A 111810-nucleotide genomic window follows, 5' to 3' on the forward strand; every position below is an offset into this window, starting at 1 on the left:
GGCGTGCAGCCGGGTCGCCGCGGCGAGGTTCTGCGCCAGCGTCACCGACCGGGCCACCTCGCTGAGCGCTGACGCGTCCAACGACTCCAACGGCTCATCCACCGCGCGCAGCGCCCAGAAGTCGGAAAGGCTCATCGTCGTCGTGTTCATGACCCCGTCCTTCCTGCGCCTCACGCGTGCTGGGCTCCCACTCGAATATAAGTTCGACTATACCGGCTATGAGAAACTAGCGCAAGTGTTCGATTGGGAGGACTGTCGCCGCGCGGGCGGAGGTGGAGAACGTCCGGTCCCACACATAGCGAGAGGTGGTGGCGACGAACCCCGTGGCCGCCCCTCGGCGGGGAGGTGGGTGACCCGAGACGATCCGATTCTGTTATCGTGGCCGGCATGTCGAACGCTCGCGCTTATTGGCGCTTTATGTGGGCTCCGGGTGGAGCCCGCGCCGCGAGCGCACGCGTCCGCTAGACGGACGTCTCGACACCCGGAGCCCAGAGGCGGTGACCACCATGGTCGCCGCCTTCCGCCTTTCCAGACGGCGGATCCGGGTGCGCGACACAGGGCACCGAAGAGATCACGGCACCCGGCCCGCCACGACCACATCGCCAGGAGTGCACAGCCGTGACCGTCACCGCCGAGAACCCCACCCAGACCGCCGACAGGCGGGTCCTGTCCTACTCCCCGTTGCCGACGCCGACCGAGATCCTCGGCGAACTCCCGCTGGGCGAGGCCCGCGAGGCGCTGGTCGAGCGCAGCCGCGCCGAGGTCGCCGACGTGCTCGCCGGGCGCGACGACCGCCTGCTCGTGGTCGTCGGCCCGTGTTCGGTCCACGACACCGAGGCGGCCCTCGACTACGCGGCGCGACTCGCCGCGCTCGCGGAGGAGACGGCTGAGGACCTGCTGATCGTGATGCGCGTGTACTTCGAGAAGCCGCGCACCACCGTCGGGTGGAAAGGCCTCATCAACGACCCCGCGCTCGACGGGAGCTACGACATCCCGCGCGGCCTGCGCACCGCCCGCACCCTGCTGCTCGACGTGCTCGACCTGGGGCTGCCCGTGGGGACCGAGTTCCTCGAGCCGACCAGCCCGCAGTACATCGCCGACGCCGTATCCTGGGGCGCGATCGGCGCCCGCACCACGGAGAGTCAGGTGCACCGTCAGCTGGTGTCGGGACTGTCGATGCCGGTGGGCTTCAAGAACGGGACCGACGGCGAGGTCCAGGTCGCGGTCGACGGCTGCCGGTCGTCGGCGGCGCGGCACGTGTTCTTCGGCACCGACGCCGACGGCCGGGCCTCCGTCGTGGAGACCGCCGGCAACACCGACTGCCACGTCATCCTCCGCGGCGGGACCGGTGGACCCAACCACGACGCCGAGTCCGTCGCGTCGGCCGTCGCGGCGGTCGGCAAGGTTGGCCTGCCCGGTCTGGTGATGGTGGACGCGAGCCACGCCAACTCGGGCAAGTCACACGAGCGTCAGGCCGAGGTCGTGGCCGAGCTGGCCGAGCGGATCGGCGCGGGGGAGCAGGGCATCTCCGGACTGATGATCGAGAGCTTCCTCGAGCCCGGCGCCCAGTCCGTCGAGGCCGACGAGCTGGTGTACGGCCGGTCCGTGACGGACGCGTGCATCGGCTGGGACACCACCGCCGACAGCCTGCGCGCGCTCGCCGCGGCCGTCCGCCGGGGCCGACGAGGCTGACCGCCGCCACCCTCGCCGCCGGCCCCGCCGCGGCCCTCGCTGTTGGCCCCGCGCCCCTGTCGGCCCGGGGTCGGCGGCCCGAGGGGCACCACTGGGCGGGCGACGGCGCGCGGTACCCTTTCCGCGTGGCCGTCTCCTTCCCCCTGTACTCGCTGTACGAAGCGCGCCTTCGCGCCTCGTTGGACGAGTCGAGGCTGCCGAGGCACATCGCCGTGATGGCGGACGGGAACCGCCGGTGGGCACGTGAGGCGGGGTTCACTGACGTCGCGCACGGTCACCGGGCGGGCGCGGTCAAGATCGCCGAGATGCTGGGGTGGTGTGACGACCTCGGTGTAGACGTTGCCACCATTTACCTGCTCAGCACGGAGAACCTCGGCCGCGATGCCGAGGAACTCGATGAACTGCTGCAGATCATCGCGGACGTGGTGGACGAGATCACCGGCCCGGGGAAGAACTGGGAGGTCCGGATCGTCGGGCGTCTCGAGGTGCTGCCGGACTGGCTCGCCGAGCGACTGCGCCACGCCGAGCAGGTGAGCAGGGGCCGGCCGGGCGTCAAGGTCAACGTCGCGGTCGGCTACGGCGGGCGGCAGGAGATCGCCGACGCCGCCCGCGAGCTGGTCCAGGAGCTGATCGACAAGGGCTGCAGCGGACAGGAGCTGGTCGACGCGATCACCGTCGACGGCATCGGCGAGCACCTCTACACCTCGGGCCAGCCCGACCCGGACCTCGTGATCCGCACCTCCGGCGAGCAGCGGCTCTCGGGCTTCCTGCTGTGGCAGAGCGCGTATTCGGAGATCTGGTTCACCGAGGCGTACTGGCCGGCGTTCCGGCGGGTCGACTTCCTCCGGGCGATGCGCGAGTACGGAGCCCGCAACCGTCGGTTCGGTCAGTGATGGTCGGCGCGGAGGCGGAGCGCGCGCCGATCACCGTGGGCGAGGTGTTCACCGTCCGCGCCGTGTGCGTGGTGGACCAACTGCTCGAGGTGCCCGGCCGGGTCGGCGTCACCGCGATCGACAAGCGGCCCGTCGACGGGCCCGTCCAGGTGCGCGAGTACGGCCTCCACGGCGACGTCCAGGCAGATCGCCAGCACCACGGCGGGGTGTGGAAGGCCGTCTACCTGCTCTCGGACTCCGACGTCGAGCAGTGGGAGCCCGAGTTCGGCGGCCCGATCCCGCCCGGGTACTTCGGCGAGAACCTGCGCGTGGCGGGGGTCGACACCTCGCAGTTGCAGATCGGCACCGTGCTGGAGGTGGGCCGCCTGCGCATGGAGGTCACGACGCCGCGGATCCCGTGTCAGACCTTCGGCCACCACGTGGGCAAGCCGCGCTGGGTGCGGCGCTTCACCGAGGGCGGGCGCCCGGGCGCGTACGCGCGGGTCCTCGCCGCGGGCCCCGTCGAGGCCGGGGACGAGATCCGGGTGGTCGCCGTGCCCACGCACGGGGTCACGATCGGGCGGGTCTTCGCCGGGGTCGACGACGACGAGGCCCGGCGGCTCCTCGACGAGTACGCGCTGTCCGACCTGGCGCCCAGTCTGGTCCGGAAGCTGGATCCGGCGACCGACGACAGGCCCGTGGACGCCGACTGACCGGGCTCGCGCCCGCGCGGGGTGGCTCGGCCGCGGAGTCGCTCAGCTGCGGAGTCGCTCAGTCGCGTGGCTCGGCCAGGTGGTCCCACACGTCGCCGGCGGTCGACCACACCTCGTGCGCCTCGGCCTCGGCGACGTCCGGCAGTCGGAACGCACCGCCGCCGCCCGCCGAGGTCGCCACTAGCGTCACCAGCCCTGCCCGGCGCTGGAACGGGGTGCGCCGCACGTTCCAGCCGAGGATCCCGTCGCGGTACAGGGCATCGGTTCGTCGCAGGAGCGACCCCTTACGGACCGTGACCACGGTGCCGCCCACCGCGTGGCCGAGTCCGCGGTAGTTGTCGACCGCGGCCCACGCGGCGACCGTCCCACCGACCGCGGCCACGGTGACGGGAACCCACCACAGCCACGGCCACACGAGCGCGGGTACGAGGGCGATCCCGGTGAGGGCGAGGGTGGCGGCCACCGCGCGGACGGCTCGTCGTCGTCGTGCCACAGGCGGATGGGAGCGCAGCGCGTCCGGCCCCGGTGTGCCCGCCGCCGCATCCGGCGTGCCCGCCGCCGTACCCGGCACCGGTGTCCCGAGCATCTCCGCCGCCACGCCAGCCGCCACGTCGCGCGGCGAGGCCGGGACCAGCGCAGGGCTCTGCTTGGGCTTGCCGTTCTCGTCGTTGCCGATACCCACGCCGGTGGCGATCACGTCCAGCCGGGCGGCCCCGACCGCGCGGAACCCCGGCGGCTCGTGCAGCGTGATGCCACGGACGCGTCGGCCGTCGAACGTCGCGTGCCGGCCCACGACCAGGCCTCGGCGAAGTTCGAGCGACCCGTCGCGGTGACGCTCGAGGCGCATGCCCCACCAGTTCTCCACGAACAGCACTGTGGCGGCGACGGTGCCGATGGCCAGGGTCAGAGCCACCACGCCGATGGCGAGGACCGGCAGCGGTAGCCCGCCGACGCGGTCCCAGACCCACTCCAGCACCGCCGGCACCGCGTTGAACCAGTCGGCCACCTGGAGCACGATGCCGAAGCCCACCAGGCCGAACACCGGCGTCATGAGGCTGGCCGGGGCGTAGCGGACCCACCGGGGATCGAGGCGGGCGAGTTCGTGGGTGTCCGCGCCGGCACGGTCGGCGAGCAGTCGGCGGCGCAGGTCTTCGGCCTCGGAGCGGTCGAGGGCGGCCAGCGTCATCCTCGAACCGTCGGTCTCACCGCTGGCCAGTTTGAGGGTGGCGATACCGAGGCGACGCTGGACGACGTCGGCGGTGATCTCCACGTTGCGGACCCGGTGCGTCGAGAGCGTCGAGGTGGTGCTCGACAGGAAGCGGACCCGGCGCTCGATCCGGTGGGCGTCGACGCGGTAGCGGGTCACCGTCAGGCGGGCGGACTCGGCGATCGCGGTGGCGACGGTCCCGACGACCACCCCGCCCACCGTCCAGAGGAGGACCCAGCCGATGGCCAGGCCGCCCACCAGCATGCCGATCGCCGTCGGCACCGCCGCGGCGACGAGTGCCGCGGCGACCACCACGGTCGTGGAGGTGATCGTCCGACGGTCCAGCGGCAGCCAGTCTTCATGGTCCGCGCCGGCGGGGCGGTCCGCGCCCGCGGGACCGCCCGGACCGGCGAGGTCGGAGGGGCGGTGCGGGCCGACCGGATCGGTCGGGCCGGTCATGTGGCGTCTCGCTGATCGTCCTCGGCGAGGAGGGTGAGGCGGTCGGCCATCTCCTCGGCCTGCGTGGCGTCGAGGGCGCTGATGCGCACCGCACCCTTGGACGAGGCGGTGGTGACCACGACGGTGGCGAGGCCGAACTGTCGCTGGAGCGGGCCGCGGGTCTTGTCGACGGTCTGGACGCGCGACAGGGGAGCCGCCCGCCACTCCTCCCAGAACAGTCCACTACGGCTGTAGACGGCGGTGTCGGTGGCCTCCCAGCGGTGGATCGCCCACCGCACCCGGGGCACCACTACCAGCGCCGCTGCTGTCAGCAACGCCCACCCGGCGGTGGCGAGGAGCATCCACGGGCCCACGATCAGCGTCGATGCCGCCAGCACGAGCAGTGGCCCGACCATCCACAGGGCGACCTGCGCCGTCCACCATCGTCGGCACCGGGGATCGACCCGTTCCCTGGGCGGACGGAGGCCGAGTTGAGTCGCATTCACGGCTTCACCCTAAGCCGATTATGGGACGCTGAACCCCATGGGACTCCTCCGGCGATACCGGGCGACCGGCGCAGACCTGCCCTTCGGCGATCCGCTCCGCGCACACGACGTGGCCATGGAGGGGTACTTCCTCCGCGTCACCGATCGCGAGCGCGGGCGCGTGGTGATCGCCCTCATCGGGGTCAACCGGGGACCCGACGGGCACTGGGCGACGCTCGGGCTCGCCTCCGACGAGGCGCCCATCCCGATCGAGGCCGGTGGATCGCGCCGGGACGGAGACGGGAACTCCTCCTCGTCGTCGTCATCGTCGTCGTCCACCCTCCGCCTCATGGCCGCGCCCGACGGCTGGGCGGATCCGGACCGGATCGGCGCCCGCTCCGGCGAGCTGTTCGAGTACCGATCCGACGCGGTCCGCGTGGACATGGGAGAGGGCGCCCGGCTGCACGTGACCATCACCGAGCCGGTGCAGTGGCCGCACCCCGCCGTCGGCGGCTCGAGCATCTTCCAGTCAGTGCCCGCCCTCAATCAGTACTGGCACCCCTGGCTGCTCGGCGGTCGCGCCAGCGGATGGGCCGAACTCGACGGCGAGCACTGGGAGTTCGACGGTGCCGAGGTGTACGGCGAGAAGAACTGGGGCGCCGAGGGCTTCCCCGACTCGTGGTGGTGGGGGCAGGCGCAGGCGTTCTCCGAGCCGAACACGTGCGTGGCGTTCGCCGGCGGGCAGATCCACTCCGGGCCGCTGCGCACCGAGGTGACTGCGGTTGTCGTGCGACTGCCCGGCGGGAAGGTCATCCGGCTGGGCAACCCGGTCGTCTCGCCGGTCCGCGCCGAGGTGACCGACGAGCGGTGGGAGTTCGAGGGTCGCGGCTATGGCTGGCAGGTGCGCATCAGCGGGCGTTCGCCCCTGGACCGCGCGCACGTGCTGCCGGTCCCGCTGCCATCGGAGAAGCGCAACTCCGCCGGGTCGATCGAGCACCTGGCCGGTGAGCTCGAGGTGGAGGTGCGCCGGCACGGTCGGCTGGTGTGGTCGGACCGCAGTGCCCTGGCCGCGCTCGAACACGGCGGGCTCGACCGCGCCGAGGCCGAGTTGCGGCGGCGCGGTGTTCCGGAGGGGGAGACGGGCGCGCCGCCGCTCTAGATCTTGCGCAGGCGCAGCCGCTGGATGGAGTGGTCCGAGTTCTTGCGGAGCACCAGCGTCGCGCGCGGCCGGGTCGGCAGGATGTTCTCCACCAGGTTCGGCCGGTTGATCGACGTCCAGATCTCGCGGGCGGCGAGCCGGGCCGCCTTGTCGGACAGGTCGGCGTAGTGCGCGAAGTGCGAGTTGGGGTTGGAGAACGACGTGCTCCGCAGTTCGAGGAAGCGCTCGACGTACCACTGTTCGATGTCCTCGATCCGCGCGTCGACGTAGAGCGAGAAGTCGAACAGGTCCGAGACCATGAGGCGCGGACCCGTCTGCAGGACGTTGAGGCCCTCCACGATGAGGATGTCGGGTCGGCGGACCTCGATGAACTCGCCGGGCACGATGTCGTACTTGGTGTGTGAGTACACCGGCGCGCGCACGACCGGGGCTCCGGATTTGACCTCGGTGACGAACCGCAGCAGCGCGCGCCGGTCGTACGACTCGGGGTAGCCCTTGCGGTGCATCAGTCCGCGCCGCTGGAGTTCGCGGTTGGGGTGAAGGAAGCCGTCGGTGGTGATGAGGTCCACCCGGGGGTGGGAGTCCCAGCGGGTGAGCAGCGCGCGCAGCACACGGGCGGAGGTGGACTTGCCGACCGCCACCGATCCGGCCACGCCGATCACGAACGGCATGGGGGCGTCCACGGTCTCGCCGAGGAACAGATTGGTCGACTGGAACAACCGCTGTCTGGCGGATACCTGCAGGTGGATGAGCCGGCTCAGCGGCAGGTAGATCTCCGCGATCTCGTCGAGGTCGAGGTGTTCGCCCAGGCCCCGGAGGCCCTCGAGGTCCTGTTCGGTGAGCACCATGGGCATCGCACGCCGCAGGCGCCGCCAGCTCCGACGGTCGAACTCGACGTACGGCGTGTAGTCGCCGGCTTGTCTGCTCACGGTTCCCGATTGTGGCAGGTGGCCACGGGGGAGGGGGTGTCAGGGTGGCGTGGCACTAGACTGACGACGACGAGACGAGCCGTGGCCCCACACGATTCGTACGAAGTGCAAAGCCCACGTGCGAGGAGCAACGATGACCGACCCGAACACCGACGTGTTCACCGCCTCCCTGACCGAGCTCGATCCGGAGGTCGCCGAGGCGATGGCCGGCGAGCTCGCCCGACAGCGAGACACGCTCGAGATGATCGCGTCGGAGAACTTCGTGCCGCGCTCGGTCCTGCAGGCGCAGGGCTCCGTGCTCACCAACAAGTACGCCGAGGGGTACCCGGGTCGCCGTTACTACGGCGGCTGCGAGCACGTGGACGTGGTGGAGAACCTGGCTCGTGACCGTGCCAAGGAGGTCTTCGGCGCCAAGTACGCGAACGTCCAGCCGCACGCCGGCGCCCAGGCCAATGCCGCGGTGCTCATGGCGCTCGCGAAGCCGGGGTCCAAGATCATGGGCCTGTCGCTCGCCCACGGCGGGCACCTCACGCACGGCATGAAGCTCAACTTCTCCGGCCAGCTCTACGAGGTCGCCGCCTACGAGGTGGATCCGGAGACCATGCAGGTCAACATGGACACCGTCCGGGCGATGGCGCTGGCGGAGAAGCCGGATGTCATCATCGCCGGCTGGTCGGCCTACCCGCGGACCCTGGATTTCGCGAAGTTCCGCGAGATCGCCGACGAGGTCGGCGCCAAGCTGTGGGTGGACATGGCTCACTTCGCCGGCCTCGTGGCCGCCGGCCTGCACCCGAGCCCCGTCCCGCACGCCGACGTCGCCTCCACGACCGTCCACAAGACGCTCGGCGGGCCGCGCTCCGGCATGATCCTCACCAACGACCTCGAGCTGTTCAAGAAGCTCAACTCGTCGGTGTTCCCGGGCCAGCAGGGCGGACCGCTCATGCACGCGATCGCCGCCAAGGCCACCGCGATGAAGATCGCCGGCACGGAGCAGTTCCGCGAGCGTCAGCAGCGCACGATCGAGGGTGCCCAGATCCTCGCCGAGCGGCTCACCGCCCAGGATTGCCGGGACGCCGGCGTCTCCGTCCTCACCGGCGGCACGGACGTGCACCTCGTCCTGGTGGACCTGCGTGACTCCGAGCTCGACGGCCAGCAGGCGGAGGACCTCCTCCACGAGGTCGGGATCACGGTGAACCGCAACGCGGTGCCGTTCGACCCGCGTCCGCCGATGGTGACCTCCGGCCTGCGCATCGGCACGCCCGCCCTGGCCACCCGCGGGTTCGAAGCCGAGGACTTCCGTGAGGTCGCGGACATCATCGGCACCGCGTTGGCCGCGGGCACGGGCGCCGACGTCACCGCCCTGCGTGAGCGCGTGTCCGCGCTGGCCGCGTCGAAGCCGCTGTACGAGGGGCTCGAGGACTGGAAGATCCTGGGCTGAGACCGGACCGAGACGACGACAGGCGGGGGTCGATGACCGACGAGAATGCGGGCACCGACGCCTGTCTTCGTGTCGGCTACGTCCCCGGTGTACAGCCGGACAAGTGGCTCGCGCGGTGGCGCGAGCGCAATCCGCGCGTGCCGATCTCGGCCCGGCGCGCCGGTGACCCGCGCGCGCAGCTCGCGGACTCCTCCGGCGACGACGGCTTCGACGTGATCTTCCTCCGCGAGCCCGACGATGCACCGCGCTCGGCGCCGGCCGGCCTGCTCCGGGTCCCGCTGTACACCGAGACGATGGCCGTTCTCGCCGAGAAGGACCACGAACTCGCCGCCTTCGACTCGCTGGGGATCGCCGACCTCGAGGGGGAGCGGTGGCTCGAGCCGGTGGACCCCATCACGGCGACGCCCGAGGAGGTGTCCGCCGCGGTGGACCTCGTCGCCGCCGGCGTGGGGTTGCTCGTCCTGCCGGCGCCGTACGCGAGAGCGCTGAGTCGGCGCGACGTGGTCGCGCGGCCCGTCGACGGGGTCCCCGCGACCCGGATGGGCATCGCCTGGTCGCCCGCGAGGGAGACCGATGAGTTGATCGACGAGTTCGTGGGGATCGTGCGGGGTCGCAGGGCGGGCACCTCGCGCGGAGCGGGCGAGCCCCCGCGCGAGAAGCGGACCGCGAAGGAGAAGGCCGCCGCCAAGGCGAAGGCCCGCGCCGAACGTGCGCCGAAGCCGGTGGGTCGGGGGCAGCGCAGACGCTGACCGGGTGGGTCTCAGCCGCGTGCGGCGCGGTCGACCTCAGCCGCGTGCGGCGCGGTCGATCTCAGCCGCGTGCCGCGCCGACCATCCCGCGGGCGAACTCGAGGTGGCGGGCGACGACGTCGTCGGCCGACAGCGGCCCGTCGGGCCGGTACCAGGACGCGATCGACACACACAGTGAGGCGATGGCGCGGGCCGCGTCCTCGGGGTGGGCGCAGGAGAACTCCCCGGAGTCGACACCGGCGCGGATGGCGTCCTCGAGCATCTTCTGCTGCGCATCGCGCTGCGCGATGTGGCGTGCGCGCACGTCCGGGTCCATGCTGCGCATCTCGGTGGACGCCACGAACGCGTGGTCGCGCCGTGCCATGTGGAAGCGGGCGAGGCACTCCACGATGTTCTCGAACCTGGTGACGGTGCGGTCGCCGGCGTCGTCGGCCGCGGCCTGAGTGTGCGTGAGCATCTCCGCCATGGCCTGGTCGACGACCGCTGCGAGGATGGCCTGCTTCGATCGGTAGTGATGGTAGAGGCCCGGCACGGACAGTCCGGCGGCCTCGGCGATCGACCGGATCGAGGCACCGTGATAACCGTGCCGGGCGAAGACTTGCAGGGCCGCGCGGAGCGGAGGGGAGAGTTCGTCGGTGCCGAACTCGCGCCACTGCGCCAACGTCGCGGCCTCCAACGACGCGGCCTCCAACGTCGCGGTCTCCTCACTCATCGTCACAACACTAGCCACCCTTCGCTTGACACCGGTTGTGGTGTGGGTAACACTATGGCACACCGAGCGATCGATCGGTCGGTGGATCGCACAAGGATCGTGAACGAGAGGAGCGAGGATGAGCCAGGAAGCCCCGCGGCCGTGGCGGACGCTGTACCCACCGGGTCTCGACGAGAGCCTCGTGACGCGGCGGTCGACGCTCGTGGACGCCTGGCGTGAGCGTGTCGACTCCTCGCCGGACAGGGCGGCCGTCGCCTACTTCGACACCACGCTGTCGGCCCGCGAGGTCGACGCGATGGCGGATGCGCTCGCCACCGCACTGCAGGTCCGCGGGGTGGCGCCCGGTGACCGCGTCGGCATCCACCTGCAGAACATCCCGCAGTACGCGCTGGCGATGCTGGCGCTGTGGAAGATCGGCGCCGCCGCCGTGGTGCTCAACCCGATGTACTTCGGCCGGGAACTCCGGTTGCCCGTGGAGGACTCCGGTGCCGTGGGGATCATCGCCACCGACCGGGACGCCACGGCGATCCGCGACGCCGTGAGCGGTACGAACGTCGCATGGGTCGTCAGTACGAGCGAGCGGGACCTGCAGACCCGGAACGACCCCCGCGCGTTCGGCGACGACCAGCAGGTCGAGCCTTCGCCGGACGGCGACCTGGTCTCCCTGATCCGCGAGTTCGAGGGCCGCACGCCGGAGCCGGCGGAGGTCACCCCCGACGACCTCGCGCTTCTCACCTACACCTCGGGAACCACCGGGCCGCCCAAGGGGGCGATGAACTCGCATGGCAACGTCATCGCGGTCGCGCGGAGCTTCGCCGACTTCGTCGGTCTGGTGCCGGGCGACGTGGTGCTGGCGATCGCCCCGCTGTTCCACATCACCGGCGCGGTCATCAACGCCACCGTCGCGCTGGTCACCGACTCCACCCTCGTCTTCGCCGGGCGTTTCCGGCCCGGTGTCATGCTGGACGCGTTCCGCGAACACGGGGTCACCTTCACCATCGGCTCCATCACCGCCTACAACGCGCTCATGCGCCTCGACGAGGCGGGACCGGAGCACTTCGCGTCGGTCAAGACCCTGTACAGCGGGGGCGCACCCATCCCGCCCTCGACGGTCGAGCGCTTCGCGGAGCGGTTCGGCCACTACATCCACAACGGATACGGCATGACCGAGACGACCTCCGGGGTCATCGCGGTGCCGCCCGGGCTGCGGGCGCCGGTCGACGAGACCAGCGGCACCCTGTCCATCGGAGTGCCGCTGCCGGGGATCGGCGCGGAGGTCGTCGGCGTCGACGACCAGCCGGTCGCCCCGGGCGAACAGGGCGAGCTCGTCCTGTCGGGACCGCAGATCGTGTCCGGCTACTGGCGCAACGAGGCCGCCACGGCCTCGACCATGCCCGGCGGCCGGCTGCACACCGGCGATGTCGCCGTCATGGACGGCGACGGCTGGGTGTACCTCGTGGACCGCCTCAAGGATCAGATCAACGCCTCCGGTTACAAGGTCTGGCCGCGGGAGGTCGAGGACGCCCTGTACGAGCACGACGCGGTGTTCGAGGCCGCCGTCGTGGGACTGCCGGACGAGTACCGCGGCGAGAAGGTCGTCGCGTTCGTCTCGCTCAGGGCCGGGCGGACGGCGACCGAGGACGAGCTGATCGCGTTCGCCTCGGAGCGGCTCGCCGCCTACAAGCGGCCGGGCGAGGTCCACGTCGTCGGCGAGCTCCCCAAGACCCAGACCGGAAAGATCCGCCGTCGCGAACTCCGCGACGAACACACCCCCTCCCACTCCTCCACTCCCACCGAAGGGAACTGACATGGCCGAGGCCACCATCGACCCCGACGACCGCGGGCGGGCCGGCGCCACCGCCGCCACCGCCGCCACTGCCGACACCGCAGCCCCACACCAGTCCGACAAGGCGAACCGCGGCAGCGTCCGCTCGTTGGCCGCCAGTACCACCGGGCAGCTGTTCGAGTGGTACGAGTGGACGGCCTATGCGGTCTTCGCCCCGTACATCGCCGCGGTGATGTTCAACAACGAGAACCCGGTCTCGGCGCTGCTGGCCACGTTCGCCGTCTTCGCGGTCGGGTTCCTCATGCGCCCGCTGGGCGGGATCGTCTTCGGCCGGATCGCGGACGTGCGCGGACGCAAGTTCGTCCTCATCACCACCATGCTCATGATGGCCGGCGCCAGCCTGCTCATCGGCCTGCTCCCGAGCTACGAGACGCTCGGGATCTTCGCCTCGGCGCTGCTGCTCCTGTGCCGCATGATCCAGGGCTTCGCCCACGGTGGCGAGTCGGCCACCGCCTACAGCTACGTCGCCGAGATCGCGCCGCCGCACCGTCGCGGTATGTGGGGCAGCCTCGTGTTCGTCGCCATCATGGGCGGCACCGTGATCGCCTACGGCATCGGCGGCGGCATCACCGCCGTGCTCTCCGAGTCCGCCGTCGGCGAGTGGGGCTGGCGCGTGCCGTTCCTGCTCGGCGCCGTGTTCGCCCTGTTCGTGCTGCACCTGCGGTCCGGCATGGAGGAGTCCGACGTCTTCGACAAGGCCGCCGCGGCCGCCGCCGCCGACCCGACCTCGCCGGTCGCCGCGTTCTCGCGACGCAAGCTCGCCGGCGCCATCGCGCTGGTCGTGGCCATGGTCTCCGGCATCACCGTCGCGCACTACACCTGGAGCTCGTACGCCTCGACGTTCGCCATCACGCAGCGTGACATGGACTCGGAGGCCGCGTTCTGGGCGATCTTCGGCAGCCAGCTCATCGCCCTGTGCACCCTCCCGCTGTGGGGTCTGCTCTCGGACCACATCGGCCGTCGCCCGGTCATCTTCATCTTCGCCATCGGCACGATCATCACCACGCCGATGCTCATGGGGATGATCGACGACCGCCCGTGGACGCTGTTCCTCGCCTCGCTCGTCGCCATGACCCTGGTCGCGGCCGCCGGCTCGATCCTGTCCTCCTTCATGTCGGAGGCGTTCCCCACCAAGATGCGCACGGCGGGCATCGGGTTCGCGTACTCCCTGTCCGTCGCGGTGTTCGGCGGCAGTGCGCCGTACCTCAACGCCCAGTTCATCGAGTGGGATCTGTACTGGATGATCAGCGCCTACATCATCGCCCTCTGCGTGGCGACGATGGTCGCGACCGCCTTCATGAAGGAGACCCGGGGTCACGACCTGCACCGTGTCGGCCACAACTGAGCGTCGGCCACAACTGATCCACCCGAACCGCCCGCCCGGTCGCCCATCAACCGCGAGGATCCACGCCATGACCACTTCATCGTCCGAGTCCACGGGACTGTCCGTCGACCTGTTGCTCCGCCCCGACGTCGTGGGGCCGAAGATCGCCGAGGCCACCGGTGACCAGGCCTGGGCGGACTTCGACGCCGACCTCATCGCCGGTGGCAAGTCCAACCTCACGTTCACGCTCCGCTCCGACGCGGGGGAGCTGATCCTGCGGCGACCGCCGACGGGCGAGCTGCTGCCCAGCGCGCACGACATGGGCCGCGAGGCGCGGATCCAGCTCGGGTTGGCGGACACGGACGTGCCGGTCGCGAAGGTGGTGCTCAACGAGACCACCGGTGAGGACCTGGGCGTGCCGTACTACGTGATGGAGAAGGTGGTCGGCCACGTCATCCGTGACGCGTTGCCGGCGGGCTTCGCCGAGTCCGACGACGACAAGGCGGCCATGGCGGACGCCCAGATCGACGCGCTGGTCGCGCTTCACGCCGTGGACCAGAACGCGGTCGGCCTGGGGGATCTCGGCCGCCCGGACGGCTATCTGGAGCGGCAGTTGCGGCGCTGGCTCGGGCAATCCGAGAAGGCGTCCGACTCCGTTCGAGCCGACCGGTTGCCCGACCTGGCCGCCCGTCTCGGTCAGAGCATGCCCACCTCGCCGTCGTCGCGGATCATCCACGGTGACTACCGGCTCGACAACTACGTCGTCGACCCCGACGACCCGGGCCGCATCAAGGCGATCCTCGACTGGGAGCTGTCCACCCTCGGCGATCCGGTCGCCGACCTCGCGCAGACGGTTCTGTACTGGGGTGACCCGGATGGGCCGACGGTGCCGCTCATCCCCAGCATCACCACCGAACCGGGCTGGCCCGGCCCGCAGCGGCTGCTCGACCGGTACTGCGCGGCCACCGGCACCGATCCGTCCCACATGCCGTGGTACCTGGCGTTCGCGACGTTCAAGTTCGCGGCGATCGCCCAGGGCGTGGCGACGCGCTCCGAGGCCGGTGACATGGCGGGTCAGGACTTCGGTGACATCGGCCCGCAGATCCGTGAGCTGGTCGACCACGGCCACTCGATCCTCGACTCCAGGAAGGTGACCAACTGATGGCTGAGTCCTCGTCCGCAGCGCCCACCCCGGTCGATCCAAGGACGGGTCCGCAGGCGGCGGTGCCCGTGCTCGACCGCTTCCGGCTGGATGGCCGCGTCGTGGTGATCACGGGTTCGTCGTCCGGGCTCGGGGCCGGCTTCGCGCGGGCCCTGTCCTCGGCCGGTGCCACGGTCGTCCTGGCGGCCCGGCGCCGCGAGCGGCTCGACGCCCTCGCCGAGGAACTGCGTGCCGCCGGCGGCACCGCCTCGACCGTGGCGTGCGACGTCGCCGACCCCGAGGCGTGCGCGGCGATGGTCCGCGACACGATGGAGGCCCACGGGCGCATCGACGTGCTGGTCAACAACGCCGGCATCGGGACCGCCGTGCCCGCGCTCAAGGAGACCCCCGAGCAGTTCCGCGGGGTGGTGGACGTCAACCTGAACGGCGCCTACTGGGCGGCCAAGGAGTGCGCGGCCGTCATGGAGCCGGGCGCGAGCATCGTCAACGTCGCGAGCGTCCTGGGCCTGACCGCCGGCTTCGCACCGCAGGCCGCCTACTCGGCGACCAAGGCGGCCGTGCTCGGGCTGACCCGCGACCTCGCCGCGCAGTGGGGCAGCCGCCGCGGTATCCGCGTCAACGCGCTGGCCCCCGGCTACTTCGCCTCCGAGATGACCGACGAGATCCCGGAGAAGATGCTCGCGGACATCACCGGCAGTACCATCTTCGGCCGACTGGGGCTCCAGCCCGAGCTCGACTCCGCGCTGCTCTTCCTCGCCTCCGACGCATCGTCGTTCATCACCGGGACCACGCTCGTGGTCGACGGTGGAATGACTCTGCACTGAACCAACTCTGCACTGAACCAACTCAGCACGGACGCAGGCACCACTTCACTCATCCCGCCCGCGGCGGGCCGCCGCGGCACGCTTCTACAGGAGTAAAGACATGGAATTCGCTCACAGTCAGCGCAGCATCGAGCTGCAGGAGAACATGTGGGAGTTCATGCGGGAGCACGTCTTCCCCGCCGAGCCCGTCTGGGCCGAGTACCTGCGTGAGCACGGGGACAACGCCTACCCGCCGGTCATGGAGGACCTCAAGGCCGAGGCCCGGCGCCGTGGGCTGTGGAACCTCTTCCTGCCCGAGTGGTCCGGGATCTCCAACCTCGAGTTCGCCGCCGTCTCGGAGATCACGGGCTGGTCGCCCGTCATCGCCCCGGAGGCGATCAACTCGCAGGCGCCCGATACCGGGAACATGGAGACCTTCCATCTGTTCGGCACCGACGATCAGAAGGCCAAGTATCTCGAGCCGCTCAAGGAGGGCAGGATCCGCTCGGCGTACGCCATGACCGAGCCCGACGTCGCTTCCTCGGATGCCACCAACATCCAGACCGTGATCCGTCGCGAGGGCGACGAGTACGTGATCAACGGCCGGAAGTGGTGGATCACCGGGATCGCCGACACCCGCTGCGAGATCCTCATCGTCATGGGCAAGACCGACGAGTCCGCCGAGACCCACCGCCAGCAGTCGATGGTCCTCGTGCCCCGCGACACCCCGGGCCTGACCATCGAGCGCAACCTGCCGCTGTTCGGGTACCAGGACCAGCACGGGCACTGCGAGATCGTCTTCGACAACGTCCGCGTGCCCGTGTCGAACCTCCTCGGCGAGGAGGGCGCCGGGTTCGCGATCGCCCAGGCCCGTCTTGGGCCGGGCCGCATCCACCACGCGATGCGCGCCATCGGCATGGCCGAGCGGGCGCTGGCCCTGATGGTCGACCGCGCCAAGTCCCGGAACGCGTTCGGTGGGTCGCTGGCGAGCCAGGGCGTGGTGCAGGAGCACATCGCCAATTCGCGCATCGAGATCGACCAGGCGCGGCTGCAGGTGCAGCACTGCGCGTGGATGATCGACACCGTCGGCGCCAAGGAGGCGCGGTTCGAGATCTCCGCCATCAAGGTGATCGCCCCGCAGGTCGCCTGTGCCGTGATCGACCGGGCCATCGAGATCTTCGGCGGCGCCGGCGTGTCCGGCGACACCCCGCTCGCGTACTTCTACGCCTGGGCGCGCGCGCTGCGGATCGTCGACGGACCGGACGCCGTCCACCGTCGCACCATCGCGCGGGGAGAGCTCAAGCGCACTCCGCCGTACGTCGGCTGAGCGTGATGCGCAACACTGACAACACCCGGTCTTCCCGGACCGGATTCTCACCGTTCAAGAGAGGAACACGCACATGGGTGCAGTGATCGTGGAGGCCGTGCGCAGCGCGGTGGGCAAGCGCAAGGGTGGACTGGCCGGGGTGCATCCCGCCGATCTGTCGGGGACCGTTCTCAAGGCGCTGGCCGAGCGCGCCGGGATCGACGGATCGATCGTCGAGGACGTCATCTGGGGTTGCGTCACCCAGGCCGGCGAGCAGGCCGGGGACATCGCCCGGACCGCCGCCCTGTCCGCGGGATGGCCGGAGACGGTCAACGGCGTGACGATCGACCGGCAGTGTGGCTCGTCGCAGCAGGCGCTGAGTTTCGCGGTGGCCGTGGTGGAGGCAGGCTTCCACGACGTGGTGGTGGCCGGCGGCGTCGAGTCGATGACGCGGGTACCGATGGGCTCGCACGTCTCCTCCGAGTCGTTCCCCTACGGTCAGGCGTTCCTCGACCGCTACGACGGCACGGCCCCCAACCAGGGCGTCGGTGCCGAGATGATCGCCGAGCGGTGGGGTTTTGACCGCACGCAGCTCGACGAGTTCGCCGTGGCGTCCCACGAGAAGGCCGCCGCCGCGCAGGACGCCGGGTTCTTCGCCGGGCACATCGTGCCGGTGACCACCCCGGACGGTGTCTTCGACACCGACCAGGGCATCCGCCGCGGCAGCACCGTCGAGGGGCTGGCCGGGCTGAAGACGCCTTTCAAGGAAGACGGCGTCATCCACGCCGGCAACGCCTCGCAGATCTCGGACGGCGCCGCGGCGATCCTCGTGATGAGCGAGGAGGCGGCCGCCAAGTACGGGTGCACCCCGATCGCGCGGGTGCACACCGCCACGCTCGCCGGTGACGATCCGGTCATCATGCTCACCGCGCCGATCCCCGCCACCGCCAAGGCGCTGGCCAAGTCCGGACTGTCCATCGACGACATCGGTGTGTACGAGGTCAACGAGGCGTTCGCGTCCGTGCCGATGGCGTGGCTGGCCGAGACCGGGGCGGACCCGGCGAAGCTCAACCCGAACGGCGGCGCCATCGCCCTCGGGCACCCGCTCGGTGGCTCCGGCGCCCGGATCTTCGCCGACCTCGTCCATCACATGAAGAACGAGGGCATCAAGTACGGCCTGCAGACGATGTGTGAGGGCGGCGGCCAGGCCAACGCCACCATCATCGAACTGCTCTGATCCGAGCCGGATCACCTGCCGCGACCCCCGACCTCCCTCACGGAGGCCGGGGGTCGCGGTGTTCGGTGGCTATTGCCCGGTGAGGACGACCGCTCGGCCGAGCACCTCGCCACGGTCGAGGGCCTCGTAGGTCTCCGGTGCCTCGGTCAGCGGCACCCGGCGGGAGATCATGCCGCCCAGGTCGAGCTTCCCGGCGGCCAGCAGTCGGATGAGCGCCGGCACGTCCTGCCGGGCGCGCGCGCCGTAGGAGCCCTTGATCTGGATCTTGCGACGCACGATGCGGGCGAGGTCCACGTCGAGCGCGGTGCCCGCGGGAGGGATGCCCACGACCACGACCCGTCCGCCCTCGCGGGCGATGTCGGTCGCCTGCCGGGTGGTGGCCGCCGACCCCAGCGCCTCGAAGGCGACGTCCACCCCGCGTCCGCCGGTGATCTCCATGACCGCTTCGGTCGCGTCGACCTCTCGCGAATTGACGGTGTGGGTGGCACCCATGCGGCGGGCGAGGGCGAGCTTGTCGTCGTCCACGTCGATCGCGATGACCGACTCCGCGCCGCTGACCGCCGACAACTGGACGATGTTCTGGCCGACCCCACCGACCGCCACCACCGCGACGGATTCCCCGGTCCGGACGTCGCCCACGTTGCGGACCGCGCCGTAGGCGGTGAACATCGAGCAGCCGAGGATGGCGGAATCGGTGAGGTCGAGCTGCTCGGGGAGGGCGAACACCGCGGTGGCGGGCGTGACGCTGTACTCGGCCAGCCCGCCCATCGAGTACATGGACAACGGTTCGCCGGAGGCCCGGTGCAGGCGCGTCTCGCCGTCGTACAGGGTGCCGCGCAGGCGGTTGTACTCGAAGAACGTGGAGCAGATGTCCTCCATGCCACGGGCGCAGTTCTCGCACGACCCGCACGGCATGATGAAGGAGCCGACCACCCGGTCGCCGGGCCGGACGTGGGTGACCCCGGCGCCGACCTCGGCGACGACACCGGAGATCTCGTGGCCCAGGACTCCCGGCAGCGGGAACCCGACCTCGCCCTTCATCACGTGCAGGTCCGTGTGGCAGACCCCGCAGGCGTGGTTGTGGACCAGGACCTCGCCGGCGCGCGGTTCCGGGATCGGGATGTCCTCGATCACCAACGGGGACCCGGTCTCGACGCACACCGCAGCTCTCATGGGGCCGACTGTACGCAGCGTTCAGCGGCCGAGGAGCTCGTCCGAGATGATCCGCATCTGGATCTCGCTGGTGCCCTCGAAGATCCTGGTGAGGCGGGCGTCGCGCCAGTGCCGTTCCACCTGGAAGTCGGTGGTGTAACCGGCACCCCCGTGGATCTGGACGCCCTGCGACGTGACCCGCTCGGCCATCTCGGTCGCCACGAGCTTGCACATGGCGGCCTCGAGCGAACACCGCCGTCCCGAGTCGATCGCGGTGGCCACCGAGTACATGAGCTGACGCGCGGCCTCGATGTCCGCGGCCATCTTGGCGATCTCGAAGCGCAGGTACTGGAACTGGCCGATCGGCTGACCGAACTGCTCCCGGGTGGCGACGTACGCGATCGAGTCCTCCAGTGCGGCGCGGGCGAGTCCGATCGCGCGGGCCGCGGTGTGCGCTCGGCCCACCTCGAGACCGGAGACGGCCATGTAGAAGCCCCTGCCCTCCTCGCCGAGCAGCGACGACGCGGGGATCCGGACGTCGTCGAAGGACAACTCCCAGGTCTGCCAGCCGAAGTAACCGATCTTGCGGACCGGGTTGCCGCTGATGCCGGAGGGGAAGGAGCCGCGCTCCTTCTCCACCAGGAAGGTCGAGATGCCCCGGTGCGGCTTGTCCGGGTCGCGGTCCGGATCGGTGCGGGCGAACAGGACGAGGTAGTCGGCCTGGTCTGCGTAGGTGCACCACATCTTGGTCCCGTTGATCACCCAGGCGTCGCCGTCGCGGACGGCGCGGCACGAGATGTTGGCGACGTCGGACCCCGCCTCGGCCTCCGAGAGCGCGTACGCGCCCAGCCATTCGCCGCGGGCGACGCGGGGGAGCAGGCGGGCCTGCTGCTCGGCGGTGAAGCCGCCGCCCATGCCGTTTCCCCGCGCGAGCAGACCGGACACCGACAGCCACCCGCGGGCCAGCTCTTCGGCGACCAGGCAGTACTCGAAGACGCCCAGTCCCAGGCCGCCGTGCTCCTCGTCGATCATGATCCCGAAGAATCCCATGTCGGCCATCTTCTGCCGTAGCTCGTCCGGGATGTCGCCTTTCTCCGGGTCCAGGCGGTTCGCGACCGGGAGGACCTCTCTGGCGGTGAAGTCGCGTGCGAGGTCCCGGATCGCGAGGCGCTCCTCCGTGAGGTAGACGGGAACGTCCTCGCGGGCGGTGGGTTTGTGGGTCATCCGGATCGTCCTCCCGGTGTGAGTCGGTCGTTGTCCGCGCCGAGGGAGGGCGCCGGGCCCGTGGCGAGGTGGTCCCCGTCGAACGTCGCGGGGTGCGCGGCGGCCAGATAGGGGCCGATGCCGGGTTGGTCGAGGCGGGAGAAGAGGGGGTTGGCCTCGAGTTCGCCCTCTGAGACGACCTCGGCGAACGTGCGGTAGCGCTCGTGCAGAACCACCGAGTCGTCCAGGGCCCGCGCGACCTCGTCGGTGGTGTGGGCGGAGAACCAGCGGGCGAACAGCGCGGCGAGGACCTCGCGATAGGAGTAGCGGTCGGCCTCTTCGGTGAAGTCGGCGCCGGCCGCGGTCTCGAGCGCGTCGACGGCCTCCCGGGTGCCCGTGAGGCGGGCCAGGTCGTGGAAGTGCCGGGTGGTCAGGGCGACGATCATGAACCGACCTCCGTCGCAGGTGGTGAAGTCCGTGCCGAAGGTCCCGTAGACGTGATTGCCCACGGCAGGCCGCGACGACCCGTCGAGCTGTGGTTCGGTGAGGTATCCGAGCGTCCCGGCGGTGGCCAGGGCGACGTCGTCGAGGGGCAGGACGATCCGCCGCCCGCGGCCGGTCCGCTCACGTTCGCGGACGGCGGCCACCACGGCCAGCGCCGCGTGCAGTCCGGCGGCCACGTCCCAGGCCGGCAGGGCGTGGTTGACGACGCGGCCCGAGCCGGGGCCGGTGATGGCGGGGAAACCGAGGGCGGCGTTGACCGTGTAGTCCACCCCGGGCCGGCCGTCGCGGCGGCCGAGCAGTTCGAGGGTGATGACGTCCTCGCGGTCGGCGGCCAGGACGTCGTGACTCATCCACGACCGCCCGCCCGAGTTCGTCACGAGGATCCCCCCACCCTCGCCGGGCGCGGTGACGAGCTCGCGGAACGCTCGCCGGCCGTCGTCGGAGCGCAGATCGAGAGTGACCGAGGCCTTGCCCCGGTTGAGCCCGGTCCAGTAGATCGACGTCCCGTCGGGCGCCAGGGGCCACCGGTTCACGTCCGCCGCGCCACCCACCGGATCGACCCGGATGACCTCGGCGCCGAGCTGCGCCAACGTGAGTCCGCACAAGGGTGAGGCGACGAAGCTCGAGAGTTCGACGACGCGGATCCCGTCCAGCGGTCGGGACGCGGAGGGCTCTGTCATCAACGGCTCCCGGTGGTGCGGCGGGCCGGTTGCCCCGCAGTGCAAATCCTGATAATAGTTTGAAGCATACAGCGTGGATTGTGTTCCGCGACACCCATCGCCGGCGGACAGGGGCGAGACCATGAGCGAGCAGCCGAGCAGCGCGACCCCCGTGGTCGACACAGACACGGAGAGCGACACGGAAGTCGACGCGGAGGACTTCGCGGACATCCTCGCGACCACGCGTGAGTACATCCGTTCGGTGGTCGTTCCCCGCGAGCGGGAGATCGCCGACACCGACGCGGTCCCGGACGACATCCGTGCAGACCTGGCTGACATGGGCCTGTTCGGCTACGCGATCCCGCAACGGTGGGGTGGGTTGGGCCTCGACCTGACCCAGGATGTCGAACTGGCGATGGAGTTCGGCTACACGACACTGGCCATGAGGTCGCTGTTCGGGACCAACAACGGGATCGCCGGGCAGGTCCTCGTGAACTTCGGCACCGATGCCCAGAAGGCCGAATGGCTCGAGCGGATCGCCTCCGGCGACGTCATCGCCTCCTTCGCCCTGACCGAGGACGGCGCCGGCTCGAACCCCGCCGGACTGGCCACGAAGGCCGTGCGGGACGGCGGTGCGGGCAGTGAGGGCGGTGAGGGCGGTGACTGGATCATCGACGGCACCAAGCGCTTCATCACCAACGCCCCGCTGGCGGATCTGTTCATCGTGTTCGCACGTACCCGTCCCGCCGACCACAGCGGGACGGGGATCGCCGTGTTCCTCGTCCCTGCGGACGCCCCGGGCGTGAGTGTCGGCCCCAGGGACAAGAAGATGGGGCAGGAGGGCGCGTGGACCGCCGAGGTGGGCTTCCGCGGCGTGCGCGTGCCCGCCACCGCCCTGGTGGGTGGCGACGAGGAGGCCGGATACCGCGCGGCGATGACCTCCTTGGCCCGCGGCCGCATCCATATCGCCGCCGTCGCCGTGGGATCGGCGCAGCGGGCGCTCGACGAGTCGCTCGCCTTCGCGGCGACCACCACCCAGGGTGGCGAGGCCATCGGCGGATTCCAGTTGGTCCAGGGGATGCTCGCCGACCAGCAGACCGGCGTCATGGCGGGCCGTGCCCTCGTCCGCGAGGCCGCCGCCAAGTACGTCTCCGGCGAGGACCGACGGATCGCCCCCTCGGTGGCCAAGCTGTACTGCACCGAGATGGTCGCCGATGTCGCGGACAAGGCGGTCCAGATCCACGGCGGCACGGGCTACATGCGGGGCGTGGCGGTGGAGCGGATCTACCGTGACGTCCGCCTGCTCCGCCTGTACGAGGGCACGAGTGAGATCCAGCGCCTCATCATCGGCGGTGGCCTCGTGAAGGGTGCGCAGCGGGACGCGGGTGCCCGATGACGACCCGACGCGCGGAACGCCCACCGGCGAGCCGCTCCCGCTCGAGGGCATCACGGTGATCGCCGTGGAGCAGGCCGTGGCCGCCCCGCTGGCGACCCGGCACCTGGCCGACCTCGGCGCGCGCGTCATCAAGATCGAGCGCCCGGGGGAGGGTGACTTCGCCAGGGCCTACGACGCCACCGTCCACGGGCAGGCCTCCCACTTCGTCTGGCTCAACCGGGGGAAGGAGTCGATCGAACTCGACCTCGCCTCGCCGGGCGGCAGGCAGACCGCGTTGGCCCTGGCCGACCGGGCGGATGTGGTGATCAGCAATCTGGCCCCCGGGGCGATGGACCGATTGGGACTCGGGGCGACCGCACTGCGCGAGCGGCGGGACGACCTCGTCGTCGTCACCATCTCCGGCTACGGCGACACCGGCCCGTACACCGGTCGCAAGGCCTACGACATGCTCGTGCAGGCCGAGTCCGGGCTGTGCTCGATCACCGGCACCCCCGAGGCCGCCACCAAGACCGGGGTCCCGGTGTCCGACATCGCGACCGGGATGTACGCCCTGTCGGCGATCCAGTCGGCGCTCTTCCGGCGGGAACGGACCGGGCGCGGGGCCACCGTCGAGGTGTCCATGTTCGAGGCCACCGCCGAGTGGATGGGCCACCCCATGTACACCCGGATGTATGCGGGGAGACAGGTCGAGCGGATGGGACTGTCCCACGCGTCGATCTGCCCGTACGACGCGTTCCCGACCCGCGACGGGCAGGTGTTGATCGGCGTCCAGAACGACCGGGGGTGGGCCGCGCTGGTGCGCGATGTGTTGGGGCGGCCGGAGTTGGTCGACGACGAGAGGTACGCCACCAACATCGCCCGCGTCGCCCGGAGGGCCGAGGTGGACGCGCTGATCGGCTCCCTGACCATGGGGTACGGCTCGGTGCAGCTGGCCGACCGGCTCGACGAGTTCGGCGTCCCGGCGGGGCGGCTCAATGACGTCGCCGGGCTGGTCGACCACCCGCAACTCGCGGCGCGGGATCGGTGGCGGGACGTCGAGACGCCCGCGGGCCCGGTCCGCGGCCTGCTCCCGCCGATGACCTTCACCGATGTAGAGCTGCCCATGGGGCCCGTTCCCGCACTGGGGCAGCACACCGACGCGATCCTGGCGGAGTTCCGGGGTGACGGAGCGCTCGGGAACACCACTGACCACGACACACGACACGAGGACACACACCATGGGCCTGCTCGAGGGTAAGACCGCAGTCGTCACCGGGGCCGCGCGCGGCATCGGGTTGGAGATCGCCCGGACGTTCATCGACCAGGGCGCGCGGGTGGTGATCGGTGACATAGACGACGAGGCGGGCGCCGCGGCCGTCGCCGACCTGGGCGGGCAGGACACCGCGCGCTACGTCCACTGCGACGTCCGGGACGGGGCGGCGGTCGAGGCGATGATCGACGTCGCCGAGGAGGCGTTCGGGCCGCTCGGGGTGTTCGTCAACAACGCCGGCGTCACCCGTGACGCGACCATGCGCAAGATGACCGAGCAGCAGTTCGACGACATCATCGCCATCCACCTCAAGGGCACGTGGAACGGCACCCGCGCCGCCGCCGGCCGGATGCGCGCGCGCGGGGGAGGGGCGATCGTCAACATCTCGTCGATCTCCGGCAAGGTCGGTCTCGTCGGCCAGACCAACTACTCCGCAGCCAAGGCCGGGATCGTGGGGCTCACCAAGGCGGCGGCCAAGGAGGTGGCGTTCGCGGGGGTGCGCGTCAACGCGGTCCAGCCGGGGCTCATCCGCACAGCCATGACGCTGGCCATGCCCGAGCACGTCTGGGAGGAGAAGTTGGCCGAGATCCCCATGGGGCGCGCGGCCGAGCCGAGCGAGGTCGCGCAGGTGGTGCTGTTCCTCGCCAGCGACATGTCGAGTTACATGACCGGCACCGTCCTGGAGATCACGGGCGGGCGGCACATCTGAGCACGCGGCCAGCGGGCCGCAGGCCACGCAGAGCCACGGAGGGCCGCAGCGCCACGGAGGGCCGCAGCGCCACGCAGGGCCGCGCGGTGCCGGTCGCTCAGCCGAGGTCCCAGCGGATCGGCTGGGCGAGCTCGGAGTGGAACCGCTTCTCGAGGTACGTGGTGTGCTCGTCGATGTGCACGGACATGAGCCGGGAGGCGGTGTCCGCGTCGCGATCGGCGATCGCGGCGTAGATGTCCCCGTGGATGTCGCAGGTCAGCTCGCGCTGGCGCTTCGGGTAGCTGATCCCCATCGAGGCGCCGGCGATGAGGCCCGTCAGCGCGTCGAAGAGATACCCGAAAAGGGCGTTGCCGGAGCTCCAGGCGATGAGTTCGTGGAACCGCTCGGAGTGCGCCGAGAAGACCGCCGGGTCGCCCAGTCGGTCCCGGGTCTGACGCAGGTTCTCCGCGAGTCGTTCCAGACCGGCGTCGTCGATCCGCGTGGTGGCCAGCCGCGCGATGCCCGGCTCGAGGGCGGCGCGGGCCTCCATGATCGTCGAGAACGGGGCGTTCTCGAACTGCAGGAGCAGGCTCAGGGTGGCGGCGAGGGTGCCACCGTCGGGCTGCTGCACGACGGGGCCGCCGCCCGGGCCGGGCTTGAGCATGATGACGCCCTGGAGCTCCAGGTAGCGCAAGGATTCCCGGAGGGTGCCGCGGCCGACCCCGTACTCCTCCAACATGAGGTGCTCGGGGGGCAGCCGGTCGCCGACGGTGTTCCCTCGGCGGGAGATGTCCTCGACGATCTGCTGGGCGACGAGCAGGGCCGTCTTCTTGGGCCTGCCGACCCCCGGGCGACCGCCGCCGCTGCCTGAACTCATGACAACCATTATCCCCGTCTCCCGGCTCAGGGCATGAGCACGGTGTAGGTCCAGTCCAGGACGGGTGCGTCGCCGTCCTGCCGGTGCGCGGTGACGAGCGACCGGAGGTCGAGCGCCGTGCCACCGCCTACCGCCTCCACCGCCGCGCCCACCACGATGTCGCTGCTCAGGGTGTCGCCCTCGCGGACCGGGCCCACGTGGTCGCACGAGTGCCACCCGAGCATCGTGAGCATGGACGGCAGGGCGCGCGTGGCCTGCGAGAGCGCGAGCCCGATGGTGTGGCCGCCGTAGACCAACCGACCGGAGCCCGAGGCGCGGCCGTCGTGATGCGTCTGCGCGATGTTCATCGTCAGTCGCGCCAGCGCCGGCGCGTCGGACACCACGTCGGCGCCGGCGCGCAGGACGGTGCCGGCCGCGGGGATCGGCGTGAGTCCGCGCGGGAGCGCGGCTCGGTAGGCGTCGAGGTCCCAGCCCTGCGGCGTCGCCCACGGCTGCCGGTGTTCGCCGCCGATGGCCGACAGGTCGTCGTCGTGGACGCAGGACCCGGGATCGACACCCGGCGACAGCGGCAGCATCGCGCAGCGGTGGAAGTCCAGGACGGTCCGGCGGTCCTGGTCGGTGGTGGTGATCCGGAGGGCTGCCAGCCCCGTGGCCGCGCGACCGGGTCTGGGGGAGTTGGTCCTGAGACCGACCACCTCGGTCCGCGTCGAGAGGGTGTCACCGATCCGGGGAGTGGCGAGTAGGCGCAGGCCCCGATAGAACAGGTTGGCCTTGACCCGGTGGGTCACCACGGTGGACTGGCCGATCGCGATGTCGGTCACCAACCCGGGGTGCGCCACCGCGGCGCCGGTGACCGCGTGGGCCAGGTGGCGGTCCAGGGGCAGGCGCAGGCGGTCACCGAGGACGGCCTGATGCGCGGCCGCCAGCCCGTCGGTCAGGGTGACCGCCGGGGCCGTGTCGACGACCTGTCCCACCTCGAGCTCGTCGAAGTAGGGGCCGCCGATCTCCACGACGGGTCCCTGCGGGGTGGGGTTCTCGGTCATCGCGGCCTCCTTCCGGCGCGGGTGGCGTGCGTCGCGCGGCCGCGCGCCGACGGCTGACCGATCACACTCTACACAAAACCATGCGCATCATTATTGACTATTGGGCGGTCCGTTGCGACGATGAGGTCCGGAGCCCGCCTGACCGGCGGATCGAGACGACGACGACGAGGTGTTCTGCGGTGCCGGACCTGAACGATGACGAGGCCTACCTCGTCGCGACCGTGCGTCGGTTCATCGATCGCGAGGTCAAACCGTCCGTGCGCGAGATGGAACACGCGAACGAGTACCCCGAACGCTGGATCGAGCAGATGAAGGCGATCGGCATCTACGGCCTGGCGGTCCCCGAGGAATTCGGGGGAACGCCGGTCTCGATGCCGTGCTACGTGCGGGTCACCGAGGAACTCGCCCGCGGGTGGATGTCGCTCGCCGGCGCCATGGGCGGGCACACCGTGGTCGCCACACTGCTCTCCGAGTTCGGCACCGAGGAGCAGAAGGCCACCTACCTTCCCCGGTTGGCGACCGGTGAGATCCGGGCCACCATGGCGCTGACGGAGCCCGGCGGGGGATCCGATCTCCAGGCGATGACCACCACCGCCACGACGCAGGGCGAGGAGCTCGTGATCACGGGCACCAAGACGTGGATCTCCAACGCGCGACGCTCCGGCCTCATCGCGCTGCTGTGCAAGACCGATCCGTCCGCGACGCCCAGACACCAGGGCATCTCGATCGTCCTGGTCGAGCACGGTCCCGGACTGACGGTCTCCAAGGATCTGTCCAAACTCGGATACAAGGGAGTCGAAACGTGCGAACTCGCTTTCGACGGGTACCGCACCCCGGCGACCCGGATCCTCGGCGGCGAACCGGGAAGGGGCTTCGCGCAGATGATGAAGGGCCTGGAGACCGGCCGGATCCAGGTGGCCAGCCGCGCCCTCGGGGTGGCGGCCGCGGCGCTCGAGGACTCCCTCGCGTACGCGCAGCAACGCGAATCCTTCGGACAGCCCATCTGGAAGCACCAGGCCGTCGGGCATCACCTGGCCGACATGGCCACCAAGCTCACCGCCGCCCGCCAGCTCACCCTGTTCGCCGCCGAGAAGGCCGACGCCGGCGAGCGCTGCGACATGGAGGCGGGGATGGCCAAGCTCTTCGCCTCCGAGGTGGGGATGGAGATCGCGCTCGACGCCGTCCGGATCCACGGCGGCTACGGGTACTCCACGGAGTACGACATCGAGCGGTACTTCCGCGACGCCCCGCTCATGATCGTGGGCGAGGGGACCAACGAGATCCAGCGCAACGTCATCGCATCGCAACTGGTGGCACGTGGCGGGTTGGAATGAGGAGAGGACTGTCATGAAGGTGTTCGAGGGGCTGGAGCAGCTCGAGGCCGAGCTCGGCCGGCATGTCGGGTACAGCGACTGGATGGAGATCACCCAGGAGCGCATCGACGCGTTCGCGGAGGCCACCGGGGACCACCAGTGGATCCACGTCGACCCGGCGCGGGCGGCCGAGGGACCGTACGGCCGCACCATCGCGCACGGGTACCTCACCCTGTCGCTGTTGCCGGTGCTCGGCGCCGAGGTCATGGAGATCCGGGGCTTCGCCATGATGATCAACTACGGGGTGGACAAGGTGCGGTTCCCCGCCCCGGTACCGGTCGGGTCACGGATCCGTGCGGGGATCGAGTTGACGTCGCTCCAGCGGAAGTCGTCGGGGGTGCAACTCAACAGTCTGGTGACCGTCGAGGTCGAGGGCTCCGACCGGCCGGCGGTCGTGGCCGAGACCGTGCGGATGATGGTCGAGTGAGGCGACAGGCGCCGGGGCCCGGATCCAGGATGGCCGAGGCGCTGGCCGACGTGGTGATCTGTGAACCCGTGCGGACCGCGGTGGGCCGCCGGGGCGGTGTCCTGGCGCCACTGCAGGCCGCCGACCTCGCCGCGGTCGCGATAGCCGGACTCGTCGACCGCACCGGCCTCGGAACGACGGACATCGACGACGTGATCCTGGGCCAGTGCTACCCCAACGGTGAGGCGCCCGCGATCGGGCGGGTGGCGGCACTCGATGCCGGGCTCGACATCAGCACGCCGGGGATCCAGATCGACCGCCGCTGCGGATCGGGTCTGCAGGCCGTGCTCAACGCGGCGATGCAGGTCGCCGTCGGCGTGAGCGAGGTGGTGATCGCCGGTGGCGCGGAGTCGATGTCGAACAGTGAGTTCTACTCCCTGGGTCTGCGCGGCGGGGTCCGCAGCGACCGGGTCGAGTTCATCGACCGCATCGCTCGTGGCCGGGTGACCTCCGGCGGCCGCGACCACCCGGTGGCGGGCGGCATGCTCGAGACCGCCGAGAACCTCCGCGCGGAGTACTCCATCTCCCGGACGGAGCAGGACGAACTGGCGGCCGAGAGCCAGCGGCGCGCGATCGCCGCCCAGGACTCGGGGGTGTTCGACGAGGAGATCGTGCCGGTGCAGGTCCCTCAGCGGAAGGGAGAGCTCGTCGTCGTCGACACCGACGAACACCCCCGGCGAGGCGTCACGGCCGAGTCCCTCGCCGCACTGCGCCCCGTCCGCCTCCGCGTCGACCCCGGCGCGACGGTGACGGCCGGCAACGCGTCGGGGGAGAACGACGGCGCGGCTGTGTGCGTGGTGACCACCCGCGGTCGCGCCGAGGAGCTGGGGCTGCGCGCCTACGTCCGACCGCTCGGTTGGGCGGTGGCCGGCGTCCACCCCGCGCGGATGGGCATCGGCCCCGTTCCCGCGACGGCCCGGTTACTCCGGCAATTCGACCTGCGGCTGGCGGACTTCGACCTCATCGAACTCAACGAGGCGTTCGCCGCGCAGGTGCTCGCGTGCCTGCGGGAATGGGAGTCGGACCACGGGTTCACCGCCGCCGATCGCGAGCGGCTCAACGTCCACGGTTCCGGGATCTCGCTCGGGCATCCCGTCGGGGCCACCGGTACGCGCATCCTCACCACCATGGCGCGCGAACTGGCGCGCCGGGAGGGCCGGCTCGCCCTGGAGACGATGTGCCTCGGCGGTGGGCAGGGGCTGGCGGCGGCCTTCGAGCGGGTGGCGTGACGGGTCACCTGATATTTCACCCAGACTTAACTACAGGGATGTGATTCGGGCGTAGCGTCATCGGCAACGGTCGGTGGGGAAGCCGACCGTCGGGAGGTCCCAGCCGATGATCGTCTGTCTCGATCGGGAGGGGGCCGGCACCCGGCCCCGTCACCACCAGGTGACCTGGGCCGGCCGGTCCAACCCAACACGCTCGCGGGTGCCGCGGGCGAGGAGCGCGCCGTGACCGACACCGTACGTACCTACGTCCTCGACACCTCGGTTCTGCTGTCCGACCCGTGGGCCGTCACCCGTTTCGCCGAGCACCGCGTTGTGCTCCCCATCGCGGTCATCAGCGAGCTGGAGGGCAAACGCAATCATCCCGAGCTGGGCTACTTCGCGCGGGAGGCCCTCCGGTTGCTCGAGGACCTGCGGCTGCGGCACGGGCGCCTCGACGGCGACATCACCGTCACCGACGTCGGCGGCACCCTGCGGGTCGAGCTCAACCACACCGACCAGGCGGTGCTGCCGTCCGGATTCCGTGACACCGGCAACGATTCCCGGATCCTGGCGTGTGCGCTCAATCTGCGGGCCGAGGGCGCCGACACCGTGCTCGTGTCCAAGGACGTCCCCCTGCGGGTCAAGGCGGGTTCGGTGGGCCTGCCGGCCGACGAGTACCACGCCCAGGACGTCGTGCTGACCGGGTACAGCGGGGTCGCCGACCTGCCGGCCACCCAGGACCTCGTCGACACCCTGTTCTCAGAGGGCCGTGCCTCGGGCCTCGCAGCCCGGGCCGCGGGACTGGAGAGCGGGACCCCGGTGCACTGCGGCGTCCGCGTCCAGACCGAGTCGTCGTCGGCACTGGCGCGCGTCGCCGACGACGGCGGGCTCCGGCTGGTCCGCGGCGACGTCGAGGTCTTCGGCCTGCGCGGCCGCTCGGCCGAGCAGCGCATCGCGATCGACTGCCTGCTGGACGAGTCGATCGGGATCGTCTCCCTCGGCGGCCGGGCGGGCACCGGCAAATCGGCGCTGGCGCTGTGCGCGGGCCTCGAGTCGGTCCTGGAGCGGCGTCGTCACCGCAAGATCGTCGTGTTCCGCCCGCTGTACGCCGTGGGCGGGCAGGAACTGGGGTACCTGCCCGGCAGCGAGTCGGAGAAGATGTCGCCGTGGTCCCAGGCCGTGTTCGACACCCTCGAGGGACTGGTCAGCGAGAACGTCATCGACGAGGTCATGGACCGGGACATCCTCGAGGTGCTGCCGCTGACCCACATCCGCGGCAGGAGCCTGCACGACTCGTTCGTGATCGTCGACGAGGCGCAGTCGCTCGAGCGGAACGTGCTGCTCACCGTGCTCTCGCGGCTGGGGACCGGGTCGCGGGTCGTCCTCACCCACGACGTGGCCCAGCGGGACAACCTCCGTGTCGGTCGGCACGACGGCATCCAGGCGGTCGTGGAGAAGCTCAAGGGGCACCCACTGTTCGCCCACGTCACCCTCAACCGCTCGGAGCGTTCCGCCATCGCCGAACTCGTCACCACGATGCTGGAGGAATTCCACCCCGAGGGAGCTTCCGGGGAGCTGCGACGCATCCACGCCGCCTGACTGCAGGCTCCGGCGACCGTGGGATGATGCGGGTCCGGGCGAGCGAGCCCGGGCCCGCATCGTGCATGCCGTATCGGAGGTCTCCCATGTCCCGACGCTCGTCGCCGGCGCCCGCGCTCTGGCTGCTCACCGCCTGCATCCTGGGGTTGGCCGCGTGTGGCGAGCAGATCCCGGGTGGCATGCCGGCCGAGGCGCAGTCCCAGACCGCTACGGACCAGGGCGCTCCGGGCGAGGTCGGTGCGGGCCAGGCCGGTGCGGGCCAGACCGGTGCGGAGCCGGGCGCGTCCGGCCCCGCCGCCGGGTCCGACGCGGACGACCCGATCGTGGTGAAGATCGGCGAGGACGAGTTCCTCACGAACATGGCCATCTATCGCCGGTACGACGACGCGAAGGAGACCGCGCTCGCGCTCGGGGCGCCGGTGGCCCCGGCAGAGGCGCTCGAGGGTGGCAAGAAGCAGGACTTCGCCGACGGGGCCATCTTCTGGTCACCGCAGACCGGTGCGCAGATCGTCCGCGGGCAGATCCTCGCCACCTATCGCGACAACGGCGGACCCGCCGGTCGGTTGGGGTGGCCGGTGAGCGACGAGATCGCCGAGGGCGAGGTCATCTACTCGGACTTCCAACGCGGACAGATCCGACTCGAGGGCCAGGCCATCCGGGTGGTCGAGCACTCCGGCTGACCCCCGAACACGACGCGCCGCGGGCCGGGCGCGCCGAGCCCGGGCCGCGGCGCACATCGCGGTGCGCACTCATGGCGAGGCGGCGTCAGCGCTCGCGGTCGAGGCCCGTCATCCCCAGGACGTCGAGGCGCCGGTCGAGCTCGGACTCGGACAGCGGATCCGGGACGAAGCCGAGCGCGATGACGGCCTCGCGGATGGTGATCCCCTCGGCGAGGGCGTGCTTGGCGACCCGTGCGGCCTCCTCGTAGCCGATCGCCGAGTTCAGCGGCGTGACGATCGAGGGGGAGGACTCGGCGAGCCGGCGCATGCGATCGGTGTCCGGCTCGATCCCGTCGATGCAACGCTCGGCGAACAGCGTGGACGAGTTCGCGAGGATCCGGACCGACTCGAGCACGTTGCGCGCCATCACCGGGATCGCGGTGTTGAGCTCGAAGGCGCCGCTGGCCCCGGCCCACGCCACGGCCGCGTCGTTCCCCACGACCTGGGCGGCGACTTGCGCGACCGTCTCACACAGCACCGGGTTGACCTTGCCGGGCATGATCGACGACCCCGGCTGCAGGTCCGGAAGGTGGATCTCCGACAGCCCGGTCATGGGTCCCGACCCCATCCACCGGATGTCGTTCGCGATCTTGGTGAGCGAGACGGCGACGGAACGCAGGGCCCCGGACAGCTCGACAAGGCCGTCGCGGGCGGCCTGGGCCTCGAACGGATCCGCCGCCAGACGGAGCTCCTCCAGGCCGGTGAGGGAGCGCAGCTCCTCGACCACAGCGGAGCCGAAGCCGTCGGGGGCGTTGAGGCCCGTGCCGGCGGCGGTTCCACCGATCGGCAACTCGCCGACACGGGGCAGCGTCCCGCAGACGCGCTCGACCCCGGCGCGGATCTGCCGGGCGTAGCCGGCGAACTCCTGTCCGAGCGTCACCGGCACGGCGTCCATCAGGTGGGTGCGCCCGGGCTTGACCACCTCGCGCCACTGACCGGCCTTGGTCTCGAAGGACTCGGCGAGGGTGTTCAGTGCGGGGACGAGATCGGCGATCACGACCTCCGTGGCCGCGACGTGGGTCGCCGTCGGGAAGGTGTCGTTGGACGACTGCGACATGTTCACGTCGTCGTTGGGGTGCACGGTGACGCCCTCGGCCGCGCAGAGCGAGGCGATGACCTCGTTGGTGTTCATGTTGGAACTCGTGCCCGAGCCGGTCTGGAACACGTCGACGGGGAAGTGCTCGTCCAGTTCCCCCTCGGCGATGCGGCCGGCTGCGGCGACGATCGCGTCGACCTTGTCCCGGTCGAGCAGTCCCAGCCGACCGTTGACGGTCGCACACGCGGACTTGAGCAGGCCGAGCGCGCGGATCTGCGCTCGTTCGAGCCCGCTGCCCGAGACGGGGAAGTTCTCGACGGCACGCTGGGTCTGTGCCCGCCAGAGAGCGTCGACGGGGACCCGGACCTCGCCCATCGTGTCGTGTTCGATACGGAATTCAGTCTGATCGGCCATACCGGCCAGACTAGGCGCGCCCGCCGCACCGTGCAGGAGGACGGAAGCGGCGGGCGCGGGGTGCCGGGGAGGGATCAGTTGCCGCCGGCGGCCTGGCCGTAGTCGACGGCGGAGAACTCGCGGAGCTTCTCCATCTTGTGGCGCCCCTCGACATGGCGGACGGTGCCCGACTTGGACCGCATCACCAGCGAGCGGGTGACGGCGCCGTTGGCGCGGTAGCTCACACCGCGGACCATGTCGCCGTTGGTGATGCCGGTGGCGGCGAAGAAGCAGTTGTCGCCCTTGACCAGGTCGTCCGTGCCGAGGATCGCGTCGACGTCGAGCCCGGCGTCGACCGCCTTCTGGCGCTCCGCCTCGTCCTGCGGCCACAGCTGGCCCTGGATCTCGCCGCCCATGCACTTCAGCGCACACGCGGTGATGATCCCCTCCGGCGTCCCGCCGATGCCCATGAGCATGTCCACCGAACTGTCGTCGGAGGCCGCGGCCACACCGCCGGCGACGTCGCCGTCCATGATGAGCCGGACCTTGGCGCCCGCGGCACGGATCTCGGCGATGAGCTCGGCGTGGCGCGGCCGGTCGAGCACGCACACCGTCATGTCCCCGACGTCGATGTTCTTGGCCTCCGCGACCGAGCGGATGTTCCACTCAGTGGACTTGGCGAGGTCGATCCTGCCCACGGCGTCCGGGCCCACGGCGATCTTGCGCATGTAGAACACGGCCGACGGATCGAACATCGAACCGCGCTCGGCGACGGCGATCACCGCGATCGAATTGGGCCGACCCTCCGCCATGAGGCGGGTGCCGTCGATCGGGTCCACGGCCACGTCGACGGCCGGCCCCTCGCCGGTGCCGACCTTCTCACCGTTGTAGAGCATGGGCGCCTCGTCCTTCTCGCCCTCGCCGATCACCACGACGCCGTCCATGTCGACGGTCGAGATGAGCTCGCGCATCGCGTCCACCGCGGCACCGTCGCCACCGTTCTTGTCGCCACGACCGACCCACCGCCCGGCGGCCAGGGCGGCGGCCTCGGTCACACGGACCAGCTCCATTGCGAGGTTTCGATCGGGACGCTTGGTGGGTGACATAGGTGGTCTGGCTCCTCGTGAACGCTGGCTGGGGTTGAAGGTGGCACGGGCGCGACGGTGGCGCGCACGGCCGCGGTGGCGTGTCGGCGCCCATTGTTCCACCTCGGCCACCCCGCCGGGGGCCACGCGCCGGACTCGCCCCGGGTGGGTGGGATACTCGCAGGCGTGGCCGAGGCGAAACCGAGAATCCTGCAGGGCAACCGCGACATGTTCTGGTCGGTGGTGGTGCTCATGGCGATCTGCGGCGTCTTCGCCGGAGTGGCCGGACTGTGCACCTTCAGCCCGTCCGGCCCGCAGCAGGGACAGATCCCCGACTTCGACGCGCGGGCCTCGCTGGAGCAGGACGCCCGGAGCCTGGACTTCCCGATCCGCTCGCCCGAGGTCCCGGAGGGTTGGACCGCCAACTCGGGCCGTGTCCAGGGCTTCGCCGGGACCACCTCCAGCCACGTCGGCTGGGTGACGGGCGAGCGCAGCTACATCGAGCTCGTCCAGTCCGACGCCCCCGAGGACGCGTTCCGGTCGCTGGGTGGCGGGCCGAGGCCCAGCCGGACGATGGTGCCCGTCTCCGGGCGCGAGTGGGCCGTCCTCACCGGGGACGACGTCCGGCCGGTGTGGGTGCTCGACCTCGACGACGTCCGCGTGGCCGTCACCGGCTCCGCGCCGACGTCCGACTTCGAGTCCCTCGCCGCCGCCGTACAGGACGTCGAGCCGCTGCCCGCGCCGTAGACGCCCGGCGTGCCGTGCCCGCGGTGATCGCACCGGGGCGGCGGTAGGCGTTCGCGCCCGGCCGGGCGACGGGATCACCCCCGGCCGGAGTCGCCCTCGTCGTCGTCACCCAGGACGGCGTCGATGCGCGCACGCGCGCCGTCGAGGTGTTCGGTGCACCGCTCGGCGAGTTCCTCGCCCCGCTCCCACAACGCCAGTGAGGCGTCCAGATCCTGACCGCCGGCCTCGAGGATGCGGACCACCTCGATCAACTCGTCGCGGGCCTGCTCGTATCCCAGCTCGGAGACGGGGGTCTGCTCGTCGGACATCAGGACTGCTCCTCGGTCGGTTCGGTGGAAGGGGTGGGGCGGCCGGCGGCGGGTGTCGACCCGAGTGCCGCCGCGGAGATGGAGCCGTCGGAGACGCGGATCCGCAGCTGCGATCCGGGTGGGGCGTCGGCGATCGACGAGACCACCCGGCCGTCGTGACTCCCGGCGACGGACTGCACCACGGCATAGCCACGGGCCAGGGTGGCGGCGGGCCCGAGCGTGGTGAGACGCGCCGACAGGTGGCCCAGCGACGTGGACTCCGAGTCGATGATCCGGGTGATGTCGCGTCGGGCCGCGCGCAGTGCCTCGGCGACGATCTCCGCCCGCGACTCGACGATCCCGTACGGGTTCGCCATGCACGGCCGCGACCGCACGGCCGCCAGCTGGTTGCGCTCCCGGTCCACCCAACCGCGCAGCGCCCGGGCGGTACGGGACCGGGCCTCGGCGATACGACGACGCTCCTCGATCACGTCGGGCACGACCCGCTTGGCCGCATCGGTCGGGGTGGCCGCCCGCAGGTCGGCGACGAGATCCGACAACGGCGAATCGGGCTCGTGGCCGATCGCGGAGACCACCGGGGTGCGGCACCGCGAGATCGCGCGGATGAGGGCCTCGTCGGAGAAGGGGAGCAGGTCCTCGACCGACCCGCCGCCGCGGGCGAGGATGATGACGTCGACGACGGGGTCGGCGTCGAGCTCGGCCAGCGCGTCCAGGATCTGGGGCACAGCCGACACCCCCTGCACCGGGGTGTTGCGCACGGCGAAACGTACATCCGGCCAGCGGCCGCGGGCCACCTCGACGACGTCGCGTTCGGCGGCGCTCGCCCGACCGGTGATCAGGCCGACGCACGTGGGTAGGAACGGCAGGGGCCGCTTGAGTCGGGGATCGAACAGCCCCTCCGCCGACAGCGCCTGCTTGAGCCGCTCGATGCGGGCGAGGAGCTCGCCCACGCCCACCGGGCGGATCTCCGAAACCTGGAGGGAGAACGAGCCGCGGCCCGTGTAGAAGCGCGGGGTACCCCGCACGACCACCCGGCTGCCCTCGGTGACCGGCACCGGCGACTCCGAGATGAGCCTGGGCGGACACGTGAGCGTCAGCGAGTTGTCGACGGAGGGGTCACGCAGGGTGAGGAACGCGGTGCGGGTGCCGGGGCGCAGGCTCAGCTGGGTGATCTGACCCTCGACCCACACCGCCCCGAGCCGGTGGATCCACGCCGCTATCTGGTCCGAGACCACCCGGACCGGCCACGGCTGCTCGGCGCTGCTCGGCGTGCGCGGGGACGAGGCCGTCACGCGTCGCGGGGGGCGACGCGGCCGGTCGGCACGTCGGGGTCGTCGTCCCGGTCGCGGGCGGCTCTCGAGGACGACCCGTAGACCCGGTAGGACACGTCCAAGACCTCGTCGGGGTCGGCCTCGTCCTCGTCGAACGTCGCCCACTCCGGCTGGTCGGACCGTGCCGGGAACACCGAGGCGAGCACCTTGTCGCCCTTGACGGCCAGGTCCGTGAGGGTCTGACCGGCGTGGAGATAGGACTGGACCAGGCCGCCGGCGACCCGCACGGGGATCGCGGGCAGCGTGGTGACCGCCTCGACCGCACGGCCGGGCAGGGCCACGACACGCTCCGCCGCGGTGGCAGCGAGACCGATCGAGGCACGGGTCAGGAACAGGGGTCGGAGCATGCGGACCTCTCTGCCGGGGGGCGTGAAGGGAGGCGTAATGGTCGAAATCCAGTATGAACCGTACCCTGGGGACATGACCGAGCAGACCGACATGATCGCCGAACCGGCAACCAAGCGGGTACTTCTCGCGGAACCGCGCGGCTACTGTGCCGGCGTCGACCGAGCCGTCGAAACGGTCGAGAAAGCCCTGGCCAAGCACGGAGCGCCGCTGTACGTCCGTAAGGAGATCGTCCACAACAAGCACGTGGTCGAGTCGTTCACCGACCAGGGCGTGGTCTTCGTCGACGAGACCGACGAGGTCCCGCACGGGGCGAACCTGGTGTTCTCCGCGCACGGCGTCTCGCCCGCGGTCCGGGAGAGCGCTCTCCAGCTCGAACTCAAGACGTTCGACGCCACCTGCCCCCTGGTGACCAAGGTCCACACCGAGGTCAAGCGCTTCGCGCGCGAGGGTTACCTCATCCTGCTGGTGGGCCACGAGGGCCACGAGGAGGTCGAGGGGACCGCCGGTGAGGCGCCCGACGTGGTGACGCTGGTCGACGGCCCCGAGTCCGTGGACGCGCTGGACATCCCCGTGGACACCGAGAAGCTGATCTGGCTCTCACAGACCACGCTCAGCGTGGACGAGACCATGGAGACGGTGCGCCGCCTCAAGCAGAAGTACCCCACGCTCATCGACCCGCCGTCCGACGACATCTGCTATGCCACGCAGAACCGTCAGGTCGCGGTCAAGACCATGGCCCCGCAGTGCGACCTGGTGATCGTGGTGGGGTCACAGAACTCGTCCAACTCCGTGCGACTGGTGGAGGTCGCGCTGCAGGCGGGAGCCCGCGACGCGCACCTGGTGGACTACGCCAAGGAGATCGACACGTCCTGGTTCGAGGGCGTCACCACCGTCGGCGTGACCTCGGGCGCGTCCGTGCCGGAGATCCTCGTCCGCGGAGTGGTGGACCTGCTCGCCGACCACGGCTTCGGTGACGTCTCCACCGTCCGGACGGCGCAGGAGACCATCACGTTCTCGCTGCCCCGCGAACTGCGGGTCCCCAAGAAGGTCTGATACGCGCCCCCGCCCGCCGGTAGGTGGCGGGGGAGGACGCGGTAGCCGTCAGCGCCCCGGCGCACCCCGCCTCAACGGCGGGCGTGTGCCGGGGCGCTGCGCTGGATGGGCGGCGCCGCGGGGCGGGCGACCCGCGGCCGCGGCTCCAGCACCAGAGCACGGATCAGGGCGATCGCCACCACCACGACGGTCGTGGTGATCATCAGCGGGAAGCGGGTCGCCAGCGGCAGGATGATCGCCACGAGCTGGGACCGCGAGAAGACGTCCGCGCCCGAACCGACCCCAGAGACGACGTAGACCAGTGGGACCAGCAGGGCCATGATGATCGGTGGCTGCACCCCCGCGACGAACACCGAGCGCCGCGCGACCGCGAGCACGGACACCACGCAGCCGAGGAAGAACGCCACGGTGAAGCCCGCGCCGAGGTCCCCGGAGACCGAGTCGATGGCCACGCCGGTCAGCGAGATCGCCACCGCCAGGAGGACCGCGGTCCAGGCCGGCAGCCCCCGCGTCGAGGACAGCACGGACCGCTCGTCCGCGGGTACCCGTCCACTCCTGCGTCTAGTCACGGGAGAAGACTCTAACCTCCCAGTCGGCGGGCGAGGAAACGGCCGAACCGCCGTAGCGGGTTGGGCTTCTCCGCCTCCTGCTCCTGCGGGGACGGGCGGTAGCCGTCGACCGCCTTCGGATCGACGGGGCCCGCCGCCGGCGGGGGTTCATCCGACAACCCCGGTGCGGCGGTGGTGGAGCCGCCGCCCACCTCGTCGTCGTCGGCCTCCACGGTGACCCCTGCGCCCGCACGGGTGGGGACCGGGCGCCGGGGCCCGGCGATGTCGGGGCGCTCGTCGATCATCCCGGCCATGATCGCGGTGCTGCTCTTGCGCAGAGGTGCGAAGCGCGAGCTCGACAGCTCGGCGAGCCACGCGGTCAGACGTCCCTCGTCTGTCGCCGACGCCAGATCCGACGCGGTCACATCACCGGTACGCAGATCGATCTGCTCGTTGATGTAGCGCAGCGCGACCGCCAGTACCGCGAGGAGCGGGACGGCCAGGAACGCGCCGATGATGCCGAACAGCGTGCTACCCGCGGCCACGCCGAGCAGGATGACCCCCGGGTGCAGGTTCATCGCGCGCGACTGGACGATCGGCTGGAGAACGTTGCCCTCGAGCTGCTGCACGAGAATGATCACGACCAGGACGATGATCGCGGTCGTGAAGCCGTTGGCGACCAGGGCGATGAGGACTGCGAGCGCACCCGCGGTGAAGGCGCCGACGATGGGGATGAACCCGGCGATGAACGTGATGACGGCCAACGCCCACGCCAGCGGTACGCCCAGGATCACCAGAGCCAGACCGATGAGCACCGCGTCGACGAACGACACGATCGCCTGGGCGCGGATGTAGCCGCCGAGGGTGTTCCAGGCGCGGGTCAGGACCTCGGTCAGGTGACGGCCGGCGGTGCGCCCGGAGATGCGGCGGACGAACGGGAGGAACCTCGGCCCGTCCTTGATGAAGAAGAACGTCAGGACCAGAACCAGCACGAGGGTGATCACGAAGGACCCCACCGCGCTGACACCGCTGAACACACCCGAGGCGATCTGGTCACCGCGGTCCTGCAGGGTGGAGCTGAGCTGCTCGAGGACCCCGTCGAGCTGCTCGTCCCGGATGTTCAGCGGCGGGCCGCGCAACCAGTCCTGGACCTGGGTGATCGCCTCCGAGGTCTGGTCGGCGAGCTGCACGCTCTGCTCGACGATCGACGGGGCGATGAGGGCGACCACGCCCGAGACGAGGCCGAGTGACGCGATGATGGACAACAGCGAGGCCAGCGTCTTGGGGACCCTGTGCCGCACCATCCACCCCGTCGGCGGCCACAGCACCGTGGAGACGATGAGCGCCAACAGGATCGGGAGGATGCCGACCCACAGGGCGCCACCGATCCTCGATACCAACCAGCCCGCGACGAGAAGGATGGCCAGTCGCAGGGCCCAGTCGGTGACCCAGCGCCCGCCCAGTCCGATGAGGACGGAACGGTCGACGTGCTGCTCCTGGTCCTCGACGGGGGGACGCGGTTTCGGCTCGTCGGTCATGGGTCACATGATGTCAGAGGTCACGGTGGTGTGCTCCCTGACGAGGCGCCCGACGGCCGCGGGGGAGGAGCCGGGGTGCTGTCCGTAGACTGTGCCCTCGTGAGCCTCACCCTCGGAATCGTCGGACTGCCCAACGTCGGTAAGTCGACCCTGTTCAACGCCCTGACGAACAACGACGTCCTCGCGGCGAACTACCCGTTCGCCACCATCGAGCCCAACGTCGGCGTGGTCGATCTGCCGGACCCACGCCTGAACCGACTCGCGGAGATCTTCGGCTCCGAGCGGATCCTGCCCGCCGTCGTGTCGTTCGTCGACATCGCGGGCATCGTCAAGGGCGCCAGCACCGGTGAGGGGATGGGCAACAAGTTCCTCGCCAACATCCGTGAGGCCGACGCGATCTGCCAGGTCGTGCGCGTCTTCGACGACCCGGACGTCATCCACGTCGACGGCAAGGTCGACCCGATGGCCGACATCGAGGTGATCGCCACCGAGCTGATCCTGGCCGACCTGGAGACCATCGAGAAGGCGATCCCGCGGCTCGAGAAGGAATCGCGCAAGGACAAGTCCCTCGTTGCGTTGCTGGACGAGGTCCGCAAGGCGCAGGCCGTGCTCGAGGACGGTCGGACCCTGTTCAAGGCGCAGGACGAGGTCGACCGCGGGCTGCTGCGTGACCTGCACCTGATGACCGCCAAGCCGTTCCTCTACGTGTTCAACGCCGACGAGTCAGTGCTGACCAGCGAGGAGCGTCAGGCCGAACTCCGCGCCGCGGTCGCCCCCGCCGACGCGGTCTTCCTCGATGCGAAGGTCGAGGCCGAGCTGCTCGAACTGGACGAGGACGACGCCATGGAGCTGCTGGAGTCGATCGGCCAGCACGAGCCGGGCCTGAACTCGCTCGCCCGCGCCGGGTTCCACACCCTGGGCCTGCAGACCTACCTCACCGCCGGCCCCAAGGAGTCGCGCGCCTGGACAATCCGCAAGGGCGACACCGCCCCCAAGGCCGCCGGCGTGATCCACACGGACTTCGAGAAGGGCTTCATCAAGGCCGAGATCGTCTCCTTTGCCGACCTCGACGCCGCCGGGTCGATGGCCGCAGCCAAGGCCGCCGGCAAGGTGCGCATGGAGGGCAAGGACTACGTGATGGCCGACGGCGACGTGGTGGAGTTCCGCTTCAACGTCTAACAACTGCCTGCTAGGCGGGGCTTGTCGGCTCTACTGACAAATCGCAGAGAGCGGCTGGCGCGTTCAGCTCGTGCATCCGGACGGCGTGAACCGATCTCCGCTAGGGCTTTCTGGACTCGTTCGTGCTGGCGGGGCTGTCCGTGGGCGCTAGGAGTTTCTCCACAGGCGAGTGCGATCGGCACTTCCTATCCACAGATCGGTCGTGGGGGGTTATCGGATCCCGCGTGGAGGTCGATGCTGGGTGCATGGGAATCAGGTACTACGCATACGCATTCGACAGCGAGATCACACAGGAGGTGCTCGCCGATCCACGCGCCTACATCAGCGCGGACCCGCTCGCGGACGCATTCGGACTGCCGCACGGCTTCGCGGTGGGGACGACCGACTTCCAACAGGGGCCACCCGTGGAGGACATGCTCTACCTCGACAAGTCGTGGAGAAACCTGCAGATGATGACGCAGCCATCCGATCCGGATGAGCGAGCGCGCCCCGCCTACCGGATGTTCGAAGGCGCCGTGACGCCGCTCGAGAACTGGGAGGGCTGGTTGCCGTGGGTACGGGCGATACCGCCCGAAGACGTCGCTTGGATCGCGGACGATCTGGACGCGATCACCCGCGCGGACTTCGTTCCCTGGTTCAGTCGGCACAGCGGACCGTTCGGGGAAGACCACGAAGCGGAAGCAGACTACGTCGATCACTTCTTAGGCCGGGCGAGACGTTTTCTCCGCGGGCTCGATACATCCGGTCGAGGATTCGCGTACTTGATCGGGTGACGGCACGGCTGGCCCCTCGTCGTCGAATCTGGTCGCGCGGGGGACCGATGGAGATGGGGTGGATTACGACGGCGTGAGCCGCGATATCAGCTGCGCGACGCGTCGCTCGAGGGCATCCTCGTTCGTAGCCGTGAGGAGCGGGAGAAGCGCGCTGAAGCGCTCGGTCCAGGTGAGCCGGGAGAAGGCCGCCTTCGCGGTTGGTGCCGCCTCGAGGGCCGTGCGGAGAGCATCCGGAGGCTGGGCGGTCGCTTGCCCGGGGTAGGCGCGGTCCCAGCGTCCGTCGGATCTCGCCCTCTCGATCTCGGCGATGCCCCGCGGTCGAAGTCGACCATCGGCGGCGAGGCGCTCCGCGATCTCGACGTTTCGCCGTGACCAGAGCGAACGCGCCCGGCGTGGGGTGAACCTCTGCAGGTAGGTCCGCTCGTCATAGCCGTTGCGCTGGCCGTCGATCCATCCGCTGCACAGAGCCTCGTCGAGAGCCTCCCCGTAGCTGAGGGAGGTCGGAGTCGTCACGCGCTTCTTCGCGAGCATCAGCCAGATGCCGTCGGAACTGTCCTCGTTCGTGCAGAGCCACTCGCGCCATTGGTCTCTGCCGGCCAAGACGACAGGGGACGCCGGGCCTTCCTTTGCGCTCATGGGCCCAGCCTTTCAGGCCCTACGGACGCACGCTGTCCTCACGTGGAGACGGTGGTGAGTCTGTCCGACCCCGCCGGTCGAGATCGCGGGGATCTCGTCGCGCTAGCCTCCTCCCATGGTTGAGAAGGCGAAGACGCGCGAAGAGTGGCCGGGTGCGCTGGACGTCGGCACATCGTGACCGGGATTCCGCGACGGCCGTCCCCACTCGGCGGCCGCCGCCCGAGACGCGAGGAGCTCGCCGGATTCGCGACCGATGATCCGAACGGTGTCGACGCCGTCCTCCCCGCCGATCCCGGCCGGCTGCGCCTGCTCATCGTGGGAGTCAATCCGGGACTGTGGACCGCGGCCGTCAACGCGCCGTTCGCGCGGCCGGGAAACCGGTTCTGGCCCTCACTGCACCGGGCCGGGCTGACCGACCACCTCGTGGACGCCTCGACAGGATTGTCGGCGGAGAATGAGGCGCAACTGCTCTCCCGCGGGATCGGCATGACGAATCTCGTCGGAAGGGCCACCGCGCGGGCCGATGAGCTCTCTCGCGACGAGCTGCGCTCAGGCGCCGAACGCCTGGCCGTGTTGGCCGGGGAGCTGGGTCCCGCAGTGGTATCGGTCGCAGGAATCACCGCCTTTCGTACCGCCTTCGCGATGCCGAAAGCGACGTACGGGGAACAGGACACCACCCCGGTCCCGGGGTGGCCCGACGATGTCGCACTCTGGGTGGTGCCCCAGCCGAGCGGGTTGAACGCCCACGAGACCATCGACTCGCTGGCCGACCACTGGCGTCGGGTCTGGGAGGCCGTCGAGGAGCGTCACGGGTCGAGCGACGGCTGACGAGCTGCACGTTCAGCGCCGGGGGTGGGCCGGGCACCCCGGAGGGACGTTCCTCCTGGGCCTGTTCGCGCGCTACTCGGGGAGATAGGATCCGGGGCCATCACGACGACGAGCCCGGCGTTCTCCCGGACCATCTGGCGCCTCCGGGACGATCGGGTAAGCGCCGCGACGCCCCGGGATCACAGCAGACCGGACCGAGGAGCGACGATGTTCAGAGGGCTGATGGGGAACTGCACGGTTTCCGACGAATCGGTGGCGGAAGCGTGGTACTCCCGCCTTCTCGACCGGGGGCCGGACAGCCGGCCGATGCCGGGGTTGCTCGAATGGCATCTCGGAGACGGTTTCGGTCTCCAGGTCTGGGCCGAACCGGATCGGGCAGGGCACTCTTCGGTGGTGATCGAGGTCGATGACCTGGACTCGGTGGTCGGTCGCCTCGTTGCGGCCGGGGTCGACAATCACGGTCCGCAACCCGGCGGCGGTCGGAGGATTCTCGTGGTGGAGGACCCCGACGGCAACCGCGTCGTCTTCGCAGGAGACTGATCGCGCGCACGACGCGGGGCCGGGCGCCTGGTCAGAGGAGAGTGACTCGTCGGGACCGTTCCGCAGTGCGTCCCCCCGCGGTTACGCTTCCCGGATGGGCATCTTCCTGGGAATACTCAACGGCGCGGCCGACCCGGCGACCGAGCCTGAACTCTCCGAGGCGGAGCAGGAAGAGTTCATGGCGGCGTGGTCCCGGTGGGCGGAGGAGGCGGGCCCGGCGCTCGTGGATCCCGGGCGTCCGTTGTACCGCAAGCGGCGCGTCACCAGCCAGGGTGTCGAGGTCTTCGAGGACGCCGGGGTCGCCTACATGCTGCTTTCGGCGCCCTCGCACGAGTCTGCGGTCGACATCGTGCGCGGGCACCCGTTTCTCGCGCTGTTCCCGGGCAACTCGATCGACGTCATCGAGTGCCCCGACGTCCCGTGACCGTCGCCGGGCCCCTGCCGCCCGCCGTCGCCACGGACCCGGGAGCGCTATGAGCCGGCTATGCGGGACGCGTCCCGGCCAGGGCGTGGGGATACGCGGTGTCACGGCCCTGGAAGCTCAGGATTCTCGGGTTGACGATCACCCCGTCGCGGATCTCGATGGCGCGGGAGATGGTGAGGTCCTCGTCCCACGCCGCGGGGCCCTCCATGACGGTGCGCAGGAACGGAAGTAGTGCCTCGCTGATCTCCCACGTCGCCGAGTTCCAGAGGTACGACGGGCTGTGATCGACCGCGTAGTAGTTCACCCCGTGGCCCACGGTGAACATCGGGTCGTCGAATCCCGTGGGCTGTGCCCATTCGAAACCCATTCCCGCGTCACAGGAGACGTCGATGATCAGGCTCCCCGCCGCGAAGCCCTCGAGGTCCCGGGTGCGCAGGTACGTCATGGGTGCGTCCACGTCCTGGAGTGTGCAGTTGACGACGATGTCGTGTGCGGCGAGGAATACCGGGAGCGGGACGTCACCATCCTCGGTGGGCACCGTGCCGAGGTGGGCTGGACCGCCGTCGGTGTGGAGCTGGGTGATGTGCGCGCTGTGGATCGGTGAACCGACTGCCGTCGCCCCGCGCTGTGTGAGGACCTGGATGTCGTGGATCCCGTGGGCACTCAGTGCGGTGACCGCCCCGCGGGCGGTCGCCCCGAAGCCGATCACGACTGCGCTGCGTCGTGGTCCGTAGTTTCCGGTGCCTCCGATGAGACTCAGGGCGTGGAGGACCGAGCAGTACCCGGCGAGTTCGTTGTTCATGTGGAGTACGTGCAGGCTGAAGTCACCCTGCCGGGTCCAGTGGTTCATCGCCTCGAAGGCGATGAGGGTGAGGCGCTGGTCGATCGCGGTCTGCGTCAGTTCGGCGTCCTGGACGCAGTGGGGCCATCCCCAGAGGGTGCGACCCGCGGGGATCTCGTTCACGTCCGCCGCCTGGGGTTTCGGGAGCAACAGGATATCGGCGGCCTGGATGACCTCCGACCGCTCTGCGACCCTGCCCACCCTCGACTCCACGTACCCGGGTTCGAGCTGGAAGTCCGCAGCGTACCCGCGCTCCACGACCATCCGCGCCCGGATGTCCGGATCGATGCGATCCAGGTGGTGCGGATGAAGGGGCAGGCGACGCTCGTTCTCCATCGTGGAGTTGGCCAGGACTCCGAGCGTCAGGAGGGGACGACCCGGGGTGTCGGGGGAGTCCCTCGGATCGGAGGCGGAGTGGGGCGGTTGAGCGGTGCCGGACATCCGGACTCCCATCATCGGGGAACCGGGACCAGCTCCGACTCGAGTGTAGGCCGATACAGCACCGCACCCACCGGCCGAGGGCCGATGGGTGCGGTGATGCGGACTGACGGGGTCAGGCGCGGGTGTCCTCGAGCGCGGCGTTGAGCGTCTCGCTCGGCCGCATCGCCTCCCGCAGCTTGTCGATGGCGGGCTGGAAGTAGCCGCCCAGCTCGACCGGCGTGCCCTGCACCGCGAGCAGCTCGTCGAGGATGGTGTCCCGGTCCGCGGTCAGCTTCTCCGCGAGCGGGCCGAAGTGTGCTGCCAGTTCCGCGTCCTCGGACTGCTCGGCCAGTTCCTGCGCCCAGTACAGTGCGAGCCAGAACTGGCTTCCCCGGTTGTCCAGCTCACCGGTCGTGCGGGACGGCGACTTCCGGTTCTCCAGGAGCTTGCCGGTCGCCGTGTCGAGCGTCTTGGCCAGGATCGTGGCCTTGGGGTTGTCGTACTTGCGTCCGAGATCGTCCAGGCTCGCCCCGAGCGCGAGGAACTCACCGAGCGAGTCCCAGCGCAGGTGGTTCTCCTCGACCAACTGCTGGACGTGCTTCGGCGCGGAGCCGCCCGCACCGGTCTCGTACAGTCCACCGCCGGCCATCAGCGGGACGATGGACAGCATCTTGGCGCTGGTCCCGAGCTCGAGGATCGGGAACAGGTCGGTGAGGTAGTCGCGCAGGATGTTGCCGGTCACCGAGATGGTGTCCAGGCCCCGCCAGGCGCGCTCGAGGGTGTACCGCATGGCGCGCACCTGCGACATGATCTGGATGTCCAGACCCTCGGTGTCGTGCTCGGCGAGGTACTTGTTCACCAGGGTGATCAGGTTGTTCTCGTGGGGCCGGTACGGGTCCAGCCAGAACACCGCCGGCATCTCGGAGGCGCGGGCGCGGTCCACGGCGAGCTTCACCCAGTCGCGGATCGGCGCGTCCTTGACGGTACACATGCGCCAGATGTCACCGGCTTCGACATCCTGGGACAGCAGGACCTCGCCGGTGGCGGCGTCGACGATGTTGGCGACACCGTCGTACTGGACCTCGAAGGTCTTGTCGTGACTGCCGTACTCCTCGGCCTTCTGGGCCATGAGGCCGACGTTCGGCACGGTGCCCATCGTGGTGGGATCGAAGGCGCCGTTGGTCTTGCAGAAGTTGATGATCTCCTGGTAGATCCGCGCGAACGTGGACTCCGGGATGACGGCCTTGGTGTCCTTCTTGCGACCGTCGGCGCCGTACATCTTCCCGCCGATGCGGATCATCGCGGGCATCGAGGCGTCGACGATGACATCCGAGGGGGAGTGGAAATTGGTGATACCGCGCGCCGAGTCGACCATCGCCAGCTCCGGCCGCTGCTCGTGGCAGCGGTGGAGATCCTCGATGATCTCCTCCTTCTTGGAGCTGGGGAGATTCTCGATCTTGTTGTACAGGTCGGCCATGCCGTTGTTGACGTTGATGCCCAGCTCGTGGAACAGCTCCTCGTGCTTGGCGAAGGCGTCCTTGTAGAAGACCCGCACGGCGTGGCCGAACACGATCGGGTGGCTCACCTTCATCATGGTGGCCTTGACGTGGAGCGAGAACATGACGCCGGTCTCCTTGGCGTCATTGAGCTGCTCCTCGTAGAAGTCCATGAGCGCCTTCTTGCTCATGTACATCGAGTCGACGACCTCGCCGGCCTCGAGCGGCACGGTCTTGAGCACGTGGGTCTCGCCGTCCGGGGTCACGACCTCCATGCGCGCGTCGCACGCGCGGTCGAGGATGATCGACTTCTCGCCCGCGTAGAAGTCGCCGTGTGTCATGTGGGCGACGTGGGTCTGTGAGGCCATCGACCACTTGCCCATGGAGTGCGGGTTGGCCCGGGCGTACTCCTTGACCGCCTTCGGGGCGCGGCGGTCCGAGTTGCCCTGGCGGAGCACCGGGTTGACGGCGCTGCCGAGGCAGCTGCCGTAGCGCTCGACGATCTCGACCTCGTCGGGGGTCTTGGGGTCGTACGGGTAGTCCGGGATGTCGTATCCCTTGGACTGGAGCTCGGCGATCGCGGTGGTCAGCTGGTTGACCGAGGCGCTGATGTTCGGGAGCTTGATGATGTTGGTGTGCGGGTCCTGGGTCATCCGGCCCAGTTCACCGAGGTTGTCCGGGACCTTCTGCTCATCGGTGAGCCGCTCGGGGAAGGCTGCCAGGATGCGAGCGGCCACCGAGATGTCGCTCGTCGTGACGTCGATGCCGGCCGCGTCGGCAAAGGTGCGCACGACCGGGAGGAACGCCTCCGTCGCCAGGCGCGGGGCCTCATCGGTGAGCGTGTAGATGATCGTCTGTCTGTCTGAGGTCATGGATGTCGACTCTTTTCGTCTCGAGGCTGAGCGTGTTCTTGTGGAACGGGGTCAATTCGCCGACTCCATCATCACCCGAGTCGGGCACCTGTGCGCCGTTTCCCGGAGTCATCTACCCCGGTTGGGCGGACCCGGGGCCGGCCTGGGATGTCGCCGACGCCCGAGAGGCCTGCCGGCCGGCGGACCATGCCGACCACTGACGGGCGTAGATCCCGTCCCTCTCGATCAGCGCGGCATGCGAGCCGCGTTCGACGATCGCGCCCCCGTCCATCACGAGGATCGTGTCGGCGCGTGATGCCTGATCGAGGCGATGGGCGATGACCAGGGCCGAACGATCACGGGTGACCTCGTCAGCGGCGAGTTCGAGTGCCCCGGCACCCGCGGACCCGGCTTCCGCGGTGGCCTCGTCCATGACGATGACGGCCGGGTCGAGCAGCAGCACCCGGGCCAGCGCGAGCTGCTGGGCGGCGACGGGGTCGAGTTGGATGCCGCGTGCCCCGACAACGGTGTCGAGCCCGTCCGGCAGTCGGCGGAACCATGCGGTGGTGTGGACGCGTTCGAGGACGAGTCGCAGTTCCTCGTCGGTGGCGGCGGGTTTGGCCAGCGTCAGGTCCTGACGCAGTGTGCCCGAGAAGACGTGGACCTCCTGGCTGACCGTGGCCAGGCGGGCGATGCGCTCGGAGTCGGACAGCGACGAGACCGGATGGCCGTCGACCAGGACCTCGCCGGCGTCGGGGACGAGCAGGCCGGCCACGAGCGCGGCGACGGTGGTCTTCCCCGCCCCGGACGCGCCGACGACCGCGACCGTCTCACCGGGCGAGATGGCGAAGTCGATGTCGCGCACGGCCCAGGACCCGCCGTAACTGAAGCCGACGCCGCGGAGTTCGACGCGACCCTGCGGCGCGTCCACTCCGCTGTCGGGCACGGACACGGGCGGGTCCACGACGACGCCCACGATGCGGGCGAGCGAGGCGTATCCCGACTGCACGACGTCCAGGATGCGCATGAAGGTGTTCAGCGGTCCCCGCAGTCGGATGATCATGAGGACCGCGCCCGTCACCGCGCCGACCGTCAGGGCGTCTGTGGCGACGAGGTGGTACCCGACCGCCAGCGCTATCGCCAGCATGAGGAACTCGCCGATGAGCATCCACACGTTCAGCACGAGCATCGTGGTCCGGGCCCGGATCCCCTTACGGACCACGTCCCAGGACGCGTTCCCGATCAGGGTGTGCATCCGGTCCTCGAGGGAGAACGCGCGCACCGTCGCGCGACCGCGGATGGCCTCGAGCACGCGCCGGGCCCGCTCGGCCATCGCGGCCCGCTCCGCGGCGTAGCGCTGCGGGGCCTTGGCCAGGTAGCGGCGTGCGGCGACGCAGTACAGAGGCGCGACGACGAGCGGGATGACGACGAACTGCCAGTCCAGTGCGAACAGGGCGATCACCGTGGCCACGACCGTCAGAACGGACGTGGACAGCGTCGGGACGGTCTCGGTGACCGCGGAGGACAGTTCGGCCACGTCATCGGTGGACCGGCTGACGAGGTCACCGGAGCCCGCGTCCTCCACCCGGTGGGTGGGCAGTCCGAGCGCGGTGCCGACCATGTCCTGCCGCAGGTTGGCGATCACCCGCTCGGACAACCTGGCCACCAGGTAGAAGCCGGAGGCGCTGAGCGCCGCGCCGCCGACGGCCGCGGCCAACAGCAATCCGCCGATCTGCCACAGCGACCCCGCGCGCTCACCGGAGACCAGGTCCACGATCCGGCCCATCAGCTGGGGGATGAGCACGCCCGCGGTCGCCCCGAGGCTCAGCAGGATCAACGCCACCACCAGCCACCGCCCGGCATGGCGGACCCGGGAGAGCTGCCGGGCCACCTCGCGACGGACCTGGCCCGCCGAGGCGACCGGGAACCGGAGGGCGGTGTCGGTCTTCACGGGTGGAGTCGAACTCGTCGTCGTCATCCCTCGGCCCCCACGAGCAGCCCCTCGGCGGTCTCGCGCAGCTGCCGCGCGCTCAGCCGCGCGTCCGCCACGGCGTTCCACGCCGGCGCCTGGCTGACGACGATCGTGGTCTTCCCGGCCCGCTCCCGGGCGAAGTTGTCCGCGAGGTTCTGCTCGGTCACCGAGTCCACCGCGGTGGTGGGGTCCTGCAACACGAGCACCTCCGGGTCGAACGCGACGGCGCGGGCGAGGGCGACGCGCTGCCGCTGACCGCCCGAGAGCATCCGCCCGCTCTCACCGACCCGCTTGTCGGGGCCGTCGGGGATGTCGTCGCAGCAGGCGACCCGCAGGGCGTGTTCGGCCACCGCGCGATCGGGGTGGACGTTGTCCGCCACGCTGCCGTCGAACAGGTCGGCGGCGTGGGGCACGACCGCCACCCGCGTGCGGGGCAGCGACTCGAGGATATGGATCAGCTCGGGATCGGAGCCGTCGACGACCGTCAGGCCCGCCGGCAGGGCTCGGATGAACCGCTCCGTGGCGGCGGCGTCCGCCTCCGAGATGCGCTCGAAGTCCGCGCCGAGCACCTCGCGGATCCGTCGGCCGGACGCCTCCGCCGAGGCCCAGCGCGAGGCGATGTTGCGGCCGAACATGGTCATCGGGACGACGAGGAACTGGGTGAGGCCGACCACCGTGATCAGCTCACCGATCGTCACCTGGCCGGCGAGCGCCAACGCTCCCGCCGCCAGGCCGAGCGTCGACACGAAGACGGCGCCCGTCGCCTCGGTCGCGCCGTTGAGACGCGCCTCGGCCGCATCGGCGTGGACGGTCTTGCGATAGGCGTCGTCCGAAACCTCGTCGTAGTGCTTCCGGACGGTGACGATCGCCCCCAGACCCTTGAGGATCCGCAACCCCTGCACCACGTCGGTCGCGGTGGCGGCCGCCTGGGCGATGGCCTGCTGGCGCGCCACCGACCGGCTCTGCAGTGGCCGCGCCACCCGGAGCGCGACGATCACCAGCACCGGTCCGCCGATCAGAGTGGCCAGGCTCAGCCACGGGTTGATCGTGAACATCATCGCCGCGCCGTACGTGATGGCGGCGGCCTCGGCGACGGGCATCACGGTCATCATGACGATGTCGCCGACGCGGGTGGTGTCCGAGGAGGCGATGGACAGCAGGCCGCCCGCGGTGCGCTCCCGGCCGGCGAACCCGCGCGGGTCCTGGATGCGGTCGGTGACCGCGGTGCGCAGGTCGTGGCTGACGAGCTGCTGACTGCGGACCAACATGAAGCGGGCGGTCCAGTTGGCGACCATCGCCACCAGGAACACGCAGGCCAGCACGCCGATCCAGAGCCAGAGCCGGTTCAGACGGCCGGTGGCGATCGCGTCGTCGACCGCGCGCCCCACGACGACAGGGGTCAGCCCGTTGCAGAGGAACCCGACGGCCATGCCGCCCGAGGCGATGAAGCTCCAGGGACGCTGGGACAGCGCCACCTTGAGAGTCCACCGCGGCGAGTCGACGGCGGGCAGCTTGGACCGGCGGCCCCCCGGCCCGGGAAGCGCCGAGTAGTCGACGATGCTGCCCGCTCCCGGGGCCTGTGAGTTGTCGGGCACGAGGGTCGATGTTACCGGCGGGACGGCCGGGCCCTCTCATCCGCGAGCGGGGGTCAGCGGCGGCTCACCCGGCCGCGCGACCGCGGTCCGGCCACGGCTCAGCCGGCCGCGCGGCCGCGGCTGCCGTTGCGCGAGGCGCGGCCGCCCACGATCTCCACGGTGTCCACGTCCGCCACCCCGAGCGCCAGCAGCGCCTGCCCCGAGGCGTCGAGCTCGTCCTCGATCGACCGCAGCCATCCCCGCACCACCTTGTCGGGGAGCCGGCGCCTGGCGGACAGCCCCACGACGAACCCGGGCGCCGCGATCGCGGGGAGGACGGCCATCGCCTCGCGTCGCTCGTGCGACGTGCACAGCCAGTCCACGTCGCTGACGAGGATGGGGGCGGGCAGGCCCACGTCGTACTCGTCGCACGGGAGGATGAGCATGGTGTTCCGGCCGCGGTCGTGGTGACCGATGACGAGGTCGATGACGCCGGCGGCGAGCGGGGCGTCGTCGAGCGGGAGCGTGTTCCAGTTGTCGGGGAGGTCCTCGAATCTCATGCCCCGAGTCTCGGCCGGACAGAAGCCCGGCGACAGCCCCGCGACGTGCTCTGTGGAGCGGCGGGACGCCCCTGTGGACAGCGCGTTCCGGCGGAACCCGGTGACGGCCCCGGGCGTCTGGTCAGGACTCGTGCCGGAACCCCACCTTGATGGTCACCTGGTAGTGGGCGACAGTGCCGCCGTCGAGCTTGCCGCGGACGGACTGGACCTCGAACCACTCGAGATTGCGCAGCGTCTTGGACGCCTCCGCGACCGCGTTGGCGATGGCCTGGTCCGTTCCGTCCGGTGAGGAGCCGACGATCTCGGTGACGCTGTAGACGTGGTTCATGGTGACCTCCGGAGTGCGCGTGACGGCATGTGATACGGGTCACTCTACGGTGGTCCGAGGGCCGGGCCACCGGCGTAGGGTCGGGAGACGAAAGCCCGCGCTCCCGAGGAGGACCGAGATGCCCGACGTACGTGCACGAGCAACCACGCTGGCCGAGCTCCACGAATCGGGTGAGCTGGCCGTCCTGCCGACCGTGTGGGACACCTGGAGCGCCCGGGTCGCCGCCGACGCCGGCTTCCGGGGCCTGACGGTGGGCAGCCACCCCGTCGCCGACGCGATCGGCAGCGCGGACGGGGAGAAGATGGACTTCTCCGAGTACCTGCGCGTGGTCAAGCGGATCACGGACGCGGTCTCCGTCCCCGTCAGCGCGGACGTCGAGTCGGGCTACGGTCTCGACCCGGCCGAGTTGATCACCCGCCTGCTCGAGGCGGGCGCGGTCGGCGCGAACATCGAGGACGTCGTGCACCGCGAGGGTAAGCGTGTCCGCGATCGCCAGGAGCACGCCGACTACATCGCCGCCGCCCGCCGCGCGGCCGATGACGCCGGGGTCCCGTTCGTCATCAACGGACGCACCGACGCCGTCAAGCTGGGGACGGACGTCTTCTCGGACCCGCTGGCGGAGGCCGAGGCCCGCATCACGCTCATGGAGGACGCCGGAGCGCGATCGGTGTACCCGGTGGGCGTGACGACCGCCGACCAGCTGACGCGTCTCGTGCAGGCGGTGACGATCCCCGTCAACGCGACCGCCCATCCGGTGAAGGGACACGGCGCCGGCGACCTGGCGGCCCTGCGGAAGCTCGGGGTGCGCCGGGTGTCCTTCGGCCCGCTCTGGCAGATGTGGCTCTCCGAGGTCTCCGCTGACCAGTTCGACGCCTGGAGATAGGGCTTTAGAGCTACCGTCTGCGCGAAACGTGGCCGTGTGTGTCGTGGTGGCGCTCTACAGTCAGTGCAGCCGGTTCTGCGCTCCGTCGGTTCGGGCGGGCAAGTGCTGAATCAAAGAGTGGGGAGTGATCATTGAACGACGACGCCCGCGAAGTCGAGCAGCAGCCTGTTGTGGAGGCAGTAGTCGACGACGGCGAGGGGGATCTCGCCAGCGGCTCCGTCCAGGACGTTCTTGATGAGCAGGACAGCGACTTGGAGAAGTTCGCGGTCGAGTTCCTCAAGAAGATTCTCAAGCTTCGCGGAGTCCGAATCGAGCGCGACCACTTCCTCAAGGCGGAGCTGCACAGGAGGGGGTTGTCGACGGCGGAAATCGAAGGCGCGGTGGCCGCGACCCCAGTCGAAGCCGGAGTAAACCTTGTGGTTCTCGACGACATCGCTCGTTCGGCGATCGAGTTCGAAACCAGGAAGTCGTCAGCGATCTCGTTCGCCTCGGGCCTACCGGGCGGGGTGGCGATGTTCGCCACCGTTCCGGCTGATGTCACCCAGTTCTATGTCCACGCATTCCGGATCATGCAAAAGCTGGCCTTCGTCTACGGTTGGCACGACTTTCTCAAGGACGTGGACGATGTCGACGACGAAACCCTCGGCATGTTGGCAGCCTTCCTCGGGGTAATGATGGGGGTGTCCGGAGCGTCGACTTCGGTGACCAAGTTCGCGACCCAGGTCGCGGCGCCGGCCGTGCAGAAGAAGATCGCCAACACCGCACTGACAAAGACAGCCTGGTACCTGCCGATGAAACACACCCTGAAACTGGTGGGCGTTCAGGTTACGAAGCAGAGCTTCGCCAAGTCAGTCGCAAAGGTGGTCCCGGTCGTCGGAGGCGTGGTCTCCGGTGGTCTGACCTTCGTCACGCTCCGGAATCAGGCGACTCGCCTGATGGATCATCTTCGTGAGATTCCCCCTCCGAACGTGAATGCCGCGCAGTACAGAATCCTGGTTGACATGGCTGAGGGCAAGAGCGATGAGGGGGCAAATCGGTTCGGCTCTGCGGTCGGCGGGGTCATAGCGGGAGCGGCAGCGCGACTGCGTTCTGGAAGCCGAGATGCTGGCCCTGATGCGGCGGACGTGGTCTCGTCCGAATGGTTCGAGAACGAGTCGGAGCAGGAGGAAGATGGTCCCTCGCAGCCTCGCTCGACACGGCTCCGCCGTTCTAGGTCCTGAGGCGCGCACGATAGGAAGATCCAGCAACCGTCTCGATCCGGCCGCGGGCCCACCGGGACGGTGAAACGGTGGAGGTATGGACACGCCCCCCGAACCCTCGCTTCCGGACACCAGGGACTGGACGACCGTGCTCGAGGCGGGCTGCGAGGAATGTGGCTACCGGCCTCATGACCCGGCCGCCACGAGCGACCGCTTGGCCTCCGCCCGCGACCGATGGCTCGTGGTCCTGCGTCGCCCCGGGGTCGAGCACCGGCCGTCTCCCCGGGTGTGGTCGCCGCTGGAGTACGCGGGCCACTGCCGCGACCTCATCGAGGTCCTGGGGGACCGAATAGCGGCGATGCTCGACCGCTCCGAACCGACATACGACGACTTCGACGGCGAGGCGGCGGTCGTCGAGCACGAATACTGGCGCAGCGACCCGGCGGACCTCGCCCGCCGACTCGACGCCACCACGACCCGGACCCTGCAGGTTCTCGACCGCGTCGGCCCCGCGGACAGGGACAGGACCGGTCGACGCGGCGACGGCTATGTGTTCACCATCGCCTCCCTGTGCCAGTACATCGTGCACGACGTCGAGCACCACCTGGGTGACGTCAACGGGTGAGACCGCGCGAGGTCGACGGGTGGGAACGCGCAGTTCCCGCCTGACGCGCTCCGGCGGCGGGATAACTTCTCTCTGGGGCCGTATACGCCAGTAGAGGTCGGCCCGAGAGATCACCCGAGGAGACGGACCTTGCACGACACGGCCGATCAGCACACAGACCGCGGTCGGCGGGTCGTCGCCGCCCTGCTGGCCCTCGCGTCGATCGCCCTGGGCGTGGTGCTGATCCTCGTCCATCTCGGTAAGCCGGTGATGGTCACGCTGGCGGGGGCGGGGCTCGTCGTCGTCGGACTCGCCACGGTCACCGGCGTCGACGGCGCCGGCCACTCGAGGCGGTGGGCGCGTATCCCGGTCGGGCTCGCCGCGGTCGCTGCCGGCATCGTCGTGCTGGCGTGGCGCACGGCGAGCCTGCGCACGCTGCTGTGGGTGATGGTCGCCGCGCTGGTCGCCCACGGGGTCCACACCGTGGTCGCCGCCTGGCGCAGTGGTACCGACCGGAGAGTGGCGGGCCTGTTCAGCGGCGCGGCGGCCGTCCTGCTGGGCCTGCTCTGCCTGGTCTGGCCCGTGCTGGCGGTCGAACTGATTCGGTACGCGGTGGGCGCGTGGCTGGTGTTCGTGGGGCTGCGCGCGCTGGTCGACCTCGTCATGGAGCGTCCCCGCGCAGCCGTCCGCGCGGGACGCGACCGCGTCCGCCGATGGGTGAGAACAGCCGCGGCGGTCGGCGTGTTCCTGCTGGTGCTCGCGCTGGCCATCGGAAGCGCGGTGCTGCTCCGCGGCGACGACCGGCCCGAGCCCGACGACTTCTACACGGCGGTGGAGCCGCTGCCGGACGAGCCCGGCGTGCTCCTGCGCGCCGAGCTCCTCACCACGGGCGTCCCGGCCGGCGCCGACGCCTGGCGGATCCTCTACACGACCACGCGGCCCGACGACACGGTGACCGTGGCCAGCGGCGTGGCGATCGCGCCGACAGGGCGGGGCGGTGACGAGTTGCCGTTGCTGAGCATCGCCCACGGGACGACGGGCATCGTGCCCTGGTGTGCGCCGTCCCTGAGCGCCACCCCGTTCGCCGACGGCGCGGCCGCCGCCCTCGAACAGATGGTCACCGAGCACGGGTGGGCCGGCGTCATCTCCGACTACGTGGGCCTGGGCACGGCCGGCATGCACCCGTACCTGGTGGGGCAGGCCGAGGCGCGCAACGTCCTCGACGCCTCCCGTGCCGCGTAGCAGCTCGACGGGCTGGCCCTGAGCACCGACACCGTGGTGTGGGGCCATTCGCAGGGCGGCCACGGCGCGTTGTGGACCGGGCAGATCGCCGGGGACTACGCGCCGGAGTTGACGCTGCGCGGGATCGCCGGCATGGCGCCGGCCAGCGACCTGTACCGCCTGGCCGACGAGGACAAAGACAGCGTCGGCGGCAAGACCGTCTCGGCCTACATCGCCACGTCGTGGAACGAGATCTACCCCGACCTGGACCTGTCCGGCCACCTCAACCCGGGCACCGTGCACGGGGTCGAGAAGATCTCCGACCTGTGCTTCAACGAGAAGGACGTCATCGCCGCGCTCCTGCGCGGGACCCAGATCCCCGAGCAGGTCTTCCCGGACTCCGTCCTCGACGGCGGGCTCGGCGACCGCCTGCGGGAGAACTCGCCGACCGGTCCGTGGCCGGCGCCCGTCCTCGTCGCGCAGGGCCTGGCCGATCCGCTCGTGACGCCGACGATGCAGGAGAGCTGGGTCGCCGGTCGGTGCGCCGCGGGCAGCCCGATCGACTTCCGCACCTACCCGGGGCTCGACCACATGGGTCTGGTCGCCGCCGACTCGCCGCTCACGCCCCAGTTGGTGCAGTGGACCCTCGACCGTTGGGCCGGTGCGGCGCCCACCCCGACCTGCTGACCGCCCGCTGCGGCGTCACTCGCCCGGGTGTCCAGCGGCGCCGCTGACGGGGGCGTGGGCGAGGGTCCGGCGGGTCACGAACCGTCGGGGCTCGCCGGTGACGGGGTCGGTGAACTCGAGTTCGCGGGCGAGGAGCTGTAGCGGGAGGTCCGGGTCGTCGGGGGACTCGGGCAGCAGGTCGGGGTAGCGCCGGTCGCCGAGGATGCCGATCCCCAGCGCGGCGAGGTGCACGCGCAGTTGGTGCAGTCGCCCCGTGCGGGGCCTGAGGAGCGTGTGGACGACGGGCAACCCGGAGGCGCTGTGTCCGGTCCGGAGCACGTCGACGAGGGTCTCGGAGTTGGGCGGTAGCTCGGGGTGGAGGGTGACGCGCAGCTCGCCGCGCCGCGACCGGATGTGCTCGCGGTGGGTCACGGGCGCCGGGCGGCCGCCGAGGGTCGGCGCGGCCGGGTCCCATCCGGGCGGGCGCGCGGAGACGGCCTCGTAGACCTTGGTGACCTCTCGCCGCTCGAACATGGACTGGCAGGCGCCGCGGGTGTCGGCGCGGGCGGAGAACATGACCACCCCGGCGGTCTCGCGGTCGAGGCGGTGGATGGGCGTGATGTCGTCGTTGCCCAGGCGGGTGCGTAGCCGGACGAGTGCGGTCTCGCGAAGGAAGTGGCCTGAGGGGGTGGTGGGGAGGAAGTGCGGTGTGTCGACGACGACGAGGTGGTCGTCCCGGTACAGGATCTCCTCCCGGTAGGGCAGGACGGGCTCGTCGGGCAGGTCGCGGTGGTACCAGACGAACTCGTGCGTGCCCAGCGGGGTGTCGTGGTCGATCGCCCGGCCGTCGGCGCCGACGATCTCGCCGGCGGAGATCCGGCGCCGCAGTTCGTCCGGGTCGAGGTGGTCGAACCTCGCCTCGATGAAGTCGGCGATGCCCGCCCACGGACCGTCGGCGGGGACTCGCAGGCGGGTGGGGCTCACGCCGTCGCGGACCGGCAGGGGCGGGGTCGTGGACACGGGCACTATTCTCCGGTTCCTGGGCCGGGTGGGCGACCGGGCGCTGCCGTCGCGCCACGGGAGCATCGTGTGGAGGCTCAGACCGGTCCGGTGCGACCCGCGCGCCGAATAGTGTGGGGGCCGCGCCGGAGAGGGCGAGGCGGCGGCGAGAAGCGGAGGAGGTCCGATGGCACAGCGCGACACCGCACCCGACTCCGCCACCGACCCGTCGGCGGGAAGTCCGCCGCTCATCGGCCCCGTGCCCGCGCCGGGCCTACACATCATGACGTGGAACATCCGGCGGCCGGTGCCCGCCCCGCTGACCCGGCCGGCGGACCGGTGGCGTCACCGGGCCCCGCGCGTGCGGGCCCTGCTCGCCGCTGAACGGCCGACCGTACTCTGCGCGCAGGAGGTGGTCGCCGAGCAGATCCCCGTCGTGCTCGACGGACTCGGACCGGACCACGCCCACGTCGGCCGGGGCCGGTCGGCGGGCGGCGGGGGAGAGGCGTGCCCGGTCTTCTACGACACCGCCCGCCTGGAGTTGCTGGACTGGGAGCAGTCCGCCCTGTCGGACACGCCGCGCCGTGCCGGGTCGGTGTCCTGGGGCAACCTGTTCCCGCGCGTGATGGTCGAGGCGCACCTCCGCGACCGGCACACCGGACACGACCTGCTCGTGCTCAACACGCACCTCGACCCGCTCTCGGCCCGGTCCCGTCTGCGCTCCGCCCGGGCCGTGCTGGACGCGGTCGTCGCCCGGGGCCTGCCGGCCGTCGTGACGGGGGACCTCAACGCGGGCCCGCAGAGCGCGGCGGTGCGCGAACTGCTCTCGGACGGGACACTGGTGGACAGCTGGCAGGTCGCCAGGACCCGGCGCAGCGAGCAGTGGGGGACCTACGCCGACTACCGGCGGCCGCGGCGGGACGGCACCCGGATCGACTGGATCCTCACCACGCCCGGCCTCACCGTCACCGACGCCGCGATCAATCCGCTCCGCCACGAGGGCGGGTGGCCGTCGGATCATCTGCCGGTGCACGCCGTGGTGGCGCGTCCGGGCGCCCCCGCCGCCCCCGCCGCCCCGGGCGGTGAGGCGCACAATGGAGTGCGAGGCGACGCGCGAGACGAGGAAGGGGCCCGGCGGACGTGATCGACAACTTCCTGCGACCCGCCGGGAGCGGGGCACAGAAGGTGGCGGACGCCCTTCGCGTGCTGGGTGTCCTCAGCGTGGTGCTCGCACTGCTCCTCCACGGACTCACCGACGCGGCCATCGTCGCGTTCGCCCTACCCGGTCTCATGCTGCCCCGCTTCCTCGGGATGCGCGCGGGGGCGGACACTGCAGTGTCGGTCACCCTGCTCGTGGCGGCGTGGAGCAACGTCGTCGACCTCTACCGCACCATCTGGTGGTGGGACATCCCGATCCACTTCCTGCTGGCCGGCGCCCTGGCGGTGGTGGCCTACCTGTTCTGCGCCCACCGCGGGATCGTGCGAGCACCCGGCACCCGCGGGTTCACCGTCACCGGCGCGGTCGTGCTCACCACGGCGTTCGGGCTCGCACTGGGCGCGCTGTGGGAGATGGTCGAGTGGTTCGGATACGCCTACCTCACCGACGACATCTACGTGACCTACGAGGACACCGTCGGCGACCTGGCGGCAGGCGGACTCGGCGCCCTGCTCGCGGGCGTCCTCATGGCCCGTGGCCCCGGGCTGCTGCTCCGCGCGGCCACGGCGTCCGCCCGGTCCTCGCAGGCCTCCCAGCACCGGTAGACCCCGTCCCGTCCGCCTCCGGCGCGATCAGCCCCGGGGCGGGAGAAGGGCCACCTCGTCGTCGTTCCCGGCGCGCACCACCTCGGCGAGGATCGGGAAGGCCAGCACCGTGACCGCGCCGGCCGCCACGAGGACCGACGCGATCTGGGCGGTCATGAGGTCGTTGTCCACGGCGACCTGCGTGACCGCCACGATGATCGGCAGGCCCGTCGCCGCGTACAACCCCACCCGTGCGCGGTCGCGCGGCGACGCGAGGTCGGGATGCGCGTGCAGCACGGTCTCGCCCAGCCACACCCCGCCGCCGCGCAGGACCAGCATGCTCGCCACAGCGGACAGCAACAGCCACGGCGCGGCGGCCACCGCACCCACACTGATCGCCATGCCCGACACCACGAAGAACACGGGGATGAACACCGAATACCCCACGGTCTCGAGCTGGGACAACAGGACGTCGGAGAGCTCGCGGCGTCCGCCGTCGGCGGTGCGCGGCAGGCGCACGTCGACCCCGGCGACCAGGCGTCGCAGGATCATCCCCGCGGCGAAAGCACCCAGGACAACGTCGAGTCCGAACACGATGGCCACGACCATCATCGACGCCAGCAGGAGGATGACCGTCCGCATCGCCAGCTGACTCGTCGACGTGGTGCCGCGGACCATCGCGCGCCCCAGGGCCGGGATGTGGAGCAGCCGGGCCGGCACGGCCAGGATCACCAGCGCCGCCACCACGAACAGGCCCACGGCCACGGCCGAGGACACGATGTCGCGCGTCCCCAGCAGCAACGCCATGACCAGGACCGGACCCAGCTCACCGACCGCGCCGTGCGTGAGTACCGCCCGCCCGACCGGGGTGGTGTCGTGGCCGGCACCCTTGAGGATCGGCAGCAGCGTCCCGATCGCCGTGGAGGTGAGCAGCAGACCGATCGCCACCGCGGTCTCCCATCGGCCCGAGACCAACCACCCGACCCCGGTCGCCAGGACCACGCCGACCAGCCAGCTGAGCAACGCACGGCGGCCCGGGCGGCCGGTCAGCGACGACACCTCCAGCTCGTACCCCGCCAGCAGGAACAACAGCCCCAGGCCGATCTCGGCGACCAACGCCACGCCGCCGGACTCCACCGCCAGGCCCAGCCCGTCGGGTCCGATGAGCATCCCGCCGACGAGCAGCAGCACCACTCCGGGCACCACCGACCGCGTGAGGCCGGACAGCAGGGGCGCGGCCCACACCACCAACACGATCCAGAACAGGGAGACCAGTTCGGTCGAGGAGGGCTCCGAGGCCAGGAGGGTGATGGTCACGGACCGCCCTTTCCGCGTCGACAGATGAGAGGGAGCTTAGTCCAGCGTCCGTGCCAGGGTGGAGGCCATGACCACATCGCCGTGCACCCGCTCCGACGGTGACCCCCGCGACCTCCCGGGGCTCCGCCGCACCTACGCGCCCGGTCGTCTCACGCTGGGCCTGGGTTTCCCGCTACGGACGCGAGCCGACCGCGACGACGTCCACGACCCCGCGACCCAGGCACGGCTCGCACAGGACGCCGAGGCCGGCGGGTTCGCGGCCCTCTACGTCCGGGACATCCCGCTGCGGGTGCCGTCCTTCGGCGACGTCGGTCAGGTCTACGACCCGTGGGTCTACCTCACACACATCGCCGCACACACCTCGCGGATCGCGCTGGGCACCGCCGGGATCGTCCTTCCGGTGCGTCACCCGCTGCACGTCGCCAAGTCCGCGGCCAGCGTCGACCGGCTCTCGGGTGGCCGGCTCCTGCTGGGGTTGGCGTCGGGGGACCGGCCCGAGGAGTTCCGCGCGTTCGGTCTCGAGCAGGGCCAGCGCGGCGAACGGTTCCGCGAGAACCTGCGCGTGATGACCCACGCGCTGACCACCGAGATGCGCGGAATCCGGTGGTCCGGCGGGTGGATGCACAGCGCGGACGTGGTGCCCAAACCCACCGCCGCGTCGGTTCCGCTGATCATGATCGGGTCGTGCCAGCAGAGCGTGGCCTATCTCGCCGCGCACGGCGAGGGGTGGATGACCTACCCGCGCGACTTCGACGCCCAGCGGCGCACCGTCATGCAGTGGAGGGACGCGGTGGCCGCCGCGGCGGCCGACCGGGGTGAGGGTGTCGGTGACGACGGCGAGGTGTTCAAACCCTTCGCGCAGTCGCTGCAGATCGACCTGGCGGAGGACCCCGGCGAGACCGCCTCCCCGATCAGTTTCGGGTTCCGGGTCGGCCGGCGGGGTCTGGTCGACCACCTCGAGGACCTGCGGGGGATCGGGGTCAACCACGTGCAGCTGGGTCTGGGGGCCTCCCGTCGCCCGGTGGGCGAGGTGATCGCCGAGCTGGCCGAGCACGTCGTGCCGCTCTTCCCGGCCCTCGCGCACTAGCGTCGCGGCCGACCGGCGAGGGGCCGGACGTCTGCCATACTCGGGGGTCACGGTGGCGGATCCCGGTCGATCCGCCGCGAGCGCCGACGAGGGAGGGCCCGTGGGCATCTCGATCCTCTGGTTCCGCCGCGACCTGCGACTGTCGGATCACCCGGCGCTGCTCGCGGCGGTCGAGTCGGGGGACGAGGTGCTACCCGTCTTCGTGCGCGATCCCGCGCTGCTGGCCAGGGCCGGCGCGCGGGCCGACCGCCTGACGGCCTCGCTCGCGGCGCTGTCGGCGGACACCGCCGGAGCGCTGATCGTGCGCACCGGCGATCCCGCCCGCGTGATCCCCGGGTTCGCCGCCCTCACCGGCGCCCGTGAGGTGCACATCAGCCGCGAGTCCACGCCCTACGGCCGGCGCCGCGACGAGCGCGTGCGGACCGCGCTCGAGGCCGACGGCCGCCGGCTGGTCGAGACGGGGTCGCCGTACGCCGTCGGGCCCGGCCGGGTCCTCAACGGCAGCGGTCGTCCGTATCAGGTGTTCACCCCGTTCTCCCGCTCGTGGCACGACCACGGGTGGCCCGAACCCGGACACCGGCCCCGGGACATCCCGTGGGCGGACGCCCCGGCCGGGGAGCTCCCCGGCGCCGGCGGCGCGAACAGTGACGCGACCGATGACGCGGGCCGCGACACGACCCGCGACGCGGGGGAGTCCGCGGCCCTCGCCCGATGGCGGTCCTTCCTCGAGGACGACCTCGAGCACTACGGACAACAGCGCGACCGACCCGACCTCGACACCACGAGCCGCCTGTCCGCGCCGCTGAAGTACGGGGAGATACACCCGCGCACGATCCTGGCCGACCTCGGGGCGCACCCCGCCGCCGACGGGGAAGGGGCCCGTCGCTTCGTCACCGAGCTCGCGTGGCGGGAGTTCTACGCCGACGTCCTGTGGCACCACCCTCGGTCCGCCTGGCGGGATCTGCGCGACACCCTCGCGGGGATCCCCTACGACCGCGGCCCCGAGGTAGACGACCTCGTCGAGGCCTGGCGACAGGGCCGCACGGGCTACCCGCTCGTCGACGCGGGCATGCGTCAGCTCCTCGCCCAGGGGTGGATGCACAACCGTGTCCGGATGGTCACCGCGAGCTTCCTGGTCAAGGACCTCCACGTGTGGTGGCCGGTCGGCGCGCGTCACTTCCTCGACCACCTGCTCGACGGCGACCTCGCCTCCAACAACCACGGATGGCAGTGGGTGGCCGGCACCGGGACCGACGCCTCGCCGTTCTTCCGCGTCTTCAACCCGGTCACCCAGGGACAGCGCTTCGACCCCGAAGGGGAGTACGTCCGCCGGTGGGTCCCCGAACTGCGGCACCTACCCGGCGCGGCCGCGCACGAGCCCTGGCGGTGGCCGGACGGGCATGACCACGGGTACCCCGAGAGGATCGTGGATCACGCCGAGGAGCGGCTCGAGGCGCTGCGTCGGTACGACCTCGTCCGGGACCGCTCTCGCTGAGGGACGGCGGGGTCAGTCGTCCGCGAGACGGAACTCGTAGAACCGGTCGATACCCAACTCGGCCGCGGCGGAGGTGCCGTCCGACTCGATATAGCCGACGTACTCGGCGTAGGCCCGCCACTGAGCCTCCAGCTGAGCCACCTTCCCCGGGTACCGGTCGGCCAGGTCGACCAGTTCGCGGGGATCCTCCGCGAGGTTGAACAACCGCCAGCTGTCGCCCTCGCCGTACGGGGGAGCCATCCACAGCAGCTTCCAGTCCCCGCACAGGACCGACCGGCACTCGAGCATCTCGAAGCACAGTGCGTCCAGCCCGCCGCGGACCGGTTGGAGGGTGTGCCCGGTGAGCATCGGCGCGAGACTCCGTCCGTACAGCGGTGGCACCGGCCTGCCGTCGACCTCGGTGGGTCTACGGACTCCGGCAAGGTCGAGCATGGTCGGCAGGATGTCGGCGACGTGAAGCAGTTCGTCGGTCACCACGCCCTCCCGGGTCACCGGGCCGCCCGCCACGATGAGCGGGGTCTGGGTGCCGCCCTCGTAGGTAGTGGTCTTGAAATAGGACAGCGGGGTGTCCGCGACTTCCGCCCACGCCCCGCCGATCGAGACGAACGAGCCGATCCGGCCCGTGTTGGCCAGGCTGTTGTCGAACTCGGCCTCGATCGTCTCGACGGTGTTGGGCTGGTAGAACTCGGGCTGCTTGGGGTTGGCGCCGTTGTCCGAGAGGAAGAACACGACGGTGTCCTCGCGCTTGCCGAGCCTGTCCAGTTCGTCGAGGAGACGCCCGAGCTCGTGGTCCATCCGCTCGATCATCGCGGCGTAGACCTCCATCTTCCGGGCTTCGCGGCGCCGGTCGTCATCCGACAGCTCATCCCAGGCGGGGAACAGGCCGCTACCCGGGTTGACCTCGAGATCGGACGCGATCAGGCCGATCTCCTTCATCCGCTCCATCCGCTCCCGCTTGATCGCCCCGTAGCCGGCGTCATAGCGACCGGCGTACCGGTCGAGATCGGAATCGGGGGCCTGGAGTGGGTCGTGCGGGGCGGTGAAGGCGAGGTATCCCAGGAACGGACGGTCGTCCTCCTGCTCGCGCAGGAATCCGATCATCCGGTCCACGAACGCGGTTGAGGTGTAGAAGTCCTCGGGGAGTTCGTCGGTGCAGAAACGGTCGTCGTCGGCGTACAGCGTCTGCTTGCCCTCGAACACGCTTAACGGTCGCGCGTCGTGGAAGTGGCTGGCCCCGCCGCCGAGGAAGGCGAAGCTGCGTTCGAAGCCACGAGCCGCCGGGCGGGTCTCCTCGGTGATCCCGACGTGCCACTTGCCGGCCAGGTAGGTGTGGTAGCCCGCGTCACGCAGCAGCTCCGCCATCGTCGGCACCGAGTGGTTGAGGTATCCCTCGTATCCGGGCTGCATGTACTGGTTCTTCGCGTGTAGCGGCTGCATCACACCGAGGCCCGCCTGATGGTTGTCGCAGCCGGAGAGCAGCATCGATCGTGTGGGCGCGCAGAGCGAGCTGGTGTGGAAGCCCCGGAACCGGGCGCCGGACTCGGCGAGCTCCTGGAGGTGGGGCGTGGCGATCTCACCACCGAACGGCTGACAGTCGGAATACCCCATGTCGTCCACCACGACGACGAGGAAATTGGGCCTGGAATCGGTGCCGGTGGTCATGCGACCATCCTCTCCGGTCAGCTGCCGTCACGCTCCGGAATGTCGGCCCCTATCGGCGTGAGCAGGAACTCGGCGTCGCGGCTCATCGCCCGCGCGGCGCCCAGCAGCACCACCAGGCCCAGCGTGTTGACGAGTGTGACGACGACGATCGGCGCGGGATCGGAGAAGTTCGAACTGGCCACGATCATGGCAGCGGCCGTGTTGCGTTGGGCGGTGGCCAGGCCGCCCACCTTCTTCAGATTGTTGTGTCCGTCGCCCATCATGTAGCCGATGAACAGCGAGATGCCGATGACGACGAGCCCCGTGAGGATCGCCCGCCACAGCTCCGGGTCGCCCATCTCCGGCAGATAGCCGATGATCACGCTGGCCAGCAGCCCGTAGAGCGTGATCGAGGAGAGCCGGGCCGCCCACGGTTGGATCACAGCGGCAAGCGGGACGAGGTACTCACGAACCGCCATCCCCACCGCCATGGGTACGACCATCTGGCCCAGCAGTGCGAGGATGATCGACCAGGCATCGACGGTGACGTCGTCGATCACCGTGGGAAGCAGGATCGGCATGAGCACGACGGTGCCCACGATGAGTACCGTCATCACGGTCGCGGCCAGGGAGATGTCCTGTCGCGACTCGCGCGTCAGCGCGATGAGGAACGGGGCGCCGGCGGACAGGCCGAAGACCATCAGACCGGCCTCGTACATGGGCTCGAGATCGGCGACCGTCACCGCCAACGTCATCACCGCCGGGACGAGGACGAGGTTGGCCAGCACCATCCGCACCAGAAAGTGCCAATTCCGCAGGTGCGCCAGGAAATTGGACGGCTTCTGGGTCAGGCCCACGTTGAGCAGACTGGATACCACGAAGACGACGACCAGGACGGCCGAGATCTGCCGGAACAGCTCGAAGACCACCGATTACGCTCCTCGTCTCGACGCTCACGTCGCCACCGACGCTACCCAGCTCGCCCCGGGACTTCCGGTTGATGCGCGGGATCCGTGGCCGGTCGGGTCGCGGCGGTGGGTCCGACCGCGCAGCGCGGCGGCCAATGCCTAGGCTGAGTCCATGAGCTCCGGAAGCGATACGCCCCACCACCAGAACGCCGCTGCCGACAGCGGCCCCGACATCAAGCCCCGCAGCCGCGACGTGACCGACGGGTTGGAGAAGACCGCCGCGCGCGGCATGCTCCGCGCGGTGGGCATGGGCGACGACGACTGGGTCAAGCCGCAGATCGGCGTGGCCTCGTCCTGGAACGAGATCACCCCGTGCAACCTCTCGCTCGACCGGCTGGCCAAAGCCGTCAAGGAGGGCACCCACGCCGGGGGCGGCTACCCGCTGGAGTTCGGCACCATCTCGGTGTCCGACGGCATCTCGATGGGACACGAGGGGATGCACTTCTCGCTGGTCTCGCGTGAGGTGATCGCCGACAGCGTCGAGACCGTCATGAGCGCAGAGCGGCTCGACGGCTCCGTGTTGCTCGCCGGCTGCGACAAGTCGCTGCCCGGCATGCTCATGGCCGCCGCGCGCCTGGATCTGGCGAGCGTCTTCCTCTATGCCGGCTCCACACTGCCCGGCTTCGCCACGCTCTCCGACGGCACGGAGAAGCAGGTCACCATCATCGACGCCTTCGAAGCCGTCGGAGCCTGCTCGCGCGGCCTCATGAGCCGCGAGGACGTCGACACCATCGAGCGGGCCATCTGCCCGGGCGAGGGCGCCTGCGGCGGCATGTACACGGCCAACACCATGGCGAGCGCGGCTGAGGCGCTGGGCATGTCCCTGCCCGGCAGCGCGTCGCCGCCGGCCCCGGATCGTCGACGTGACGACTACGCCAAGGCGAGCGGTGAGGCCGTGGTGGAGCTGCTGCGCAAGGGCATCACCGCCCGCGACATCATGACCAAGGAGGCGTTCGAGAACGCGATCGCGGTGGTCATGGCCTTCGGCGGATCCACCAACGCGGTGCTGCACCTGCTCGCGATCGCCAGCGAGGCCGAGGTCGAGCTCACCCTCGACGACTTCGCCCGCATCGGCGCCAAGGTTCCGCACCTGGCGGACGTCAAGCCGTTCGGCGCCCACGTGATGACCGACGTGGACAAGATCGGCGGCGTTCCCGTGGTCATGCGGGCTCTGCTCGACGCCGGTCTGCTCCACGGGGACTGCCTCACCGTCACCGGCCGCACCGTCGCCGAGAACCTCGCCGACATCGCGCCGCCGGACCCGGACGGCAAGGTGCTGCGCGCCATGGGGGAGCCCATCCATCCGACCGGCGGCATCACCATTCTCCACGGATCGCTCGCACCGGAGGGAGCCGTGGTCAAGTCCGCCGGCTTCGACTCCGACGTCTTCGAGGGCACCGCCCGGGTCTTCGAGCGGGAGCGCGCCGCGATGGACGCACTCGAGGACGGGACCATCACCGCGGGCGACGTGGTGGTGATCCGGTACGAGGGTCCCAAGGGTGGCCCCGGCATGCGCGAGATGCTCGCCATCACCGGCGCGATCAAGGGCGCGGGTCTGGGCAAGGACGTGCTGCTGATGACCGACGGCCGGTTCTCCGGCGGGACCACAGGGTTGTGCGTGGGCCACGTCGCCCCGGAGGCCGTGGATGGTGGCCCGATCGCGTTCGTCCGCGACGGCGACCGGATCCGACTCGACGTCTCGCAGGGCACCCTGGAACTGCTCGTGAACGAGCCGGAGCTGCACGCCAGGCGCGAGGGCTGGGAGCCGCTCCCGCCGCGCTACACCCGCGGTGTCCTGGCCAAGTACTCCAAGTTGGTGCAGTCGGCGTCCACCGGGGCGATCTGCCGCTGACCCCGGATGGCACGACGACACCCGGCCGCGGTTCTCCCGCGACCGGGTGTCAACCGGCCTCCGGGTCAGGCTGGTGTAGCCCGAACACGTTGCCCTCGGTGTCGAGGAAGTAGCCCTGCCAGGCCATTCCCGGGAGCGCGAGCTTGTCCAGCGCCACGGTGCCCCCGGCCGACAGGATCATCCGGGCGGTGGCATCGACGTCCTCGCACCCCACGGTGAGCACGGCGCCCCGGACCGGCGCCCCGGGCGCGGGCAGATCGCCGGTCCGCTGCATGACGGTCTCCTCAACGACGCGGTGGGCTCACCTTATCCCTCACCGAGACCACCTGCCTGCCCTCAGTCCAGGACGGTGCCGTCGTCGAGGTGGGAGATCGAGCCCCCCTCGGGGCGTTCGCCCGTCGCGAGGTAGACGACGCGGTTGGCGATGCTCACCGTGTGGTCGGCGAACCGCTCGTAGTACCGCGCCAGGAGCGCGAGGTCAACGGCCGCGACGGAGCCGTGGGGCCAGTCCTCGCTCGAGATCTGCTTCATCAGGTCGGAGTGGAGACGATCGACGGCGTCGTCCTCGGCATCGAGGGTGCGGGCCTTGTCCGCATCGTGCTCGACGAGCAGCGCGGTGAGTCGGCGCGCCATCTCTCCGTCCCGCTGCGCGAGCTCGCGGAGAAGGGGAACGAGAGGCTCGGGGACCACGGATTGCGGGTGGCGCCGTCGGGCGACCCGGGCGATGTGGCCGGCCAGCGCGGCCATGCGGGTGAAGTGCTCGACGATGTAGATCCCCGAGACCACCTGACGTAAATCGCCGGCCACCGGGGACTCGAGCAGGAGGAGCTCGAACGCGTGCTGCTCACTGGCCTCACGGAGATCCTCCAGTTCCGCGGCGCCGTCGATCACCTCGATGGCGGCGAGTTCGTCGCCGTCGAGTAGTGCCGCGGTGGCGCGGTCGAGCAGGCGGATGTTGGTCTCGCAGAAGCGAACCAGCTGGTCCGAGAATTCATCGAGCTTGGAATGGAAGACAGTGCGCATGCCACGACTGTAGTGCCGGTGCGGTAACGGACGGCTTCCGTTCTCCCACTGTTCACCGCGCCGCCCTCCGGAAAGGGGGACCCAGCTCGGGAATAAATAGACAGAACGGTCTGTTTTTACTAGCGTCAAGCCATCACGAGACGTCCCGAAAGGACTTGTTCATGACCCTCTTCCTCTACGAGACCACCCCGTCACCGGAGCAGCAGGCCGATCCCTCCGGTCTCGTCGACGCCCTCGCCACCACACTCACCGCGGGCGGCGCCGAGGTCATCGAGACCCAGGTCACCAAGGGTGCCGCACGCGTCTTCACGATCGTCGAGCTCGCGGACGGCCCGAACGGTGCCTGTGACAGCGACGCCCCCGTCCTCGACGCCGGAGCGATCGGAGCCACCGAGGTGACCGCGCCCGCCCAGGTCCGCCTGGTCGGCACCGACCTCGACACCATCAAGGCCGCGCGACCCGACGCCGGCTACCTGGTCGAGTGGGACATCCCGGCGGAGATCGACATGGACACCTACCTCACGCGGAAGAAGGAGAAGTCCCCGAAGTACGCCGAGATCCCCGAGGTCTCCTTCCTGCGCACCTACGTGCGTGAGGACACGGACAAGTGCCTGTGCTTCTACAACGCTCCGGACACCGACGCCGTCGTCCGCGCGCGGGAGATCGTGTCCACCCCCATCTCTCGTCTGCACGAGCTGTCGTGAGCACCGCCGCGACGCACGCCTCCGTTCTCGGTACGCCCCGAGCCCGGCTCACTGCCGGCGCACTCGGTGACGTCGACGTGGCGGAGCTCGTCGCGGTGATCGACTCGGTCGCTGCGCGGGCCTCCGCCCTGGACCGTGACGAGGCGGACCTACGGGAGGACATCGGCGCCCTCGCCGGGCTCGGTCTCTTCGACGTCGACCGCACCCCCGTCGCCGTCGTCGCCACGATCATCGAGGCCGTGGCCACGGAGAGCCTGGCGGTTGCGTTCGCCGCATGGGCCCAGCGTATGACCGCCGCATACCTCCGGCACGCGGCGGACCGTTCCGATGCCGCGGGTAGGACCTACCGGGCCGTCGCGGACGGCAGCCGCCCCGGTGTCACGGGAATGGCCGCCGCCCAGCGGCAGGTCGTCGGACTGGGGAAGGTCCCGATCACCGCCACACCGGTGTCGGGCGGGTACAGGATCGACGGACCGATCGCGTGGGCCTCCAACGTGTATCCGGACAGCACCATCGTGCTCGCCGCCAACACCGAGGACGGGCGCAGCCTGGTCCTCACCTTCGAGGCCTCGGCGCCCGGCGTCGAGATCCGCAGCGCCCCCGACCTGCTCGCACTCAACGCGACGGCCTCCACCATGATCGGCCTCGACGGCGTGGTGGTCCCGGATGACCAGGTGCTGGGGGAGGACCTCGCGGACTTCCTGTCCGGCGTGCGTCCCCAGTTCCTCGTCCTGCAGGCGGCGTTCTGCTCGGGCGTCGCCGCGCGGTCCCTGACCGAGGCAGAGGGCAGGCTCGAGGGCCTCGGCGCCTTCTACTCCGACGAGCACGGCGAGCTGGCGGCACGGCACGAGCACATGCACGCCGAGCTGCACCGCCTGGGGGCGACGCCGACCGAGGCCACGCTGGGCGATCTGCTCCTGCTGCGCCTCGACGGCGCGGAGATCGCGCCGGCCGCGACCCGGCTCGAGGCCGTCCTCTGCGGCGGCATGGGCTACGCCCAGGCTGCGCCGGCCAATCGCCGCATGCGGGAGGCTGCTTTCCTCCCGGTGCAATCACCTTCGCAGTCGCAGCTGCGGTGGGAGCTCGACCGACTCGGGGTGCCCGCGTGACAGCCGGCGTCCTGGCCAGGCCCGTCGCGGTGAGCGTGTCGGGCCTGCAGCACCGGCTGCCCGGCGGGAGGGTGCTGTTCGACGACCTCGAGCTCCGGGTCCGAGCCGGTGAGTCACTGGTCCTCCTGGGGCCGTCCGGGGTCGGCAAGTCCACGCTGCTGAGGCTGCTCGCGGGCCTCGAGGAGCCCGCCGCGGGCGAACTGCGGGTGGGCTCGACGGACACCGGGGACGACCGGGCGCACTCGTACGCGGTCGTCTTCCAGAAGCCGCTGTTGTATCCGTGGCTGTCGGTCCGCGAGAACGTGGCGCTGGGTGGGCGGTTCCGGGCCCTGCGCGGCCGTGTCGACCGCGCCCACGTCGACGGTCTGCTCGAGCACTTCGGGATCGCCGAGTTGGCCGACTCCCGTCCGGACCAGATCTCGGGCGGCCAGGCGCAGCGCGTGGCCGTCGTCCGCGCCGCGGCCACCCGTCCGGAGATCCTGCTGCTCGACGAGCCGTTCAGTGCGCTCGACCCCGTCACGCGGGCGGACTCGCAACGCTGGCTGGTCGGGGTGACGGCCGAGCTCGGGGTCACCACGGTCATGGTGACGCACGACGTGGACGAGGCGCTCGTCGTCGGCTCCCGAATCGCGTTGTTGGGATCGTCGGGCCGCGTCCAACAGGAGTGGACGAACCCGTCCCATGGTTCCACGGAGTCCGATCCGGCCCTTCGCGACAGCATCCTCGCCGCGTACCGGACGGCCTGATCGGACGATGACGAACGGACCCGGGGCCCGCGGCCCCCTCCTCGACCGGCGCGCGCTGCTCAGGGCTGGGGGCGCCCTCGCCGTGGGCGCAGGTGCGGTCGGAGGCGCCGCGGCCCTCGGCAACCTGGTCACGACGGCCACCGCCCCGAGGGGTGTGGCCACCGATGATCTCCGCATCGGCTACCTCCCCATCACCGATGCGGCCCCGTTGCTGGTGGCCCACGGAGACGGCTACTTCGAGCAGCAGAGACTCACTGTCGGGCGGCCGGTGCTCTTCCGCTCCTGGTCTTCGCTCATGGAGGCGTTCCTCACCCGGCAGGTGGACCTCATCCACCTGCTCATGCCGTCCGCGATCCAACTCCGGTATGTCGTCGGAGCCGACGTCAGAGTGGTGGGTTGGAACCACACGGGTGGAGGCGCCATCACGGTGGCGCCGCACGTGACGGATGTCGCCCAGCTCGCGGGCACGCAGGTGGCGATCCCGGGATGGTGGTCGATCCACAACATCCTGCTCCAGCGGGTACTGCGCGCGAACGGCCTCACCCCGGTGGCGCGTCGCGCCGCGAGCCGATCCGAGGGGACCGTCGAACTCGTGGTGATGGGGCCCTCGGACATGATCCCCGCCCTGGCCGCCGGGTCGATCTCCGCGTTCACGGTCGCGGACCCGTTCAACGCCGGCGCGGTCGCCCAGGGTGTGGGTTCCCTGCACATGCTCCTCGACCAGGTGTGGCGGGACCACGCGTGCTGCGTCACCGTCGTCCACCGGGACCTGATCGACACCCGCCCCGACACCGTGCAGGCGCTGGTCGACGCCGCCGTCGCCGCGCAGCTCGGCATCCGGGCGGACCGCACCGAGGCGGCGGCGATCCTGTCCGGGAAGGGATACCTCCCGCAGCCGCCGAAGGCGGTCGAGGTCGCCATGGCCGGGACCGTGCCGGACCCCGACGGCGGCCCCAGGCGTCACCGGATCGACTTCCACCCGTACCCGTTCCCGAGCTTCACCTCCGAACTCGTCCGCCAGATGCGGACGACGGTCGTCGACGGGGAGACCCGTTTCCTCGACGGTCTCGACCCCTCGGGGGTCCACGACGAACTCGTCGACGACCGGTTCGTCCGCGCCGCGATCGCCCGCCACGGCGGCCCCGCGGCCCTCGGTCTGCCCGCCTCCCTGACCCGACACGAACGGCTGATCTAGATGACGCGTACCGACTCGACTCCGGACCCGGCCACCGACCCCGTGTCAGCGGACGCGGTGGTCGCCGACCCGTCCGCGCCCGGCTCCCGCCGGGGCCGCGGGGCCACCGGGGCCGGGCCGTCGGGTCTGCTCACACGCTGGGCCGCGGGTCTGCTGGGGTTGCTCATCGGCCTGGGCGTGTGGGCCCTGCTCACGTCCGGGCTCGTCACCGACGACCCGGTGATCGGCGGGATGTCGCCCGTCGAGACGTGGTCGGGCTTCGGCGACTTGCTCGACAGGGGAGTGCTGCTCTCCGACGCGGCGGTCAGTCTGTACCGGCTCGTCGCGGGCCTCGCGGTCGCCGCGTTCCTCGGGGTGCCACTGGGGCTCTGGCTGGGGCTGCGCCGGACCGCGGAGGCGGTCGCGGGACCGCTCGTGCAGTTCCTGCGGATGATCTCGCCGTTGTCCTGGGCTCCTGTGGCCATCGCGGTGTTCGGGATCGGCAACGAGCCCGTGATCTTCCTCGTCGCCGCCGCGGCGGTGTGGCCGATCATGCTCTCGACCTCGGCAGGCGTCAACGCGATGGATCCCGGGTACCTCGACGTGGCCCGGACCATGGGCGCCAGCGGCTGGGAGCGCCTGACCCGGGTCGTCATCCCCGCGGTCCGGCCGGCGATCCTGGGCGGCATCCGCCTCGCGCTCGGGACGGCCTGGATCGTGTTGGTGCCCGCGGAGATGCTCGGCGTGCGGTCCGGCCTGGGTTATCAGATCCTCAACGCCCGCGACCAGTTGGCCTACGACCAGGTCATGGCGGTGATCCTCGTGATCGGCCTCCTCGGATTCGCACTGGATGGGCTGTCACGGCTGGTTCTGCGCGACCGCGCCGCGCGCTGACGCTCGCGGGGGGCCCCGGCGGTCGGGGATCGCTCAGCGCCCGGATCAGATCGTCCTTCCTCGTGTCCGACAGGCCCTGTGCTGCGGTCTAGGCCCTGCGCAGCTCGGAACGCAGGTGGTGGGTGAGGGGCTGGCCGACCGCTGCCATGGCGAACGTGGTGGTGATCCGGTCGCCGACGGTCTCGTAGCGGCGGTGCGTGGTGTCGACCTGCTTGGCGCTCGCACTGTTGTGCACGCGTGAGTGGAACTCCAGCACCAGGGCGTCCGCCTCGGCGACGAGCGTCCCCTCGCACAGTTCGGTCTGCCCGGTGGGCTGGGCCAGGACGAACTCGGCCGTACCGTCACCCGGGACCCGGAGGTACCCGGTCTCGGTGTGCATGGGGGATCCGGTGGGGCTCCACGTGCGCTGAACGTAGTGCAGGAAGGGTTTGCCCACGTCGGTGAACGTGATCTCCTCGGTGTAGGTGAAGTCGTCGATCGTCGGGTACGAACCGGCCCCCTCGCCTCGCCAGGTGCCCAGTAGGGCGGCGACGGGGGTCAGGTTGGCGGCGGGGGTCGAGGCGGGATCCATGGCGCGAGACTAGGCCATCGGTGACGCGGGCCGCGCCGGGTCAGCCATCCCAGACCGGTTCGCCGTGCTCGTCGAGCCGCAGGCCCTCGCTCGGGCTGTGCTCGGTGATCTTCCCGGTGTGCATCAGGTGACCCACGGGCAGTTCGTGGACCGTGGCGACTACGTCGGCGACGATCCGACGATGGCAGCGCCACCACACCGACTCCGAGCACATGACCGCCACCTGTCGCCGCCGGGCGTCGGCCACGACCCGATCCAGGGCGGCGCGGAATGCAGGGTCGCGGGTCCAGGCGCTGTAGGCGCGGAACGCCTCGACCCGCCACCAGGTGTCGGGGGAGGCCCGGCGCCGGTCGGCGGTGAGGCTGCGGCGGCCGCCGAGGTCCTCTTCCCAGCGGTAGTCGATCCCCGCCTCGCCGACGATCTCGGGCACCGCGCCCTTGGCTGCGGCGGAGTTCGCGCGGCTCCCGGGGAAACGCCGGATGTCCACGAGGAGTTCGACGCCGGCGCGGGTGAGCAACTGTGCCAGCTCGTCGCGATCCAACCTGCCGTGCCCCACCGTGTACAGCATCAGTGGCCGGTGTCCTCTCCCGTCCTCGTTCGGGTCGCCCCGCCGTGGTCACCGCGCTCACCCCCGGTGTCGGTGCCGGTCCCGGCGTCGGAGTCGGAATCGGAGTCCGCCCCGGCGTGCGACCCGGAGCTCCGTCGCGGGAGCAGGTGCATGATCGCCACGACCACCGCGCCCACCGCGAGGCCGAAGACCAGTGCGCACGCCGTGTCGACGAGCCAGGCGAGTACCGTGCCGACGCCCGCGACGCCCGCCGCGGGTTCGGTCAGGACGTGTACGAGGTGGTACGGCGCCGTCACTCCGAGTTCGTCGAGCCCCACGAGGAGGATGTGGCCACCGACCCACAGCATGGCCAGCATGCCGACGAAGGAGATCACCTCGAGCACCGTCGGCATGGCCTTGACCAAACCGTGGCCGAACCGCTGCACGCCCGGGGACTCCTTACCCGCCAGGTGGAGGCCGACGTCGTCCATCTTCACGATCACCGCGACGACGCCGTAGACGAGCGCGGTGATGCCCAGACCCACGACGACCAGGATGATCGCCCGGGACCAGAAGGACTCCGACGCCACCTCGTTGAGGGAGATCACCATGATCTCGGCGCTGAGGATGAAGTCCGTGGTCACGGCGCCGCGGACCATCTTCGCCTCGGCGTCCGGGCCCCGGTCCACCACGGGGGCGGCCTCCTCGTGGTGCCCGGAGACCCGCTCCCAGACCTTCTCCGCCCCCTCGAAGCAGAGGTAGAGGCCGCCCAGCATGAGGATCGGGGTGAGGATCCACGGTACGAACTGGCTGAGCAGGAGGGCCAGGACGATGATGATCGCCTTGTTCCCCAGTGAACCCAGCGCGATCTTGCGGATCATGGGCAGTTCGCGGGACGGATCGACGTCGCGGACGTACTGGGGGGTCACGGCGGTGTCGTCGACCACCACGCCGGCGGCCTTCACGCCGGCGCGGCCTGCGGCGGCGGCGACGTCGTCGGTACTGGCCGCTGCCATGCGCGCGAGCACCGCGACGTCATCGAGCAGGGCGGCGAGTCCACCGGCCATCACAGACCTCACTTCTCAACGGGCGGGGGGAACCCGCGGACGACAGGGCCGACCCCGGAGGGTCGGATCGTCACAGGGTAGCGCCGCGTCACTCGATCGCGTCGAGGACCCAGCGCAGTGAGGAGACACCGGCGCGTCCCAATGCCCGTCCGAGTCCGCTGGATCCGAGCGGCCCGTCGGGGAGTTCGAGCATCGTCCGGGCCCACCCCGGCAGCGCCGCGACGGCTCCCTCCCGCAGCAGCGCGTAGGCGGGCCTGTCGGTCAGTCCCATCGGTGGTCCGTCGAGCAGGAAGTGGCGCGCGTCGAGCGCGGCGGGCGAGGCCTCGAGCTCCGGCCGGTACTCCTCCAACGCCGCGTCGAGGTCGCGCACGGTGAGGGGCACCTCCCCGGCGCCCATCATGAGCCCGGTTCTCGAGGCCTGTCGTACGTAGTCGTCTCGTTCGGCCGGCGTCAGCGGCTCGCGCCCGTAGAGGCGGTGGCATTCGAGGAAGCTCCAGATCTCGGCGACGTGGACCCAGCGCAGGAGGTGGGGGTCGCGGGCGTCGTAGGGGCGCCCCCGGTAGTCGGTGCCCAATACCGCGCGGTGCGCACCGTTGATCTCCCGGATGAGCCGGGAGGCGTCGGTGATCGTGCCGAAGGTCGTGGTGGCGATGAACTGCGAGGTGCGCTGGAGGCGCCCCCACGGGTCGCCGCGGTAGTCGCTGTGGTCGGCCACCCCGGCCATGGCCAGCGGGTGCAGGGACTGTAGGAGGAGTGCGGTGAGTCCGCCGGCGAACATGGAGGCGTCTCCGTTGACGCGGCAGATGGCGTCGTCGGGGGAGTTCCAGCGTTCGCCCTCGGAGTGCCAGATCTGCTGGCGTCTCGCGTCGGCGTCGTCACCCGCCACCCGGGAACGGACCACTAGGCCCACCCTGCGGCGGGCGCCGGTCAGGGCGCGGGACGCGGTCGTCGTCACCGTTGCCATGGTGGACACCCCCATCACGTGACGTGGTAGTCCGTGTCACCATACCCCTGGTACGGACGGGCCGCGCGGTATCGTCGCGACTGATGACCACGACGTCGACGTCCCTGTCCGGCCGCTCCCGTGTGCGCGGGGTGGCGGGCGTCGCCGCGGTCCTGGCCACGCTGGTCGCCATCAATCTCACCGCCAACCTGGCGGGTCTGCCCTTCCGCGAGTGGATCGTGCCACTGGCCGTTCTCGTGCTGGTCGTGGTCGCCAAGGCGCGGTGGATGCGGTGGTCGGACCTGGGGCTGGCGGCGCGGCACATGCCCCGCGGGCTGGCGTACGGTCTCGCGGCGACGGTGCTGGTGGCGGCCGTGGTCACGGCCGGGTGCCTGATCCCGGCGACGAGCCCGTTCTTCCTGTCCGAGCGCTACTCGGACCTGCGCATGGCGGTGTTCTCGGCGCTCGTGCTGATCCCCCTGATGACGGTCCTGCCCGAGGAGCTCGCGTTCCGCGGGGTCCTGCAGGGGGCGCTCGAGCGGACCTTCGGCACCCGCGGGGTGTTCGTCGTGGGATCCGTGGCGTTCGGCCTGTGGCACGTCACCACGTCGCTCGGCCTGACCTCGGGCAACGCCGGACTGTCAGACCTGCTCGGCACAGGACTCGTCGGACAGCTGGCCGGGGTCGCGCTGGCCGTGGCCGCCACGTCGGTCGCCGGCGCCGCGTTCATCTGGGTCCGTCGCCACAGCCGCAGTCTGCTCGCGCCGATCGGCCTGCACTGGGCCTTCAACGCCGTGGGTGCGTTGGCCGCCGCCCTCACCTGGCGGGCAGTGGCCGGCTGATCATCGCGCGCACTGCCACCAGCACAACGGCCGTGCACGTGCCCATCACCAGCAGCATCGGCAGCGCCGAATGCGGGCCGGCGAGACCGGTGAGCGGCGAGACGATCGCGGCGAGGCTGAACTGTGCTGCACCAAGGAGCGCCGATCCGGAACCCGACCGACCGCGCGTCGCCTGCATGGACAGGGCCGCGGCGTTGGGGAGGACCAGTCCGATGGACAACGTGAGAAGGATGAACCCTACGGTGACCGGGAGCAGGCCGAGGGTGCCGGCGGGGGACAGGGCGACGACGACGGCGAGGTAGACCACTGCCGTCGCCACGCCCGCCACCCCGGTGAACAGGATCCGCTCGGGCGCGAACCGACCGACCAGCCGCGCACCCGCGAGGTTGGACACCAGGATCCCCAGCGAGTTGACGGTGAACGCCACCGCGTACGCGGTCGGCGACAGACCCACCATGTCCTGGTAGATGAAGGGGCTCGCCGAGATGTAGCTGAACAGGACGCCGAACGTGAAGACGAACACCGACATCCTGGCCAGGAACGGTCCGTAGCCGGCCACGGCACCCATGTCGGACAGGGTCGAGGCGATCCCGCCCGTCCGTCGGTCGGCCGGGCGCAGCGACTCGGGAACAGCGACCAGCACCCCGACGAGCGTGATTGCCGACAGTGCGGCGAGCAGCCAGAACACCCCGCGCCAGCCACCGAACGGCACCACCGCGCCGCCGAACAGCGGGGCGATCACCGGGGCGATCGACTGGATCGCCATGAGTGTCGCGAACGCCTTGGCCACCCCGGCCCCGCGGCCCACGTCCACGACGATCGCCTTGCTCAGGACGATCCCGGCGGCGCCGAAGAATCCCTGCGCGATCCGGCCGAGCAGCAGGACCTCGATCGACGGTGCCAGCGCGCAGACGACCGCGGCCACCAGCGTGCCGACGGAACCGAGCAGGAGCAGGCCCCGCCGACCCAGACGGTCCGAGAGGGGGCCGAACACGAGTTGCCCCGCGGCCATGGCGATCATGAACGCCGTCAGCGTCAGCTGGGCGACAGAGGCCGTGACGCTGAATTCGTCGACGATCAGCGGGAGTGCCGGGAGGTAGGTGTCGGTCGCGAACGGTCCGATCGCCCCGGTGAGCGCCAGTGCCACCAGCATCGTGGCGGGAACCGTGCCGGGCACAGAGCCGCGCACAGAGCCGCGCACAGTGCCGGGAACCGTGCCGGGCGCTGCGGGCGGTGGAGCCGGCTCGGGAGTGGGGGAAGAGTTCACCCGGTGCACGTTACCGGCGTCGCGGGATCACTCCCGGCCGGCGGTGACCCACAGTTACCCCCGGACGTCGGAGCGGCGATGCGGTCAGATCAGCTCGACCTCGGCGACGCCGTCCAGGTACGTGATCGCGCCGTGCTCGAAGGCGGAGACCCAGCCGCCGTCTGTGGTGGTCTCGTCCGAGACGGGGAAACCGAGCTCGCCCTCGGGACCGCCCGCGTCCAGGTAGGCGGCGAGGATCTCGCCCTGCACGACGAACGCCCCGCCCTCAGGTGTCAGGACGATCGCGCCGCGCTCGAACGTGGTGATCGATCCGCCGGCGACCTCCTCGGCGGGACCGGTCGCACCGCCGAGGTCGCTCTCGACTCCTCCGAGGGCGTCCCAGCGCTCTGCGACGGGGCCGGGGACGTCGACCGGGGTGTCAGCGGGGCCGGGGACGGGAGTCGAGCTCGTCGTCGTCGCCGTCTCACTCGCGGCCGTCTCTCCCGCCGAGGTCTCTCCCTCCGAGGACTCTGCCGCCGAGGTGCCACCGGGCGACGACGTCTGTCCCGCGGCGGTGTCGTCGTCGCCGGACGCGCACCCGCTCGCGCCAGCCGCGACGAGAGCGGTGAACGCGAGGGTCGCGAGAACCCGTGTGTTGGCCATGTGCGGTCCTCTCGTCGACGGTGGTGGCCCGTGGTTCAGCTGCCTCGACTCTAGTACGCGCCGAGACGCACGACGGCCGGGCGGGAACGGCGCGGTGGTGATGCGCCGCCGACCCGCCCGGCCGACGTGGGGTGCTCGTTCGATCAGTCCGTCAGTTCGGGGTGACGGTGGCCTGGTTGCCGGCGATGTCCCAGGTGACCTCTCCGTTGTCGAACGTCGAGATGAATCCGCCGTCCTGCGGGGTCTCGTCGGTCGTCGGGAAGCCGAGGTCGCCACCGGGGCCACCGTTCGACATGTACTCCTTGAGGATCTCGCCCTGGACGAGGAACGCCTGGCCGTCCGGGTTCTGGATGATCGTGCCACCCTCGAACTCGAGCATCTGGCCGCCCGCGACCTCCTGCGCCTCGCCGACGGGGGCACCGAGGTGCCCGGACGCGCCCTGGATCTCCTCGTACTTCTGCGCGATGCCGGCCGGGGCCTGCACCTCGGAGCCGTCGGGGAGCGCGATGGGGGCCATCTCGCCGCCACCGGCAGCGGCGCCGTCCTCGCCCTCGCCGGATGCGCCGTCCGCACTGCCGCCCTCGCCGTCAGCTGCCTCGCCGTCCGCACCGGCCTCGCCGGATCCCTCACCGTTCAAGGCCTGGCCCGCGGCGTCGGTGGCGTCCGCCGCCGCGCTGCCGGCTGCCTCGGTGGCCTTGTCGGCCTGCGACGCCGCGGCGTCCGTCGCGCCGTCGACCGCGCCCTGCACGTCCTCTGACCCACACGCCGACAGGGCGAGTAGGGCTGCCGCGCTCGCGGCGATGATGGTCTTACGCATCAGAAAACCTTTCCGTTGCTCATTCCATTCCAGTACCGGGTCAACGGTATTGGCTGGCAGTGTGCTGTGGGCGATTCTCTGTGTCACTGTTCGGTAAACGGCCGATGCCCTGGGTCTATCAGGAAATTCTGTGCGTGTCGCCAGGCGTGTCGGACGTCGGAGCCCGGGGATCGGGCGCGCGATCCGACGCCCGGTGGGTCAGAGGCCGGGCCGCTTACCGATGGTCAGCGTGACCTCGCCGGTGTGCGCGAAGAAGTCCTCGCCCTTGTCGTCGACGACGATGAACGCGGGGAAGTCCTCCACGTCAATCTTCCACACCGCCTCCATGCCGAGCTCCTCGTACTCGAGGATCTCGACGTGCTTGATGCAGTCCTGCGCCAGGCGCGCGGCCGGACCGCCGATCGAACCCAGGTAGAAGCCGCCGTGGGTCGCGCACGCGTCGGTGACCTGCTTGGAGCGGTTGCCCTTGGCGAGCATCACCATGGATCCGCCCGCCGCCTGGAACTGCTCGACGTAGGAGTCCATGCGGCCGGCGGTGGTGGGCCCGAACGATCCCGACGGCATGCCCTCCGGCGTCTTGGCCGGGCCGGCGTAGTAGACGGGGTGGTCCTTGAGGTACTGCGGCATCTCCTCGCCGGCGTCGAGCCGCTCCTTGATCTTGGAGTGCGCGATGTCGCGGGCCACGACCAGCGGGCCGGTCAGGGACAGGCGGGTCTTGACCGGGTGCCTGCTCAGCTCGGCGAGGATCTCCGGCATCGGCTTGTTGAGGTCGATCCGCACCGCGGCGCCCTTGCCGGTGCCGGAGATGCCGTCGGTTGCGGCGTCGAGCTCCGCGTCCGTGGTGGTGGGCAGGAACCGGCCCGGGTCGAACTCGAGCTGCTCGAGGAACACGCCCTCCGGGGTGATCTTGGCCTTGGCCTGACGGTCCGCCGAGCAGGACACCGCGATCGCGACGGGCAGCGAGGCGCCGTGACGGGGCAGGCGGACGACGCGGACGTCGTGGCAGAAGTACTTGCCGCCGAACTGCGCGCCGATCCCGATCTGCTGGGTGAGCTCGAAGACCTTCTCCTCCAGCTCCACGTCGCGGAAACCGCGGCCCGTCATGGCCCCCTCGCGGGGGAGTTCGTCCAGGTAGTGCGCCGAGGCTAGCTTGGCGGTCTTGACCGCGAACTCCGCCGAGGTGCCGCCCACGACGATCGCCAGGTGGTACGGCGGGCACGCGGCGGTGCCGATGGAGCGGATCTTCTCCTCGATGAACTGCATCATCCGGTCGGGGTTCAGGATCGCCTTGGTCTCCTGGTACAGGAACGACTTGTTGGCCGACCCGCCGCCCTTCGCCATGAAGAGGAACTTGTAGGCGTTCTCGTCGCCCGGGGTGGTGTTGGCGCCGATCTCGATCTGCGCGGGCAGGTTGGACCCGGTGTTCTTCTCGTCCCACATGGTGAGGGGGGCGTTCTGCGAGTAGCGCAGGTTGAGCCGGGTGAAGGCGTCGTACACGCCGCGGGCGACGGCCTGCTCGTCCGGACCGGGCGTGAGAACGTGCTGACCGCGCTCACCCTTGACGATGGCAGTACCGGTGTCCTGGCACATCGGGAGCACCCCACCCGCGGCGATGTTGGCGTTTTTGAGCAGGTCCAGGGCGACGAACTTGTCGTTGTCACTGGCCTCGGGGTCGTCGAGGATCTTGGCGACCTGGGCCAGGTGGTCACTACGGAGGTAGTGGGAGATGTCGTGCATCGCCGTCTCGGTGAGCAGACGGATCGCCTCGGGATCCACCCGGAGGAACGTCAGGCCGTCAGGACCCTCGACCGTGGAGACGCCCTCGGTGGTGAGGAGGCGGTACTCGGTGGTGTCCTCCCCGACGGGAAGAAGGTCCTCGTAGAGGAAGTCGGCCATCAGGGGCTCCTGGTTCTGGAGGTGGACAAACTTCCCCCAGGATAGTGGCCGGGGTCACGGGGTCAGAATCGGGTGTGGAGGAGGGGGACGAACCGGTACCCGCCGTGCTCGGTCACGTCGATGCCGTCATCGGTACGGCGTACGCGGTGCATCACCCCGGCCCAGGGCGCCACCATGACCCCGTTCGCGGTGAGCTGCTCGACGAGCTCCGAGGGGAGGTCGTCGGCCATCGCGGAGACGAGGATGCGGTCGAACGGGGCGAGGGAGGGAAGTCCCAGCGTCCCGGGCTCGGCGGGGTGGACTCGCACCCACGGTTGACGTATCGCCGCCCGGGAGCGTTCGACCAGCTCGGGGACGAGTTCGACGGCGGACACGGAGGAATCCGGCCCCCCGAGTTCGCCGAGGATCGCCGAGGTCCACCCGCTGCCCGAGCCCACGTCGAGCACCCGCATCCCGGGGAACGGCTCGAGGAGCGAGAGCATCGCCGCGACCGTCGACGGCTGGGAGTTGGTCTGCCCGAACCCGATCGGTAGCGGGGCGTCGAGTTCGTGGTCGGCCACGACCTCCGGCGGGAGGAATCGGCGGCGATCCTGCGCGCGCATCGCCTCCGGGATGCTCGGGGTGCTCACCGCGAGACCTCCTCCCGCCGGGCACGGCGGCGGGGCTGATCGCCCCGCCCTGGCTCTACGCCTCGCCGAGGACGCGCGTCTCGCCCTCGGGGTCGAGGTCGTCGATCTGGTCGTGGGGCTCCTCGGCGACGCCCTTGTCCTCGCGCTCCGCGGCGTCGACGTCGGGGCGCTCGGCTGACAGCTTCTCGTCGAGGGTGTCGTTCTCCTCGACGGGCTTCCACGACTCCGGCGCGTCGACGGTGAGGTCCTCACCGTCGGTCGAGATGGTGTCGGCGTCGAGACCCTCGCTGCCGTCGAGCGTGTTCTCGTCGTAGTCGCCGTCGGTGTCCTGGTCGTACTCGCGTTCGGTGCTCATACCGTCGATTGTGCGTCGTCCGCCGGCCCGTCGCATCCGGTCGCCCCGCACCCCGGGGGAGTCGGAGGGCCCCGGATTGTCCGGGCCGTGAGGCTGGCAATACTCTCGAAGTGAGGTAAGCCATACTTAAGACTTGCCCAGGAGCCGCGAGGGTGTTTAAGGTGAGCCTAACCTTCCGAACCAACCTTGGAGTGACATGAAGCGATTCCCCAAGATCGTCGCAGCGACGGCCGCCATCGCGCTGACCGGTGGCGCACTGACCGCCTGCGGGAGCTCGGATGCACAGTCCGCCGGAAACGAGGGTGAGGGGCCGACCCGCGTCGTGCTCACCAGCCACGCCGCTGCCGACACGCTGGATGAGCTCGATCTCGAGGATCGCGTCGTCGGCCTGGTCAAGACCGGGGTCTTCCCGGAGGCGCTGGATGCCTATGCGGGCGACGAGTACACGGACATCGGCAGCCTCAAGGAGCCGAAGATGGATGTGATCGCGGAATTGGGGCCCGACCTCATCCTGTTCGGCAACCGCACCCGCGCGATGGAGCCCGAGTTCGCCAAGATCTCCGACCAGGTGATCGCCGGCGACCCGGACACCGCCGAGACGATCGCCTCCAACCGCGCCAAGGTGGAGGAGATCGCCGCGCTGTTCGGGGCCGAGGACAAGGCCGCGGACGAGCTCGCCGAGATCGACGAGATGGTCACCGAGACCCGCGCCAAGGCCGAGGGCGCGGGTACGGCGCTGGTGCTCATGACCTCCGGTGGCAAGGTCACGGGGTACGGACCGGGTTCACGCTTCGACCTCATCTTCAACGAGCTCGGCATGACGCCCGCCGGTGAGCTCGAGTCCGAGGGCAGCCACGGCGCGCCGCTGAGCTGGGAGCAGATCGCCGAGCTGAACCCCGACCACGTCTTCGTCATCGACCGCGACGCCGCGATCGGCGCCGAGGGAGAGGCCGCGACCGCCCTGCTCGACAACCCGCTGTTCAACCGGACCAACGCCGCGACCAACGACAACGTCCACTTCCTGGACGGCCAGAACTGGTACCTCGTCGGGGGCGGCATCGGCGTCCTCGAGTCGATGATCGACGAGATCGACTCCGCCGTCTCCTGACGGTGGGAGTCCACTTCTCATGACGACGACCCTGGTCGAGCGCCGACCGCAGCGCGCCTCGCTGTGGCCGGCGCTCGGCGTCGTCGCGCTCGTGCTCTCGCTCGTCGCGAGCGTGTTCGTCGGCGCGGCCGACATCACCGTGTGGGACGCGCTCACCGGCGGGCTCACCGAGGCGCACCGCGTCTATCTCGTCGAGGCCCGTCTGCCCCGCACCGCCGCCGCCGCCCTCGCGGGGGCGTCGCTGGCGATCGCCGGTCTGCTCATGCAGTTGCTCACCCGCAACCGCTTCGTCGAACCGTCGACCGCGGGGACCGTCGAATCGGCGGGGCTGGGCCTGGTGGTGGTGGCGATCATCGCACCGGGCGCCCCGATCGTGGCCAAGATGCTCGTGGCCATGGTGTTCGCGCTCGCCGGGACCGCCCTGTTCCTCGCCTGCATCCGTCGCGTCCCCGTGTCGGACTCGTTCGTGGTGCCCCTCATCGGCATCATGCTCGGCTCCGTGATCGGGGCGGTCGCGGCCTTCCTGGCCCTGTCGCGCGACCTTCTCCAGATGCTCAACTCGTGGATGCTCGCCGACTTCTCGGCGGTCCTGGCCGGGCGGTACGAACTGCTGTGGCTGGTGGCGGTTCTCGGTGTCCTCGCCTACATCGCCGCTGACCGCTTCACCGTGGCGGGCCTGGGTGAGGACGTCTCGACCGGTCTCGGGCTCGACCACAAGACCGTCGTCGCCGCCGGGATGGCGATCGTGGCGGCGGTCGCCGCCGTAGTCGTGGTCACCGTCGGTGCCCTCCCGCTCCTCGGGCTCGTCGTTCCCAACGTCGTCTCACGACTGGTGGGTGACGACGCCCGACGGGGCCTGCCCCTCGTGGCACTGCTCGGGGCGGTCACCGTCCTGATCTGCGACATGGTGGGCCGGTCGCTGCCCGGGCTGTTCGCCGGCGGCGCCCCCGGTGCCGGCGAGGTCCCCGTCGGGACGATCGTCGGGATCCTCGGCGGCGCCGTGTTCCTGGCCATGATGCTGAGAGGGGTGCGCAATGCCTGAGACCGCCATCCTCGTCGCACCGCCGGAGAGCCTCACCCGGGGGCGGACGAGAGCGGAGGCCGACCGCCGTCGACGGTGGATCGTGACCCTCGTGTGTGCTGTCGCGGCCATCGCGGCGCTCGCCGCACTCGTCCTCTCCGGGTTGCCGGACACCGTCGGTTCGAGGGCGTGGTCCTACTCCCTCGACCGACTGTCGCGCCACGCGGTGGCGATCGTTCTGGTCTCGGTCGCGGTCGGGGTCTCGACGGTGATCTTCCAGACCGTCACCGGCAACCGGATCCTCACGCCGGCGCTGATGGGTTTCGACTCGCTGTACCTGCTCATCCAGACCATGCTCGTGTTCTTCATGATCCCGCGCGATGCCGCCGTCATCGGGGGCCTGACGAGCGGCGGTCTCTCCGGGTTCCTCGGTCAGACCGCGATCATGGTGGTCGCGTCGACCTCGCTGTACCTGTGGCTGCTCGGCGGTCGGAGGACGGACATCCACCTGCTGCTGCTGGTGGGTGTGGTGTTCGGCGTGTTCTTCCGCTCCGCCTCCTCGTTCTTCCAGCGCCTGCTGGACCCGGCTGCCTACCTGCAGATCCAGGACGCCATGTTCGCGAGTTTCCGGGGCGTCCAACTCGACGTGCTCGTGGCGTGCGGGGTCATCGTGGTGGGCGGGCTGGTGGCCGTGGCGATCCTCGGTCGTCGGCTCGACGTGATGCTGCTGGGGCGCGATCCCGCCGTCGCGCTCGGCGTCGACCACCGCCGGGTCACGATCGTGGTCCTGGTGGTGGTCTCCTTCCTGGTGTCCGCCTCCACGGCCCTGATCGGGCCGGTGATGTTCTTCGGGCTCATCGTCGCCAACGCGGCGTACGCCCTGCTCGGCACCACCCTGCACCGGTTCACCCTGCCGGTGGCCTCGCTGCTGGGCGTGATCGCCCTGGCTGGGGGCGAGATGGTCCTCGGCGCCCTCGGCGTCGAGTCCGCCCTGAGCATCGTCATCGAGTTCGCCGGCGGCCTGCTGTTCCTGTTCCTGCTCCTGACCAACCGCGCACGCTGAAAGAGAGGCACATCATGTCCCTTCTCCCGTTCCGACGCCGTGACGACCGATCCGGTGAGAACCGGTGGTCGGCCGGGTGCGGTATCGAGGCGCGGTCGGTGTGTTCGTCCTACGGCGACACCCGGGTCCTGCACGACGTGACCGCGTGCTTCGCGCACGGTGGCGTGACGTCTCTCATCGGGCCCAACGGCGCAGGGAAGTCGACGCTGCTGGGTGTCATGAGCCGGCTCCAGGCGGCGGATTCCGGAACGGTGCTCGTCGACGGCGTCGACGTGTCGGTCAACGGTGGGCGTGAGCTGGCCCGCCGCCTCGCGGTGCTCCGCCAGGAGAACGCCGTCTCCATCCGGCTCACCGTGCGGGAGCTGGTCGGATTCGGCCGGTTCCCCCACAACGGTGGCAGGCCCGGCCCGGACGACGCCGAGCACGTCGACTACGCCCTGGGGGCGATGGAACTCGAGGACCTCGCCGACCGGTATCTCGACGAGTTGTCTGGTGGCCAGCGCCAACGGGCGCACATAGCGATGGTCTTGGCGCAGGACACGGACTACGTCCTGCTGGACGAGCCTCTGAACAACCTCGATCTCCGGCACGCCACCTCGATCATGCGGTTGCTGCGTCGCACCGCCGCGGAGCGGGGCAAGACCATCGTGCTCGTCATCCACGACATCAACATCGCCGCCGCGTACTCGGACCGGATCATCGCCATGAAGGACGGGCGGATCGTCTCCGACGGCACCCCGGCCGAGATCATGCGCACCGATGTCCTCAAGGCTGTCTACGACATGGAGATGCAGGTCGCCGAGGTCGCCGGGCGGTACGTGGCCCTGTACTTCGACGGGGAGGACGAGTTGGAGGAGTGTGGCGCGGCGTTGTCCACCGCCTGAGCCCACCGCCTGAGCCCACCGCCTGATCCACCGCCTGATCCGCCGCGGCCTGATCCGGTCTCACGGTGCCGGGCGACCGGTGGGATGACGCCGCAGTCCGGTTAGAGTGTCGTACTCGCAAGGGGTGGGTAGTCCCACGCCTGACCGGAGAGGAGACCTCGCATGGCGCCGCTGTCGGTCGTCACCATAGTCCTCGCAGGTGGAGCCGGTTCCCGGCTCCGTGCGCTCACCCGGGACCGGGCCAAGCCGGCCGTCCCCTACGGGGCCGGATACCAGCTGGTGGACTTCTCCCTGAGCAATGCCGCCAACTCGGGCCTGAGGGATGTCTGGGTGGTGCAGCAGTTCCATCCGGTGTCCCTGGGGTCCCATCTGCGGAGCGGCCGCCCGTGGGATCTCGACCGACTCGACGGCGGTCTGCTGGTGCTGCACCCGTCGCAGGGCACGGGCCGGGACGGTTTCCACTCGGGGACCGCGGACGCACTGTGGAAGCAGATCGAGCCCCTGCGCGAGGCGGCCCCGGACGTCACGGTCGTGGTCAGTGCGGACGCGGTGTACCGCCTCGACTACGACGAACTGGTCCGCGATCACCTGGACTCGTTCGCCGAGCTCACCATGGTCACCACTCGCGTGGCCCCCGAGGACGCCTCCCGCTACGGCGTGGTCCGGGTGGGCGAGGACGGGGCCGTCACCGAGTACCGCTACAAGCCGGACGATCCGGACGGCGACCTGATCTGCGCGGAGATCTTCGTCTTCAACACGACCGCCCTCATCAGCTACCTCGAGCGGGCCCACGAGGACGTCGTCACCGCCGGCGGCGCCGGGGACATGGGCGACATCGGGGACAACGTGCTGCCCGCCATGGTCGAGGCCGGGCATGCCCGTGAGTGGAGGCACGAGGGCTACTGGCGGGACGTGGGGACCGTCGAGTCCTACTGGGCCGGGCACATGGACCTGCTCGGCGAGCCCCCGGTCCACAAGCTCGATGTCCCGGGTTGGTCGCTTCGTTCCGCGTCGACCTACAGCGGGCCGGCGAGGGTCGGGGAGACGGCGGAGGTGTCCGGCTCGCTGCTCGGCCACGGTGCGGTCGTCCACGGGGCGGTCGAGCATTCCGTCGTGGGGCCCGGCGCCGTCATCGAGACGGGGGCGCGTGTCCGCGACAGCGTGGTCCTGCCCGGAGCCGTGGTCCGGTCCGGGGCGCGCGTGGAGACCGCGGTCGTCGACGCCGACGTGGAGGTCCCCGTCGACGCGAGGATCGGCGAGCATCAGGCCGGTCCGACCGAGGCGACGGTGCGCGTCGCGCTGTTGGGGACCGCGCCGGACGGTCCCCGTCCGCCGGGGTTCACCCTGGACCCGGGGACCCTCGATCCGCCCGACGACGACGACGAGGACCGCACCGTCTGATACGGCGGCGTCGGATCCCCGGTCCGAACCGGTGGTGAGGTCGGCCACCCGGGACCTGTCGTCGGGCTAGGCTCGCGCACATGCGATTCGGACTCTTCCTGCCCCAGGGGTGGCGCCTCGATCTGGTCGACGTGCCGGCCGCCCGTCACTGGCCCGTCATCTCCGACCTGGCAGCCCGCGCCGACGCCGGGCAGTGGGAGTCGCTGTGGGTGTACGACCACATGCACACCTCGCCGCTCACGTCGACCGAGGCGACCCACGAGGCGTGGAGCCTGATGTCGGCCCTGGGTGCGACCACGTCCCGGGTCCGGCTCGGGCAGATGTGCACCTGCATCGGCTACCGGAACCCGGCACTGCTGGCGAAGATCGCCGCGACGGTCGACCACATCTCCGGCGGCCGGGTGGAGATGGGGATCGGGGCGGGCTGGTACGAGCACGAATGGCGCGCGTACGGCTACGGTTTCCCCTCGGCGGGCGAGCGACTGGCGATGCTCGACGAGGGCGTACGCCTGATGACCCAGGCGTGGTCCGACGGCGTCGTCTCGCTGAACGGCGAGCACTACCGGGTCGACGGGGCGATCGTTCAGCCGCAGCCCCTGCAGGAGGGCGGCATCCCGATGTGGATCGCGGGCGGGGGCGAGCGGAAGACTCTCCGGACCGCGGCCCGGTACGCCGACTACACCAACTTCGACGGCACCGCGGAGGGCTTCGCCCACAAGTCACGGATCCTGCGCGGGCACTGCGAGGACATCGGGCGGGACCCGGCCGAGATCACCAGGACCGCGAACTACAACGTGGCGATCGGGGAGACCGAGAAGGACGTCGAGGATCGGCTGGCGACGCTGAAGGACCGGATGGCGAAGCACGTCGGGGCCGACGAGGCCGAACGTCAGCTCGGCGCCTACCGCGGCCTTCCGGCCGTGGGTACACCGGAGCAGATCGTCGAGAGATTGTCCGAGCTCAAGGCGCTGGGAATGGAGTACGGCGTCTTCTACTTCCCCGAGATCGCCACCGACACCTCCGGGCTCGACCTGTTCGAGCGTGAGGTCATCCCGGCGCTGGCCTGAGTCCACTCGGCGCATCCCGCGCCCCGGTCAACGAGAGCAGGTGCCCTGTGACGAGGAACGTCGAGTACGAGGAACTCCCGGCGGAAGCGGTTCTCGACCACGTCACGCCGGGGATGCACGTCATCGTCCCCATCCAGAACGCCGCCCCGCCGGCGCTGCTCCGCGCACTGGACTCGGGGGCCGACGGTATGGAGGACGTGACCATCCACCACATGGACCCGTGGGAGTCCCTGCCGTTCATGGAGGGTGCGTACCCGGGCAGGCTCCGGCACGTCGACTACTTCCTCGGGCGCGGGTCGCGGGAGAACTTCCACCGGGGCCACTGCGACCTGATCCCGGTCGACTTCGCGCAGGTGCCCGCGACCCTGCGGGAATTCTCGCCTCCCGGGTTGGCGATCACCGCCGTGTCGGAGATCGACGAGCACGGCTTCTTCTCGATGGGCACCAACGCCGACTACGTTGCCTCGTTCATCGGGCAGGTGCCGTTCTTCGTCGAGGTCAATTCCCAGATGCCCCGCACCTTCGGGCGCAACCACATCCACATCTCGCAGGTCGTGGGCGTGACCCGCAATGACACCCCGATGATCACCATGGAGGCACCGCCGCCGGGGGACATCGACAACGCGATCGCGGAGATCATCGCCGAGCGGGTCCCCGACGGCGCCTGTCTCCAGCTGGGGGTCGGCAGGCTGCCCAACGCGTTCCTGTCGCGGCTGACCGGGCACCGGCATCTGGGGATCCACACAGAGGCGTTGTCGGACGGGGTGATGGACCTCGTCGAGGCCGGTGTGGTGGACGGCTCCCGCAAGACCGGTCGACCGTTCAAGCACGTCACCACGTTCGCTCTGGGATCGCAGCGACTCATGGATTGGCTCCACAACAACCCGTCGGTGGCGATGCTCCCGGTGGACATCGTGAACGACCCGAGAGTGATCGGCCAGGAGCACAACCTCTATTCGATCAACGCGACAAGCGAGGTGGACCTGTTCGGCCAGGCGGCCTCGGAGACCATCGGTGGCCGCTACTGGTCCGGTGCCGGGGGACAGGCCGACTTCGCCCGCGGGTGCACCTTCTCTCCGGGAGGTCACGGGTTCATCGTGACGCCGTCCCAGACCTCCAAGGGCGTCAGCCGGATCTCGCTGTCACTCACGCCCGGCAGTCCGGTCACCACCCACAAGAACATCATCGAGAACGTCGTCACGGAGTTCGGTATCGCGGAGCTGAGGGGCAAGTCGGTCGCCGGACGGGCCGCGGCACTGATCGCGATCGCGCACCCCGATCATCGCGAGCGGCTCAGCAGGGAGGCGAGGGAGGCGGGCCTGCTCCCTCGTGCCCACCACTAGGCGGGTGGACGGCCGGTGGCACCCGACCGGTGGCACCCGTCTGGGGGCGGGGTTACGTTCCTGAAGCAACCCGACCCCTGAAAGGGAGGCAGCTGTGGACCCCATCATCTGGATCATCATCGGGGTGATCGCGCTGATCATCGTGATCGCGCTCATCGCGATGGCCGTCAAGAGCAGCAACCGGAAGAAGCTCACCGAGGCCGCGGAACTGCGGCGTAGCGCACGAGAACGCGAGCAGCAGCTCGAGCAGCAGGACGCGGTCGTCCGCGAGCAGGAGCACAGGGCGGGCGCGGCTGAGCAGGAGGCCCGTGCGAAGGCCGCCGAGGCCGACAAGCTCCGGGTGGAGGCCGAGCGGCAGCGCGGCACCGTCGATGAGCAGAAGCATGATGTCCGGCGGATGGAACAGACCGCCGAGAAGCTCGATCCCAAGGGCCGTGCTGAGGATCTCGACCGCGGTCGCGACCACGGCGACCGGGGTCTCACGCACGATCGCGACCACGGTGGCGACCGGGGTCTCACGCACGATCGCGACCACGGTGGCGACCGGGGTCTCACGCACGATCGCGACCATGGCGGCGACGGGGGCCTCACCCACGGTCGCGACAGGGGCGGTGACCTCACCCATGACCGCGACCGCGGTGGCGACCTCACCCATGATCACGACCGCGGTGCGTTGCGCGGCGACCGGGTCCCCGACGAGGGGCGTGGCCGTGGCACCGACCACGGAGGGATGGCCACCGGGACCGGTATGGGCTCGTCCGCCACTTCCGGGTCCGGTATCGACTCCGGTGACCGGGGCCGCCACGGAGCGGGCGCCGGGGCCGCCGGAGCACCCGGCGCCGGAGTGGGTGACGCCGGCGGGCGTCACGCCCGGACCGACGATGTCCCCGGTGGTTCTGATCCGCAGGCGAGGTCGGGGCACCGGACCGGGACGCCCGGCGACACCGTCGATCCGGACCGTCATCCTGACGACAAGCCGGGCATCGTGGACAAGATGCTGGGCCGGACCCGCGGGGATGAACCCCGCCACTGACCGGAGGAGGCCTCGCGCCTCGGAGCGGCCGCATCGATGAGGGGCCCGTGGGAGGAAGTTCTCCCTCGGGCCCTTCGTGTTGACCCCGTCGGCGGTGCGTCAGGCCGAGACGGCCACGGATCGACCGTTGAGCCCGCGAGCGCCGAACAACGGGCCGTACAGGATTCCGGCGATCAGGGCGCCGACGATCGGTGCCACCCAGAACAGCCACAGCTGGCCCGGTGCGCCGCCCCCGTTGAAGAACGCCACGGCCGTCGACCGTGCCGGGTTCACCGATGTGTTGGTGATCGGGATGGAGATGAGGTGAATGAGCGTCAGTGTGAGGCCGATGGCCGCGGGCGCGAAGCCGGCGGGGGCCCGGTGATCGGTGGCGCCGAGGATGACCCACACGAAGAGGGCCGTGAGCACGATCTCGATGAGCAGCGCCGAGAGCAGGCCGTAGCCGTCGGGCGAGTTGGCCCCGTAGCCGTTGGCGGCCATGCTGCCGGTGGCCTCGAATCCGTCTTTTCCGCTCGCCACGACGAGGATCAGCGCGCCCGCGACCAGACCCCCGACGACCTGACTGACGATGTAGATGGGCACTTTCGCCCAGGGAAGTCGGCCCGCGACCGCGGCGCCGATGGTCACAGCCGGGTTGAAGTGACCGCCCGAGATGTGCCCGAACGCGTACGCGCCGGTGAGGACCGTGAGCCCGAACGCGATCGCGACCCCGAGGTATCCCACGCCGACGGGGACGTCGCCGGTATCGGCGGTGGCGATCTGGACCGCCGCGAACACGGCGGTGCCGCAACCGCCGAGGACGAGCCAGAACGTGCCGATCAACTCGGCGGCGATGACCGCGGTGATGGCCGGGGCGGTAGACGGGGTTGTCGGGGACGAATCAGACATGAGGTGACCTCCGGTCCTGGCCTCCGTGCGAACGGAGGAGCGGGAACTCCGGGCGTGGGTCCCTGCGCGCTATGCTAGCGCGCTCTATCGGCCCCAGAGAGGTTTCCGCCAGCCGGTGTGTGGCAGGGCCGGAAGGGCGGCCCGAGGGGATCAGGGTGCCACGAGGTGAGGAAGCGCCTGCCCTGCGGTGGCCCGGACGTGGACCGAGACCTCGGAGCCGAGCCCCGAGGCGCCCGGGTTCACCTCGACCACCGGGATCCGGGCGTCGGCGGCGAGCCCGGGTAGTGACGCCGCGGGGTGGACCAGGCCGGAGGTGCCGACGACGAGCACCGCCGCGGCCGAGGTGACCGCGTCGACCGCAGCGTCCCAGGGCCGGCCCGGGAGCATCTCGCCGAACCACACCACGCCCGGTCGGGCGCGCCCGCCACACCGGTCGCAGTTCGGCGGGGTGAGGCGGTCGACGGGCTCGGCGGGAGGAGGGCCGACCTCCATCGGCGCGTCGCAGGTGTCGCAGCGGTGGGCGAACAGACTCCCGTGGACGTGGTGCACCCGGTTCGATCCGGCGCGCTCATGGAGGTCGTCGACGTTCTGCGTGACCACCACCACGTCACGGTGGGCCTGGGCGCGGGCCACCGCGACGTGCCCGGCGTTCGGCTCCGCGCCGGAGACCAGGCGCTCGCGCCAGCGGTACCAGGCCCAGACGGTGTCCCGGTCGCGTGCCCAGGCCTCCGGCGTGGCCAGGGCGGACGGGTCGTACCGCTCCCACAGGCCGGTCTGGGCGTCGCGGAAGGTGGGCACACCACTCTCGGCGCTCATCCCGGCGCCACTGAGAACGACCAGAGGCCCGTCGCCGGCGAGGGCGAGACGGGCCTCGGTCAGGTCCTGGTCGGCGACGGGGTGGGGCCCGCTACCGTCGGCGGTCACCGGACGAACGCGGTCCCCACGGTGGGGAAGGCGACGCAGTTGGCGGTCCCGCCCTCCTCCAGGTTCGTGGTGACGCCACCCTGCAGGAGCATGAGAACCTGGCCCGGGCCCGTGTCGGCGACCCCGTTGACGGTGGCGGGGCCACCCTCGTTGAGGCCGTTGTACCCGAGGACGGTGGTACCGCGACGACCGTTGTTGACGTTGATCCAGTCGACGGTCATGGGCTGGGCCTGCTGGGCCGCGACACCCTCGGTGCCCAGGGCGGTGAAGATGAAGCCGAGATGGCCGGGGGCGATGCCGGGCAGCGGGAGATCGGCCGGGCCGGGCACGGCGGTCGCGGCACCGACGGCGGTCTGCTCACCGCCGATGCACTGCTGCATGATCGTGGGGTAGGCGAACTGCGCGATGACCGGGCCGTTCTCGGGAATCGGGGTGCCGGGTTCGCCGGTACCGCGGAAGAAACCGACGGCGCGGGCGATGGTGCCCCGGGTCTCCTCGGGGATCCACTGCTGCTCGGCGAGGTTCTCGATCGCCTGGAGCACGGGCTCGGTCGGGCGTCCCAGTTCGTCGAGCGACTGCGCGCTGGCGGTGGCGGGTGCGGCGAGACCGACCGCGACGGCGGCGACGGCCCCGAGACCGATGGTCCGGAACGAGGTCCTGAGCGAGTGGCGGATCACTGGCGAGTCCATTCTTCGGATGGGCGGGCGGACCGGCGGACGGGCCGACCGGTCGACCGCTAGATATTCTCATAAGTGTCCCGAGTCACGGGCACCGGGAGTCGGGCAGATGAGCGATCTGGTGCTGATGTTACAGAAGTTATACGTGATGTAAATAACACACAGGGTGTCCGCACTGTCGGGGTGGTCTCAGGATGGGGGAATCGTCCGGATCAGCGGGTAAAGTGGATCCGCACGCGCGCTCGACCGGACGCGCCTGTGGATCGCGGCTGACTAGCGCCGTCGATTCCCACCACCAGCCCGGCGGCCCACGAGCCGCCCCGGGCGCCCGTAAGCCTCCGAGGGAGAACCCAGCGTATGGCCTTGACCGAGTTCCGCAACGTCGCAATCGTCGCCCACGTCGACCACGGGAAGACGACACTCGTCGACGCGATGCTGCGCCAGTCCGGCGCGTTCGACGAACGCGCGGAGCTCGTGGACCGGGTCATGGACTCGGGCGACCTCGAGCGTGAGAAGGGCATCACGATCCTCGCCAAGAACACCTCCGTGCGGCGACACGGCGCGGGTGCCGGTGGCGCGGACCTCGTCTTCAACATCATCGACACCCCGGGTCACGCGGACTTCGGCGGCGAGGTCGAGCGTGGCCTGAACATGGTCGACGGCGTCGTCCTGCTCATCGACTCCTCCGAGGGGCCACTACCGCAGACCCGCTTCGTGCTGCGCAAGGCGCTCGCTGCCTCCCTGCCGGTCATCATCGTCGTCAACAAGACCGACCGGCCGGACGCCCGGATCGACGAGGTCGTCGAGGAGGCACAGGACCTGCTCCTGGATCTCGCGGCCGACCTGGAGGACCCCGCCGCCCAGGCCGCCGCCGAGCACGCGCTCGAGCTGCCCGTGGTCTTCGCCTCCGGCCGCGCCGGCAAGGCGTCCACCACCCAGCCGGCCAACGGCCAGGAGCCGGAGGGGGAGAACCTCGACGAGCTGTTCGCCCTGCTCTACGACGTGATCCCCGCCCCGCGCGGGGACGCCGACGCCCCGCTGCAGGCCCACGTCACCAACCTGGACGCCTCCAACTTCCTCGGCCGCATCGGTCTCGTGCGCATCCACAACGGCCGGCTGCGCAAGGGGCAGCAGGTCGCGTGGATCCACAACCTGCCGGGCGGCGAGCAGGAGACCAAGTCCGTCAAGATCTCCGAGCTGCTCAAGACCGACGGTGTCGAGCGGGTGCCCACCGAGGAGGCCGTCGCCGGTGACATCGTCGCGGTCGCCGGCATCAGCGACATCATGATCGGTGACACGCTGGCGGATCCGGAGAACCCGGTCGCCCTCCCGGCCATCACGGTCGACGAGCCCGCCATCTCCATGACCATCGGCGTCAACACCTCGCCCCTGGCCGGCCGGAACGGCGGTAAGAAGCTCACCGCGCGCATGGTCAAGGCGCGCCTCGACCAGGAGCTCGTCGGCAACGTCTCGCTCAAGGTGCTCGACACCGAGCGTCCCGACGACTGGGAGGTGCAGGGTCGTGGCGAGATGGCGCTGTCCATCCTCGTCGAGACCATGCGCCGCGAGGGCTTCGAGCTGACCGTCGGCAAGCCGCAGGTGGTCACCAAGACGATCGACGGCAAGCTCCACGAGCCGTTCGAGCACATGACCATCGACGTCCCCGAGGAGCACCTCGGTGCGGTCACCCAGCTCATGGCCGCCCGCAAGGGCCGCATGGAGCAGATGAGCAACCACGGCTCCGGCTGGGTGCGCATGGAGTTCACCGTCCCCGCACGCGGCCTCATCGGCTTCCGGACGACCTTCATGACCGATACCCGGGGTGCGGGGATCGCCAACTCGTACTCCGCCGGATACGAGCCGTGGGCCGGGGAGATCCGGGCCCGGCACACCGGTTCGCTGGTCGCGGACCGTGCGGGCAAGGCCACCACGTTCGCGCTGCTCGGGCTGGCCGACCGCGGTGACTTCTTTATCGAGCCCGGCTCCGAGGTCTACGAGGGTGTCGTCGTGGGGGAGAACCCGCGCTCGGAGGACATGGACGTCAACATCACCAAGGAGAAGAAGCTCACGAACATGCGTGCGGCCTCCTCCGACGCCACCGAGACGCTGTCCAAGCACAAGAACCTCTCCCTCGAGGAGGCCATGGAGTTCTGTGCCGTCGACGAGTGTGTCGAGGTGGCCCCCGAGGTGGTCCGTGTGCGCAAGGTCCTGCTCACCGCCAACGAGCGGGCCAAGGCCCGCAGCCGGTCCAAGTCGCGCGACCAGCAGACGGTCGGCTAGACCGGAAGTCGATGACGACGAGGGGGGCGTCGGTGCGCCGGCGGGGTGCCGCCGCGGTGTGCGCCGCGCTGGCCCTCGTCGTCGTCACCGGGTGCGTCGCCGACCCGCCCCCACCGGCGGTGGTGGGCGAGGAGCGCACCGACGGCGCGTCGGTCACCCTCACGGATGACGGTCTCCTGCTCGCGCTGAACCGGGTGGACCCGGGCTTCAACCCGCACCTCCTGGCCGACCAGGGCGTGGACACCGACCTCGTGGCCTCGCTGCTGCTGCCCAGCGCGTTCGTCCCGGGCCCCGGTGGCGAACAGACGCTCAACCGGGATCTCCTGGTCTCCGCCGCGCGAGTCCCCGGCGCCCCCTCGACCATCCGGTACACGATCGATCAGCAGGCGCAATGGTCCGACGGTGTCCCCGTCGCGGCGGAGGACTTCGAGTACCTCTGGCGGCAGATGACCAGCCAGCCCGGCGTGGTCGATCCGGCCGGGTACGAGCGGATCGTGGAGGTCCGTTCGGGTGCGGGCGGCAAGGTCGTCGATGTGGAGTTCGACGTCGTGCCGGAGCACTGGCGGAGCCTGTTCACCCACCTGCTCCCCGCGCACATCCTCAAGGGTGCGCCCGACGGATTCCAGGGCTCGATGCAACTCCTGCCGGTGACGAGCGCGGGGCCGTTCATGATCCGCACGGCCGACATCGGCCGGGGGCAGATCGAATTCGTGCGCAACGACCGGTACTGGGCCCGCGCGCCCGAGGTCGACCAGATCGTCGTGCGACGGGCCACCGGAGCCGGCCAGCTCGGGAAGTCGCTGAGGGGCGGTCCCGGGGTGATGGCGATCGTCTCGGCGAACCCGGTGGCGGCGGACGTGGCCGCCACGGTCCCGGGAGTGACCACCGCGCCCCTGGAGAGCGCGGCCCAGCTCGAACTCGGGCTGAACACGGTCGCGCCGGCGGTGGCCGATCCGGCGGTCCGTCGCGCGGTGGCCGCGGCGATCGACCCCGAGGTGGTGGGGCGCATCGTCACGCGGGAGGCCGATCCGTCCGTGTCGTCCTTCCCGTTCCCCGCGGGATCGGCCGATACCGTCACCGCTGACGCGGACGCCGTCGAGCGCGAGCTGGGCGACGCCGGCTTCACCCGCACGGGCACGCGCTGGCGACGTGACGGGACCCCGCTGGCCGTGACCCTGGGGGTCGAGGGTGCGGACGAGCGGGCCGTGACCGCTGCCTACACCGTCGCCGACCAACTGCGCTCTGCGGGGATCGGTGCCCGGGTGTGGGAGCTGGACGCGACCGCCCTGTACGGGGACGCACTCCCGCACGGGCTCGTCGACGGCGTCGTGGGCTGGCAGCGGACCGACGGACGGCCCGAGGTCGCCGCGGTCTCGCGCTTCGCCTGCGGGACCCGACCGGCCGCCACCGGGACGAGGACCGCAACCCCGTCCCGCACGCCGACCACCGTGTCGAGCCTCATCCCGCCCGACCCGGACACGGGGGAGACCCCCGACCGACGGACGAGTGCCACCACCACCGTCACCACCACGCCCACCACTCCCTCGCGCACACTCGGCCGCGGTGCGGCCGCGCGGGCCGGCGACGTCACCGGAGTCTGTGACCCCGAGATCAATCGGGCGCTCGGCGTGGCGGAGCCGGGAGGATCATCCGGTCAGGGCGCCCCGCCCGCCCCGGGTGCCGCGGTCGATCTCGCCGCCGCGGGCGACAGGGTCGCCGAGCTGGCCCTGCGGGTGCCACTCGTGCGGCCGGCCCTGCTGCTGGCCGCCGACGGGGTCGACGTGAGCGGAACGGACCCCGCCCGCCCGGCCCGCGACGACCCGGACCCGAGGACGGCCACCGACGTGTTCGATACCGCACCCGCCTGGAAGAGGACCGGATGACACCGACCACCGCGACCCCGACCACCGCGACCCCGCCCGCCGACGGCGTGCGCGCCCTGTTCGTCCACGCCCACCCCGACGACGAGGCGATCACCACCGGCGGCACGATCGCCGCGCTGGTCGCCGCCGGTGGCGACGTCCGTGTCGTCACCTGCACGCTCGGCGAGGAGGGCGAGGTGCTCGGCGAGGAGTTCGCCGGCCTCGTCGCGGACCGCGCCGACCAACTCGGGGGGTACCGGATCGGCGAACTGGCGGGCGCCCTGCGCGCCCTCGGGGTCGACCGCACCCGCTTCCTCGGCGGCGCCGGCCGGTGGCGCGACTCGGGGATGGCGGGGACGCCGTCGGCCGATCACCCGCGTGCGTTTGTGCGGTCGGGCAGGGAGGCGGTGGACGAGGTGGTGGCCGTCCTCGACGACTTCAGGCCCCATCTCGTGGTGACCTACGACCCGCGGGGCGGCTACGGCCACCCCGACCACATCCGGGCCCACGAGGTGGTGCACGCCGCCATCGAGGACGCCGCCCACCGGCCGGAGCGTGTGGCCTGGACGGTCACCGCGCGGTCGGAGACCACCCGGACCCACCCTGCGCCGCCCGCGCACCTGCGGCACCCGGAGTCCGGCGAACTGCCGTCCGTCCCGGACTCGAGACTGACCCATCGCGTCCCGCTGGACGACGCCGACTACGCCGCCAAACTGGCCGCCCTGACCGGACACGCCACCCAGCTCGAGCTGGTGCCCGGCCCGGAGGGGGAGCCCTGGTTCCTCGCCCTGACCAACGGGGTCCTGCAGTCCGTCCCCCAGGTGGAGTGGTACATCGCCCGTGACCGCGCCGAGGACGACGGACCGTACGTCACGTGCCCGGCCGGGTCGGCGCACCTGCTCGACGGGCTGGGCGGGGAGCGACCATGACAGCCGCGGCGCAGGGCGCGCAGGGGGCCTCCGTGGTACCGCGTGCGCGGGCGGCTTCCGTCGCCGAGTTGGGGACTGCGCTGGTGCTGCTCGCGATCGGTGCGGTGGCAAGCTGCGTGCTCGCCTCGGCGTGGCTGACCATGTATGTCGGTCTCGTGCCGGTCCCGATCAGTGTCCTCGCCGCCGGGGCGTGGTCGCTGTTCCTGGTGCGGGTCGGGTCGATGTGGTCGCAGCGGAAGATCGTGGCGGCGTTCCCCGCCCTCGTCTGGATCCTCACGTTGGTCGCGATCAATCTGGGCCCCGGGGGAGACATGCCCGTGCCGATCGGACTGCGCGGGCTCGCGCTCCTGGTGTTCGGGGGTCTGGTCCCGCTGTGGATGGCCACGCTGTGGCCGTCACCCGCGTCGGACGCCCATCGACGGTGAGACACGGCCCCCGGGCTCTCCGGTGTGGTGCCACACGTCGGTGATCCCCGGCGTCAGCGCCTCGGCGAGCGCCCACGCCTCGTCGGCGTCGATGTCGACCACCGAGTAGACGCCGTTCCCGGCCGGTGTGGCCGCGGAGACGGTCGCGACGCGCGCCGTGCGCTGGAACACCGACTGGGTGACGGTCCAGCCGATGATCCCGTCCGCCTCGAGAACGGATCGCTTGGCGGTCCACGACCCGTTCGAGGTCACCAACACCTCCGGCAGTAGCGCGTGTCCGAGCATGCGGATACGGTCCACCGACAGCACCACGAAGAACACCAGTGCGGCGGGGATGCCCCAGTGCACCCAGATGTCCGCCGACGGGCCCGAGTCGATCCGCACCAGCACGATGATCCCGGCGACGATCCAGAACGGGAGCAGGCCCCGGGTGACCCGCCGACGGGAGGCCTTCCACGGGTGCCGCCGCAGCGGGACGGTCACCGGCGTCTCGTTTCCGAGGATGCGGATCGCCACCCGACGCACGTCCGCGATCGGCGCCTGCGGCAGCAGGGTCGACGCGGTGGCGCCCTTCTTGGTGCCGGTCATGATGGGTTCCAGCCGGCCGCCGCCGAGCATCCGCAGGTAGACCGGCAGCCGCATCTCCACGCCGCGCAACCGGGCCTTGTCGAGGGCGATGTGCTTGCGCCGCAGGATGCCGTTCTGGACGTAGAGCAGCTGGCCCCGGTCGGTCAGCGCGTACTTGCCGTACCGGATGGCGTAGGTGATGATCGCCAGCACCCCGGCGACCAGCCAGATCGCGACCCCCTTGCCGACGAACGCCCAGGGTTGCCCCAGTGAGTCCAGCCAGTCGATGGTCCCCTCGACCACCGCCAGGTCCATGATGCGGTCGTGCATGTCGCCCATCTGCCAGGTGATGAGCCACAGGGAGAACAGCACGCCGAACCCGATGAAAGAGAACGGCGCGAACCGCGACCAGGTGACCTTCCACCGGGCGATGTCCTCCCCGTATTTCGACCCCCACTGCTCCTCGTCCTCCACGTCGAGCGAGGGGTCCATGGCGCGTCGGTGTTTGAGGAGCTCGTCCCGCAGCGGGTCGACGAGTGTGGTGTCGATGGCGTCGAGGCGGAACCGCTCGGCGTCCGACTTCCCGGAGTCGGCCCGCCCGGTCCCCACCTCCACGATCGAGACCTTGAGGACCCGGTGGAACAGGTCGGACTCGGTGTCGACGCTCCGGATGCGCTGACGGGCGACCGTGACCACCTGGCGGCTGAAGAAGCCCTTCTTCAGGATGATGTGGGTGCGTCCGACCTGATAGCTGGTCGACAGCCACCGCAGGACACCGCTGAGGATCACCAGCGAGACCACGACGATCTCGAACCAGTAGTTGCTGCGGTTGGAGCCCAGCCACAGGGAGATGAGGAACAGCGGGAGCAGGCGCGTCAGCATGCCCAGCGGGTACACGAGCAGCATTCGCCAGGACAGGCGCTGCCAGGGGGCCTCCGGGTCGATCTTCTCGGCGACCGCGGGTTCGTCGGTGCCGGAGACCTCCTCCGCCGGTTCGGCCGCCGTCACCCCGGCCGCCGTCACCCCGGGCGCCGTCTCGGGCCCGGTCACGTTCCGTCCTCCGAGTCCAGGTTCGCGATTGCGATGAGGTGCTGGGCCAACGCCTCGGCGTCGGCCAGGTTGAGCCCCCGGATCTCCACCGTGCCCTGGGCGGACGCGGTGGAGGCGTTGACGGTCGCCAGGCCGAACCACCGCTCGAACAGGGTGCGCGTCGTGTACACGGTCTGCAGACGGGCCAGCGGCGCGATGCGGAACTGGGTGGTCCACCACCCCTTGCGTGAGCACACCGCCGTGTCCGAGACGTCCCACCGGGCCACGATGTATCGCCACCACGGCGCCACGACGATGCCCATGAACGCGAACGGCACCGTCACCGCCAGCGCCACCCAGTTCCAGAACGCCATGACGTTGTCGCCCCAGAAGAACCAGCCGACCTGCAGGCCCGCGAGGACCGCCCAGGACCAGATTCCCTCGATCACGAAGAGGAACGGTGTGCGCTTCTCGATCCGGTGCCGCGGCGCGGTGACCAGCACCCGGTTGTTCGTCAGCAGTGCATCGCCGGTGTCCGGCAGTTCGCCGCCCGCGTCCCGCTCGTCGAGCGCCGGGCGCGGTGCGCGGAGAGCGTGCGCACCCCCGTCGGCTGCGGCCGGGCTGGACACCAGGGGGTCCCCGTTCGTGCGGAGGGGGACTGCGTGATCGGGCATGACGGTAAGACTAGTGGGCGGGAGCACGCGTCAGGCCCCTGACCACCCGTGGAGCACCGGCCGCTCGCCACGCACGCGAGGTGGGGCATCATCACGGGCATGGATCACGCACCGAACCCCGCCGATCCCCGGCCCACGGCGTCGGCCGTGCGGCGCGCCCTGCGCCGGGCCTCCGACGGGCTCACCCTGGACGTCACCGAGGCTGCCGTGCTGCTCGCCGCGCGGGGCGAGGACCTGGCGAGGCTGACCTCCCTCGCCGCCGGCCGCCGGGACGCCCGCCTCGTCGACGAGGGGCGCCCCGGGGTGGTGACGTACTCCCGCAAGGTGTTCGTCCCGCTGACCCGCCTGTGCCGGGACCGCTGCCACTACTGCACGTTCGTCACAATCCCCGGCAAGCTCCGGGCGGCGGGCGAGGGCATGTTCCTCGACCCGGACGAGGTCATCGACCTGTGCCGCCGCGGCGCGGAGGCCGGGTGCAAGGAGGCCCTGTTCACGCTCGGCGACCGTCCGGAGGACCGGTGGCCCGAGGCCCGGGAATGGCTCGAGTCCCGCGGCTTCTCCTCGACGCTGGACTACGTGCGCGCCATGGCGATCCGGGTGCTCGAGGAGACCGGGCTGCTGCCGCACCTCAACCCGGGCGTGATGAGCTGGTCCGAACTGTCCACCCTCAAGCCGGTCGCCCCGTCGATGGGCATGATGCTCGAGACCACCGCGACCCGGTTGTTCACCACCCCGGGCGAGTGCCACCACGGCAGCCCGGACAAGGACCCGGCCGTCCGCCTGCGCACCCTCACCGACGCGGGCCGCCTCGCAGTGCCGTTCACCACCGGGATCCTCGTGGGGATCGGCGAGAACCGCACCGAGCGAGCCGAGAGCCTGCTCGCGCTGGCCGGGCTCGCCCGCGAGTTCGGTCACCTGCAGGAGGTGATCGTGCAGAACTTCCGCGCCAAGCCGGACACCGCGATGCGCGCCGCGGACGACGCGGGCACCGACGAGTTCCTCGCCGCGATCGCCGTCGCCCGACTGGTGCTCGACCCGCGCGTGGCGGTGCAGGCCCCGCCCAACCTCGTCGACCGCGACGACGTACTGGCCCTGATCGACGCCGGTGTGGACGATCTGGGCGGGATCTCGCCGCTCACCCCGGACCACGTCAACCCCGAGCGGCCGTGGCCGCACCTCGACGAGCTCACCGCCGACCTCGCCGCGCGCGGGTGGACGCTCACCGAACGACTCACCGCGCATCCCCGTTACGTCGGTGCGGGCGACGCGTGGATCGACCCACGGGTGGCGGGTCACGTCCGTGCGCTGGCGGACCCGTCGAGCGGGCTCGCCGTGGTGGGGGACGACGACGAGGTGGTGCAGCCGCAGGGACGGCCCTGGCAGGAGCCCGACGACGACTGGGACTCGAGCGGACGGACCGATCTGCACACGGCGATCGACTCCGAGGGCCGCAATACGGACACCCGGTCGGACATCGGCGAGGCCTTCGGCAACTGGGACGTCATCCGGGCCCGCGCGGCGGAGCTGGGGGCCGCGGCGCTGGTCACCGAGCGGGCCGACGCCGAGGTCGTGGCCGCGCTGCGCGCAGCCGAGGCGGACCCCGCCGGCCTCACCGATGGGCAGTATCTCGCGCTGGCGACCGCCACCGGGGACGGCCTGGCCGCCGTCGCGGGGCTCGCCGACCGGATCCGCGCCGACGTGGTGGGGGACACCGTCACCTACGTCGTCAACCGGAACATCAACTTCTCCAACATCTGCTACACCGGATGCCGCTTCTGCGCCTTCGCCCAGCGCAAGGGCGACGCCGACGCGTTCTCGCTCTCCGCGGCCGAGGTCGCCGACCGCGCGTACGAGGCGTACGTCTCCGGCGCATCCGAGGTGTGCATGCAGGGCGGCATCGACCCGGACCTGCCGGTGTCCGGGTACGCCGACCTGGTCCGCGCGGTCAAGGAGCGGGTGCCGTCCATGCACGTGCACGCGTTCAGCCCCATGGAGATCTCCAACGGCGCCTCGCGATCGGGCGTGGGGGTCCGGGAGTGGCTCACCGAGCTCCGTGCGGCGGGGCTGGACACCATCCCCGGTACCGCGGCGGAGATCCTCGACGACGAGGTGCGCTGGGTGCTCACCAAGGGCAAACTCCCCGCCTCCGAGTGGATCGACATCGTCACCACCGCCCACGAGGTGGGGCTGCGGTCGAGTTCGACGATGATGTACGGCCACGTGGACACCCCGCGCCACTGGGTGGCCCACCTGCGGACCCTCCGTGGGATCCAGGAACGCACGGGCGGCTTCACCGAGTTCGTCCCGCTGCCCTTCGTGCACCGCAGCGCGCCGCTGTACCTGGCCGGCGCCTCACGGCCCGGTCCGACCCGGGAGGAGAACGTCGCGGTCCACGCCCTGGCCCGCATCATGCTGCACGGGGCGATCGACCACGTGCAGACGAGCTGGGTCAAGCTCGGGGTCGCGGGGACGCGGACCATGCTGCGATCCGGCGCCGACGACCTGGGCGGGACCCTCATGGAGGAGACCATCTCGCGGATGGCCGGCGCAGAGAACGGCTCGGCCAAGACCCCGGAGGAGATCGAGGAGATCGCCACCGGGATCGGACGCCCGGTCCGCCGTCGTGACACCGTCTACGGACCCGCCCACCGACCCATCGGGGTGACCGTCGTCACATAGGTCGATCGGCTCGCGGGGCGGCTTCCGCATCCGCGTGGCCTGTGACATACGATTCAGGTCATACCGCTACGAGGAAGGTGGCTGACGTGACCTACACGATCGCAGAGCCGTGCGTCGACGTGATGGACAAGTCCTGCGTCGAGGAGTGTCCTGTCGACTGCATCTACGAGGGTGGACGGATGTTGTACATCCACCCCGACGAGTGCGTCGACTGCGGGGCGTGTGAGCCGGTCTGCCCCGTGGAGGCCATCTTCTACGAGGACGACGTCCCGGACGAGTGGACCGAGTACAACGCCGCGAACGCGGACTTCTTCGTCGAGCTCGGATCGCCGGGCGGCGCGGCCAAGGTCGGCAAGGTCGATTACGACCACCCGATGGTCAAGGCGCTCCCGCCCATGAACCAGGAGTGACCCCGGTGGTGTCGCGCCCGGAGCGTCGACCGCCCGGGCGCGCGCTCCCGGTGTTCCCCTGGGACACCCTCTCGGACGCCCGCTCGCGCGCCTCCGCCCACCCGGACGGTCTCGTCGACCTCACCGTCGGCACGCCCGTGGACCCGGTCGCCCCGGTGATCCGCGAGGCGCTCGCCGCAGGCTCGGATTGGCCCGGGTACCCCACGACCGTCGGCACCCCCGATCTGCGGCGGGCCGCGGTCGACGCGCTCGAGCGCCGGTACGGCATCACGGGGATCACTCCCGACGCCGTGCTACCGGCGATCGGCACAAAAGAACTCATCGCGGGCCTGCCCGCCCAGCTCGGACTGGGGCCGGGCCACACGGTCGTCGTGCCCGAGGTCGCCTACCCGACCTATGAGGTCGGCGCACTGCTGGCGGGGGCCACGGTGGTTCGCGCCGACTCGCTCATGCAGCTCGGCCCGTCCTCGCCGACGTTGCTGTACCTCAACTCGCCGTCGAACCCCAGCGGCAAGGTGCTCGGCGTGAACCACCTGCGCAAGGTGGTCGGCTGGGCCCGCGACCGCGGCGTGATCGTCGCCTCCGACGAGTGCTACCTCGGACTGGTGTGGGAGGGCGAGGCACCCTCGATCCTCGATCCGCGTGTCTGCGACGGCGACCACACCGGCCTCCTCGCACTGCACTCGCTGTCCAAGACCTCCAACCTCGCGTCGTACCGCGCCGGGTTCGTCGCCGGTGACCCCGGCCTGGTCGCCGAGCTTCTCGAGGTGCGCAAGCACGCCGGGATGATGATGCCGCTGCCCGTCCAGTCGGCCATGACGGCCGCCCTGGGCGATGACGCCCACGAGGCCGAGCAGCGTGAGCGGTACCGGGCCCGCCGTGCACGCCTGCTGCCCGCGGTCGAGGCGGCCGGATTCCGGATCGATCACTCAGAGGCCGGCCTGTACCTGTGGGCCAGCCGCGACGAGGCCTGCCGCGACACCGTGGACTGGTTCGCCGAGCGCGGCGTGCTCGTCGCGCCGGGCGAGTTCTACGGACCCGCCGGGGCGCGGCACGTCCGCATCGCGCTGACCGCCACCGACGCCACGGTGGACGAGGCCGTGCGCCGACTGGGCTGAGCAGGCCGCCCGCGTCACCCGGCGTCCCGCCTCGTCCGGCGTCCGGCGTCGCCCGGCCGCCCGCGTCGCCCGGCCGCCCCATAGAGAAGGACGTTCCGCGCACCCGCCTCTCGGGCGATGTGTGCGGAACGTCCTTGTCGACGGGGGGTGACGCCGCCGAGATGAGAATCGGCGTCAGTCGTTGGCGTGCAGATCCGCGTTGAGCTCGACGCCCTCGCGCTTCCACGGCACCGCCTCGACGGAACCGGTCAGTGAGTTGCGCCGGAAGAGCAGGTTGTCCATGCCCGAGAGCTGGCCGGCCTTGACCGGTTCCCGCTCGGCCCAGGCGCCCGCCCGGACGTCCACCTTGGTGCCCGCGGTGACGTACAGTCCGGCCTCGACCACGCAGTCGTCGCCCAGCGAGATGCCGACACCCGAGTTGGCCCCGAGCAGGCAGCGCTCACCGATCGAGATGGTCTCCTTGCCGCCGCCGGAGAGCGTGCCCATGATGGAGGCGCCGCCGCCGACATCGGAATCGGTGCCGACCACGACACCCGCGGAGATGCGACCCTCGACCATCGACGCGCCCAGCGTGCCGGCGTTGAAGTTGACGAACCCCTCGTGCATGACCGTGGTGCCCTCGGCCAGGTGGGCGCCCAGGCGGACGCGGTCGGCGTCGGCGATGCGGACGCCCGACGGGACCACGTAGTCCACCATGCGCGGGAACTTGTCCACGCCGTACACCGTGACCGGGCCGCGGGCCCGCAGCTTGGCGCGCACCAGCTCGAAGCCCGGGACCGCGCACGGTCCGAAGTTGGTCCACACGACGTTGCTCAGCTTGCCGAACAAGCCGTCCATGTTCGCGAAGTGCGGCTTGATGAGGCGATGGCTGATCAGGTGGAGCCGGAGATAGGCGTCGTAGGCGTCGGACGGCGGCTGGGTCAGGTCCTCGATCTCCACCCGCACGGCCACCCTCTCGACCCCCCGGTCGGCGTCGGCGCCGGTCAGCGGCGACAGCTCGGCGGGTACCTCGTCGCCGGACAGCACCCGGTGACCGCCGGCGGACGCGGCGCCCAGCTCCGGCTCTGGGTACCACACGTCGAGAACGGTGTGGTCGGACGTCAGGGTGGCGATTCCGGTGGCCACGGCTCCATGTGCACTCATGGCCCCGATGCTAGCGGTCTGCCCCGACGGGCACGGGTCACGGGCAACTAGGGTGGGGGCCGTGACCGCCGCCCTCGATCTGACCGCCGACCCGGTCGACCTCACCCGCGCCCTCGTCGACATCCCCAGTCCCTCACGGGAGGAGGATGCGATCGCCGCCGCCGTACAGGCCGCTCTCGAGGCGACCGTCGCGGGCTTCACCGGGCCGGCCGCGGGCCGGACGGAGGTGATCCGGGACGGCAACCGGGTCCTCGCCCGTACCTCCCGGGGCCTCCCGACCCGGGTCGTGCTCGCCGGACACCTCGATACGGTCCCCCTGGCGGACAACGTCCCGTGCCGGGTCACCGGCGAGGGGACGGAAAGGGTCCTGCACGGGTGCGGGACAGTGGACATGAAGTCCGGGGACGCGGTGTTTCTGCACCTGTTCGCCGCGCTGGCGGACTCCGACGAGCTGGCGCACGACCTCACCCTGGTGCTCTACGACTGCGAGGAGATCGAGGCCACGGCCAACGGTCTGGGTGTCCTCGAACGCACGCACCGCGACTGGCTGACGGGGGATGTGGCGATCCTCGGCGAGCCGACCGGCGGGCTCATCGAGGCCGGCTGCCAGGGGACCCTGCGGATCCGGGTCCACGCCCGCGGCGTGCGGGCCCACTCGGCGCGGAGCTGGCTGGGCGACAACGCCGTGCACCGGCTCGCGCCGGTGTTGGGGGCGCTCGCGACCTATGAGGCCCGGTCGGTGGACATCGACGGGTGCGTCTACCGCGAGGGGCTGCAGGCCGTGCGGATGTCGGCGGGGGTCGCCGGCAACACGGTCCCGGACGAGGCCTGGCTCGACGTGAACTTCCGGTCGGCCCCGGACCGGGACACCGATGCCGCCCTCGCGCACGCCCTCGACGCCCTGGGGCTGACCGGTCTCCCACGTGTGACGGAAGGGGAGACCCCGCCCGCCGAGCCCGGTCTGTACTGGGAACTCACCGACCTCTCGCCGGGGGCGCTTCCCGGCCTGGGGGCCCCGGCTGCGGCGGAGCTCGTCCGCGCGGCCGGTGGGCGGGTCCGTGCGAAGTACGGGTGGACCGACGTGTCCCGTTTCGCGGCGCTGGGCATCCCGGCGGTCAACCTCGGCCCCGGCGACCCCGGCATGGCCCACAAGCGCGACGAGTACTGTCCGGCGGCACAGATCACCGACGTCAGCAGGGTCCTGCGCGCCTACCTCACCAGCTAGGGCGGCGAGCGCCCCGGGATCGCCCACGTCCCGGGTACCGCCGCTCCCGGCCCACCCCCAGATCATCGAAGGAGACCCCGGCCCATGGCCCCCAACGACCCCGTGCACATGCGAGGCCCCGTCCTCGTCCGTCGTGAAAAGGGTGGCGAACACACCACCACCGACCAGCGGCTGCTGGACAAGAACCAGGACACCGACTGGCTGCACACCGACCCGTGGCGGGTGCTGCGTATCCAGAGCGAGTTCGTCAACGGATTCGGCGCACTGGCCGAACTGTCGGACGCCGTCAGCGTGTTCGGTTCGGCCCGCACCCGGCCCGGGGACCCGGCGTACGAGCAGGCCGTGGAGCTCGGCCGTGCGCTGGTGGAGGCCGGCTACGCAGTCGTGACCGGTGGCGGGCCCGGACAGATGGAGGCGGCGAACAAGGGGGCGTGGGAGGCGGATGGTGAGTCTGTCGGTCTCGGGATCGAGTTGCCCCACGAGCAGGGCCTGAACCGGTGGGTGAGCCTGGGTCTGCACTTCCGCTACTTCTTCATCCGCAAGACGATGTTCGTCAAGTACACGCAGGCCTTCGTGTGCACGCCGGGTGGGTTCGGCACCCTCGACGAGTTCTTCGAGGCCATCACCCTCGTCCAGACGGACAAGATCACGAGGTTCCCGATCGTGCTGCTCGGCGTGGACTTCTGGGCCCCACTGACCGACTGGATCCGCGGCACTCTGGCCGAGGAGGGGATGATCTCCGCGTCCGATCCCGACCTGTTCCTGGTGACGGACTCCGTGTCGGAGACCGTGGAGTACATCCGCGAGGCCCACCACAGGGCGGCGCTGACGTCCGAGGAGCGGGAGGACCTTTACGGCGAGGAGCACCGCGGGGTCGAGCGGTGATAGCCCCGGTCCCCGGTCGCCGTGTCTGCGTCTACTGCGCCTCCTCCACCTACGACCCGGAGTTGCTGGCCATCGCGACGGACGTGGGGGAGGGCATCGCCCGACGAGGGTGGTCGCTCGTGTCCGGCGGCGGCAACGTCTCGATGATGGGTGCGCTCGCCGAGGCGGCACGAGCCGGCGGCGCACGCACCGTCGGTGTGATCCCCGAGGGGCTGCGGGTCCGCGAGGTCGCCGACACCGCGGCCGACGAACTCGTCGTCGTCACCACAATGAGGGAACGCAAGCGGGAGATGGAGGAGCGATCCGACGCCTTCCTCACCCTGCCCGGCGGGATCGGGACCATGGAGGAGATGTTCGAGATGTGGACCTCGGCCTCCCTGGGCTTCCACCACAAGCCGGTGGTGCTCTATGACCCGATCGGCTTCTACCGCCCCTTGCTGGACTGGGTCGGAGGGTTGGCGGAAGCCGGATTGGTCAAACCCGAGGCGCTGGCGCACCTGGTCGTGTGCGACGACCTCGAGGCCGCGCTAGACGCCTGTGGAGGTCGCCGGTGATCGCCGCCGGTCCCGGTGTCGGCCCGGCGCCTGTCCCCGCGCCCACACTGTGTGGTCGCCCGGTTCCGGTCGACCGCCCGCTGGTGATGGCGATCGTCAACCGCACCCCGGACTCCTTCTACGACCGTGGGGCCACGTTCACCGACACGGCGGCGATGGCCCGGGTCGACGAGGTGGTGGCAGCCGGCGCGGACATCCTCGACATCGGCGGCGTCAAGGCCGGGCCCGGTGACCTCGTCGACGCCGCGGAGGAGACCCGCAGGGTCGTGCCGTTCGTACAGGCCGTGCGTGACCGTCACCCGGACGTGGTGATCTCGATCGACACCTGGCGGGGCGAGGTCGCCCGGCGCGCGGTGGCGGCCGGGGCGGATCTGGTCAACGACACGTGGGCGGGTCACGATCCCGGCGTCCTGACCGCGGCGGGGGAGGCGGGCGCCGGGTTCGTCTGTTCGCACACGGGCGGTGCGGTGCCCCGGACGCGGCCGTTCCGCGTGGGGTATGCCGACGTCGTCCGCGACGTCGTCGACGAACTCTCGGCGGCTGCCGACCGCGCGCTGGCAGCCGGTGTCCCGCCGGACGGCATCCTCGTCGACCCCACCCACGACTTCGGCAAGAACACCTTCCACGGCCTCGAGTTGTTGCGACGGATGGACGAGATCGTGGCGATCGGGCACCCGGTCCTCATGGCGCTGAGCAACAAGGACTT

Annotated in this window: 107 protein-coding genes (1 of these 107 only partly in view); 62 read left to right on the forward strand and 45 right to left on the reverse strand. The window is 70.7% G+C overall.

What is annotated here, in order from left to right:
• The first annotated feature begins 618 nt into the window (after positions 1-618).
• From AC3DEV_RS07375 to AC3DEV_RS07385, 3 genes are all read left to right on the forward strand, one after another.
• Complete coding sequence (locus AC3DEV_RS07375; RefSeq protein ID WP_488371700.1) at positions 619-1692, forward strand: 3-deoxy-7-phosphoheptulonate synthase; 1074 nt, start codon at positions 619-621, stop codon at positions 1690-1692.
• Positions 1693-1817: 125 nt separating this feature from the next.
• Positions 1818-2585 carry an isoprenyl transferase gene (locus tag AC3DEV_RS07380; RefSeq protein ID WP_067715669.1) on the forward strand — a complete coding sequence of 256 codons (768 nt, stop codon included), beginning with the start codon at positions 1818-1820 and terminating at the stop codon, positions 2583-2585.
• Positions 2585-3277, forward strand: a complete 693-nt coding sequence (locus AC3DEV_RS07385; RefSeq protein WP_268099981.1) for an MOSC domain-containing protein — start codon at positions 2585-2587, stop codon at positions 3275-3277. Before AC3DEV_RS07380 ends, AC3DEV_RS07385 begins: the two co-directional genes overlap by 1 nt.
• A 58-nt stretch (positions 3278-3335) precedes the next feature.
• Here the strand turns inward: AC3DEV_RS07385 and AC3DEV_RS07390 are convergent, their stop codons facing one another.
• Positions 3336-4943 carry a PH domain-containing protein gene (locus tag AC3DEV_RS07390; RefSeq protein WP_488371701.1) on the reverse strand — a complete coding sequence of 536 codons (1608 nt, stop codon included), beginning with the start codon at positions 4941-4943 and terminating at the stop codon, positions 3336-3338.
• A complete protein-coding gene (locus AC3DEV_RS07395; protein WP_163375994.1) occupies positions 4940-5428 on the reverse strand; it encodes a PH domain-containing protein in 489 nt (162 codons plus the stop codon). Before AC3DEV_RS07395 ends, AC3DEV_RS07390 begins: the two co-directional genes overlap by 4 nt.
• A 37-nt stretch (positions 5429-5465) precedes the next feature.
• Here AC3DEV_RS07395 and AC3DEV_RS07400 point away from each other — a divergent pair, with 37 nt between their 5' ends.
• Entirely contained in the window at positions 5466-6566 is a 1101-nt protein-coding gene (locus AC3DEV_RS07400; RefSeq protein ID WP_488371702.1) for a tocopherol cyclase family protein, read from the forward strand.
• Here AC3DEV_RS07400 and coaA read toward each other — a convergent pair.
• On the reverse strand, positions 6563-7495 hold the full coding sequence (gene coaA, locus AC3DEV_RS07405; protein WP_069388860.1) for a type I pantothenate kinase: 933 nt from the start codon (positions 7493-7495) through the stop codon (positions 6563-6565). The genes AC3DEV_RS07400 and coaA overlap by 4 nt on opposite strands.
• 133 nt (positions 7496-7628) lie before the next feature.
• Here coaA and glyA point away from each other — a divergent pair, with 133 nt between their 5' ends.
• Together glyA and AC3DEV_RS07415 are read left to right on the forward strand one after the other, a co-directional pair.
• A complete protein-coding gene (gene glyA / locus AC3DEV_RS07410; protein WP_488371703.1) occupies positions 7629-8933 on the forward strand; it encodes a serine hydroxymethyltransferase in 1305 nt (434 codons plus the stop codon).
• Positions 8934-8965: 32 nt separating this feature from the next.
• The gene (locus AC3DEV_RS07415) at positions 8966-9682 is read left to right on the forward strand and encodes a LysR family transcriptional regulator substrate-binding protein (protein WP_488371704.1); all 717 of its coding nucleotides are present in this window, start codon (positions 8966-8968) and stop codon (positions 9680-9682) included.
• A gap of 61 nt (positions 9683-9743) precedes the next feature.
• On the opposite strand, the gene AC3DEV_RS07420 is transcribed toward AC3DEV_RS07415, so the two are convergent.
• Positions 9744-10394 (reverse strand): TetR/AcrR family transcriptional regulator, encoded by a 651-nt coding sequence (locus tag AC3DEV_RS07420; protein WP_167457811.1) that lies wholly within the window; start codon positions 10392-10394, stop codon positions 9744-9746.
• Positions 10395-10512: 118 nt separating this feature from the next.
• Between AC3DEV_RS07420 and AC3DEV_RS07425 the strand changes: the two genes are divergently transcribed.
• The 6 genes from AC3DEV_RS07425 to AC3DEV_RS07450 all read left to right on the forward strand — a co-directional run bounded on the left by AC3DEV_RS07425 (position 10513) and on the right by AC3DEV_RS07450 (position 18072).
• The gene (locus AC3DEV_RS07425; protein ID WP_488371705.1) at positions 10513-12201 is read left to right on the forward strand and encodes a class I adenylate-forming enzyme family protein; all 1689 of its coding nucleotides are present in this window, start codon (positions 10513-10515) and stop codon (positions 12199-12201) included.
• 1 nt (position 12202) lies between these two features.
• Positions 12203-13585, forward strand: coding sequence for an MFS transporter (locus tag AC3DEV_RS07430; protein ID WP_488371706.1), 1383 nt, complete (start codon positions 12203-12205; stop codon positions 13583-13585).
• Between the two features lie 67 nt (positions 13586-13652).
• Positions 13653-14726, forward strand: coding sequence for a phosphotransferase family protein (locus AC3DEV_RS07435; RefSeq protein ID WP_488371707.1), 1074 nt, complete (start codon positions 13653-13655; stop codon positions 14724-14726).
• Positions 14727-14788: 62 nt separating this feature from the next.
• On the forward strand, positions 14789-15550 hold the full coding sequence (locus AC3DEV_RS07440) for an SDR family NAD(P)-dependent oxidoreductase (RefSeq protein ID WP_472983145.1): 762 nt from the start codon (positions 14789-14791) through the stop codon (positions 15548-15550).
• Positions 15551-15650: 100 nt separating this feature from the next.
• Positions 15651-16856: an acyl-CoA dehydrogenase family protein gene (locus AC3DEV_RS07445; RefSeq protein WP_488371708.1), complete on the forward strand. Its 1206-nt coding sequence runs from the start codon at positions 15651-15653 to the stop codon at positions 16854-16856.
• A gap of 73 nt (positions 16857-16929) precedes the next feature.
• Complete coding sequence (locus tag AC3DEV_RS07450) at positions 16930-18072, forward strand: thiolase family protein (RefSeq protein ID WP_488371709.1); 1143 nt, start codon at positions 16930-16932, stop codon at positions 18070-18072.
• 69 nt (positions 18073-18141) lie between these two features.
• Here the strand turns inward: AC3DEV_RS07450 and AC3DEV_RS07455 are convergent, their stop codons facing one another.
• From AC3DEV_RS07455 to AC3DEV_RS07465, 3 genes are read right to left on the reverse strand one after another with little or no spacing between them, the layout of a single operon-like run.
• Positions 18142-19245 carry a zinc-binding dehydrogenase gene (locus tag AC3DEV_RS07455; protein WP_488371710.1) on the reverse strand — a complete coding sequence of 368 codons (1104 nt, stop codon included), beginning with the start codon at positions 19243-19245 and terminating at the stop codon, positions 18142-18144.
• 21 nt (positions 19246-19266) lie between these two features.
• The gene (locus tag AC3DEV_RS07460) at positions 19267-20448 is read right to left on the reverse strand and encodes an acyl-CoA dehydrogenase family protein (RefSeq protein WP_488371711.1); all 1182 of its coding nucleotides are present in this window, start codon (positions 20446-20448) and stop codon (positions 19267-19269) included.
• On the reverse strand, positions 20445-21611 hold the full coding sequence (locus AC3DEV_RS07465) for a CoA transferase (protein ID WP_488371712.1): 1167 nt from the start codon (positions 21609-21611) through the stop codon (positions 20445-20447). Before AC3DEV_RS07465 ends, AC3DEV_RS07460 begins: the two co-directional genes overlap by 4 nt.
• Positions 21612-21732: 121 nt before the next feature.
• Here AC3DEV_RS07465 and AC3DEV_RS07470 point away from each other — a divergent pair, with 121 nt between their 5' ends.
• The 3 genes from AC3DEV_RS07470 to fabG are packed head-to-tail and all read left to right on the forward strand — an operon-like array spanning position 21733 to position 24944.
• Positions 21733-22986 carry an acyl-CoA dehydrogenase family protein gene (locus AC3DEV_RS07470; protein WP_488371713.1) on the forward strand — a complete coding sequence of 418 codons (1254 nt, stop codon included), beginning with the start codon at positions 21733-21735 and terminating at the stop codon, positions 22984-22986.
• On the forward strand, positions 22976-24223 hold the full coding sequence (locus AC3DEV_RS07475; RefSeq protein ID WP_488371802.1) for a CaiB/BaiF CoA transferase family protein: 1248 nt from the start codon (positions 22976-22978) through the stop codon (positions 24221-24223). Before AC3DEV_RS07470 ends, AC3DEV_RS07475 begins: the two co-directional genes overlap by 11 nt.
• Positions 24204-24944 carry a 3-oxoacyl-ACP reductase FabG gene (gene fabG, locus AC3DEV_RS07480; protein ID WP_396466996.1) on the forward strand — a complete coding sequence of 247 codons (741 nt, stop codon included), beginning with the start codon at positions 24204-24206 and terminating at the stop codon, positions 24942-24944. The genes AC3DEV_RS07475 and fabG overlap by 20 nt, the downstream gene beginning before the upstream one ends.
• Before the next feature lie 97 nt (positions 24945-25041).
• Here the strand turns inward: fabG and AC3DEV_RS07485 are convergent, their stop codons facing one another.
• Together AC3DEV_RS07485 and AC3DEV_RS07490 are read right to left on the reverse strand one after the other, a co-directional pair.
• Positions 25042-25800 carry a FadR/GntR family transcriptional regulator gene (locus AC3DEV_RS07485; RefSeq protein WP_488371714.1) on the reverse strand — a complete coding sequence of 253 codons (759 nt, stop codon included), beginning with the start codon at positions 25798-25800 and terminating at the stop codon, positions 25042-25044.
• Between the two features lie 26 nt (positions 25801-25826).
• Entirely contained in the window at positions 25827-26843 is a 1017-nt protein-coding gene (locus tag AC3DEV_RS07490) for a MaoC family dehydratase (RefSeq protein ID WP_488371715.1), read from the reverse strand.
• Positions 26844-27022: 179 nt separating this feature from the next.
• On the opposite strand from AC3DEV_RS07490, the gene AC3DEV_RS07495 reads away from it, so the two are divergent.
• The 5 genes from AC3DEV_RS07495 (at position 27023) to AC3DEV_RS07515 (ending at position 32169) form a co-directional block, all read left to right on the forward strand.
• Positions 27023-28177 carry an acyl-CoA dehydrogenase family protein gene (locus AC3DEV_RS07495; RefSeq protein WP_488371716.1) on the forward strand — a complete coding sequence of 385 codons (1155 nt, stop codon included), beginning with the start codon at positions 27023-27025 and terminating at the stop codon, positions 28175-28177.
• Positions 28178-28190: 13 nt separating this feature from the next.
• A complete protein-coding gene (locus tag AC3DEV_RS07500; protein ID WP_069390320.1) occupies positions 28191-28643 on the forward strand; it encodes a MaoC family dehydratase in 453 nt (150 codons plus the stop codon).
• 29 nt (positions 28644-28672) lie between these two features.
• Positions 28673-29911, forward strand: a complete 1239-nt coding sequence (locus AC3DEV_RS07505) for an acetyl-CoA C-acetyltransferase (protein WP_488371717.1) — start codon at positions 28673-28675, stop codon at positions 29909-29911.
• 222 nt (positions 29912-30133) lie between these two features.
• Entirely contained in the window at positions 30134-31489 is a 1356-nt protein-coding gene (phoH2, locus tag AC3DEV_RS07510; RefSeq protein ID WP_067715613.1) for an RNA 5'-3' helicase PhoH2, read from the forward strand.
• An 86-nt stretch (positions 31490-31575) separates the two neighbouring features.
• Positions 31576-32169 carry an LGFP repeat-containing protein gene (locus AC3DEV_RS07515; protein ID WP_488371718.1) on the forward strand — a complete coding sequence of 198 codons (594 nt, stop codon included), beginning with the start codon at positions 31576-31578 and terminating at the stop codon, positions 32167-32169.
• Between the two features lie 85 nt (positions 32170-32254).
• Here the strand turns inward: AC3DEV_RS07515 and AC3DEV_RS07520 are convergent, their stop codons facing one another.
• Together AC3DEV_RS07520 and glpX are read right to left on the reverse strand one after the other, a co-directional pair.
• Entirely contained in the window at positions 32255-33658 is a 1404-nt protein-coding gene (locus AC3DEV_RS07520) for a class II fumarate hydratase (RefSeq protein WP_067715607.1), read from the reverse strand.
• A gap of 74 nt (positions 33659-33732) precedes the next feature.
• Positions 33733-34743 carry a class II fructose-bisphosphatase gene (gene glpX, locus AC3DEV_RS07525; RefSeq protein WP_067715604.1) on the reverse strand — a complete coding sequence of 337 codons (1011 nt, stop codon included), beginning with the start codon at positions 34741-34743 and terminating at the stop codon, positions 33733-33735.
• 165 nt (positions 34744-34908) lie between these two features.
• On the opposite strand from glpX, the gene AC3DEV_RS07530 reads away from it, so the two are divergent.
• On the forward strand, positions 34909-35469 hold the full coding sequence (locus AC3DEV_RS07530; protein ID WP_488371719.1) for a DUF4245 domain-containing protein: 561 nt from the start codon (positions 34909-34911) through the stop codon (positions 35467-35469).
• A gap of 74 nt (positions 35470-35543) precedes the next feature.
• Here AC3DEV_RS07530 and AC3DEV_RS07535 read toward each other — a convergent pair whose 3' ends face one another.
• From AC3DEV_RS07535 to AC3DEV_RS07545, 3 genes are read right to left on the reverse strand one after another with little or no spacing between them, the layout of a single operon-like run.
• Positions 35544-35777 (reverse strand): exodeoxyribonuclease VII small subunit, encoded by a 234-nt coding sequence (locus AC3DEV_RS07535; protein ID WP_067715599.1) that lies wholly within the window; start codon positions 35775-35777, stop codon positions 35544-35546.
• Positions 35777-37069, reverse strand: a complete 1293-nt coding sequence (xseA, locus tag AC3DEV_RS07540; RefSeq protein WP_069390313.1) for an exodeoxyribonuclease VII large subunit — start codon at positions 37067-37069, stop codon at positions 35777-35779. The genes AC3DEV_RS07535 and xseA overlap by 1 nt, the downstream gene beginning before the upstream one ends.
• On the reverse strand, positions 37066-37455 hold the full coding sequence (locus AC3DEV_RS07545; RefSeq protein ID WP_067715593.1) for a hypothetical protein: 390 nt from the start codon (positions 37453-37455) through the stop codon (positions 37066-37068). The genes xseA and AC3DEV_RS07545 overlap by 4 nt, the downstream gene beginning before the upstream one ends.
• Before the next feature lie 73 nt (positions 37456-37528).
• Between AC3DEV_RS07545 and AC3DEV_RS07550 the strand changes: the two genes are divergently transcribed.
• Positions 37529-38509, forward strand: coding sequence for a 4-hydroxy-3-methylbut-2-enyl diphosphate reductase (locus tag AC3DEV_RS07550; protein ID WP_132063403.1), 981 nt, complete (start codon positions 37529-37531; stop codon positions 38507-38509).
• 71 nt (positions 38510-38580) lie between these two features.
• Here AC3DEV_RS07550 and AC3DEV_RS07555 read toward each other — a convergent pair whose 3' ends face one another.
• Entirely contained in the window at positions 38581-39078 is a 498-nt protein-coding gene (locus AC3DEV_RS07555; protein ID WP_259839696.1) for a DUF6542 domain-containing protein, read from the reverse strand.
• 11 nt (positions 39079-39089) lie between these two features.
• Entirely contained in the window at positions 39090-40595 is a 1506-nt protein-coding gene (locus tag AC3DEV_RS07560) for an AI-2E family transporter (RefSeq protein ID WP_269500939.1), read from the reverse strand.
• 99 nt (positions 40596-40694) lie between these two features.
• Between AC3DEV_RS07560 and ychF the strand changes: the two genes are divergently transcribed.
• Both ychF and AC3DEV_RS07570 read left to right on the forward strand, forming a co-directional pair.
• The gene (gene ychF / locus AC3DEV_RS07565) at positions 40695-41774 is read left to right on the forward strand and encodes a redox-regulated ATPase YchF (protein WP_488371720.1); all 1080 of its coding nucleotides are present in this window, start codon (positions 40695-40697) and stop codon (positions 41772-41774) included.
• Positions 41775-42019: 245 nt separating this feature from the next.
• Complete coding sequence (locus tag AC3DEV_RS07570; protein WP_182634280.1) at positions 42020-42547, forward strand: DUF1877 domain-containing protein; 528 nt, start codon at positions 42020-42022, stop codon at positions 42545-42547.
• A gap of 63 nt (positions 42548-42610) precedes the next feature.
• Here AC3DEV_RS07570 and AC3DEV_RS07575 read toward each other — a convergent pair whose 3' ends face one another.
• Positions 42611-43183, reverse strand: a complete 573-nt coding sequence (locus AC3DEV_RS07575) for a YdeI/OmpD-associated family protein (protein WP_488371721.1) — start codon at positions 43181-43183, stop codon at positions 42611-42613.
• A gap of 183 nt (positions 43184-43366) precedes the next feature.
• Here AC3DEV_RS07575 and AC3DEV_RS07580 point away from each other — a divergent pair, with 183 nt between their 5' ends.
• The 3 genes from AC3DEV_RS07580 to AC3DEV_RS07590 all read left to right on the forward strand — a co-directional run bounded on the left by AC3DEV_RS07580 (position 43367) and on the right by AC3DEV_RS07590 (position 44975).
• Positions 43367-44011: a mismatch-specific DNA-glycosylase gene (locus tag AC3DEV_RS07580; protein ID WP_488371803.1), complete on the forward strand. Its 645-nt coding sequence runs from the start codon at positions 43367-43369 to the stop codon at positions 44009-44011.
• A 207-nt stretch (positions 44012-44218) separates the two neighbouring features.
• Complete coding sequence (locus tag AC3DEV_RS07585; protein WP_488371722.1) at positions 44219-44551, forward strand: VOC family protein; 333 nt, start codon at positions 44219-44221, stop codon at positions 44549-44551.
• A gap of 94 nt (positions 44552-44645) precedes the next feature.
• Positions 44646-44975, forward strand: coding sequence for a YciI family protein (locus AC3DEV_RS07590; protein WP_488371723.1), 330 nt, complete (start codon positions 44646-44648; stop codon positions 44973-44975).
• Positions 44976-45033: 58 nt separating this feature from the next.
• Here the strand turns inward: AC3DEV_RS07590 and AC3DEV_RS07595 are convergent, their stop codons facing one another.
• The 6 genes from AC3DEV_RS07595 to AC3DEV_RS07620 form a co-directional block, all read right to left on the reverse strand.
• On the reverse strand, positions 45034-46152 hold the full coding sequence (locus AC3DEV_RS07595) for a N(5)-(carboxyethyl)ornithine synthase (RefSeq protein ID WP_488371804.1): 1119 nt from the start codon (positions 46150-46152) through the stop codon (positions 45034-45036).
• Positions 46153-46369: 217 nt separating this feature from the next.
• Complete coding sequence (locus AC3DEV_RS07600; RefSeq protein WP_488371724.1) at positions 46370-48604, reverse strand: NADP-dependent isocitrate dehydrogenase; 2235 nt, start codon at positions 48602-48604, stop codon at positions 46370-46372.
• A 112-nt stretch (positions 48605-48716) separates the two neighbouring features.
• Complete coding sequence (locus tag AC3DEV_RS07605) at positions 48717-50561, reverse strand: ABC transporter ATP-binding protein (protein ID WP_488371725.1); 1845 nt, start codon at positions 50559-50561, stop codon at positions 48717-48719.
• Positions 50558-52150, reverse strand: a complete 1593-nt coding sequence (locus AC3DEV_RS07610) for an ABC transporter transmembrane domain-containing protein (protein WP_488371726.1) — start codon at positions 52148-52150, stop codon at positions 50558-50560. Before AC3DEV_RS07610 ends, AC3DEV_RS07605 begins: the two co-directional genes overlap by 4 nt.
• Positions 52151-52248: 98 nt before the next feature.
• Complete coding sequence (locus AC3DEV_RS07615) at positions 52249-52689, reverse strand: hypothetical protein (RefSeq protein ID WP_488371727.1); 441 nt, start codon at positions 52687-52689, stop codon at positions 52249-52251.
• Positions 52690-52810: 121 nt separating this feature from the next.
• Positions 52811-53017 carry a dodecin gene (locus AC3DEV_RS07620; RefSeq protein ID WP_131885533.1) on the reverse strand — a complete coding sequence of 69 codons (207 nt, stop codon included), beginning with the start codon at positions 53015-53017 and terminating at the stop codon, positions 52811-52813.
• A 118-nt stretch (positions 53018-53135) separates the two neighbouring features.
• Between AC3DEV_RS07620 and AC3DEV_RS07625 the strand changes: the two genes are divergently transcribed.
• From AC3DEV_RS07625 to AC3DEV_RS07645, 5 genes are all read left to right on the forward strand, one after another.
• Positions 53136-53900, forward strand: coding sequence for an isocitrate lyase/PEP mutase family protein (locus AC3DEV_RS07625; RefSeq protein ID WP_488371729.1), 765 nt, complete (start codon positions 53136-53138; stop codon positions 53898-53900).
• Between the two features lie 131 nt (positions 53901-54031).
• Positions 54032-55120, forward strand: coding sequence for a hypothetical protein (locus AC3DEV_RS07630; protein WP_488371730.1), 1089 nt, complete (start codon positions 54032-54034; stop codon positions 55118-55120).
• A gap of 76 nt (positions 55121-55196) precedes the next feature.
• Entirely contained in the window at positions 55197-55724 is a 528-nt protein-coding gene (locus AC3DEV_RS07635) for a DinB family protein (protein ID WP_488371731.1), read from the forward strand.
• A 129-nt stretch (positions 55725-55853) separates the two neighbouring features.
• The gene (locus AC3DEV_RS07640) at positions 55854-56945 is read left to right on the forward strand and encodes an HdeD family acid-resistance protein (RefSeq protein ID WP_488371732.1); all 1092 of its coding nucleotides are present in this window, start codon (positions 55854-55856) and stop codon (positions 56943-56945) included.
• Between the two features lie 18 nt (positions 56946-56963).
• Complete coding sequence (locus AC3DEV_RS07645) at positions 56964-57611, forward strand: lipase family protein (protein WP_488371805.1); 648 nt, start codon at positions 56964-56966, stop codon at positions 57609-57611.
• A 15-nt stretch (positions 57612-57626) separates the two neighbouring features.
• Here AC3DEV_RS07645 and AC3DEV_RS07650 read toward each other — a convergent pair whose 3' ends face one another.
• Positions 57627-58610, reverse strand: coding sequence for a pseudouridine synthase (locus AC3DEV_RS07650; protein ID WP_488371733.1), 984 nt, complete (start codon positions 58608-58610; stop codon positions 57627-57629).
• A 166-nt stretch (positions 58611-58776) separates the two neighbouring features.
• Between AC3DEV_RS07650 and AC3DEV_RS07655 the strand changes: the two genes are divergently transcribed.
• Positions 58777-59733, forward strand: a complete 957-nt coding sequence (locus tag AC3DEV_RS07655; protein ID WP_488371734.1) for an endonuclease/exonuclease/phosphatase family protein — start codon at positions 58777-58779, stop codon at positions 59731-59733.
• Positions 59730-60350, forward strand: coding sequence for a DUF2238 domain-containing protein (locus AC3DEV_RS07660; protein WP_488371735.1), 621 nt, complete (start codon positions 59730-59732; stop codon positions 60348-60350). The genes AC3DEV_RS07655 and AC3DEV_RS07660 overlap by 4 nt, the downstream gene beginning before the upstream one ends.
• A gap of 27 nt (positions 60351-60377) precedes the next feature.
• Here AC3DEV_RS07660 and AC3DEV_RS07665 read toward each other — a convergent pair whose 3' ends face one another.
• Positions 60378-61646, reverse strand: a complete 1269-nt coding sequence (locus tag AC3DEV_RS07665; protein WP_488371736.1) for a cation:proton antiporter — start codon at positions 61644-61646, stop codon at positions 60378-60380.
• A 67-nt stretch (positions 61647-61713) separates the two neighbouring features.
• Between AC3DEV_RS07665 and AC3DEV_RS07670 the strand changes: the two genes are divergently transcribed.
• Together AC3DEV_RS07670 and AC3DEV_RS07675 are read left to right on the forward strand one after the other, a co-directional pair.
• Entirely contained in the window at positions 61714-62733 is a 1020-nt protein-coding gene (locus AC3DEV_RS07670) for a TIGR03571 family LLM class oxidoreductase (RefSeq protein ID WP_488371737.1), read from the forward strand.
• A gap of 106 nt (positions 62734-62839) precedes the next feature.
• Complete coding sequence (locus AC3DEV_RS07675; RefSeq protein WP_488369097.1) at positions 62840-64228, forward strand: cryptochrome/photolyase family protein; 1389 nt, start codon at positions 62840-62842, stop codon at positions 64226-64228.
• A gap of 12 nt (positions 64229-64240) precedes the next feature.
• Here AC3DEV_RS07675 and AC3DEV_RS07680 read toward each other — a convergent pair whose 3' ends face one another.
• Positions 64241-65890: an arylsulfatase gene (locus tag AC3DEV_RS07680; RefSeq protein WP_488371738.1), complete on the reverse strand. Its 1650-nt coding sequence runs from the start codon at positions 65888-65890 to the stop codon at positions 64241-64243.
• Between the two features lie 17 nt (positions 65891-65907).
• Complete coding sequence (locus tag AC3DEV_RS07685) at positions 65908-66798, reverse strand: bile acid:sodium symporter family protein (RefSeq protein ID WP_488371739.1); 891 nt, start codon at positions 66796-66798, stop codon at positions 65908-65910.
• 151 nt (positions 66799-66949) lie between these two features.
• Here AC3DEV_RS07685 and ilvD point away from each other — a divergent pair, with 151 nt between their 5' ends.
• Positions 66950-68689, forward strand: coding sequence for a dihydroxy-acid dehydratase (ilvD, locus tag AC3DEV_RS07690; RefSeq protein ID WP_488371740.1), 1740 nt, complete (start codon positions 66950-66952; stop codon positions 68687-68689).
• A 49-nt stretch (positions 68690-68738) separates the two neighbouring features.
• On the opposite strand, the gene AC3DEV_RS07695 is transcribed toward ilvD, so the two are convergent.
• Both AC3DEV_RS07695 and AC3DEV_RS07700 read right to left on the reverse strand, forming a co-directional pair.
• On the reverse strand, positions 68739-68963 hold the full coding sequence (locus AC3DEV_RS07695; protein WP_488371741.1) for a VOC family protein: 225 nt from the start codon (positions 68961-68963) through the stop codon (positions 68739-68741).
• A gap of 62 nt (positions 68964-69025) precedes the next feature.
• Positions 69026-69712, reverse strand: a complete 687-nt coding sequence (locus tag AC3DEV_RS07700) for a phosphate signaling complex PhoU family protein (RefSeq protein ID WP_396467016.1) — start codon at positions 69710-69712, stop codon at positions 69026-69028.
• Between the two features lie 161 nt (positions 69713-69873).
• Here AC3DEV_RS07700 and AC3DEV_RS07705 point away from each other — a divergent pair, with 161 nt between their 5' ends.
• From AC3DEV_RS07705 to AC3DEV_RS07725, 5 genes are read left to right on the forward strand one after another with little or no spacing between them, the layout of a single operon-like run.
• Positions 69874-70416 (forward strand): DUF4242 domain-containing protein, encoded by a 543-nt coding sequence (locus tag AC3DEV_RS07705; protein ID WP_488371742.1) that lies wholly within the window; start codon positions 69874-69876, stop codon positions 70414-70416.
• Entirely contained in the window at positions 70413-71525 is a 1113-nt protein-coding gene (locus AC3DEV_RS07710) for an acyl-CoA dehydrogenase family protein (RefSeq protein ID WP_488371743.1), read from the forward strand. Before AC3DEV_RS07705 ends, AC3DEV_RS07710 begins: the two co-directional genes overlap by 4 nt.
• A 44-nt stretch (positions 71526-71569) precedes the next feature.
• Positions 71570-72271, forward strand: a complete 702-nt coding sequence (locus tag AC3DEV_RS07715) for an ABC transporter ATP-binding protein (protein ID WP_325768021.1) — start codon at positions 71570-71572, stop codon at positions 72269-72271.
• A 7-nt stretch (positions 72272-72278) separates the two neighbouring features.
• Complete coding sequence (locus tag AC3DEV_RS07720; RefSeq protein WP_488371744.1) at positions 72279-73466, forward strand: ABC transporter substrate-binding protein; 1188 nt, start codon at positions 72279-72281, stop codon at positions 73464-73466.
• Positions 73467-74339: an ABC transporter permease gene (locus AC3DEV_RS07725; RefSeq protein WP_488371745.1), complete on the forward strand. Its 873-nt coding sequence runs from the start codon at positions 73467-73469 to the stop codon at positions 74337-74339.
• Positions 74340-74427: 88 nt separating this feature from the next.
• Here the strand turns inward: AC3DEV_RS07725 and AC3DEV_RS07730 are convergent, their stop codons facing one another.
• From AC3DEV_RS07730 to AC3DEV_RS07745, 4 genes are all read right to left on the reverse strand, one after another.
• Positions 74428-74910: a heme-binding beta-barrel domain-containing protein gene (locus AC3DEV_RS07730; protein ID WP_256819752.1), complete on the reverse strand. Its 483-nt coding sequence runs from the start codon at positions 74908-74910 to the stop codon at positions 74428-74430.
• A gap of 40 nt (positions 74911-74950) precedes the next feature.
• The gene (locus AC3DEV_RS07735) at positions 74951-75478 is read right to left on the reverse strand and encodes a DUF488 domain-containing protein (RefSeq protein WP_259821218.1); all 528 of its coding nucleotides are present in this window, start codon (positions 75476-75478) and stop codon (positions 74951-74953) included.
• Positions 75478-76524 (reverse strand): DUF808 domain-containing protein, encoded by a 1047-nt coding sequence (locus AC3DEV_RS07740; RefSeq protein ID WP_341254212.1) that lies wholly within the window; start codon positions 76522-76524, stop codon positions 75478-75480. The genes AC3DEV_RS07735 and AC3DEV_RS07740 overlap by 1 nt, the downstream gene beginning before the upstream one ends.
• An 88-nt stretch (positions 76525-76612) precedes the next feature.
• Positions 76613-77488, reverse strand: coding sequence for an oxygenase MpaB family protein (locus AC3DEV_RS07745; protein WP_206472674.1), 876 nt, complete (start codon positions 77486-77488; stop codon positions 76613-76615).
• 83 nt (positions 77489-77571) lie between these two features.
• Between AC3DEV_RS07745 and AC3DEV_RS07750 the strand changes: the two genes are divergently transcribed.
• Complete coding sequence (locus tag AC3DEV_RS07750; RefSeq protein ID WP_488371746.1) at positions 77572-78309, forward strand: CPBP family intramembrane glutamic endopeptidase; 738 nt, start codon at positions 77572-77574, stop codon at positions 78307-78309.
• Here AC3DEV_RS07750 and AC3DEV_RS07755 read toward each other — a convergent pair.
• From AC3DEV_RS07755 to AC3DEV_RS07780, 6 genes are all read right to left on the reverse strand, one after another.
• Positions 78284-79498, reverse strand: a complete 1215-nt coding sequence (locus AC3DEV_RS07755) for a multidrug effflux MFS transporter (protein WP_488371747.1) — start codon at positions 79496-79498, stop codon at positions 78284-78286. The genes AC3DEV_RS07750 and AC3DEV_RS07755 overlap by 26 nt on opposite strands.
• 162 nt (positions 79499-79660) lie before the next feature.
• On the reverse strand, positions 79661-80218 hold the full coding sequence (locus AC3DEV_RS07760; RefSeq protein WP_488371748.1) for an LGFP repeat-containing protein: 558 nt from the start codon (positions 80216-80218) through the stop codon (positions 79661-79663).
• Positions 80219-80369: 151 nt separating this feature from the next.
• On the reverse strand, positions 80370-81035 hold the full coding sequence (locus tag AC3DEV_RS07765; RefSeq protein WP_488371749.1) for an LGFP repeat-containing protein: 666 nt from the start codon (positions 81033-81035) through the stop codon (positions 80370-80372).
• Positions 81036-81233: 198 nt separating this feature from the next.
• Complete coding sequence (locus tag AC3DEV_RS07770; protein WP_488371750.1) at positions 81234-82931, reverse strand: fumarate hydratase; 1698 nt, start codon at positions 82929-82931, stop codon at positions 81234-81236.
• Positions 82932-82993: 62 nt separating this feature from the next.
• Positions 82994-83560, reverse strand: coding sequence for a protein-L-isoaspartate O-methyltransferase family protein (locus AC3DEV_RS07775; RefSeq protein WP_256819740.1), 567 nt, complete (start codon positions 83558-83560; stop codon positions 82994-82996).
• 55 nt (positions 83561-83615) lie between these two features.
• On the reverse strand, positions 83616-83915 hold the full coding sequence (locus AC3DEV_RS07780; RefSeq protein WP_096905216.1) for a hypothetical protein: 300 nt from the start codon (positions 83913-83915) through the stop codon (positions 83616-83618).
• A gap of 196 nt (positions 83916-84111) precedes the next feature.
• Between AC3DEV_RS07780 and AC3DEV_RS07785 the strand changes: the two genes are divergently transcribed.
• The 8 genes from AC3DEV_RS07785 to AC3DEV_RS07820 all read left to right on the forward strand — a co-directional run bounded on the left by AC3DEV_RS07785 (position 84112) and on the right by AC3DEV_RS07820 (position 92835).
• Complete coding sequence (locus AC3DEV_RS07785; protein ID WP_119191761.1) at positions 84112-85023, forward strand: siderophore ABC transporter substrate-binding protein; 912 nt, start codon at positions 84112-84114, stop codon at positions 85021-85023.
• 19 nt (positions 85024-85042) lie between these two features.
• Positions 85043-86065 carry an iron chelate uptake ABC transporter family permease subunit gene (locus AC3DEV_RS07790; RefSeq protein ID WP_120283670.1) on the forward strand — a complete coding sequence of 341 codons (1023 nt, stop codon included), beginning with the start codon at positions 85043-85045 and terminating at the stop codon, positions 86063-86065.
• On the forward strand, positions 86058-87107 hold the full coding sequence (locus AC3DEV_RS07795; protein ID WP_119191763.1) for an iron chelate uptake ABC transporter family permease subunit: 1050 nt from the start codon (positions 86058-86060) through the stop codon (positions 87105-87107). The genes AC3DEV_RS07790 and AC3DEV_RS07795 overlap by 8 nt, the downstream gene beginning before the upstream one ends.
• Positions 87108-87121: 14 nt before the next feature.
• Positions 87122-87991, forward strand: coding sequence for an iron ABC transporter ATP-binding protein (locus tag AC3DEV_RS07800; protein WP_082924023.1), 870 nt, complete (start codon positions 87122-87124; stop codon positions 87989-87991).
• A 162-nt stretch (positions 87992-88153) separates the two neighbouring features.
• A complete protein-coding gene (locus tag AC3DEV_RS07805) occupies positions 88154-89392 on the forward strand; it encodes a glucose-1-phosphate adenylyltransferase family protein (RefSeq protein ID WP_488371751.1) in 1239 nt (412 codons plus the stop codon).
• Positions 89393-89472: 80 nt separating this feature from the next.
• Positions 89473-90459 (forward strand): LLM class F420-dependent oxidoreductase, encoded by a 987-nt coding sequence (locus tag AC3DEV_RS07810; protein ID WP_488371752.1) that lies wholly within the window; start codon positions 89473-89475, stop codon positions 90457-90459.
• Between the two features lie 113 nt (positions 90460-90572).
• Positions 90573-91802, forward strand: coding sequence for an acetyl-CoA hydrolase/transferase family protein (locus tag AC3DEV_RS07815; protein ID WP_488371806.1), 1230 nt, complete (start codon positions 90573-90575; stop codon positions 91800-91802).
• Positions 91803-91896: 94 nt separating this feature from the next.
• The gene (locus tag AC3DEV_RS07820) at positions 91897-92835 is read left to right on the forward strand and encodes a hypothetical protein (RefSeq protein ID WP_488371753.1); all 939 of its coding nucleotides are present in this window, start codon (positions 91897-91899) and stop codon (positions 92833-92835) included.
• Positions 92836-92934: 99 nt separating this feature from the next.
• Here the strand turns inward: AC3DEV_RS07820 and aqpZ are convergent, their stop codons facing one another.
• The 3 genes from aqpZ to AC3DEV_RS07835 form a co-directional block, all read right to left on the reverse strand.
• The gene (gene aqpZ / locus AC3DEV_RS07825) at positions 92935-93723 is read right to left on the reverse strand and encodes an aquaporin Z (RefSeq protein WP_488371754.1); all 789 of its coding nucleotides are present in this window, start codon (positions 93721-93723) and stop codon (positions 92935-92937) included.
• A gap of 150 nt (positions 93724-93873) precedes the next feature.
• Positions 93874-94647, reverse strand: coding sequence for an SIR2 family NAD-dependent protein deacylase (locus AC3DEV_RS07830; RefSeq protein ID WP_488371755.1), 774 nt, complete (start codon positions 94645-94647; stop codon positions 93874-93876).
• Complete coding sequence (locus AC3DEV_RS07835; protein WP_082924021.1) at positions 94644-95324, reverse strand: Rv1157c family protein; 681 nt, start codon at positions 95322-95324, stop codon at positions 94644-94646. The genes AC3DEV_RS07830 and AC3DEV_RS07835 overlap by 4 nt, the downstream gene beginning before the upstream one ends.
• Positions 95325-95681: 357 nt before the next feature.
• Here AC3DEV_RS07835 and typA point away from each other — a divergent pair, with 357 nt between their 5' ends.
• Genes typA through AC3DEV_RS07855 form a run of 4 tightly spaced genes read left to right on the forward strand, consistent with a single transcriptional unit; the run spans position 95682 to position 100820 of the window.
• A complete protein-coding gene (typA, locus tag AC3DEV_RS07840) occupies positions 95682-97604 on the forward strand; it encodes a translational GTPase TypA (protein ID WP_067718464.1) in 1923 nt (640 codons plus the stop codon).
• A gap of 11 nt (positions 97605-97615) precedes the next feature.
• A complete protein-coding gene (locus AC3DEV_RS07845; RefSeq protein WP_488371756.1) occupies positions 97616-99487 on the forward strand; it encodes an ABC transporter substrate-binding protein in 1872 nt (623 codons plus the stop codon).
• Entirely contained in the window at positions 99484-100395 is a 912-nt protein-coding gene (gene mshB / locus AC3DEV_RS07850) for an N-acetyl-1-D-myo-inositol-2-amino-2-deoxy-alpha-D-glucopyranoside deacetylase (protein ID WP_488371757.1), read from the forward strand. The genes AC3DEV_RS07845 and mshB overlap by 4 nt, the downstream gene beginning before the upstream one ends.
• Positions 100392-100820: a hypothetical protein gene (locus AC3DEV_RS07855; RefSeq protein WP_120283651.1), complete on the forward strand. Its 429-nt coding sequence runs from the start codon at positions 100392-100394 to the stop codon at positions 100818-100820. Before mshB ends, AC3DEV_RS07855 begins: the two co-directional genes overlap by 4 nt.
• On the opposite strand, the gene AC3DEV_RS07860 is transcribed toward AC3DEV_RS07855, so the two are convergent.
• Together AC3DEV_RS07860 and AC3DEV_RS07865 are read right to left on the reverse strand one after the other, a co-directional pair.
• Positions 100791-102437 (reverse strand): PH domain-containing protein, encoded by a 1647-nt coding sequence (locus AC3DEV_RS07860; RefSeq protein ID WP_488371758.1) that lies wholly within the window; start codon positions 102435-102437, stop codon positions 100791-100793. The two genes, AC3DEV_RS07855 and AC3DEV_RS07860, sit on opposite strands and share 30 nt — an antisense overlap.
• Complete coding sequence (locus AC3DEV_RS07865; protein WP_163375961.1) at positions 102434-103090, reverse strand: PH domain-containing protein; 657 nt, start codon at positions 103088-103090, stop codon at positions 102434-102436. Before AC3DEV_RS07865 ends, AC3DEV_RS07860 begins: the two co-directional genes overlap by 4 nt.
• Positions 103091-103189: 99 nt before the next feature.
• Between AC3DEV_RS07865 and AC3DEV_RS07870 the strand changes: the two genes are divergently transcribed.
• The 3 genes from AC3DEV_RS07870 to dapC all read left to right on the forward strand — a co-directional run bounded on the left by AC3DEV_RS07870 (position 103190) and on the right by dapC (position 107297).
• Positions 103190-105769 (forward strand): bifunctional FO biosynthesis protein CofGH, encoded by a 2580-nt coding sequence (locus AC3DEV_RS07870; protein ID WP_488371759.1) that lies wholly within the window; start codon positions 103190-103192, stop codon positions 105767-105769.
• Between the two features lie 86 nt (positions 105770-105855).
• Complete coding sequence (fdxA, locus tag AC3DEV_RS07875; protein WP_067718452.1) at positions 105856-106179, forward strand: ferredoxin; 324 nt, start codon at positions 105856-105858, stop codon at positions 106177-106179.
• Positions 106180-106184: 5 nt separating this feature from the next.
• Complete coding sequence (dapC, locus tag AC3DEV_RS07880) at positions 106185-107297, forward strand: succinyldiaminopimelate transaminase (protein WP_488371760.1); 1113 nt, start codon at positions 106185-106187, stop codon at positions 107295-107297.
• A 174-nt stretch (positions 107298-107471) separates the two neighbouring features.
• Here the strand turns inward: dapC and dapD are convergent, their stop codons facing one another.
• The gene (gene dapD, locus AC3DEV_RS07885; protein WP_488371761.1) at positions 107472-108440 is read right to left on the reverse strand and encodes a 2,3,4,5-tetrahydropyridine-2,6-dicarboxylate N-succinyltransferase; all 969 of its coding nucleotides are present in this window, start codon (positions 108438-108440) and stop codon (positions 107472-107474) included.
• 52 nt (positions 108441-108492) lie between these two features.
• Between dapD and dapE the strand changes: the two genes are divergently transcribed.
• The 4 genes from dapE to folP form a co-directional block, all read left to right on the forward strand.
• Positions 108493-109665 carry a succinyl-diaminopimelate desuccinylase gene (dapE, locus tag AC3DEV_RS07890; RefSeq protein ID WP_374220832.1) on the forward strand — a complete coding sequence of 391 codons (1173 nt, stop codon included), beginning with the start codon at positions 108493-108495 and terminating at the stop codon, positions 109663-109665.
• A gap of 84 nt (positions 109666-109749) precedes the next feature.
• Positions 109750-110550 (forward strand): LOG family protein, encoded by an 801-nt coding sequence (locus AC3DEV_RS07895; RefSeq protein ID WP_488371762.1) that lies wholly within the window; start codon positions 109750-109752, stop codon positions 110548-110550.
• Positions 110550-111104 carry an LOG family protein gene (locus AC3DEV_RS07900; RefSeq protein WP_317469336.1) on the forward strand — a complete coding sequence of 185 codons (555 nt, stop codon included), beginning with the start codon at positions 110550-110552 and terminating at the stop codon, positions 111102-111104. The genes AC3DEV_RS07895 and AC3DEV_RS07900 overlap by 1 nt, the downstream gene beginning before the upstream one ends.
• A gap of 86 nt (positions 111105-111190) precedes the next feature.
• A protein-coding gene (gene folP / locus AC3DEV_RS07905) for a dihydropteroate synthase (protein ID WP_488371807.1) crosses the window boundary here: on the forward strand, positions 111191-111810 show its 5' portion. It continues 193 nt past the right edge of the window; the window shows 620 of its 813 coding nt (coding positions 1-620); it begins with the start codon at positions 111191-111193; the stop codon falls past the right edge of the window.

This window comes from Dietzia sp. IBK-p2-15D (genome assembly GCF_057773105.1).

What these genes read in the sequence shown, in the direction of transcription:
- AC3DEV_RS07870 (WP_488371759.1), top strand. Translation starts at nt 103,190, where the DNA reads ATGGATCACGCACCGAACCCCGCCGATCCCCGGCCCACGGCGTCGGCC.
- AC3DEV_RS07725 (WP_488371745.1), top strand. Translation starts at nt 73,467, where the DNA reads ATGACGCGTACCGACTCGACTCCGGACCCGGCCACCGACCCCGTGTCA.
- AC3DEV_RS07585 (WP_488371722.1), top strand. Translation starts at nt 44,219, where the DNA reads ATGTTCAGAGGGCTGATGGGGAACTGCACGGTTTCCGACGAATCGGTG.
- typA (WP_067718464.1), top strand. Translation starts at nt 95,682, where the DNA reads ATGGCCTTGACCGAGTTCCGCAACGTCGCAATCGTCGCCCACGTCGAC.
- AC3DEV_RS07735 (WP_259821218.1), bottom strand. Translation starts at nt 75,478, where the DNA reads ATGCTGTACACGGTGGGGCACGGCAGGTTGGATCGCGACGAGCTGGCA.
- AC3DEV_RS07570 (WP_182634280.1), top strand. Translation starts at nt 42,020, where the DNA reads ATGGGAATCAGGTACTACGCATACGCATTCGACAGCGAGATCACACAG.
- AC3DEV_RS07535 (WP_067715599.1), bottom strand. Translation starts at nt 35,777, where the DNA reads ATGTCCGACGAGCAGACCCCCGTCTCCGAGCTGGGATACGAGCAGGCC.
- AC3DEV_RS07730 (WP_256819752.1), bottom strand. Translation starts at nt 74,910, where the DNA reads ATGGATCCCGCCTCGACCCCCGCCGCCAACCTGACCCCCGTCGCCGCC.
- AC3DEV_RS07595 (WP_488371804.1), bottom strand. Translation starts at nt 46,152, where the DNA reads ATGGAGAACGAGCGTCGCCTGCCCCTTCATCCGCACCACCTGGATCGC.
- AC3DEV_RS07505 (WP_488371717.1), top strand. Translation starts at nt 28,673, where the DNA reads ATGGCCGAGGCGCTGGCCGACGTGGTGATCTGTGAACCCGTGCGGACC.
- ilvD (WP_488371740.1), top strand. Translation starts at nt 66,950, where the DNA reads ATGAGCTCCGGAAGCGATACGCCCCACCACCAGAACGCCGCTGCCGAC.
- AC3DEV_RS07520 (WP_067715607.1), bottom strand. Translation starts at nt 33,658, where the DNA reads ATGGCCGATCAGACTGAATTCCGTATCGAACACGACACGATGGGCGAG.
- AC3DEV_RS07790 (WP_120283670.1), top strand. Translation starts at nt 85,043, where the DNA reads ATGACGACGACCCTGGTCGAGCGCCGACCGCAGCGCGCCTCGCTGTGG.
- AC3DEV_RS07740 (WP_341254212.1), bottom strand. Translation starts at nt 76,524, where the DNA reads ATGGCCGGTGGACTCGCCGCCCTGCTCGATGACGTCGCGGTGCTCGCG.
- AC3DEV_RS07865 (WP_163375961.1), bottom strand. Translation starts at nt 103,090, where the DNA reads ATGCCCGATCACGCAGTCCCCCTCCGCACGAACGGGGACCCCCTGGTG.
- AC3DEV_RS07420 (WP_167457811.1), bottom strand. Translation starts at nt 10,394, where the DNA reads ATGAGTGAGGAGACCGCGACGTTGGAGGCCGCGTCGTTGGAGGCCGCG.
- AC3DEV_RS07470 (WP_488371713.1), top strand. Translation starts at nt 21,733, where the DNA reads ATGAGCGAGCAGCCGAGCAGCGCGACCCCCGTGGTCGACACAGACACG.
- AC3DEV_RS07455 (WP_488371710.1), bottom strand. Translation starts at nt 19,245, where the DNA reads ATGAGAGCTGCGGTGTGCGTCGAGACCGGGTCCCCGTTGGTGATCGAG.
- AC3DEV_RS07815 (WP_488371806.1), top strand. Translation starts at nt 90,573, where the DNA reads ATGCACGTCATCGTCCCCATCCAGAACGCCGCCCCGCCGGCGCTGCTC.
- AC3DEV_RS07620 (WP_131885533.1), bottom strand. Translation starts at nt 53,017, where the DNA reads ATGAACCACGTCTACAGCGTCACCGAGATCGTCGGCTCCTCACCGGAC.
- AC3DEV_RS07705 (WP_488371742.1), top strand. Translation starts at nt 69,874, where the DNA reads ATGACCCTCTTCCTCTACGAGACCACCCCGTCACCGGAGCAGCAGGCC.
- AC3DEV_RS07490 (WP_488371715.1), bottom strand. Translation starts at nt 26,843, where the DNA reads ATGACCGAGAACCCCACCCCGCAGGGACCCGTCGTGGAGATCGGCGGC.
- AC3DEV_RS07460 (WP_488371711.1), bottom strand. Translation starts at nt 20,448, where the DNA reads ATGACCCACAAACCCACCGCCCGCGAGGACGTTCCCGTCTACCTCACG.
- AC3DEV_RS07760 (WP_488371748.1), bottom strand. Translation starts at nt 80,218, where the DNA reads ATGGCCAACACACGGGTTCTCGCGACCCTCGCGTTCACCGCTCTCGTC.
- AC3DEV_RS07625 (WP_488371729.1), top strand. Translation starts at nt 53,136, where the DNA reads ATGCCCGACGTACGTGCACGAGCAACCACGCTGGCCGAGCTCCACGAA.
- AC3DEV_RS07445 (WP_488371708.1), top strand. Translation starts at nt 15,651, where the DNA reads ATGGAATTCGCTCACAGTCAGCGCAGCATCGAGCTGCAGGAGAACATG.
- AC3DEV_RS07765 (WP_488371749.1), bottom strand. Translation starts at nt 81,035, where the DNA reads ATGCGTAAGACCATCATCGCCGCGAGCGCGGCAGCCCTACTCGCCCTG.
- dapD (WP_488371761.1), bottom strand. Translation starts at nt 108,440, where the DNA reads ATGAGTGCACATGGAGCCGTGGCCACCGGAATCGCCACCCTGACGTCC.
- AC3DEV_RS07450 (WP_488371709.1), top strand. Translation starts at nt 16,930, where the DNA reads ATGGGTGCAGTGATCGTGGAGGCCGTGCGCAGCGCGGTGGGCAAGCGC.
- AC3DEV_RS07560 (WP_269500939.1), bottom strand. Translation starts at nt 40,595, where the DNA reads ATGACCGACGAGCCGAAACCGCGTCCCCCCGTCGAGGACCAGGAGCAG.
- AC3DEV_RS07435 (WP_488371707.1), top strand. Translation starts at nt 13,653, where the DNA reads ATGACCACTTCATCGTCCGAGTCCACGGGACTGTCCGTCGACCTGTTG.
- AC3DEV_RS07670 (WP_488371737.1), top strand. Translation starts at nt 61,714, where the DNA reads ATGACCACATCGCCGTGCACCCGCTCCGACGGTGACCCCCGCGACCTC.
- AC3DEV_RS07400 (WP_488371702.1), top strand. Translation starts at nt 5,466, where the DNA reads ATGGGACTCCTCCGGCGATACCGGGCGACCGGCGCAGACCTGCCCTTC.
- aqpZ (WP_488371754.1), bottom strand. Translation starts at nt 93,723, where the DNA reads ATGTCTGATTCGTCCCCGACAACCCCGTCTACCGCCCCGGCCATCACC.
- AC3DEV_RS07615 (WP_488371727.1), bottom strand. Translation starts at nt 52,689, where the DNA reads ATGAGATTCGAGGACCTCCCCGACAACTGGAACACGCTCCCGCTCGAC.
- AC3DEV_RS07500 (WP_069390320.1), top strand. Translation starts at nt 28,191, where the DNA reads ATGAAGGTGTTCGAGGGGCTGGAGCAGCTCGAGGCCGAGCTCGGCCGG.
- AC3DEV_RS07680 (WP_488371738.1), bottom strand. Translation starts at nt 65,890, where the DNA reads ATGACCACCGGCACCGATTCCAGGCCCAATTTCCTCGTCGTCGTGGTG.
- AC3DEV_RS07590 (WP_488371723.1), top strand. Translation starts at nt 44,646, where the DNA reads ATGGGCATCTTCCTGGGAATACTCAACGGCGCGGCCGACCCGGCGACC.
- AC3DEV_RS07605 (WP_488371725.1), bottom strand. Translation starts at nt 50,561, where the DNA reads ATGACGACGACGAGTTCGACTCCACCCGTGAAGACCGACACCGCCCTC.
- AC3DEV_RS07895 (WP_488371762.1), top strand. Translation starts at nt 109,750, where the DNA reads ATGGCCCCCAACGACCCCGTGCACATGCGAGGCCCCGTCCTCGTCCGT.
- AC3DEV_RS07545 (WP_067715593.1), bottom strand. Translation starts at nt 37,455, where the DNA reads ATGCTCCGACCCCTGTTCCTGACCCGTGCCTCGATCGGTCTCGCTGCC.
- AC3DEV_RS07575 (WP_488371721.1), bottom strand. Translation starts at nt 43,183, where the DNA reads ATGAGCGCAAAGGAAGGCCCGGCGTCCCCTGTCGTCTTGGCCGGCAGA.
- AC3DEV_RS07465 (WP_488371712.1), bottom strand. Translation starts at nt 21,611, where the DNA reads ATGACAGAGCCCTCCGCGTCCCGACCGCTGGACGGGATCCGCGTCGTC.
- AC3DEV_RS07750 (WP_488371746.1), top strand. Translation starts at nt 77,572, where the DNA reads ATGACCACGACGTCGACGTCCCTGTCCGGCCGCTCCCGTGTGCGCGGG.
- AC3DEV_RS07795 (WP_119191763.1), top strand. Translation starts at nt 86,058, where the DNA reads ATGCCTGAGACCGCCATCCTCGTCGCACCGCCGGAGAGCCTCACCCGG.
- AC3DEV_RS07430 (WP_488371706.1), top strand. Translation starts at nt 12,203, where the DNA reads ATGGCCGAGGCCACCATCGACCCCGACGACCGCGGGCGGGCCGGCGCC.
- AC3DEV_RS07385 (WP_268099981.1), top strand. Translation starts at nt 2,585, where the DNA reads ATGGTCGGCGCGGAGGCGGAGCGCGCGCCGATCACCGTGGGCGAGGTG.
- mshB (WP_488371757.1), top strand. Translation starts at nt 99,484, where the DNA reads ATGACACCGACCACCGCGACCCCGACCACCGCGACCCCGCCCGCCGAC.
- AC3DEV_RS07415 (WP_488371704.1), top strand. Translation starts at nt 8,966, where the DNA reads ATGACCGACGAGAATGCGGGCACCGACGCCTGTCTTCGTGTCGGCTAC.
- AC3DEV_RS07550 (WP_132063403.1), top strand. Translation starts at nt 37,529, where the DNA reads ATGACCGAGCAGACCGACATGATCGCCGAACCGGCAACCAAGCGGGTA.
- AC3DEV_RS07425 (WP_488371705.1), top strand. Translation starts at nt 10,513, where the DNA reads ATGAGCCAGGAAGCCCCGCGGCCGTGGCGGACGCTGTACCCACCGGGT.
- AC3DEV_RS07515 (WP_488371718.1), top strand. Translation starts at nt 31,576, where the DNA reads ATGTCCCGACGCTCGTCGCCGGCGCCCGCGCTCTGGCTGCTCACCGCC.
- AC3DEV_RS07780 (WP_096905216.1), bottom strand. Translation starts at nt 83,915, where the DNA reads ATGAGCACCGAACGCGAGTACGACCAGGACACCGACGGCGACTACGAC.
- AC3DEV_RS07785 (WP_119191761.1), top strand. Translation starts at nt 84,112, where the DNA reads ATGAAGCGATTCCCCAAGATCGTCGCAGCGACGGCCGCCATCGCGCTG.
- glyA (WP_488371703.1), top strand. Translation starts at nt 7,629, where the DNA reads ATGACCGACCCGAACACCGACGTGTTCACCGCCTCCCTGACCGAGCTC.
- AC3DEV_RS07770 (WP_488371750.1), bottom strand. Translation starts at nt 82,931, where the DNA reads ATGGCCGACTTCCTCTACGAGGACCTTCTTCCCGTCGGGGAGGACACC.
- AC3DEV_RS07810 (WP_488371752.1), top strand. Translation starts at nt 89,473, where the DNA reads ATGCGATTCGGACTCTTCCTGCCCCAGGGGTGGCGCCTCGATCTGGTC.
- AC3DEV_RS07485 (WP_488371714.1), bottom strand. Translation starts at nt 25,800, where the DNA reads ATGAGTTCAGGCAGCGGCGGCGGTCGCCCGGGGGTCGGCAGGCCCAAG.
- AC3DEV_RS07855 (WP_120283651.1), top strand. Translation starts at nt 100,392, where the DNA reads ATGACAGCCGCGGCGCAGGGCGCGCAGGGGGCCTCCGTGGTACCGCGT.
- AC3DEV_RS07635 (WP_488371731.1), top strand. Translation starts at nt 55,197, where the DNA reads ATGGACACGCCCCCCGAACCCTCGCTTCCGGACACCAGGGACTGGACG.
- AC3DEV_RS07805 (WP_488371751.1), top strand. Translation starts at nt 88,154, where the DNA reads ATGGCGCCGCTGTCGGTCGTCACCATAGTCCTCGCAGGTGGAGCCGGT.
- AC3DEV_RS07655 (WP_488371734.1), top strand. Translation starts at nt 58,777, where the DNA reads ATGGCACAGCGCGACACCGCACCCGACTCCGCCACCGACCCGTCGGCG.
- AC3DEV_RS07695 (WP_488371741.1), bottom strand. Translation starts at nt 68,963, where the DNA reads ATGCAGCGGACCGGCGATCTGCCCGCGCCCGGGGCGCCGGTCCGGGGC.
- glpX (WP_067715604.1), bottom strand. Translation starts at nt 34,743, where the DNA reads ATGTCACCCACCAAGCGTCCCGATCGAAACCTCGCAATGGAGCTGGTC.
- fabG (WP_396466996.1), top strand. Translation starts at nt 24,204, where the DNA reads ATGGGCCTGCTCGAGGGTAAGACCGCAGTCGTCACCGGGGCCGCGCGC.
- AC3DEV_RS07745 (WP_206472674.1), bottom strand. Translation starts at nt 77,488, where the DNA reads ATGGCAACGGTGACGACGACCGCGTCCCGCGCCCTGACCGGCGCCCGC.
- AC3DEV_RS07600 (WP_488371724.1), bottom strand. Translation starts at nt 48,604, where the DNA reads ATGACCTCAGACAGACAGACGATCATCTACACGCTCACCGATGAGGCC.
- AC3DEV_RS07720 (WP_488371744.1), top strand. Translation starts at nt 72,279, where the DNA reads ATGACGAACGGACCCGGGGCCCGCGGCCCCCTCCTCGACCGGCGCGCG.
- AC3DEV_RS07845 (WP_488371756.1), top strand. Translation starts at nt 97,616, where the DNA reads ATGACGACGAGGGGGGCGTCGGTGCGCCGGCGGGGTGCCGCCGCGGTG.
- AC3DEV_RS07390 (WP_488371701.1), bottom strand. Translation starts at nt 4,943, where the DNA reads ATGACCGGCCCGACCGATCCGGTCGGCCCGCACCGCCCCTCCGACCTC.
- AC3DEV_RS07800 (WP_082924023.1), top strand. Translation starts at nt 87,122, where the DNA reads ATGTCCCTTCTCCCGTTCCGACGCCGTGACGACCGATCCGGTGAGAAC.
- AC3DEV_RS07700 (WP_396467016.1), bottom strand. Translation starts at nt 69,712, where the DNA reads ATGCGCACTGTCTTCCATTCCAAGCTCGATGAATTCTCGGACCAGCTG.